Source organism: Virgibacillus halodenitrificans JCM 12304 (genome assembly GCF_001310895.1).
GTDB lineage: Bacteria > Bacillota > Bacilli > Bacillales > Amphibacillaceae > Virgibacillus_Q > Virgibacillus_Q halodenitrificans.
In genome coordinates this window covers 115,343-230,685 of record NZ_BAZS01000002.1, presented here as the reverse complement: position 1 = coordinate 230,685, position 115,343 = coordinate 115,343, and the positions used below count along the sequence as shown (strand labels likewise).

Annotated in this window: 125 protein-coding genes, 6 tRNA genes, 3 pseudogenes, 1 riboswitch and 1 other annotated feature (2 of these 136 running past the window's edge); of the genes and pseudogenes, 29 read left to right on the top strand and 105 right to left on the bottom strand. The window is 35.8% G+C overall.

The genetic code is table 11. The features are described from left to right. The 19 genes from JCM12304_RS02415 to JCM12304_RS02325 form a co-directional block, all read right to left on the bottom strand. Positions 1-485 carry the 5' portion of a polyprenyl synthetase family protein gene (locus JCM12304_RS02415; RefSeq protein WP_019378275.1) on the bottom strand. 400 nt of this gene lie to the left of the window's left edge, so the window shows 485 of its 885 coding nt (coding positions 1-485); it begins with the start codon at positions 483-485; the stop codon falls past the left edge of the window. Then, positions 486-719, bottom strand: a complete 234-nt coding sequence (locus JCM12304_RS02410) for an exodeoxyribonuclease VII small subunit (RefSeq protein ID WP_019378274.1) — start codon at positions 717-719, stop codon at positions 486-488. Next, a complete protein-coding gene (gene xseA, locus JCM12304_RS02405; RefSeq protein WP_019378273.1) occupies positions 703-2,061 on the bottom strand; it encodes an exodeoxyribonuclease VII large subunit in 1,359 nt (452 codons plus the stop codon). Before xseA ends, JCM12304_RS02410 begins: the two co-directional genes overlap by 17 nt. Next, on the bottom strand, positions 2,062-2,913 hold the full coding sequence (gene folD / locus JCM12304_RS02400; RefSeq protein WP_060678428.1) for a bifunctional methylenetetrahydrofolate dehydrogenase/methenyltetrahydrofolate cyclohydrolase FolD: 852 nt from the start codon (positions 2,911-2,913) through the stop codon (positions 2,062-2,064). It abuts the gene before it with no gap. A gap of 3 nt (positions 2,914-2,916) precedes the next feature. Continuing rightward, entirely contained in the window at positions 2,917-3,309 is a 393-nt protein-coding gene (gene nusB / locus JCM12304_RS02395; protein ID WP_060678427.1) for a transcription antitermination factor NusB, read from the bottom strand. Between the two features lie 165 nt (positions 3,310-3,474). Then, a complete protein-coding gene (locus JCM12304_RS02390; RefSeq protein WP_019378270.1) occupies positions 3,475-3,873 on the bottom strand; it encodes an Asp23/Gls24 family envelope stress response protein in 399 nt (132 codons plus the stop codon). Between the two features lie 31 nt (positions 3,874-3,904). Further along, a complete protein-coding gene (gene accC, locus JCM12304_RS02385; RefSeq protein WP_019378269.1) occupies positions 3,905-5,263 on the bottom strand; it encodes an acetyl-CoA carboxylase biotin carboxylase subunit in 1,359 nt (452 codons plus the stop codon). A 13-nt stretch (positions 5,264-5,276) separates the two neighbouring features. Next, a complete protein-coding gene (accB, locus tag JCM12304_RS02380) occupies positions 5,277-5,780 on the bottom strand; it encodes an acetyl-CoA carboxylase biotin carboxyl carrier protein (RefSeq protein ID WP_060678426.1) in 504 nt (167 codons plus the stop codon). A gap of 274 nt (positions 5,781-6,054) precedes the next feature. Then, positions 6,055-6,609, bottom strand: coding sequence for a SpoIIIAH-like family protein (locus JCM12304_RS02375; protein ID WP_019378267.1), 555 nt, complete (start codon positions 6,607-6,609; stop codon positions 6,055-6,057). A 15-nt stretch (positions 6,610-6,624) separates the two neighbouring features. Next, complete coding sequence (gene spoIIIAG, locus JCM12304_RS02370; RefSeq protein ID WP_019378266.1) at positions 6,625-7,251, bottom strand: stage III sporulation protein AG; 627 nt, start codon at positions 7,249-7,251, stop codon at positions 6,625-6,627. Further along, the gene (spoIIIAF, locus tag JCM12304_RS02365; protein WP_019378265.1) at positions 7,248-7,868 is read right to left on the bottom strand and encodes a stage III sporulation protein AF; all 621 of its coding nucleotides are present in this window, start codon (positions 7,866-7,868) and stop codon (positions 7,248-7,250) included. Before spoIIIAF ends, spoIIIAG begins: the two co-directional genes overlap by 4 nt. 10 nt (positions 7,869-7,878) lie before the next feature. Beyond that, positions 7,879-9,066 carry a stage III sporulation protein AE gene (gene spoIIIAE / locus JCM12304_RS02360; RefSeq protein WP_019378264.1) on the bottom strand — a complete coding sequence of 396 codons (1,188 nt, stop codon included), beginning with the start codon at positions 9,064-9,066 and terminating at the stop codon, positions 7,879-7,881. 34 nt (positions 9,067-9,100) lie between these two features. Further along, positions 9,101-9,493, bottom strand: coding sequence for a stage III sporulation protein AD (gene spoIIIAD, locus JCM12304_RS02355; protein WP_019378263.1), 393 nt, complete (start codon positions 9,491-9,493; stop codon positions 9,101-9,103). A 6-nt stretch (positions 9,494-9,499) separates the two neighbouring features. Beyond that, entirely contained in the window at positions 9,500-9,706 is a 207-nt protein-coding gene (gene spoIIIAC / locus JCM12304_RS02350) for a stage III sporulation protein AC (RefSeq protein ID WP_019378262.1), read from the bottom strand. 18 nt (positions 9,707-9,724) lie between these two features. Continuing rightward, positions 9,725-10,213 (bottom strand): stage III sporulation protein SpoIIIAB, encoded by a 489-nt coding sequence (spoIIIAB, locus tag JCM12304_RS02345; RefSeq protein ID WP_233881114.1) that lies wholly within the window; start codon positions 10,211-10,213, stop codon positions 9,725-9,727. After that, a complete protein-coding gene (gene spoIIIAA, locus JCM12304_RS02340) occupies positions 10,182-11,159 on the bottom strand; it encodes a stage III sporulation protein AA (RefSeq protein ID WP_019378260.1) in 978 nt (325 codons plus the stop codon). Before spoIIIAA ends, spoIIIAB begins: the two co-directional genes overlap by 32 nt. Positions 11,160-12,058: 899 nt before the next feature. Continuing rightward, a complete protein-coding gene (gene efp, locus JCM12304_RS02335) occupies positions 12,059-12,616 on the bottom strand; it encodes an elongation factor P (protein WP_019377921.1) in 558 nt (185 codons plus the stop codon). Positions 12,617-12,649: 33 nt separating this feature from the next. Beyond that, positions 12,650-13,711: a M24 family metallopeptidase gene (locus JCM12304_RS02330; protein ID WP_060678425.1), complete on the bottom strand. Its 1,062-nt coding sequence runs from the start codon at positions 13,709-13,711 to the stop codon at positions 12,650-12,652. Between the two features lie 116 nt (positions 13,712-13,827). Beyond that, positions 13,828-14,328 carry a YqhR family membrane protein gene (locus JCM12304_RS02325; RefSeq protein WP_019377923.1) on the bottom strand — a complete coding sequence of 167 codons (501 nt, stop codon included), beginning with the start codon at positions 14,326-14,328 and terminating at the stop codon, positions 13,828-13,830. A 258-nt stretch (positions 14,329-14,586) separates the two neighbouring features. On the opposite strand from JCM12304_RS02325, the gene JCM12304_RS02320 reads away from it, so the two are divergent. Then, positions 14,587-14,961 (top strand): SA1362 family protein, encoded by a 375-nt coding sequence (locus tag JCM12304_RS02320; RefSeq protein WP_060678424.1) that lies wholly within the window; start codon positions 14,587-14,589, stop codon positions 14,959-14,961. A 14-nt stretch (positions 14,962-14,975) separates the two neighbouring features. Here JCM12304_RS02320 and JCM12304_RS02315 read toward each other — a convergent pair whose 3' ends face one another. The 3 genes from JCM12304_RS02315 to JCM12304_RS02305 all read right to left on the bottom strand — a co-directional run bounded on the left by JCM12304_RS02315 (position 14,976) and on the right by JCM12304_RS02305 (position 19,501). After that, positions 14,976-15,878, bottom strand: coding sequence for a patatin-like phospholipase family protein (locus JCM12304_RS02315; RefSeq protein WP_060678423.1), 903 nt, complete (start codon positions 15,876-15,878; stop codon positions 14,976-14,978). Positions 15,879-16,172: 294 nt separating this feature from the next. Further along, complete coding sequence (gene mntR, locus JCM12304_RS02310) at positions 16,173-16,595, bottom strand: transcriptional regulator MntR (protein WP_060678422.1); 423 nt, start codon at positions 16,593-16,595, stop codon at positions 16,173-16,175. A gap of 347 nt (positions 16,596-16,942) precedes the next feature. Next, positions 16,943-19,501 (bottom strand): vitamin B12-dependent ribonucleotide reductase, encoded by a 2,559-nt coding sequence (locus JCM12304_RS02305; RefSeq protein ID WP_060678421.1) that lies wholly within the window; start codon positions 19,499-19,501, stop codon positions 16,943-16,945. A 401-nt stretch (positions 19,502-19,902) separates the two neighbouring features. Here JCM12304_RS02305 and JCM12304_RS02300 point away from each other — a divergent pair, with 401 nt between their 5' ends. Next, entirely contained in the window at positions 19,903-20,277 is a 375-nt protein-coding gene (locus JCM12304_RS02300) for a rhodanese-like domain-containing protein (protein WP_019377928.1), read from the top strand. 52 nt (positions 20,278-20,329) lie between these two features. Here the strand turns inward: JCM12304_RS02300 and gcvPB are convergent, their stop codons facing one another. The 3 genes from gcvPB to gcvT are packed head-to-tail and all read right to left on the bottom strand — an operon-like array spanning position 20,330 to position 24,261. Further along, complete coding sequence (gene gcvPB / locus JCM12304_RS02295) at positions 20,330-21,790, bottom strand: aminomethyl-transferring glycine dehydrogenase subunit GcvPB (protein ID WP_019377929.1); 1,461 nt, start codon at positions 21,788-21,790, stop codon at positions 20,330-20,332. After that, positions 21,783-23,132, bottom strand: a complete 1,350-nt coding sequence (gene gcvPA, locus JCM12304_RS02290) for an aminomethyl-transferring glycine dehydrogenase subunit GcvPA (RefSeq protein ID WP_060678420.1) — start codon at positions 23,130-23,132, stop codon at positions 21,783-21,785. Before gcvPA ends, gcvPB begins: the two co-directional genes overlap by 8 nt. Positions 23,133-23,145: 13 nt before the next feature. Beyond that, positions 23,146-24,261: a glycine cleavage system aminomethyltransferase GcvT gene (gene gcvT / locus JCM12304_RS02285; RefSeq protein ID WP_019377931.1), complete on the bottom strand. Its 1,116-nt coding sequence runs from the start codon at positions 24,259-24,261 to the stop codon at positions 23,146-23,148. Positions 24,262-24,442: 181 nt separating this feature from the next. Further along, a riboswitch (glycine riboswitch) is annotated at positions 24,443-24,551 on the bottom strand. A 138-nt stretch (positions 24,552-24,689) separates the two neighbouring features. Between gcvT and JCM12304_RS02280 the strand changes: the two genes are divergently transcribed. Continuing rightward, on the top strand, positions 24,690-26,357 hold the full coding sequence (locus JCM12304_RS02280) for a DEAD/DEAH box helicase (protein WP_060678419.1): 1,668 nt from the start codon (positions 24,690-24,692) through the stop codon (positions 26,355-26,357). After that, the gene (locus JCM12304_RS02275) at positions 26,344-27,129 is read left to right on the top strand and encodes a YqhG family protein (protein ID WP_060678418.1); all 786 of its coding nucleotides are present in this window, start codon (positions 26,344-26,346) and stop codon (positions 27,127-27,129) included. Before JCM12304_RS02280 ends, JCM12304_RS02275 begins: the two co-directional genes overlap by 14 nt. Positions 27,130-27,153: 24 nt before the next feature. Here the strand turns inward: JCM12304_RS02275 and JCM12304_RS18910 are convergent, their stop codons facing one another. Continuing rightward, the gene (locus tag JCM12304_RS18910; RefSeq protein WP_019377934.1) at positions 27,154-27,327 is read right to left on the bottom strand and encodes a YqzE family protein; all 174 of its coding nucleotides are present in this window, start codon (positions 27,325-27,327) and stop codon (positions 27,154-27,156) included. A 166-nt stretch (positions 27,328-27,493) separates the two neighbouring features. Here JCM12304_RS18910 and comGA point away from each other — a divergent pair, with 166 nt between their 5' ends. The 9 genes from comGA to JCM12304_RS02230 all read left to right on the top strand — a co-directional run bounded on the left by comGA (position 27,494) and on the right by JCM12304_RS02230 (position 32,468). Then, complete coding sequence (comGA, locus tag JCM12304_RS02270; protein ID WP_060678417.1) at positions 27,494-28,516, top strand: competence type IV pilus ATPase ComGA; 1,023 nt, start codon at positions 27,494-27,496, stop codon at positions 28,514-28,516. Beyond that, complete coding sequence (locus tag JCM12304_RS02265; RefSeq protein WP_060678416.1) at positions 28,467-29,525, top strand: type II secretion system F family protein; 1,059 nt, start codon at positions 28,467-28,469, stop codon at positions 29,523-29,525. Before comGA ends, JCM12304_RS02265 begins: the two co-directional genes overlap by 50 nt. An 11-nt stretch (positions 29,526-29,536) precedes the next feature. Beyond that, entirely contained in the window at positions 29,537-29,854 is a 318-nt protein-coding gene (comGC, locus tag JCM12304_RS02260) for a competence type IV pilus major pilin ComGC (RefSeq protein ID WP_019377937.1), read from the top strand. Next, positions 29,844-30,278 (top strand): competence type IV pilus minor pilin ComGD, encoded by a 435-nt coding sequence (gene comGD / locus JCM12304_RS02255; RefSeq protein ID WP_019377938.1) that lies wholly within the window; start codon positions 29,844-29,846, stop codon positions 30,276-30,278. The genes comGC and comGD overlap by 11 nt, the downstream gene beginning before the upstream one ends. After that, a complete protein-coding gene (locus JCM12304_RS02250; protein ID WP_060678415.1) occupies positions 30,265-30,603 on the top strand; it encodes a prepilin-type N-terminal cleavage/methylation domain-containing protein in 339 nt (112 codons plus the stop codon). Before comGD ends, JCM12304_RS02250 begins: the two co-directional genes overlap by 14 nt. Beyond that, positions 30,551-31,003: a competence type IV pilus minor pilin ComGF gene (locus JCM12304_RS02245; protein ID WP_082387956.1), complete on the top strand. Its 453-nt coding sequence runs from the start codon at positions 30,551-30,553 to the stop codon at positions 31,001-31,003. The genes JCM12304_RS02250 and JCM12304_RS02245 overlap by 53 nt, the downstream gene beginning before the upstream one ends. Further along, positions 30,972-31,361, top strand: a complete 390-nt coding sequence (locus JCM12304_RS02240) for a hypothetical protein (protein WP_060678413.1) — start codon at positions 30,972-30,974, stop codon at positions 31,359-31,361. The genes JCM12304_RS02245 and JCM12304_RS02240 overlap by 32 nt, the downstream gene beginning before the upstream one ends. A 92-nt stretch (positions 31,362-31,453) precedes the next feature. Then, positions 31,454-32,143, top strand: a complete 690-nt coding sequence (locus JCM12304_RS02235) for a helix-turn-helix transcriptional regulator (protein ID WP_019377942.1) — start codon at positions 31,454-31,456, stop codon at positions 32,141-32,143. An 82-nt stretch (positions 32,144-32,225) separates the two neighbouring features. Further along, positions 32,226-32,468 (top strand): DUF2626 domain-containing protein, encoded by a 243-nt coding sequence (locus JCM12304_RS02230; RefSeq protein WP_019377943.1) that lies wholly within the window; start codon positions 32,226-32,228, stop codon positions 32,466-32,468. Positions 32,469-32,637: 169 nt separating this feature from the next. Here JCM12304_RS02230 and JCM12304_RS02225 read toward each other — a convergent pair whose 3' ends face one another. Further along, positions 32,638-33,261: an MBL fold metallo-hydrolase gene (locus JCM12304_RS02225; RefSeq protein ID WP_019377944.1), complete on the bottom strand. Its 624-nt coding sequence runs from the start codon at positions 33,259-33,261 to the stop codon at positions 32,638-32,640. A 167-nt stretch (positions 33,262-33,428) separates the two neighbouring features. Between JCM12304_RS02225 and JCM12304_RS18905 the strand changes: the two genes are divergently transcribed. Continuing rightward, complete coding sequence (locus JCM12304_RS18905; protein ID WP_019377945.1) at positions 33,429-33,599, top strand: DUF2759 family protein; 171 nt, start codon at positions 33,429-33,431, stop codon at positions 33,597-33,599. Between the two features lie 136 nt (positions 33,600-33,735). Here JCM12304_RS18905 and JCM12304_RS02220 read toward each other — a convergent pair. The 3 genes and pseudogenes from JCM12304_RS02220 to JCM12304_RS02210 form a co-directional block, all read right to left on the bottom strand. Further along, positions 33,736-34,705 (bottom strand): annotated as a pseudogene (locus tag JCM12304_RS02220) (ROK family glucokinase). Continuing rightward, positions 34,702-34,935, bottom strand: a complete 234-nt coding sequence (locus tag JCM12304_RS02215) for a YqgQ family protein (protein ID WP_337249659.1) — start codon at positions 34,933-34,935, stop codon at positions 34,702-34,704. Before JCM12304_RS02215 ends, JCM12304_RS02220 begins: the two are co-directional and overlap by 4 nt. A gap of 126 nt (positions 34,936-35,061) precedes the next feature. Further along, the gene (locus JCM12304_RS02210) at positions 35,062-36,519 is read right to left on the bottom strand and encodes a spore germination protein (RefSeq protein ID WP_060678412.1); all 1,458 of its coding nucleotides are present in this window, start codon (positions 36,517-36,519) and stop codon (positions 35,062-35,064) included. Positions 36,520-36,651: 132 nt separating this feature from the next. Here JCM12304_RS02210 and JCM12304_RS02205 point away from each other — a divergent pair, with 132 nt between their 5' ends. Further along, positions 36,652-37,509 carry a hypothetical protein gene (locus JCM12304_RS02205; RefSeq protein WP_060678411.1) on the top strand — a complete coding sequence of 286 codons (858 nt, stop codon included), beginning with the start codon at positions 36,652-36,654 and terminating at the stop codon, positions 37,507-37,509. A gap of 95 nt (positions 37,510-37,604) precedes the next feature. On the opposite strand, the gene JCM12304_RS02200 is transcribed toward JCM12304_RS02205, so the two are convergent. The 5 genes from JCM12304_RS02200 to rpmG form a co-directional block, all read right to left on the bottom strand. After that, the gene (locus JCM12304_RS02200; protein WP_060678410.1) at positions 37,605-39,149 is read right to left on the bottom strand and encodes a rhomboid family intramembrane serine protease; all 1,545 of its coding nucleotides are present in this window, start codon (positions 39,147-39,149) and stop codon (positions 37,605-37,607) included. A 106-nt stretch (positions 39,150-39,255) separates the two neighbouring features. Continuing rightward, positions 39,256-39,465, bottom strand: coding sequence for a protein YqgO (yqgO, locus tag JCM12304_RS02195; RefSeq protein WP_256200745.1), 210 nt, complete (start codon positions 39,463-39,465; stop codon positions 39,256-39,258). A 41-nt stretch (positions 39,466-39,506) separates the two neighbouring features. After that, entirely contained in the window at positions 39,507-40,520 is a 1,014-nt protein-coding gene (locus tag JCM12304_RS02190) for a ThiF family adenylyltransferase (RefSeq protein ID WP_060678409.1), read from the bottom strand. A gap of 8 nt (positions 40,521-40,528) precedes the next feature. Next, a complete protein-coding gene (locus tag JCM12304_RS02185) occupies positions 40,529-41,095 on the bottom strand; it encodes a 5-formyltetrahydrofolate cyclo-ligase (RefSeq protein ID WP_060678408.1) in 567 nt (188 codons plus the stop codon). 138 nt (positions 41,096-41,233) lie between these two features. Next, positions 41,234-41,383 (bottom strand): 50S ribosomal protein L33, encoded by a 150-nt coding sequence (gene rpmG / locus JCM12304_RS02180; RefSeq protein WP_019377954.1) that lies wholly within the window; start codon positions 41,381-41,383, stop codon positions 41,234-41,236. 177 nt (positions 41,384-41,560) lie between these two features. Here rpmG and JCM12304_RS02175 point away from each other — a divergent pair, with 177 nt between their 5' ends. Together JCM12304_RS02175 and JCM12304_RS19850 are read left to right on the top strand one after the other, a co-directional pair. Then, positions 41,561-41,788 carry a hypothetical protein gene (locus tag JCM12304_RS02175; RefSeq protein WP_019377955.1) on the top strand — a complete coding sequence of 76 codons (228 nt, stop codon included), beginning with the start codon at positions 41,561-41,563 and terminating at the stop codon, positions 41,786-41,788. A gap of 15 nt (positions 41,789-41,803) precedes the next feature. Beyond that, on the top strand, positions 41,804-42,316 hold the full coding sequence (locus tag JCM12304_RS19850) for an endolytic transglycosylase MltG (protein WP_060678407.1): 513 nt from the start codon (positions 41,804-41,806) through the stop codon (positions 42,314-42,316). A 33-nt stretch (positions 42,317-42,349) separates the two neighbouring features. Here JCM12304_RS19850 and JCM12304_RS02165 read toward each other — a convergent pair whose 3' ends face one another. From JCM12304_RS02165 to JCM12304_RS02115, 11 genes are all read right to left on the bottom strand, one after another. Further along, complete coding sequence (locus tag JCM12304_RS02165) at positions 42,350-44,425, bottom strand: peptidoglycan D,D-transpeptidase FtsI family protein (RefSeq protein ID WP_060678406.1); 2,076 nt, start codon at positions 44,423-44,425, stop codon at positions 42,350-42,352. A gap of 70 nt (positions 44,426-44,495) precedes the next feature. Beyond that, positions 44,496-45,767, bottom strand: coding sequence for an MFS transporter (locus JCM12304_RS02160; protein WP_060678405.1), 1,272 nt, complete (start codon positions 45,765-45,767; stop codon positions 44,496-44,498). 301 nt (positions 45,768-46,068) lie between these two features. Then, a complete protein-coding gene (locus tag JCM12304_RS02155) occupies positions 46,069-46,680 on the bottom strand; it encodes a superoxide dismutase (RefSeq protein WP_040955307.1) in 612 nt (203 codons plus the stop codon). 341 nt (positions 46,681-47,021) lie between these two features. Beyond that, a tRNA-Phe gene (locus JCM12304_RS02150) sits at positions 47,022-47,097 on the bottom strand. Positions 47,098-47,133: 36 nt separating this feature from the next. Further along, positions 47,134-47,226: transfer RNA gene (locus JCM12304_RS02145), tRNA-Ser, on the bottom strand. 9 nt (positions 47,227-47,235) lie between these two features. Continuing rightward, positions 47,236-47,312: transfer RNA gene (locus JCM12304_RS02140), tRNA-Ile, on the bottom strand. A gap of 18 nt (positions 47,313-47,330) precedes the next feature. Then, a tRNA-His gene (locus tag JCM12304_RS02135) sits at positions 47,331-47,403 on the bottom strand. A gap of 14 nt (positions 47,404-47,417) precedes the next feature. Continuing rightward, positions 47,418-47,494: transfer RNA gene (locus JCM12304_RS02130), tRNA-Met, on the bottom strand. Positions 47,495-47,498: 4 nt separating this feature from the next. Beyond that, positions 47,499-47,570: transfer RNA gene (locus JCM12304_RS02125), tRNA-Asn, on the bottom strand. A gap of 472 nt (positions 47,571-48,042) precedes the next feature. Then, the gene (locus JCM12304_RS02120; protein ID WP_019377960.1) at positions 48,043-49,674 is read right to left on the bottom strand and encodes a Na/Pi cotransporter family protein; all 1,632 of its coding nucleotides are present in this window, start codon (positions 49,672-49,674) and stop codon (positions 48,043-48,045) included. Between the two features lie 277 nt (positions 49,675-49,951). Further along, a complete protein-coding gene (locus JCM12304_RS02115; protein ID WP_060678404.1) occupies positions 49,952-50,584 on the bottom strand; it encodes an NfeD family protein in 633 nt (210 codons plus the stop codon). A gap of 37 nt (positions 50,585-50,621) precedes the next feature. On the opposite strand from JCM12304_RS02115, the gene yqfZ reads away from it, so the two are divergent. Then, positions 50,622-50,969: a protein YqfZ gene (yqfZ, locus tag JCM12304_RS02110; protein WP_501981720.1), complete on the top strand. Its 348-nt coding sequence runs from the start codon at positions 50,622-50,624 to the stop codon at positions 50,967-50,969. Positions 50,970-50,994: 25 nt separating this feature from the next. Here yqfZ and JCM12304_RS02105 read toward each other — a convergent pair whose 3' ends face one another. Further along, the gene (locus JCM12304_RS02105) at positions 50,995-51,375 is read right to left on the bottom strand and encodes a hypothetical protein (RefSeq protein ID WP_060678402.1); all 381 of its coding nucleotides are present in this window, start codon (positions 51,373-51,375) and stop codon (positions 50,995-50,997) included. A 169-nt stretch (positions 51,376-51,544) separates the two neighbouring features. Between JCM12304_RS02105 and JCM12304_RS02100 the strand changes: the two genes are divergently transcribed. Next, positions 51,545-51,832, top strand: coding sequence for a DUF2624 domain-containing protein (locus tag JCM12304_RS02100; protein WP_060678401.1), 288 nt, complete (start codon positions 51,545-51,547; stop codon positions 51,830-51,832). Positions 51,833-52,172: 340 nt separating this feature from the next. On the opposite strand, the gene JCM12304_RS02095 is transcribed toward JCM12304_RS02100, so the two are convergent. From JCM12304_RS02095 to gpr, 40 genes and pseudogenes are all read right to left on the bottom strand, one after another. Continuing rightward, entirely contained in the window at positions 52,173-53,066 is an 894-nt protein-coding gene (locus JCM12304_RS02095) for a deoxyribonuclease IV (protein WP_060678400.1), read from the bottom strand. Between the two features lie 26 nt (positions 53,067-53,092). Continuing rightward, the gene (locus JCM12304_RS02090; RefSeq protein WP_060678399.1) at positions 53,093-54,406 is read right to left on the bottom strand and encodes a DEAD/DEAH box helicase; all 1,314 of its coding nucleotides are present in this window, start codon (positions 54,404-54,406) and stop codon (positions 53,093-53,095) included. Positions 54,407-54,450: 44 nt separating this feature from the next. Then, the gene (locus JCM12304_RS02085; RefSeq protein WP_060678398.1) at positions 54,451-55,563 is read right to left on the bottom strand and encodes a Nif3-like dinuclear metal center hexameric protein; all 1,113 of its coding nucleotides are present in this window, start codon (positions 55,561-55,563) and stop codon (positions 54,451-54,453) included. Beyond that, the gene (locus JCM12304_RS02080) at positions 55,547-56,263 is read right to left on the bottom strand and encodes a tRNA (adenine(22)-N(1))-methyltransferase (RefSeq protein WP_060678397.1); all 717 of its coding nucleotides are present in this window, start codon (positions 56,261-56,263) and stop codon (positions 55,547-55,549) included. Before JCM12304_RS02080 ends, JCM12304_RS02085 begins: the two co-directional genes overlap by 17 nt. A gap of 158 nt (positions 56,264-56,421) precedes the next feature. Continuing rightward, positions 56,422-56,796, bottom strand: coding sequence for a cytochrome c550 (gene cccA / locus JCM12304_RS02075; protein ID WP_019377970.1), 375 nt, complete (start codon positions 56,794-56,796; stop codon positions 56,422-56,424). Positions 56,797-56,898: 102 nt separating this feature from the next. Further along, on the bottom strand, positions 56,899-57,450 hold the full coding sequence (locus tag JCM12304_RS19695; protein ID WP_218185766.1) for a hypothetical protein: 552 nt from the start codon (positions 57,448-57,450) through the stop codon (positions 56,899-56,901). Between the two features lie 83 nt (positions 57,451-57,533). Next, positions 57,534-58,655 (bottom strand): RNA polymerase sigma factor RpoD, encoded by a 1,122-nt coding sequence (gene rpoD, locus JCM12304_RS02065; protein WP_019377972.1) that lies wholly within the window; start codon positions 58,653-58,655, stop codon positions 57,534-57,536. A gap of 43 nt (positions 58,656-58,698) precedes the next feature. Further along, positions 58,699-60,513, bottom strand: a complete 1,815-nt coding sequence (gene dnaG / locus JCM12304_RS02060) for a DNA primase (RefSeq protein WP_019377973.1) — start codon at positions 60,511-60,513, stop codon at positions 58,699-58,701. Positions 60,514-61,029: 516 nt separating this feature from the next. After that, complete coding sequence (locus tag JCM12304_RS02055; RefSeq protein WP_060678395.1) at positions 61,030-61,833, bottom strand: pyruvate, water dikinase regulatory protein; 804 nt, start codon at positions 61,831-61,833, stop codon at positions 61,030-61,032. A 33-nt stretch (positions 61,834-61,866) separates the two neighbouring features. Further along, positions 61,867-62,496, bottom strand: coding sequence for a transcriptional regulator CcpN (ccpN, locus tag JCM12304_RS02050; RefSeq protein ID WP_019377975.1), 630 nt, complete (start codon positions 62,494-62,496; stop codon positions 61,867-61,869). A gap of 82 nt (positions 62,497-62,578) precedes the next feature. Beyond that, positions 62,579-64,662: pseudogene (glyS, locus tag JCM12304_RS02045) on the bottom strand (glycine--tRNA ligase subunit beta). After that, entirely contained in the window at positions 64,655-65,545 is an 891-nt protein-coding gene (glyQ, locus tag JCM12304_RS02040; protein ID WP_060678394.1) for a glycine--tRNA ligase subunit alpha, read from the bottom strand. The pseudogene glyS and the gene glyQ overlap by 8 nt, the downstream one beginning before the upstream one ends. A gap of 61 nt (positions 65,546-65,606) precedes the next feature. Further along, positions 65,607-65,776 (bottom strand) — a binding site (T-box leader). 60 nt (positions 65,777-65,836) lie between these two features. Continuing rightward, positions 65,837-66,580, bottom strand: a complete 744-nt coding sequence (gene recO / locus JCM12304_RS02035) for a DNA repair protein RecO (RefSeq protein ID WP_060678393.1) — start codon at positions 66,578-66,580, stop codon at positions 65,837-65,839. A 74-nt stretch (positions 66,581-66,654) separates the two neighbouring features. Then, complete coding sequence (locus tag JCM12304_RS18895; RefSeq protein ID WP_019377979.1) at positions 66,655-66,801, bottom strand: YqzL family protein; 147 nt, start codon at positions 66,799-66,801, stop codon at positions 66,655-66,657. Between the two features lie 95 nt (positions 66,802-66,896). Further along, a complete protein-coding gene (gene era / locus JCM12304_RS02030) occupies positions 66,897-67,799 on the bottom strand; it encodes a GTPase Era (RefSeq protein ID WP_019377980.1) in 903 nt (300 codons plus the stop codon). 901 nt (positions 67,800-68,700) lie between these two features. Next, complete coding sequence (locus JCM12304_RS02025; RefSeq protein WP_202413369.1) at positions 68,701-69,063, bottom strand: diacylglycerol kinase; 363 nt, start codon at positions 69,061-69,063, stop codon at positions 68,701-68,703. Then, a complete protein-coding gene (gene ybeY, locus JCM12304_RS02020) occupies positions 69,053-69,517 on the bottom strand; it encodes an rRNA maturation RNase YbeY (RefSeq protein WP_019377982.1) in 465 nt (154 codons plus the stop codon). The genes JCM12304_RS02025 and ybeY overlap by 11 nt, the downstream gene beginning before the upstream one ends. Next, the gene (locus JCM12304_RS02015; RefSeq protein ID WP_019377983.1) at positions 69,517-71,652 is read right to left on the bottom strand and encodes an HD family phosphohydrolase; all 2,136 of its coding nucleotides are present in this window, start codon (positions 71,650-71,652) and stop codon (positions 69,517-69,519) included. The genes ybeY and JCM12304_RS02015 overlap by 1 nt, the downstream gene beginning before the upstream one ends. Before the next feature lie 67 nt (positions 71,653-71,719). Continuing rightward, a complete protein-coding gene (locus JCM12304_RS02010) occupies positions 71,720-72,679 on the bottom strand; it encodes a PhoH family protein (protein WP_019377984.1) in 960 nt (319 codons plus the stop codon). A gap of 2 nt (positions 72,680-72,681) precedes the next feature. Continuing rightward, positions 72,682-73,914, bottom strand: coding sequence for a sporulation protein YqfD (gene yqfD / locus JCM12304_RS02005; RefSeq protein WP_082387955.1), 1,233 nt, complete (start codon positions 73,912-73,914; stop codon positions 72,682-72,684). A gap of 16 nt (positions 73,915-73,930) precedes the next feature. Continuing rightward, complete coding sequence (yqfC, locus tag JCM12304_RS02000; RefSeq protein WP_040955288.1) at positions 73,931-74,212, bottom strand: sporulation protein YqfC; 282 nt, start codon at positions 74,210-74,212, stop codon at positions 73,931-73,933. Positions 74,213-74,329: 117 nt separating this feature from the next. After that, positions 74,330-74,842: a YqfB family membrane protein gene (locus JCM12304_RS01995; RefSeq protein ID WP_040955287.1), complete on the bottom strand. Its 513-nt coding sequence runs from the start codon at positions 74,840-74,842 to the stop codon at positions 74,330-74,332. A 32-nt stretch (positions 74,843-74,874) separates the two neighbouring features. After that, positions 74,875-75,867: a flotillin-like protein FloA gene (gene floA, locus JCM12304_RS01990; protein WP_019377988.1), complete on the bottom strand. Its 993-nt coding sequence runs from the start codon at positions 75,865-75,867 to the stop codon at positions 74,875-74,877. Between the two features lie 37 nt (positions 75,868-75,904). Further along, a complete protein-coding gene (locus tag JCM12304_RS01985) occupies positions 75,905-77,221 on the bottom strand; it encodes an NfeD family protein (RefSeq protein WP_060678444.1) in 1,317 nt (438 codons plus the stop codon). Between the two features lie 302 nt (positions 77,222-77,523). Next, the gene (locus tag JCM12304_RS01980) at positions 77,524-77,970 is read right to left on the bottom strand and encodes a GatB/YqeY domain-containing protein (RefSeq protein ID WP_040955286.1); all 447 of its coding nucleotides are present in this window, start codon (positions 77,968-77,970) and stop codon (positions 77,524-77,526) included. Between the two features lie 15 nt (positions 77,971-77,985). Further along, positions 77,986-78,162 (bottom strand): 30S ribosomal protein S21, encoded by a 177-nt coding sequence (rpsU, locus tag JCM12304_RS01975; protein WP_019377991.1) that lies wholly within the window; start codon positions 78,160-78,162, stop codon positions 77,986-77,988. A gap of 143 nt (positions 78,163-78,305) precedes the next feature. Then, positions 78,306-78,977, bottom strand: a complete 672-nt coding sequence (gene deoC / locus JCM12304_RS01970; protein ID WP_026041440.1) for a deoxyribose-phosphate aldolase — start codon at positions 78,975-78,977, stop codon at positions 78,306-78,308. 172 nt (positions 78,978-79,149) lie between these two features. Further along, positions 79,150-80,508, bottom strand: a complete 1,359-nt coding sequence (mtaB, locus tag JCM12304_RS01965) for a tRNA (N(6)-L-threonylcarbamoyladenosine(37)-C(2))-methylthiotransferase MtaB (RefSeq protein WP_060678391.1) — start codon at positions 80,506-80,508, stop codon at positions 79,150-79,152. Then, positions 80,505-80,795: an RsmE family RNA methyltransferase gene (locus tag JCM12304_RS20260; RefSeq protein WP_369813128.1), complete on the bottom strand. Its 291-nt coding sequence runs from the start codon at positions 80,793-80,795 to the stop codon at positions 80,505-80,507. The genes mtaB and JCM12304_RS20260 overlap by 4 nt, the downstream gene beginning before the upstream one ends. Positions 80,796-80,809: 14 nt before the next feature. Continuing rightward, a complete protein-coding gene (locus JCM12304_RS20255; RefSeq protein WP_369813126.1) occupies positions 80,810-81,265 on the bottom strand; it encodes an RsmE family RNA methyltransferase in 456 nt (151 codons plus the stop codon). Between the two features lie 27 nt (positions 81,266-81,292). Continuing rightward, the gene (gene prmA / locus JCM12304_RS01955; protein ID WP_019377995.1) at positions 81,293-82,237 is read right to left on the bottom strand and encodes a 50S ribosomal protein L11 methyltransferase; all 945 of its coding nucleotides are present in this window, start codon (positions 82,235-82,237) and stop codon (positions 81,293-81,295) included. Positions 82,238-82,298: 61 nt separating this feature from the next. Continuing rightward, positions 82,299-83,426, bottom strand: a complete 1,128-nt coding sequence (dnaJ, locus tag JCM12304_RS01950) for a molecular chaperone DnaJ (protein ID WP_019377996.1) — start codon at positions 83,424-83,426, stop codon at positions 82,299-82,301. Between the two features lie 161 nt (positions 83,427-83,587). Further along, on the bottom strand, positions 83,588-85,429 hold the full coding sequence (dnaK, locus tag JCM12304_RS01945) for a molecular chaperone DnaK (RefSeq protein ID WP_019377997.1): 1,842 nt from the start codon (positions 85,427-85,429) through the stop codon (positions 83,588-83,590). A 32-nt stretch (positions 85,430-85,461) separates the two neighbouring features. Continuing rightward, positions 85,462-86,022, bottom strand: coding sequence for a nucleotide exchange factor GrpE (gene grpE, locus JCM12304_RS01940; RefSeq protein WP_019377998.1), 561 nt, complete (start codon positions 86,020-86,022; stop codon positions 85,462-85,464). 80 nt (positions 86,023-86,102) lie between these two features. Next, positions 86,103-87,137, bottom strand: coding sequence for a heat-inducible transcriptional repressor HrcA (gene hrcA / locus JCM12304_RS01935; protein WP_060678390.1), 1,035 nt, complete (start codon positions 87,135-87,137; stop codon positions 86,103-86,105). A 119-nt stretch (positions 87,138-87,256) separates the two neighbouring features. Further along, positions 87,257-88,420, bottom strand: coding sequence for a radical SAM family heme chaperone HemW (hemW, locus tag JCM12304_RS01930; RefSeq protein ID WP_060678389.1), 1,164 nt, complete (start codon positions 88,418-88,420; stop codon positions 87,257-87,259). A gap of 92 nt (positions 88,421-88,512) precedes the next feature. Beyond that, positions 88,513-90,321 (bottom strand): translation elongation factor 4, encoded by a 1,809-nt coding sequence (gene lepA, locus JCM12304_RS01925; RefSeq protein WP_019378001.1) that lies wholly within the window; start codon positions 90,319-90,321, stop codon positions 88,513-88,515. A gap of 148 nt (positions 90,322-90,469) precedes the next feature. Continuing rightward, a complete protein-coding gene (locus JCM12304_RS01920; RefSeq protein ID WP_019378002.1) occupies positions 90,470-90,802 on the bottom strand; it encodes a DUF3679 domain-containing protein in 333 nt (110 codons plus the stop codon). A gap of 12 nt (positions 90,803-90,814) precedes the next feature. After that, positions 90,815-91,987 (bottom strand): stage II sporulation protein P, encoded by a 1,173-nt coding sequence (gene spoIIP, locus JCM12304_RS01915; protein WP_019378003.1) that lies wholly within the window; start codon positions 91,985-91,987, stop codon positions 90,815-90,817. Between the two features lie 107 nt (positions 91,988-92,094). Continuing rightward, positions 92,095-93,202 (bottom strand): annotated as a pseudogene (gene gpr, locus JCM12304_RS01910) (GPR endopeptidase). Between the two features lie 217 nt (positions 93,203-93,419). On the opposite strand from gpr, the gene rpsT reads away from it, so the two are divergent. Further along, positions 93,420-93,686: a 30S ribosomal protein S20 gene (gene rpsT / locus JCM12304_RS01905; protein WP_060678388.1), complete on the top strand. Its 267-nt coding sequence runs from the start codon at positions 93,420-93,422 to the stop codon at positions 93,684-93,686. A 44-nt stretch (positions 93,687-93,730) separates the two neighbouring features. Here rpsT and JCM12304_RS19470 read toward each other — a convergent pair whose 3' ends face one another. Beyond that, positions 93,731-94,042 (bottom strand): hypothetical protein, encoded by a 312-nt coding sequence (locus JCM12304_RS19470; RefSeq protein ID WP_060678387.1) that lies wholly within the window; start codon positions 94,040-94,042, stop codon positions 93,731-93,733. 205 nt (positions 94,043-94,247) lie between these two features. Continuing rightward, complete coding sequence (gene holA, locus JCM12304_RS01895) at positions 94,248-95,246, bottom strand: DNA polymerase III subunit delta (protein WP_369813125.1); 999 nt, start codon at positions 95,244-95,246, stop codon at positions 94,248-94,250. Between the two features lie 327 nt (positions 95,247-95,573). Between holA and JCM12304_RS18890 the strand changes: the two genes are divergently transcribed. Next, complete coding sequence (locus JCM12304_RS18890) at positions 95,574-95,708, top strand: YqzM family protein (RefSeq protein WP_019377884.1); 135 nt, start codon at positions 95,574-95,576, stop codon at positions 95,706-95,708. 110 nt (positions 95,709-95,818) lie between these two features. On the opposite strand, the gene JCM12304_RS01890 is transcribed toward JCM12304_RS18890, so the two are convergent. From JCM12304_RS01890 to JCM12304_RS01840, 11 genes are all read right to left on the bottom strand, one after another. Further along, positions 95,819-98,119 carry a DNA internalization-related competence protein ComEC/Rec2 gene (locus tag JCM12304_RS01890; protein ID WP_060678385.1) on the bottom strand — a complete coding sequence of 767 codons (2,301 nt, stop codon included), beginning with the start codon at positions 98,117-98,119 and terminating at the stop codon, positions 95,819-95,821. A 12-nt stretch (positions 98,120-98,131) separates the two neighbouring features. Further along, on the bottom strand, positions 98,132-98,704 hold the full coding sequence (locus tag JCM12304_RS01885) for a ComE operon protein 2 (protein WP_019377882.1): 573 nt from the start codon (positions 98,702-98,704) through the stop codon (positions 98,132-98,134). A 147-nt stretch (positions 98,705-98,851) separates the two neighbouring features. Then, positions 98,852-99,436 carry a ComEA family DNA-binding protein gene (locus JCM12304_RS01880; protein ID WP_033353990.1) on the bottom strand — a complete coding sequence of 195 codons (585 nt, stop codon included), beginning with the start codon at positions 99,434-99,436 and terminating at the stop codon, positions 98,852-98,854. A 179-nt stretch (positions 99,437-99,615) separates the two neighbouring features. Continuing rightward, on the bottom strand, positions 99,616-100,365 hold the full coding sequence (locus JCM12304_RS01875) for a class I SAM-dependent DNA methyltransferase (protein ID WP_060678384.1): 750 nt from the start codon (positions 100,363-100,365) through the stop codon (positions 99,616-99,618). Between the two features lies 1 nt (position 100,366). Then, a complete protein-coding gene (gene rsfS, locus JCM12304_RS01870; RefSeq protein WP_019377879.1) occupies positions 100,367-100,723 on the bottom strand; it encodes a ribosome silencing factor in 357 nt (118 codons plus the stop codon). Continuing rightward, a complete protein-coding gene (gene yqeK / locus JCM12304_RS01865) occupies positions 100,723-101,298 on the bottom strand; it encodes a bis(5'-nucleosyl)-tetraphosphatase (symmetrical) YqeK (protein WP_019377878.1) in 576 nt (191 codons plus the stop codon). Before yqeK ends, rsfS begins: the two co-directional genes overlap by 1 nt. Further along, complete coding sequence (locus tag JCM12304_RS01860) at positions 101,276-101,854, bottom strand: nicotinate-nucleotide adenylyltransferase (RefSeq protein WP_060678383.1); 579 nt, start codon at positions 101,852-101,854, stop codon at positions 101,276-101,278. Before JCM12304_RS01860 ends, yqeK begins: the two co-directional genes overlap by 23 nt. 16 nt (positions 101,855-101,870) lie before the next feature. Further along, complete coding sequence (gene yhbY, locus JCM12304_RS01855; protein WP_060678382.1) at positions 101,871-102,161, bottom strand: ribosome assembly RNA-binding protein YhbY; 291 nt, start codon at positions 102,159-102,161, stop codon at positions 101,871-101,873. A 1-nt stretch (position 102,162) separates the two neighbouring features. Beyond that, complete coding sequence (gene aroE, locus JCM12304_RS01850) at positions 102,163-103,008, bottom strand: shikimate dehydrogenase (protein ID WP_060678381.1); 846 nt, start codon at positions 103,006-103,008, stop codon at positions 102,163-102,165. A 12-nt stretch (positions 103,009-103,020) separates the two neighbouring features. Then, positions 103,021-104,121, bottom strand: coding sequence for a ribosome biogenesis GTPase YqeH (gene yqeH / locus JCM12304_RS01845; RefSeq protein ID WP_019377874.1), 1,101 nt, complete (start codon positions 104,119-104,121; stop codon positions 103,021-103,023). A gap of 2 nt (positions 104,122-104,123) precedes the next feature. Continuing rightward, on the bottom strand, positions 104,124-104,639 hold the full coding sequence (locus JCM12304_RS01840; protein ID WP_019377873.1) for a YqeG family HAD IIIA-type phosphatase: 516 nt from the start codon (positions 104,637-104,639) through the stop codon (positions 104,124-104,126). Positions 104,640-105,013: 374 nt separating this feature from the next. Between JCM12304_RS01840 and JCM12304_RS01835 the strand changes: the two genes are divergently transcribed. The 8 genes from JCM12304_RS01835 to sigK all read left to right on the top strand — a co-directional run bounded on the left by JCM12304_RS01835 (position 105,014) and on the right by sigK (position 112,291). Continuing rightward, on the top strand, positions 105,014-105,160 hold the full coding sequence (locus tag JCM12304_RS01835) for a sporulation histidine kinase inhibitor Sda (RefSeq protein WP_019377872.1): 147 nt from the start codon (positions 105,014-105,016) through the stop codon (positions 105,158-105,160). A gap of 300 nt (positions 105,161-105,460) precedes the next feature. Then, entirely contained in the window at positions 105,461-107,779 is a 2,319-nt protein-coding gene (locus JCM12304_RS01830) for a Na+/H+ antiporter subunit A (RefSeq protein ID WP_060678380.1), read from the top strand. Then, positions 107,779-108,117, top strand: coding sequence for a Na(+)/H(+) antiporter subunit C (locus JCM12304_RS01825; protein ID WP_019377870.1), 339 nt, complete (start codon positions 107,779-107,781; stop codon positions 108,115-108,117). The genes JCM12304_RS01830 and JCM12304_RS01825 overlap by 1 nt, the downstream gene beginning before the upstream one ends. Beyond that, entirely contained in the window at positions 108,110-109,591 is a 1,482-nt protein-coding gene (locus JCM12304_RS01820; protein ID WP_060678379.1) for a Na+/H+ antiporter subunit D, read from the top strand. Before JCM12304_RS01825 ends, JCM12304_RS01820 begins: the two co-directional genes overlap by 8 nt. A 6-nt stretch (positions 109,592-109,597) precedes the next feature. Then, entirely contained in the window at positions 109,598-110,074 is a 477-nt protein-coding gene (locus JCM12304_RS01815; RefSeq protein WP_019377868.1) for a Na+/H+ antiporter subunit E, read from the top strand. Further along, a complete protein-coding gene (locus JCM12304_RS01810) occupies positions 110,071-110,382 on the top strand; it encodes a Na(+)/H(+) antiporter subunit F (protein WP_019377867.1) in 312 nt (103 codons plus the stop codon). The genes JCM12304_RS01815 and JCM12304_RS01810 overlap by 4 nt, the downstream gene beginning before the upstream one ends. Further along, positions 110,363-110,749: a monovalent cation/H(+) antiporter subunit G gene (mnhG, locus tag JCM12304_RS01805; protein WP_019377866.1), complete on the top strand. Its 387-nt coding sequence runs from the start codon at positions 110,363-110,365 to the stop codon at positions 110,747-110,749. Before JCM12304_RS01810 ends, mnhG begins: the two co-directional genes overlap by 20 nt. Positions 110,750-111,583: 834 nt before the next feature. Next, complete coding sequence (gene sigK, locus JCM12304_RS01800) at positions 111,584-112,291, top strand: RNA polymerase sporulation sigma factor SigK (RefSeq protein WP_019377865.1); 708 nt, start codon at positions 111,584-111,586, stop codon at positions 112,289-112,291. A 75-nt stretch (positions 112,292-112,366) separates the two neighbouring features. Here the strand turns inward: sigK and JCM12304_RS01795 are convergent, their stop codons facing one another. The 5 genes from JCM12304_RS01795 to udk all read right to left on the bottom strand — a co-directional run. Further along, on the bottom strand, positions 112,367-112,600 hold the full coding sequence (locus JCM12304_RS01795; protein WP_019377864.1) for a YrhC family protein: 234 nt from the start codon (positions 112,598-112,600) through the stop codon (positions 112,367-112,369). Positions 112,601-112,674: 74 nt separating this feature from the next. Further along, positions 112,675-113,361, bottom strand: a complete 687-nt coding sequence (gene mtnN / locus JCM12304_RS01790) for a 5'-methylthioadenosine/S-adenosylhomocysteine nucleosidase (RefSeq protein WP_060678378.1) — start codon at positions 113,359-113,361, stop codon at positions 112,675-112,677. Positions 113,362-113,385: 24 nt separating this feature from the next. Then, positions 113,386-114,042 carry a YrrS family protein gene (locus tag JCM12304_RS01785; RefSeq protein ID WP_060678377.1) on the bottom strand — a complete coding sequence of 219 codons (657 nt, stop codon included), beginning with the start codon at positions 114,040-114,042 and terminating at the stop codon, positions 113,386-113,388. Positions 114,043-114,175: 133 nt separating this feature from the next. Beyond that, complete coding sequence (gene greA / locus JCM12304_RS01780) at positions 114,176-114,652, bottom strand: transcription elongation factor GreA (protein WP_060678376.1); 477 nt, start codon at positions 114,650-114,652, stop codon at positions 114,176-114,178. Positions 114,653-114,796: 144 nt separating this feature from the next. Beyond that, on the bottom strand, positions 114,797-115,343 hold the 3' portion of the coding sequence (gene udk, locus JCM12304_RS01775) for a uridine kinase (RefSeq protein WP_060678375.1). The gene runs 89 nt beyond the window's last position; only the last 547 of its 636 coding nucleotides appear in the window; its start codon lies beyond the right edge, outside the window; its stop codon occupies positions 114,797-114,799.

The following is a 115,343-nucleotide window of genomic DNA, read 5'->3' as shown; positions in this document are numbered from 1 at the left end:
TCCATATCTAGAATTTGTCCACCAACCATCCCTTTAGGTCCACTAGCGCGAGATAAAGATTTAATTAATTCAACTTTTTCTGCGTCTTGCAGAAGAGGATCATTTGCTATTAATTCAAAACTGTATGTTAGTAATGCATCACCGGCCAGGATGGCAGTCGCCTCACCAAAAACTTTATGATTTGTTAGCTTTCCTCTTCTGTAATCATCATTATCCATAGCAGGGAGATCATCATGGACCAGTGAATAAGTATGAATAAGCTCAAGAGCAATTGCACTGGAAATAGCTTTTTTATTATCTTCTCCATATGCTTCAAACGCTGAAAATAATAATACAGGTCTTAATCGTTTCCCTCCAGCTTTAACTGAATATAGCATTGCTTGCTTTAAGTTATCCGGAATGTCCAATTTCTCCAGACATGATATAAGTCCATCATGAATAAGCTCTTTACTTTCTTCCATATATGAAATCAGATTTCTACTCACCTATTCATCCTCCTGTATTTCAAAAGGCTCAAGGTCACCTTGTTCATTCATGATATTTGTCATCTTTTCTTGAACATTTTTTAATTTATCATTACATAGCTTTGAAAGCTTCATACCCTCTTGATAGTAATCAATTGCTCGTTCGAGAGGGACATCACCTTCCTCTAATTTTCCTACAATTTTTTCTAATTCCTTCATTGCTTCCTCAAAGGATAATTCATTGTTTTCCTCCATTATGCTCCTCCTCTACTTTCTCAACATAACAACTTAACCTTCCATCTGCCATATGCAGAATTATTGATTCTTTTTCTTTCACTTGTTTAGCTGACTTTAATATGTTCCCTCTCTGCGTATAAGGTATTGCAAATCCGCGCTGCATAATAGCAAGAGGGTTCACAAGTGTTAGTTTATCAATTGTGTTCTGTAATTGATTACTACTCTGTTCAATTAACAAATTCATGCAATACTTTTGTCTTTTTGTCAGTTGGTCTAATTCGTTATGAGATTGTTGTATTTGATTTTTAGGATGCTGGGCCAGTAATCGCTTAAAAAGATCTCTATATGCTTTCTCTGTCTCTTTAACATAGTTGCCAGCGCTTTTTTGTAAATTTCCAACACTCTGATCCAGTTCCTGTTCTTTCTGCTTAAGAAGAAGTTGAGGGTAACGAAAAGCATAGGAATCTTTTATCCGTTGAACCTGTCGCTCCTCTTCCATAACTTTCCGTGCCATTTCTTTTTTCACTGATCTTCTTAACGTCTTTATTCTTTCTCTTAATTCAATATGTGAAGGCACAGCCAGTTCGGCTGCACCAGTAGGTGTGGGGGCGCGCATATCAGCAACAAAATCACTTATCGTAAGATCTGTTTCATGTCCTACTGCCGAAATTATAGGGATGCTCGAGCGAAAGATGGCCTCGGCAACTATCTCCTCATTAAAACTCCATAACTCTTCAATAGAGCCACCGCCTCTACCTACAATTAAAACATCAAACATTGCCATTTCATTCGCTTTATCAATTGCTTGCTTGATCGAATTTGTAGCATTTTGACCTTGTACCAAAACGGGAATTACGGTTAGGGAAACAATTGGATATCTTCTTTTTATTGTCGTGATAATATCACGAACAGCTGCACCTGTTGGCGAGGTTATAACTCCAATATGTTTTGGGTGTACAGGAATTTGCTTTTTATATTGCTGGTCAAAATACCCTTTTTTATGTAATTTTTCTTTCAGCTGTTCAAAGGCTAAATATAAAGCACCAATGCCATCTGGTTCCATATTTTGTATATATAACTGATATTGTCCGTATGCTTCAAATATACTTATTTCACCTTTTATCAAAACTTTCATTCCATTTTCAGGCATGAATTTGAGGAAGCGGTTGTTTCCAGCAAACATCACTGCCTGTATACGCGTCTGATCATCTTTAATCGTTAAATACATGTGACCACGACTATGGTGTTTGAAGTTAGAGATTTCGCCTTTTAACCAAACATTTTTTAAATGGGGATCTGTCTCAAGCTTCCTTTTTAAATACTTTGTAAGCGCAGTTACTGTTAAATAATTGTCTTTCAATTATCTTGTCATTCCTTTAGCTGCTTTAATGGTATTTTTCAACAACATGGTAATTGTCATTGGCCCAACTCCACGAGGAACAGGAGTAATATAAGAAGCTATTTCCTTTGCGCTATCAAAGTCAACATCCCCAGTCAAGGAACCGTCTTCAAGTCTATTTACGCCGACATCTATGACTATGGCTCCTTCTTTAAGATGAGTTTGGTTAATTACATTTGGTCTGCCTACAGCAACTATTAGGATATCTGCTTGCTTCGTATAATGTTGAAGATTCTTGGTTTTTGAATGGCAGTAAGTGACCGTCGCATTTTCATTTAATAGTAATTGTCCAACAGGCTTACCTACTATATTACTTCTTCCAATAACTACAGCATGTTTACTTTCTATCTGTAAATTACGGGATTTAAGCATCGTAATTATACCATGTGGGGTACATGGAAGAAAGGTATCATTACCTGTCATCATGTGACCAATATTAATTGGGTGAAATCCATCCACATCTTTCTTTGGAGAAATTGTCTCAATTACCTTCTGTTCATTAATATGGTCAGGTAAGGGCAACTGAACCAAAATCCCGTGAATTGAATTATCATTATTCAACCCATTTAGCAAGTTTAATAATTCTGTCTCTGTAGTTGAAACCGGGAGCTCAATAAGTTCAGATTCGATCCCTGTTTCTGCTGAAGCTTTCTTTTTGCCTTTAACGTATGATTTAGAGGCAGGATCATTTCCTACAAGAACAACTGTCAGCTTTGGATATATTCCTTTTCCATTAAGTTCTTCCACTTCCACCTTCATTTCATCTTTAATTTCTTGCGCCAAGTCTCTCCCATTAATTTCAACAGCAGTCATTATTTACTCCCCTTTGTCAATAATTACTTTTGAAAGTACACCATTTATAAATTTACCTGATTTCTCATCTCCATATTTATTGGCCAGTTCAACTGCTTCATTAATAGATACATTTGTCGGTATGTCATCAAGGTATCGAATCTCATATGAAGCAATACGCAGAATTGTTTTTTCTACTGAAGCTATCCTTTCAAAAGACCACTTTTCAATACGTTCAGTCAACACCCGGTCAATTTTTTGTTTATTTTCTGTTACTCCCTCAACAAGTAAGATTAAGAATGGATCACTTTCCTCTGTTTCAAGGAAATCATTAATTGCTTGACTAGGCTCATTTTTATTAATATCAAGTTGGAACAGAATTTGAAATGCTTTTTCTCTCGCTGTGTGTCTATTCATTTGTATATAGCTCCTTTAACTAATCTCTCCAAATAATAACATGATTAAGAAACCAACGCTAGGACCAACCAACTAAATTAAAAGTGTAATTTTAGAACTTTTTATTCGCATTAATTGTATAAAAAAGCAGACCAAAAGATGTGAAATCATCTTTTGGTCTCTCCCTTAATCCTCTTTCTGTTCATCGCTTTCTTTTGTTTCCATTTGTATACCTACAACATGTACATTAATTTCATCAATTTCCAAAGCAGTCATATTTTTTAGTGTCTGTCTTATATTTGTTTGCAACTTCTGTGCAGTTTGAGGAATAGAAGTGCCATAATTCAGGATAACGAAGAGATCAATTAGCACACCATTTTCAGTAAGTTCAACTTTAACACCCTTACTATGTGCTTTTTTCCCAAAGCGTTCTACAACACCCGTTGCAAAGTTTCCGCGCATCGCATAGAGGCCATCTACTTCTGTAGCAGCTATACCAGCAATAACCTCAATAACTTCAGGCGCAATTTCAACTTGACCTAAATTATTATCACTACTAACGTTTAACAAAGGCTGTTCATCCATATTCTCACTCCTTTATTAATTAAAAGACCAGTCAATCTTTTTTCTCGATGATCGGATTTTCCTCAAGAAAATTCGTATTGAAATCTCCCTTTATAAATACTTCATGATCCATAATCTGCCGATGAAATGGAATTGTTGTATACACTCCTTCTACAACAAACTCATCTAGTGAGCGTTTCATTCTATTTATTGCTTCTTCCCTCGTTTTTCCATATGTAATCAGCTTAGCGATCATGGAATCATAGTAAGGGGGTATTCTATATCCAGGATAAGCCGCAGAATCTACTCTTACCCCTAATCCACCTGGTGGAAGATACATCTCTATTTCGCCTGCAGAAGGCATAAAGTTTTTAAATGGGTTCTCCGCATTTATCCTACATTCCATTGCATACCCTTCAAACTCAATATCCTCTTGTTTAAAGGATAGTTTCTCACCATTAGCAATTAGAATTTGTTCTTTAATAAGGTCCACACCAGTCACAAGTTCTGTTACAGGATGTTCTACTTGGATTCTTGTATTCATTTCCATAAAATAAAAATCGTTACTTTTTCTATCAAATATATATTCAATTGTTCCTGCTCCTACATAATTAACTGCTTTTGCAGCCTTTACAGAAGCTTCACCCATTTTCTCCCTGATCTCAGGGGTAAGAGCAGGTGAAGGAGTTTCTTCTATTAGCTTTTGCAACCTTCTTTGAATAGAGCAATCTCTCTCCCCAAGGTGGACTACATTTCCATGCTCATCTGCAAGAATTTGTATTTCCACATGTCGGAAATCTTCAATAAATTTTTCAATATAAACCCCTGGATTTCCAAAAGCTGTTTCTGCTTCTTTCTGTGTTACTTGGATTCCTTTAATAAGATCTTCTTCTGTTCTGGCGACACGAATACCTTTACCCCCGCCCCCAGCAGTTGCCTTTATAATAACTGGATATCCGATTTTTTCAGCAATTTCAATTGCTTCGTCCGTATTTTCAACAATTCCATCAGAACCAGGTACAATAGGCACATTCGCCTTTTCCATTGTTTCTCTGGCCACGTCTTTAATCCCCATTTGCTGGATAGCTTCTGGAGTGGGGCCAACAAAAGTAATATTACAGGCTTTACAAATTTCCGCGAAATCTGCATTTTCAGCCAAAAACCCATAACCTGGGTGGATGGCATCTACTTCTGTAAGTGTTGCTACACTCATAATATTAGTGAAATTCAGATAGCTGTCCTTACTTAAAGTAGGTCCAATACAATAAGCTTCATCAGCCAATTGCACATGCAATGCCTCTTTATCAGCTTCTGAGTATACTGCTACTGTCGTAATATCCATTTCTTTACAAGCACGAATAATACGCACAGCTATTTCACCTCTGTTAGCAATTAACAGTTTCCTAATCACACGCTACATCCCCTTATTTCTTGTTTACTCTGAATAATGGCTGACCATACTCTACTAACTCGCCATCTTTTACAAGGATTTCAACTATTTCCCCCGAAACTTCTGCTTCTATTTCATTGAATAGCTTCATTGCTTCTACAATACATACAATTGATGAATCTTCTACATTGCTGCCTACAGAAACATAAGGACCGCTTTCAGGAGATGGTGAACTATAGAATGTTCCTACCATAGGAGAGGTTATTTCATAATCAAATGACGGCTTACTCTCTTCTTTTACCGTTTCTTCTTTATGAGACTCTACTGGTTTTTCTTCTTTAATAGTTGGTTCTTCTTTTGTCTGAACAGACGGATTCTCTTCTACTACTTGAACTGGGGTATTTTGTGGTTGAACCGTTGTATTTCCGGCTGACTTTTCCATCGTTATAGTTGTTCCGTTTGACTCATAAGTAAATTGATTAATGGATGATTGATCAATTAGCTTGATAATTTCTCTAATTTCCTGCACTTTCAACATAATGGTAGCACCCTTCCGTTCTTAATTTTAGTATTAGGTCCTAAAAACTCCTAATAATATTTTACGATAAATTGTGGTGTTCATTCAACATTGAGTACTTTCTTGTTTAAAGAACTCTTTAAGAATACGGTTTTATATAGATTATGTAAAACAATTTACTCCTCTATTATAACAATGATGTGTCTTCAATGCGAATAGTTTTGTATGTTAAATGAGGATGCCATGCTTCTAAAATTAAAAACCCGAGTCTGTCCACGGCTCGGGTTTTAGCAATTTATTCACTTGCTTTAGGTTGAAAGTTCACATCTACAGGAACTTCACCAAATTCGTCTCTCACCATTTGCATAATGTTAACTACTTCTGTTGAAGACAGTGTATCAACTTTAACATGTACATGTACTTTGTCATCTTCTGAACGAACTAATACATCCTCATATTTTTCTGAACCTAGAATAGTTTCCTCAAGAATGGACTCCTTTGTAGATACATCCTCGATAACGTCTATATCTCTAAGCGCCTGATCCTTTTCATCTGCAGAAGCAGAACTTGAAGCAACTATATCTTTTAACCTATCCTTTTTCATACTTCTTTCATCTTCCAACTCCATGCGAATAGTTGTGAATAATTCATCTTCACCCATGTTTGAAATACCTTCTACCTCAGCTTCTCCTTCTGTCTCCTGTGAATCTGTAGGTACAGCTTCCTCCTGATCTTGTCCATCATTAATATAGGCTAAATCTTCACTTGCTGGTGACGTCATGTAATAGACGCTCAACACAATCATCAAACTTAACATTGTTAGTAACCAAACTGTTTGCTTTTTTAACATTACTTCATTCCTCCCCTAATTCTTTGGCATTACTGAAACTCTATGTTTTGGAACATCAAGCACACGAGAGATTGATTCAATCATCCATTTTTTCACAGTAGCGTGATCAGCACCCTTGGCTACAACAAAGACTCCTCTGACTTGGGGCTTCTTTGTTTGTATCAACAAAGGCACCTCTCTATCTCCTTGTCTTACCAGCACTGTCTGCACCTCTTCCGTTTGGTCCTCCACTTTTCTTTCTCCGCCATTTTTATCAGATTCATCCGTTGATTGTTGTCCCTTTATTAAGTTTTTTTCATAGACCTTCACCGAAGTTGATTCCAGATTGACCATCACTTCAGCTTCTGATACCCCTGTTATTTTATTAAGCATTGATTCTAAATCTTTTTTATACAGGGATTCCAGTTCATCTATGCTAGTTGTAGTAGGTGCCTCCTGCTGACTTGTTTCCTTTGCTGTCTCCATTTTTTCTATCTCTTGATCATTAATTCCTTCAGAAGGAGACGAAGAGAAAATATTACTGAGAATTAATAAAAACAAACCAGCTATTCCCAATATAATCATATATCCGGTTTTTTTGGATGGTCGTTTACTGCCTTCACTATCTTTTCCTCCGAAAAACCTTTCCAATAGCTGCTTCAAGTGATCCCTCCCTCCTTTATAACCGTTAGGTCCTTATCTCCCATTTCCCAAAGCTCTCTTAAAAAAGACTCTATTTGTTCATTATTCTCGTTTCCTTTGGTTTCCACAGGGTTGTTCATGTCAATTACCACATCATCAACTAAACTCACTGCTCCCTCCCCACCCTTTGATTCTTTTATATATACAATGACTTTTTCCAATCCTTCAAAAGAAACCTCTGATGCTTCCGTGAATTGAAAATCAATATTTTTGATTTCAACCCTGTAATTTTCTAATAGAGGTTTTTCTGCAATTTCTGTTAATTGGACAGCCATTTGTTTTAAAATATATGCATCATGTGTTGTTTGTATTTCACTTTTTTGAAATTCTATTAAATTTGTTATAGATTTATCTTGGTTTCTTTCTAAATTAACTTGATTAATAGAAGTCCTGACAGCTTGTTCAATATCAATTTGAAGAACATAGAAAATAGGCTTTAATAAAATTAATACTAATATGAGCCCGGTAACTAACTTTACATATTTCTTCATCTTAGTTGAAGACACCAATAATTCAATAACGGTTGCCAGCAGAAGGAAAATAATAATCTGAGTGATCCAGTCTATAAGTATACTCATTTTAACCACCTTAACGTAAAAGCAATGTGATGTTGCTAGCTGCAACTAGTAGAACAATGGCTAACAGAAACATAAAAGATACCGCAAGTAAACAGGCTAATATATAGACAATATAATTACTGATTGTGTTGAGACTGGATATAACAGGTCCATCACCTATCGGTTGAAGAATTGCAGCAGCAATTTTATATATTAAAGCAATAGCAAATATCTTTATTGCCGGAAAAAGAGTGATAAACAAGACAATTGCCAAACCAACGATTCCAACTGCATTCTTTAAAAGAAGCGAGGCACTTAGAATAGTATCTGCTGCATCAGTAAATGTTCTACCTACTACCGGGATAAAATTTCCAGTAAGGAACTTCGCTGTTTTCATAGCCACACCGTCCTGTATTGCGCTTGCTGCTCCCTGAACAGATAGCACTCCCAGAAATATAGTAAAAAACACCCCTAGTGTGCCTATACCTACGTTGCGTAATAACTTAGCTAAATGTGTTACTTTGTATCCATCACTTAAACTACTAACTATTAGTAGAAGAGCAGACAAAAAGAGTAAAGGCATAATAAAATGCGATATAAGTAAACCACTTAAATTGATAAGAAAAATGATAATTGGATGAAAGAAAGAAACTGTAAGGAGATTTCCAAAGGTTGCCATCAGTCCCAGCACTAATGGTAATAATGCAATCATAAAACTACTCATTGTATTGATTGCCTCTTTCGCATATGAAAAGGCCAGATAAAAGCTATTCAGTGCAATGAATATAAGTACAATGTAAACAACAAAATAAGCAATCTTACTTACTGCGCTTTTTTCAAAAGCTGTATGCATCGTCTGCAAAATAATTGAGAACAATGTAAGCATTAACAACATACCAAGTAACTTTCCGTTTAAAATAAGTTCATAAAACAGAAATTCCAGAAAGCCAATCACGCTATCTTTTATCGAAAAAGACTCTTGATTTTTTATTAGATCATACACACTTTTCTTCTCAAGTCCTGGTAAATAGCCGTTATATTCATTTACAAGCTCACTCCAGTACTCCTGGACACCTTCAAGAGAAATTTCCTGAAGCATGTCATCCTCTAATTCCTCAGAACTAACAGGTGGACTTGTTGTTGTAGCCGATACTTGTCCTGAAAATATATAAGGCAAGATCAGCAAGGAAACGAATAGAATTTTAGCAGTCCGATTCACACCTATTTCCCCTTTCTTTCAATTCATTGGTTCATTAGGTTGCCGGCAAGAAGCCTAATATTGCCTCGATCACAGCAGTAATAATCGGAACTGCTAATAAAAGAATAAATATTTTTCCTGCCAGTTCAATATATGAAGCAACGGATTGAAGGCCGGCATCTTTAGATATACTTGCGCCTAACTCTGCAATATATGATATTCCAATTATTTTAAGGATTGTTTCCATATACATACCTTTTACGTTTGCTTTTTCGCCAAGTGATTGAAGTAATTGAAAGATGGTTCCAATTTGATGAACAATGGAAATAAAGATGATAATTCCTGTAATAATAATAATAAAAAATGCAAACGAACCATTAATATCTTTTAATGTAATATATAAAATGGTTGCAACGAGTCCAAGTGTAACAATCTGCAAAATGTCCATAACAACCTACCCTTGGAATAAAAACACAGATTTAATTTGTTGAAATAACTCTGAAAGACCATTGATTACAATAACCAGGACAATGATAAACCCCAATAATGTAGCAAATTGTGCAATTTCCTCTTTTCCCATTTGTTTTAATATTGTATGGATTAATGCTACAATGATCCCGATTCCAGCAATTTGGAAGAGAATAGACGCATCTGTAAGCATAGATGGGCTCCTTTCTAATTAGATAAGCAATAATACGATGAACACCCCGCATAAGAATCCAAGGCTTTTCGCCATTTTACTGTATTTAAAATAATTATCTCTTGCCTCTTCCAATTCCCTGTCCAGATGACCAACTGCGAGCTGTATATGTTTTTGTTGTTGGACGAAATCATGTTGACCTAATGTTCTTCCAAATTGTAATAAAATTTCCTTTTCATTTCTCTCTAAAGAAGAGACCTCCATCAGTCTATCTACAGAACTTTTCCATATGACGTATAGGTCTTTATTGTTGTCATTAAGAAAATCATCTAACCCAACAAAAAACGTTCGTGTAGGTTCTGGAACTTGTTTAGATATAACAACAAAAGCGTCTTTTAATGGAGATTGGCTATAAATCATTTCCGCCTCTAGTATTTGTAATGCATTTTTTAATTGACGGATATGACGTGGTCTCTTCTCCAGTCTGCTACTCCATTCAAACCCCATCCAGGTGGTTGTTCCTATCAAAAGAAGTGCTCCAACCCACATCATCCGATAAGCACCTCGTTTCCTTCCATATATTCACCTCATCTTCGTTGTAAATTCTTGCAATATGGCCTGGTTTTCTGTACTTTTCTAGAATGATAATCCGCTGAAATATTTTTTGTTCTATAAGATGACTAAAAGAAGGCCTTCTTTTTATCTCTTCAAGCGATCTACCATGCATCGAACAAATAATAGTTACACCAGCATGAATTGCTTCCATCAAGGCTTCTACATCCTTACTTGTTCCAATTTCATCCACAATCAAAATGTCTGGAGACATAGAACGAATCATCATCATCATCCCCTCAGCCTTAGGACAAGCATCCATCACATCGGTTCTTTTACCTAAATTGTGCTGAGGAATACCTTTGATGGAGGCGGCAATCTCCGAACGCTCATCAATAACACCAACTTTTTTAGCAGGCTTGTCCTTCCAACCGGTAGAGATTAACCGAGTTACATCTCGTATGATTGTTGTTTTCCCTGTTTGAGGTGCGCCTACGATTAACGTATTTACATATTGAGAATCATACAAATATGGTATGATTGGTATTGCTGCTCCAACTTTCGCCTTCGCTATTCGTATATTTAAAAAGGTGATATATTGAATAGATTTTACAGTGCCTCCAAGTGTATTTACTTTGCCCGCTAACCCAATTCGATGACCACCTTCAATCGTTATAAAACCTTCTCTGAGCTCGTCCTCCATACGATATAATGAAAACTGGCTAAGTTGGTTTATAATAGATATAAACTCTTGCTTTGTTGGCCTGGCATTTTCTAACCATTCATTAAGGTCATCCCAAATTAACTCCACAGGTTGATTTAATCGTAACCTTATCTCCTGAAGTTTGCCCCAACGATTCATTATATGCTTACTTAATTTTTGCTGAAGTATGTCCGGAAATATTCTTAATATTTCTTCCATGGCATGTCCCCACTTTTTAGAATTAACTTATTAATAAATGTATGTGTAAGCAAAAAAAATATGCCTTTCTATTGATAATCTAAAAGGAGAAAGTGCAAGGGCTCTTATAGATAGGAATGAAGGGAAGTAGATGAGTTGAGTAAAACGAAGAGTGGCAGGCAATAATATAACCTCACATGCTGAGCTGGGCGTGCCCGTTCATGCATAGAAATATAATAAGGTAATAATTTGTGCAGGTATTGTAATTGTTGAGGCACAAACGTTATCTTACATTGAGCAAAATATGAATTAGTGGATAAAATTATCTAGCGTGAGGCGTTTTAATCAGCAATAAAAGTAAGTAATTCGCAGTAGGAGTAAAATGCGAACTAAAGTATATTTTATTTTAAGGAAGCGGATGGACCCATTGATTTACGCTGCAGGGGGACGCTTTCCACCGGCATGGCTTCAGCCGCTTCCTTCGCTACGCTACGTCCAGGGTCTTTAGCTCATGCTATACCGGTAGGAGTCGCCCCCTTCCGCTCCAATCAATTTGTATCTGCTTTGTACCATAAATAACGGGTTATTATCTAACCACTTTACCAGTGAAGGAAAAACACGAAGACTCCTGTGGGAAAAGCAACAGCTGAAGATCCCGCAGGAAGTGGTTTTCTTCCGAGGAAGCTGAAGCGTTGCCCATGGAAAGCGAAGTGTATTTTCCGAAACGGTCATGTTCAAACAACCAAGTTACGTCGCAGTATATCTTTTTTACGAATCATTGAGTAACGCTATCAATATTAGAATCAAAATTTCATATTTTTTAATGTAAAAAAGCAGCCCTTGTAGGACTGCTTTTTATTGCTTAGATATTTATGAAATTTGTAAACAGGACAAGTTATACCTGTTTTGCTTCCATGAAGTTATGCTCTTGAAACATATTTCCCATCAGTAGTATTGATCTGCAAAACATCACCTTTATTAATGAAAAAAGGGACTTGAACTGTATGACCTGTTTCCAACGTTGCTGGTTTCGTTCCACCACTAGCTGTGTCACCTTTAATGCCGGGCTCAGTCTCCGTAACTTCAAGTTCAACGTTCTTTGGTAAATCAACCCCTAATATTTCACCTTCATACGTTATAATAGATACTTCCATATTTTCTTTCATGAATTTTAGCTCATACTCTATTTGGCTTGAAGTCAGCTCAATTTGTTCATACGTATTTGTGTCCATAAACGCATGAGAATCTCCAGATCCATATAAATACTGCATCTTTTTATTTTCAATATGGGCTTTATTTACCTTTTCTCCTCCACGAAATGTTTTTTCTTGAATGTTTCCATTTCGTAAATTGCGAAGTTTGGAACGAACAAAGGCTGCTCCCTTTCCCGGTTTAACATGCTGAAACTCCATTACCTGCCATATATCATTATCAACCTCAATTGTTAGGCCTGTTTTAAAATCGTTTACTGAAATCATGTTGTAGATCCTCCCTTTACATGTGTATTGTTTCTATAGTTGGATGAGTTCTTTTGGAGCTAAAGTTAAACGCTCATTACCTTCCTCTTTAATCAGAATATCATCTTCTATTCTGCAACCACCAACATTAGGTATGTATATACCCGGCTCCACTGTTACAACCATTCCGGTCTTCAATTTATCGTTTGTTCTATAAGATAGTCCTGGAGCTTCATGTACCTCCATTCCTAGTCCATGACCTGTTGAATGTCCAAAATACGCTCCATACCCTTGTTCTGTAATATAATCCCTTGTTAAAGCATCCGCTTCTTTACCAGTTATACCAGCTTTTATCCCATTTACCCCTCTAAGCTGTGCTTCCAACACTGTATTATATATTTCACGCAATTTATCACTAATTTCCCCAACAGCTAAGGTTCTTGTTATATCTGAACAGTACCCATTATATAACGCTCCATAATCTAACGTAACCAATTCTCCTGACTGGATTACCTTATCTGAAGCGACACCATGGGGAAGTGCGGAACGTAAACCAGATGCTACAATAATATCAAAGCTTGAAGATGTAGCACCTTGTTTTCTCATATAGAACTCTAATTCATTTGATATATCAATTTCTTTTACGCCAGGTTTTATAAAAGCTTGAATATGCTCAAATGCATCATCTGCAATTTTTGCAGCCTGCTTTATAATTTGAACTTCTTCCTCTGTCTTAATCAAGCGCAAATCTTCAACTAAACCACTCATTGGGATCAATTCCACATCAAAGGTACTTTTATACGTCTCAAACTGGCTATAAGTTACATGATCTTTTTCAAAGCCAAGACGCTTTATCCCCATGTTGCTAAGCTGATCTTTTATTTCCAATTCGATTGGTTGCTTATGCTCAATGACATCAAAGCCCTTTGCTTGTTCATTCGCTTGCTCCATATAACGGAAGTCCGTAATGAATTTGGTATCATTTTGACCAACAAGCGCAACCCCAGCTGTACCTGTAAAACCAGTAATATATCTTCTGTTAAAATCGCTTGTTATTAAAATACCATCTAAATTGTTGCCTTCTAAGGCTTTTTTTAAATTCTTTAGTTTATCCATTCTCCCTTTCCTTTCTATAACATTGTTATAAGCACGTTCATCTGCCAAGCGGATGTTTTTAGTTTATCATATTCACGTACTTTTGAATAATCATTACACTACAAGACACGGGAATTTTATCCATTTGCTTCTCTCATTTTAGTATCATAATAATCGTATGATATGGAATAGCCAACAAAAGAACCATAGATGACAAACAAACAAATAGTGGAAACAATAGTATGATTAGTGAGCTGAGATAGCTCAGGAATATTTGGGAAAATAGGTTGAAATAAATAAAAACAAAGTCCCCAAAGTATTATACCAAACAACACCCCAGCCCATAAAGAATATATTTTTCTTAGTAAGCCATAATAACACATTGCAATTAATACAGATAATATACCAAGCAGCAATATTGCAATAATGTTTCCCAGCCACTTTTCCGTCCATTCTTCTGTTACCCACGACCGAAGAACATATGATTTAGGAGACACTTCTGAAAAATTAAAGTAATACATCACCATCCCAAGACTTCCGAATAATAGCCCACCAATAAAGCCTGTTAGAAGTGAACGAGATAATAAAGACATAGGTTCTTCACGTTTGTTTTGTTCCAGCTTTTTTTCTTCCTGCATAAAAAACACCTCCGCGTTTAGTATTGCCAATTTGGTTAAAAAAACGCATAATTTACTTATTCATAAACTGGTTTCGTCTACCTAATTGTAGTAAAATTAATTAAATATCAATGAATAAAATTTACCAATATGGGAAGAATTTTAACTAATAACGAGATATTTTTATATTTTTCGCCTAAAAATAGGGTAGAAAAATCAAAATAGTGGTATACAGTTTATAGGTGCTATTATTACCTTGGAGAGAGGAGGATCAATCTAATGGCTCGTAACAAAATATCTATTATTATGTATTTAATCATTTCATTAGCAGCTGTTGGGTTAGTATCACAAATTTTCACTAATACAAAAAGCTTTTTAACCAATATACTTGTTATGCTTGGTTTCGGTATAGCAATGTTTGCGGTTATCTACTTTATCTTTCTCAAGAAAAAGGCTCCGTCAAACGATATGAAAAAATATAAAAAAGCGGTCAAACAATCAAAAGCTAAATATAAACACAATACACCAGTGAAATCCACTCACACAAAAAAACAAGTACTTAACCCTTCAAAACGTAAACCGAATAAACGTGCTTCTCACTTAAAAGTAATTGATGGGAATAAATCGAAAGAAAAGGACCGGGCATCATTCTAAATGCTCGCTCCTTTTTATTTTGGCCAAAATTTAAGAAACTTTTCTGCATGTTCCCTTCCACTTTGAATTAACCTTTCTTTTGTTTCATTATTAATATGTAAGTTAGTGGCATGTTGGTTCTCAACTGGAATAGTAATAATATTATTTTTTTCTGATTTTGATATATATCTTGTATCATGTGCTTGTTTCATCGTAGAAAAAAGCGCGTAAAACATATCAATTGCATTATTAATAGAAGTAGAGGGGGACTCCCCTAATTGAGGATTTTTTACTTCTTCTAATTTTATCCCTAGTACAGGACGTTGATTTATTTCTCTTTCTTTTTCGAAAATCCATAAAGGAAAATTACTTAACAATCCTCCATCCACAATTACACTTTTTCTGGAAGTCAAGTTTGGTATTTGTTTAGGCATGAAAAAGTATGGAAAACCAGCACTCATCCTAATCGCTTTTGAAACCGGAAAATAATCTGGATTAATATCATAAATTCGCTTTAAATCATCTGGTATAACGACTAACTTACCTAGGGAAATATCACTGACTACAATTTTAAGGGTTTCAAGGTGGAGATCTTTAAACGTATATACATTTTTGTTTGCTAAATGTTCGTACAACCATGCTTCTAATATATCTCCTTTATTTATTCCTAACTTAAAATAAATGTAGAACCATTTGCTTAACGGAAAAATCTTTGTGATTACAGGAGGATCAACAAATTTCGTTAATTCCAAGTTTGAAATAAGTTCGAATATCTCTTTATTCTTATATCCAGCTGCTATAAGCGCTGCAACAATCGCTCCTGCTGAAGTACCTGCACATCTTCTAATTTCCAATCCTTTATTCTCCATACTTTCCAGCACGCCAAGAAATGCATAGGCTTTTATTCCACCACCAGAAAAAACCGCATCAACCTCCAAAATAACACCCCATTTCAAAAATTCTCCGCTATACAGCTATATAGCTTTTTGAAGTTTTTAGAACATTTCCATGCAAGTAGTTCATTTCGAAGGTTATCTCGCTCTGCTGCTGACTTACTAGTTCCTTGTTGCTAATTAAAGTTTCCTGCGTCAGATTTTCTCCCACTATTTCGTAGTTCTATCCTATTTTGAATATACCAGCTCATGATTGTACTCCTTCATTGCAATAGAACCAATATTTTCTTCAAAAAATAAAAAACATACAATGTATTATCATTGTATGTTAATGGCTATTCATTGATTTTCTTCTTTCATGTGATACGCTCGCAAAGCTTCTACTCTAGCTGGGTCTTCTTTAAAATAGTTGACTAAATCTCCAATGCGATCAATGGAATTCCAACTAAGATGATGTTCAATACCCTCTACATCTTCGTAGATATTCTCCTTATCTACTCCAATAATTTCAAGGAAATCTTCTAACAACTCATGACGAAATACCAATCGTTCACCTATTTTTTCTCCTTGAGCCGTAAGAACAAATCCTCTATATTTTTCGTAATTAAGATAATCGTCCTTGTCCAATTTTTGAATCATTTTTGTAACTGAGGAAGGGTGGACTTCAAGTGCTTCTGCCAGTGCAGATACCCTTGCATATCCTTTTGACTTCATTAGGTTATATATTTGTTCAATATAGTCTTCCATACTTGGTGTCGGCATTAGTTTCTCCCCTCATTTCATTAATTATTATTTGGTATCGGATAAAGTTTAAACGTGCATAATTATCATCCATCTAATATGAATGAACGTATAATGAAGCAAAAAAGTTGGCGTGTCTTAAAATAGGTCGTGTGAATTTGGTTAACTTCCTTCACAGTAAAGAAGTGTTACTTATACATCTGTTGTAGTTTGTTCAACAGTACCTATAAGAAATTTTCTCTATGCAATTATAAAGAATCTTTTTTTATCTTGCGCAACTTTGTTTCTATTTTAAAGCATACAGGAACATTTAGTATTAAACAAGGAAAAAGAAAGCAACCTCTCTGGCTACTTTCTTTTTTGATGATTTACAAACCACATTTAAGTTGAGCTCCACAACTTGTGCATGTATTACATCCTCCGATGTCTTCTACACTGCCATTTCGGCAAACTGGACATGTATCCCCTACCTCTGAACCTATTGTTACATTTGTTTTATCAAGTTCTTGAATCGTATCCATTAAAACTACTTTAGGACGTTCTGTTTCTGGGAAGAGCTCTGTTTGTTCACCGAATGTATTCTCTTCTGCTTTAAGTGTTAAGACTTGGGTATCTCGACTGCCATCCACATAGACAGTTCCACCCTTAGCCCCGCCTTTATAAAGTCTGCGATATACATTCTCTACTTGATCAACCGAATAACCTTTCGGTGCGTTTACTGTTTTAGAAATAGAGCTATCAACCCACCGCTGAATAACACATTGTGTATCTGCATGTGCTTCTGGTTTTAGGTCCATTGCAGTAACAAACCAAGCGGGTAGGTTATTTGGATCCTGTTCTGGATGCTCGTCCAAGTATTCTTGTACGATATCCGCCTTTACTTCGATAAATTTACCTAACCTGCCACTGCGGTAATAGGAGAAGGAAAAATACGGTTCAAGACCCGTAGATACACCCACCATTGTTCCCGTACTACCTGTCGGAGCCACTGTTAGTAAATGAGAGTTTCGAATCCCATGCTCCAAAATACCATTTCTAATATCCTCTGGCATTTGTTTCATATAACCTGTATTAATAAATGCTTTGCGTAATTCTTCTGTTTCCTCTCTTGTACTTCCTGTTAAGAAAGGAAAACTTCCCTTTTCTTTTGCCAGTTCGATTGACTCTCTATAAGCAGTAGTGGCAATTATCTCAAAGATCTGATCTACTAATTTATTACCTTCCTCTGAACCATATTCTGTCTCACAATAAATTAATAGATCATGTAACCCCATAACGCCTAAGCCTACACGTCTTTCTCCTAATGCTTGCTTCTTATTTTCCTCCAAAAAATATGGTGTGGCATCTATGACATTATCCTGCATCCTCACACCGGTTCTAACTGTTTGCTTTAATTTTTCAAAATTAACATTCTTTGTTTCTTTATTTGCCATCTGAGCTAAATTTACAGCAGCCAAATTACAAACAGAGTAAGGAGCCAATGGTTGCTCACCGCATGGATTTGTAGCCACAACCTGATCACCATATGCTTTTGCATTTGTCATATCATTTGCATTATCAATAAAGAAAATACCTGGCTCAGCTGAATAGGTTGCACAAATATTAATAAGATTCCATAATTCTGTAGCTTTTATACGACGGTAAACACGAACTCCGTAACCCATTTCTTCCCATTTACGTACATCACCAATTTCATGCCACTTGTTATTATATGCTTCCATTTCTTCATTGGTATAGCTTTCTACATCTGGAAAACGTAAATCATACATAGTATCATTTTCTACTGCTTCCATAAATTCCTTTGTCAAACAGACGGAAATATTAGCACCAGTAAGAAATTCAGCGTTATGGACAGAGTATGTTCCACCTGTTCTTAATTTATCTTCAGCTTCCCTAATAGCAGCTTGGGTGAACCCTCCCAAACCTGGTTGGTTACGATAATTTACAATTCCTTGATACAAATCCATTTCTGTATCTGTTAATGGAGTAAAATTCAGCTTTTCCTTAGCAAGACGCTTGATTTGTTCATCTTCAGTGTTTTCAATTAAATATCGTAAAATTCGTGGGTTTTGCATTTTAGAAATAATAAACTCAATAATATCAGGGTGGGAATCAACAAGCATAATCATTTGCGCTCCACGACGTGAGCCTCCCTGTTCTACTAAATGTGTTAATTTGGCTATATCATCCAACCAGGAAACAGAGCCCGACGATTTCCCATTAACTCCTCGTGCTAATGTATTTCTTGGACGAAGAGTAGAGCCATTCGTTCCTACCCCGCCGCCTCTGCTCATTATCTCCATTACTTGTTTTCTATGGTCGGAGATACCTTCACGAGAATCTTTAATATATGGCATTACATAGCAATTAAAATAAGTTACGTCTGTATTTGCTCCCGCCCCATATAAAACCCTGCCTGCAGGTATAAAATTCATGTCTGTTAATTCTCTATTAAACTGCTGAAACCATTTCTGTTGCTTCTCAGTTGTTTGTTCCACGCTGGAAAGACCTTTAGCATTTCGCTTTGCGATTTGTTCATAAAAAATCTCCAGCGGCTTGTCTATGACATCCAGACTCCGTTTAACAATACCAGACTTAGCTTCCTCCTCATTATCTAAAATAGAAACAAATTCTGCATCTACTTTAATCTCAGCCTCTTTTTCTATCCAATTGACAGATTTCACAAAACCATAACCTCTTGCAGGAAACTTAGGGTCTGCTTTTACTGTCAAAACTACAAAATCCCCAGCTTTTAAGGTTCTCTTTTCTGTATCTTTATATGCATATCTATCAAGCATAACAAGCCTGGAAACCCCTTGATGACTAAGATGCATTTCTTCTGTGATTGGGTGGACTTGCGGAAATAACCGAATGTCCTCATTTAGTTGTTCAACATTTATTCCTGTTTGATCAATAACAGTAGGCATTTAATCGCTCCTTTTACTACTACATTTGACTGTCTTAAGTAATTAATTCGCTAGTAATACATTACCACATTCGGTCTATCATAAACAATATATTGAGGAGAATTCTTTAAAAAATACTATATGTTGGGCTTTTCGATTTTTGTCAAGCAATGAAAAGAGGTGAAATTACTAGCAAATAAAAGCCTAAGTAAGATTTTGATTAAAATCTCCTGCGAAACCAAGAATTTTGTGGTTTGCATTAATAAGTTATGTAGGTTTTTGTCACCAACATAGTATAAGATTTTCTTTGTAAGAAAAGCAACTCTAAAGAAACTTACAAAGATCCTTGGGAAAAGCTTTGAAAAAATATTAGATTAAGCATATAATAGATATGAAATAATTGTAGTGACGGGGGAAGAATGATGGAGTTTTTAATAATAGCGATCGTTGCATTGGCAGCGTTTAGTATTTTTAGGTATTTTCGCCAGCGCACATTTTTAAAGACCTTAACGGAAGATCAGTTTCGTGAAGGATATCGAAAAGCACAGTTAATAGACGTGCGGGAGCCACAGGAATTTGATCGTGGTCATATATTAGGGGCCAGAAATATCCCTGTAACTCAAATGCGGCAACGCCTGATTGAAATCCGTAAAGATAAACCAGTATACTTATACTGTCAAAGTGGATCAAGATCTGCGAGAGCAGCTCAATTACTTAATAAAAAAGGCTATGAGGATATAAACCAGTTAAAAGGCGGCTTTAAAAAATGGACTGGTAAAGTAAAAACTAAGAAATAGAAAAAAGTTCCTAAGTAACTCTTAGGAACTTTTTTTTCTATTTTATTCTCGATTATTTACCATAATAACGCAGTATTGGTTTTCTGGCAGCAGTTGTTTCATCCATTCTTTTGACTATTGTATTGTGCGGGGCTTCTTGAACTAACTCTGGGTTATGTTCAGATTCGTCTGCAATCGAAAGCATTGTATCAATAAACCCATCTAACGTTTCCTTTGACTCTGTTTCTGTTGGCTCAACCATTAAAGCCTCTTCCACATTTAATGGGAAGTAAATAGTTGGTGGGTGATATCCATAGTCCAACAAACGCTTAGCTATATCTAACGTCCGCACCCCTAACTTTTTCTGTTGCTTACCTGACAATACAAACTCATGTTTACAATGTTGTGGATATGGAAGCGTATATCTTTTCTCTAATTTTCTCATCATATAATTTGCATTTAGTACAGCATACTCACTAACCTTTTTCAGTCCTTCAGCACCCATTGTCCGAATATAAGTATACGCCCGGAGGTTAATACCGAAATTACCATAATACGGCTTCACTCTTCCAATGGAATGAGGTCGATCATAATTAAAGATATATTGATCTTCTTTTTTAGTTAAAATCGGTTTAGGTAAATAAGGTTCCAACTCTTTAGAAACCCCAACTGGCCCAGAGCCTGGTCCTCCTCCACCATGTGGTCCGGTAAATGTTTTATGAAGATTTAGATGAACCGCATCAAATCCCATGTCTCCAGGGCGGGTGTAACCCATGATGGCATTCAGATTTGCTCCATCATAATATAATTTACCTCCTGCAGTATGGACGATTTCAGCCATCTCCATAATTTCAGTTTCGAATAACCCTAACGTATTTGGATTAGTCAGCATTAACGCAGCAGTATCCTTACCCACCACTCTTCTTAAATCCTCTAAGTCTACTAAACCTTTTTCATTTGATTTAACTGTTATTGCTTCAAAGCCAGCCACGGTAGCTGATGCTGGATTTGTTCCATGAGCAGAATCCGGGACGATTACCTTGGTACGCTCCATATCTCCATTTGCTTCATGATAAGCACGAATCATCATTAAAGCGGTCCATTCTCCGTGTGCTCCTGCTGCAGGCTGAAGGGATACCTCATGCATTCCTGTTATTTCCTTTAAAGAAGTTTGCAAATCATAGAGCATCTCCATAGCTCCTTGAACACTATTGGCATTTTGATAGGGATGAATATGACTGAAGCCATCAAGTCTTGCTACATCCTCATTAATTTTCGGGTTGTACTTCATCGTACATGAACCTAACGGATAAAATCCTGAATCGACTCCATAATTTCGATTGGAGAGTCCGGTATAATGACGGATAATGTCCAATTCGCTTACCTCTGGCAATTCAGGAGCAGATTTACGAATATAAACTTCTTCCATTTCTTGATCAATGTCGTAATCTGGTACATCTAATTCTGGTAAGCTATAACTTGTTCTTCCTTCTCTGCTTCGTTCAAAAATTAACGGAAAGTCCTGATTAGCCATTTATATCCCCCAATTCTTTTACAAAAGTTTCTATTTCTTCTTTTGTACGAATTTCTGTTACTGCGATTAGCATATGACCTTGTAGTTCTGGATAAGCCTGCTCCAGATCATAACCTCCAATTATCTTCTTCTCCAACAAACCAGTATTTACTTCTGATACTGATTTATCCAGTTTAATGACAATCTCATTAAAATAAGCTCCGTTGTTTACTACGGGAATTTTTGCTTTCTTCAGTAATTCTTTAGCATAACGGGTCTTTTGCATATTCATCACAGCCATTTTCCTTAAACCATGCTTTCCAATTGAACTCATAGCAACAGAGCTCGCTAATGCATTCAAAGCTTGATTGGAGCATATATTAGAAGTGGCTTTATCTCTTCTAATATGTTGCTCCCTTGCTTGCAAGGTTAATACAAATCCACGAACGCCATCTTCATCTACAGTTTGACCAACAAGACGACCCGGAACCTTTCTCATGAGTTTCTCGGTGGTAGCGAAATAACCACAATGTGGTCCACCATATTGTGCTGGAATGCCAAAAACTTGTGTGTCACCTACTACAATATCTGCTCCGAAATCTCCTGGTGGCGTCAAATAACCTAAAGCCAATGGATTGCTGGAAACAATAAACATCGTTTTCTTTTGTGTACTGATTAACTCTTTAACTTTTTCCAAAGGTTCAATTTGACCAAAGAAATTAGGATACTGTAAAACAACACTTGCTATATTTTCATCGAGTTCTTTTTCAAGTTGTGCGAGATCCGTCACTCCATTTTCAAAGTCTATCTCCACAATTTCCAAATTTGGTCCTTTGGCATAGGATTCAATAACAGCCCGTGATTCTGGATGCACTGCTTTAGAAACAAGTATCTTTTTCTTTTTAGTTTGTGCAGCACTCAGGTTAACAGCTTCAGCTAGGGCAGTACCTCCATCATACATAGAGGAGTTCGCCACAGCCATACCAGTAAGTTCTGAAATCATAGTCTGAAATTCAAAGATTGCTTGTAGCTCTCCTTGTGAGATTTCAGGCTGATAAGGAGTATATGCCGTATAGAATTCAGAACGTGAAATGATATGATCCACGACCGATGGAATAAAATGATCATAAACTCCAGCGCCTAAAAAGGAACTATACTCTTTCAAATTGGCATTTCTTCCAGCCATTTTTGAAAGTTCTTTCATTAAATCAGCCTCATTGGCAGGTTTTTTTAGGTTTAACTCTTGCTGCATACGTAATTGACTTGGAATATCTGAGAATAACTCATCTGTAGAACGAATTCCTATTGTATCAAGCATTTCCTGCTTATCAATCTCGGTCATCGGTAAATAACGAAATTCCATTCCGGTTTCCCCCTTATTTCACTCGTTTATAAAATGGAGTTTTAATAATCTTAGCTTTTAATTTTCTCTTTCTAACTTGAACAGTTAATTCTGTACCTTCTTCCGTATAATCTTTTTCAACTAATGCCAAACCTATATTCTTATTTAAAGTTGGTGATTGGGTACCTGAAGTTATAAAACCAATAGACCTGTCCTCAACTAAAACTTCGTAACCATGTCTAGGTATTCCTTTATCAATCATTTCAATCCCTACTAGCTTTCTTTCCGCACCGTTTTGTATTTGATCTTTCAGCACTTCTTTTCCAATGAAGTCAGCCTCTTTATTCGGTTTTATAGCAAAAGTTAACCCGGCTTCCACTGGGGAAATATCTTTAGATAGCTCCTGGCCATACAACGCGAGATTTGCTTCAAAACGCAGTGTGTCTCTTGCACCAAGACCAATTGGCCGCACACCTTCTTTTTCCCCGGCCTGAAGAATCAACTTCCATAGATCCCTGCCATGTTCCTTCTTAATATAAATTTCAAAACCATCTTCTCCTGTATAACCTGTTCGTGACACAAGGGCAGGTGTGGTAATACCATGGAAATACACTTCTTTTTCGAAGCGGAAGAATTTAATCTCTGACAAATCGAAATCCGTAATGGATTGAAGTACTAATTCTGCCTTAGGTCCCTGTAGAGCTAATTGGACGTAAAAAGCAGATGTATTTTCAATGCTTATTTCATCGTCATTGTAGCCATTATTTTTTACCAGCCATTCATAATCTTTTTCAGTATTTGCTGCATTCACTACTAATAAATAATGGGAGTCCTCTATCATATAGATAAGAAAATCATCGACTGTACCGCCATCCTCGTAACACATAAACGTATACTGTGCTTTATTAGGTACAAGTTTAGATACATCATTGGTTACCATTCGCTGTAAAAACTCTAAACTTTTTGGTCCTTTTACTTCAATTTCTCCCATATGAGATACATCAAATAAACCAGCTGTTGTTCTAGTAACCTCGTGTTCTTCTTTTATACTGGAAAACTGTACTGGTAAGTCCCAACCTCCAAAATCAATTGTCTTTGCCCCATGCTTTTCATACTCGGGGAATAAAGGTGTTCGCTTCAAATCACTCATTTCCCACTCTCCCATCTAAATTTTCTGATTCTTTAAATAAAAAAAGAGATCTCACTGATATTCAATGAAATCTCTGTCCTTAAACCAGAAAGTTGCATACCTGTAGCTTTTCTAAGTAAACACTACAAATACTTGCTTCGTGGGTGGCTTCCCGATTACTAGTAAGCGCTCTCCAGAGGTGCGTCCTACAAGAGTCTTTTTGCCTGAGAGATTCACAATTGTTTGCTCCTTCGGCGTTACGGCGGAATTAATTCGCTTTCATTCCCCATAATCTCTCCCCTTGTAATCATTCGCTTTTATGAAATATTGAAAGTTGGTTATACTATGTAACAATATCATGAAAGATCTACTCACTTTTATAAAATCATTATAGCATAGAAGTAACCTTTTGTATTAATAATCTAACTTTTTATAAAGGAAGAATGTAAATGAAATCTATTGAACTTCAGAGGGATACACAATTTATTATGGAGTTACAAAAGAAGCTAAATAATAGTGATTATACTTCCACTTGGGATTTATTTTCACTTACGTACGACGCAGAGTTGACCAGGATGGCACCTGCTTTCACAGGCTTAAGAGCCTTAGATTACCTACCGCAGATCACGTTTATGGAACATCAAATAGAATGTGCAGAGCAGGTTATTGAGGATATGAATGGCCGCGCCATTTTAGCAGATGAAGTTGGTTTAGGTAAGACGATTGAAGCTGGTTTAATCTTGAAGGAATATATGATACGAGGTCTTGTAAAAAAAGCTCTAATTCTTGTGCCTGCCTCTCTAGTTAATCAATGGGAAAGAGAATTGAATGAAAAATTCTATATTCCTGCTATAGCACACCGTAAAAACTATGGTTGGGAACATGGAGAAATCATAATTTCTTCTATTGACACTGCAAAAAGATCCCCACATAGAGAAGAAATCTTGAATATTGACTATGACTTCATTTTGATTGATGAAGCTCACAAGCTTAAAAATCATAAGACTAAAAATTTCTCTTTTGTACGTTCACTTAGAAAAAAGTACTGTCTTTTATTAACAGCAACACCAGTGCAAAATCAACTTATAGAGATTTTTAATTTAGTATCCATTTTAAAGCCTGGACATTTAGGAAATTATGAATCCTTTCTAGAAAGATACGGAAAAGATAGAACAAAGATTAAAGAGGACATTTATCTTAAACAACTAATACAAAAAGTAATGGTCAGAAACACCAGAAAAGAAACATCACTCAATAACACAAAAAGAAATATTGAAACAGTATGGGTACAGTTTAGCGATGAAGAAAGATCTGTATATAAGGAGCTTGAAAACAGTAAATATTCCTTACCTGCATTTTCCAAGATTACCTATTTAAGAGAAATTTGTTCCTCCAGAGAAGCTTGCTTCTTGTCATTAAATAAACTGGAAGAAGAAAACAAAGATTACTCTACTCTAGATCTAAAACACATCATCCAGAAGATCGAACAGCTTCCACACCATACAAAAGCAGTAAAAGTGATTGAACTAATTAAACAAATTGGTGATGAAAAAGTAATTATTTTCACAGAGTATAGAGCAACACAGCTTTATCTTCAGTGGTATTTACAACAATACGGAATTACATCTGTACCTTTCCGAGGCGGATTTAAGAGAGGTAAGAAAGACTGGATGCGTCAATTGTTTCAAAATCATGCCCAAGTTTTAATAGCTACAGAAGCTGGTGGAGAAGGGATTAACCTTCAATTCTGTAATTACATGATCAATTATGATTTACCTTGGAATCCAATGCGGCTTGAACAACGGATCGGGCGCGTTCATCGATATGGACAAACAAAAGACGTGCATATTTATAACCTCGCTATAAAAGGAACCATCGAAGAACATATTATGAAATTACTATACGAAAAAATTAATTTATTTGAACAAGTAATTGGGCAATTGGATGATATTCTTGCCGAATTAGATATTAAAGACATGGGAAAAGAAATACAAACAATATATTCGGAATCAAGAACGGTTGGAGAAGCGAAAATAAAAATAGATAATTTGGCTTCCATAATTCAACAAAATCAGCGGTTAAGTGAAGGCGAGGTAGATCAGTTTGGCAGTTACTGATTTAAATAAATTTCTAGCAACCTTTTTTTCAGCGAAACGTTGTACTATCGTTGAAAATAAGGATGGAGTATTAACTGTCCAATTGACAGAAGAAATGGACAGAGCCTTAATGAATCGGCCCTTTTATTGGCACTATATTAAAAAAATGGGTAACCAAGGAGACCCCATGCAATTAACCCTTGTTACAAATCCTAATAAAAAAGAGGTCAAAGGAGAATGGATTCATTTTGGAAGTCCAAGATTACAACAAATTATGAATTATTTAAACCAAAATGAAAAGTACACTAAGCTTTTTCAATCCATGAACGTGGAAAGCAATACACCTCTTTACCCTTGGTTGATTACCAATATCAAAGTTAGTTATAAAGGAAAACACAAAAAAGATGAATTAATTTCGATCGGGCTTCATTTAGTTAATGGTTCCATGAAAGTAGAAATGATGAAAGAGCTTTCCTCTGTTCCCTTGCAACAGATGATTCCAGATTATTGCTATACCATCTCTCCAATGATTAAGCTGGAGAGCGGGTTTAAAAGAATAGAGCGGGTTATCGATGATTATATTGAAAGACAAACGCATGATTGGGCTGAGGAGTCTATTCATCTTTTAAAGAAGGAAATGACTTTATTACAACACTTTTACAGTAATGACGACGAAGAAAATAGTGAACAACAGATGGAAAAAGAATTGAAGGAAATCAAAAACAGATATAATCCAACTATAACTTATCAAGTCATAAACGGTGGATTGTTTTATTTATCTCCTGCTCTTTAGATAAAAAGGATAGCCTAGTATCGGCTATCCTTTTTTTCTCCACGTACGATATGCAAAAGGCAGTATTCCAAACCATCTGTTGGCAACAATTTTGTTACTCTTTTTCTCATTATGTTTTTTCTTTCTCTCTTCTGGGGGCAAGTCAATATAGGATACAATTTGCTCAGTCATAAATTTCAGATAATCGTTTCCGGACATTGAGTACACACCTCTCTTCTTTGTTCTATTTTTAACAAAACAAGAAAAGTCTATTCTATTTAATAACAAGAACAAATATTTTGTATTAATTTTCTAAAAAAGAAGGAGAAAGGAAGATCGTGTCGAATAAACTATATATTAGTCGTTAAAAGGAGGTGAATAACCTTTGAATGATGCTACAACAATATCTGATAAACTCTTGCTGCATGCCTTTGATGTGGAGGCATCGGATATTCATTTTTCTCCTTTCCCCGATCGCGTTGATATATATTTACGTATCCATGGAAGAAGAATGTTTTACAAATCCATCCTTCCTTCACAATATCAAGTATTAATTACTTTTTATAAATTTACTTCTGGCATGGATATTGGAGAAATCAGAAAGCCTCAAAATGGTACCATAATTTATAAAGTACATCCTCAAGAATATTCTCTACGTTTATCTACACTCCCGGTTAACCAAAGCGAAAGTTTAGCAATTCGTATTCTCCCCCAACAACAAAAGATGACATTAGATCAACTCTTTCTTTTCCCTAACCAACTAACAAAAATTAAAAATTGGATATCAAACCGATCTGGCATCATTCTATTTACTGGTCCGACAGGAAGCGGCAAAACTACGACTTTATATGCCTTATTGGAAACCATTCTGAAAGAAAAATCCTACCAGACCATTACATTAGAAGATCCAATAGAGAAAAATATGGCCGATATTTTACAAGTCCAAGTTAATGAAAAAGCTGGGGTAACGTATCAAACAGGATTAAAAGCAGCACTTCGTCACGATCCTGACATCATTATGGTAGGGGAAATTCGCGATAGTTATACAGCCCGTTTTGCTTTTGATGCTTCGCTTACGGGCCACCTCGTATTGAGTACTCTTCACGCGAAGGATGCACCAGGAACTATACACAGATTATTGGAAATGGGATTAAAGCAAACAGATTTGGAACAATCATTAATAGCGGTAGCAGCATTACAATTAATTCCCATAGATATCGATAATAGAACTATCCGTCGAGCAGCTATTCTCGAACTATTAGAAAAAGAAGCATTGTTTAAAACAATACGCAATATGGATATAGCTGCAAATGATCAGTTTCATACATTTGATTATTTAAGAAAGAAGGCATTTGCTTATGGCTATTTTTCTGAGGAAAATTATCATGTGTTTCAAGAAAAAAGATAAATTAGCACCAGCACTTCAATTGAATTTTATAAGACGTCTTCATCGACTACTACTAAATGGTTACACACTCCTTGATGGATTAAAAATAATCAAATGGGATACACAGCTAAGCACAGCAGCTGATAATATTTCACTTTCTCTCCAAAATGGTTACACGATTGATGAGGCTTTTGAAAAAGCCCATTTTCATCCTATAGTTGTTGATTACATGAGTTTTGTGAAATCGAATGGTGATTTAGAGGGAAGCATTGGAAAGTGTGTTGATATGTTTTCCGATCGGCTTAAGTACACAAGGAAACTCAGTCAAATGATCAGGTATCCACTTATTTTACTTACCATTTTTTCACTTCTGCTTATCTTCATTAAGCAATCTGTTCTTCCATCCTTTATAGATATTTTCCAAACAAGCGAAGAAGCATCTTCCACTGTAGTTATTTCGATGATAACTATTGAAGTGTTTTTTACAATAGCGGTTTTATTACTTATCATCTTAATTATAGTGGTCATCTTTTGGCAATTCACCAGACATAAGTTCTCCATTGAAAACAGAATTGCACTCTATAACAGGCTTCCATTTTACAGAACAATTCTCAAGCTTCAAACTTCATTTCAATTTGCCACACATTTTCAAATCTTATTAAAAGCCGGAATGAATTATAAAGATATTCTTCTACAAATGAAACAACAAAAGAAACAACCGATCATCGCCTACTATTCTGACCTTTTAATTGATGAATTATCAAGAGGGTTTTACATTTCCTCTTTGCTTTCTCAATTTAGCTTTCTTGATAAACAGCTTGTAGCTATTTTTCAAAAAAATAATGACAGCTTGGAACTAGAGAAAGAATTATCTTTATATGCTGAATGGTTATCCGAATCCATTCAAACAAAATTAATGAAATCCATAACGTATTTTCAACCACTATTTTTCATCATTGTGGCTTGCTTTATCATTTTTATCTACATTATTTTAATGTGGCCAATGTTTCAATTAATTACAACAATATAAGGAGGTTAATCATGCTAAAAAATAACAGGGGTTTTACATTGATTGAAATGCTTATCGTCTTAATGATTATATCAGTTTTAATTATACTGATTGTTCCTAACCTAAGCGGAAAGAGTAAACAGGTTCACGATAAAGGATGCGAAGCACTTGTGAATGTAGTACAGGCCCAGGTGGATCTTTATCATTTGGAAGAGGGAAACCTCCCTCCCACACTGGATTCTTTAATTCAAGGAAAGTATATTAAAGCAAGCCAAACAGAGTGCCCGAGTAAAGAAAAGTTAAAGTATGAGGACGGAATCGTCAGTGCTCCTCCGACAAATGGCCAATAAAAATGGCTTTACACTCATTGAAATGCTCCTCGTCCTAAGCATCGTATCAATTCTTTCCCTTCTGTCAGTCACTTGGAGTTTATCTGCCATATCAAAACAAGAAAGAGAACAATTTATAAATACGCTGGAAAACGATACTCTTTATATACAGCAGGTCACATCTATTAAGGGATCAGTGGAACAAAGACCATATATCACATTTAAAGAAGATTTTTATACAATCTATTTTACAAAAAGAAGAAAGCCCATTATAAGAAACTATCCTTCAGGTGTTCGAATCGATACTAGAAAACATCAATATTTAAAATTCGAACAAAACGGAAATATTCACCAACCCAGAAGTATGGATTTATTTATGGGAGATGAAAGATATAAAATAATTTTTCCATTCGGTAAGGGGAGGTTTTATCTTGAAAAAGAATAACGGTTTTACCTTGGTAGAAGTAATTATTTCTGCAAGTATACTAATGACTGTTGTAACTACTATGTTTCCTCTCCTTCATATAATAACTACAGAAAAAATAATATTGAGTGATCGGCGGACCATTGTTGATAGACTCCATGATGAAATGCAACCTTTTTTATTGGTAAGTAAAAAGACTCCGTATGAATCAGTAAAAAATATTAATCAGAAATTGGTCACTTTCACATTTGTACTTGATAGGAATTATATAAAAGGATGTGTTGTATGGGAAAATGCTAAAAAGAAAAAAGAAAGCCATTGCTTGTATGGTGTACCTAAAAGCTGAAAAGGGTTTTACCTTTCTTAACATGTTACTAGCTCTATCCCTTCTATTATTACTATTGCCCTTACCTTTTGAATTAGTAAAAGTCGGTAAATACACTTCCAATGACATGGAACTATCCTTACAGCAATTTACTCATTTTTTAATGGAAGATTCATTAACAGCGGTAGGATATAAAGTAGATCCTACCTCTGTTTCTTTACAATTCTCAGATGGGAAGATTGCTGTTATAAGTCAATATAAGAATCAAATTCGCAGACAAGTTGACGGAGAAGGGCATGAAATTTATTTGAGAGACATAAAAAAAGTACAGTTTTCTCCACTACCTTACGGATATCATGTAAGTGTCACATCTGACAAAGGAGACTCATATGAAAAAACGATTCCTTTCTACAATCACTAATCAAAGAGGTTTTATTCTCCCAGTGGTACTCTTTACGATATCTATATTTTTTATTTTAATTACAGCAACTATAACCAGTTATCAAAATGAGATTCACATGAGTGAAGCGCATCTAGAGAGGATAAAAATGCACACACTCCTGCAAATGAGTTTCCAATTAGTCATGGAAGAATATGATGACCTAAGTGCACTTCCTCACACCTTACACTACTCATTTCTGCAAGGAGAAGTAAACATTACCACAACTTCTATTACAGATGACACGTGGGAAACCCGTTCTAAAGTAACTACAAATAACCATTCAGAACATACTTTTAAACATACTATAAATATTCCTCACTTTTACCCTAAAGACTAAATGTGGACATTTTCTTACAAAAAAGAAGTACTAGCCCGTGCATAGATTATTTTTACTATAATATAAGTAATAACATAATGGGGTGATAGATGATGGAAAATACGTTGAAGATAACAAACGTACTGAGTGACCCAACAAGATATAATATTTATCAATATTTAATAAAAGAACATGAGGAAGTGAATGTAAATGACATTGCTAAAGCTTTCTTTATTCATCCAAATGTTGCAAGACTTCATTTATCTAAACTGGAAGATATCGGGATGGTTGTTTCCTACAATCTAAAATCCGGAAAAGGTGGAAGACCTAGCCGAAGATATCGTTTATCAGATCAGGTAATTGAACTAAACTTCCCTCATCGAGATTATAAATTATTATCCTCTATTGCACTGGAAGCATTTATGGAATTAGGCGAACCAGGTAAAGTGGCGTTATATCAAACTGGAAAAAAGTACGGACAAAAATTAATGGAAAATCAACATAATAACCTACAACCACAATCTATCACCATTGAAAATAAGATGAGGTTATTGGAAGACGCCGGAACATTGTTGGGAATGTATCCTTCTTTTTCTTATAATGAAGAAGAGAATGTAATATCTTTTCATATTAATAACTGCCCATTTAAAGAGATTGCTTCATCCAATCATACAATAATCTGTAACATGCATCAGGCTTTCATAAAAGGGATGCTCGAAGTGTTGTTTGAAAACGTTCAATTACAGGAAGTGAATAATATGTTTGAAGGATGTGAAAACTGTACTTATATAGCGAGAATTTAAATTCATTTATCAGTATCGTTTACAATATGACAAACCTCGTTTATAATATCAATGATAAGGATACATAAAAGGAGGGGAAAACATGGATCGTATGTTTCGTGTGCTTGCCTTTTGGACAGGAATTTTTACAGTAATGTTTTATATTGGCGACATGCAGAAGACAGCAGTATTATTCTTGGTACAGACGGTATTTTTCCTTACAGTTAGTTATTTGAAATTATCTGAACGTATGTATATGTATTTATTCGGAGCTTATTGTACTGTATTCTTTATTGGTTTTACGTGGTATACAGAATTTATACTTGTACCTGGTTTCGGACACTAAGAAAAATGGCGCTGCTTACGTATTCGTTTGCAGGCCATTTTTCTGTTGACATGATAACTGGTTGGGTTTATAGTAAAGTCGTAGCTTAACTTATATCCCTTTAACAACGAAAGAACAGAGCACATCCCCCCAAAAAACCCTTCTATATAAGAAGGGTTTTTTTACTATATTATTCTCGCACAAAAGGATTTTGGTTTTTTTCTTCCCTAATCGTTGTTGTTCCACCATGTCCAGGATATACAAGATATGTATCACTCAACTTATATAATTGGTATCTAATACTACTCTCTAACTGTTTATAATCTCCACCAGGTAAGTCAGTCCTGCCTATCCCCTGTTTAAACAACACATCTCCACTGATGACGAAACCTTCATCTTCAAAAACAAAACTGGTACTGCCTGGCGAGTGACCAGGAGTGTACAGCACATCAAAGTTGAATTCACCAATAGTCATCTTTCCTGGTACAATTCTTTTATCGGGATCTTGGGTGACGATTTTGTCTCCCATAAATAGAGAAGAACCATTTAAACTGGGTTCTGCTAACCAGGAAGATTCTTTCTCATGCAAATATACCTCTATATTGTAATGATTTCTTAAAGTCTCAACACCGCCAATATGATCGAAATGTGCATGAGTCAATAATATGGCTTGAGGAATAATATTCTTGTCTTCTAAATAATGAATGATCTTATCCTCGTCGCCACCAGGATCAAAAATTAACGCGTTTTTATTGTTATGGACGATGTAGCAATTAGTGCCTAATGGGCCTAACGGCATTTTAATGACTTCCACTTTTCCTGCCTCCTCATTTCTTCGTAAAACAAGTTTGGATTTACCTCGACAAAATATTGTTTTTACTATAAAATATATAATATAATTACTTAGATACATAATAATAAAATATAGTTCCATTATCAAACATGAGATAGTAGGAAGCATACAAGGAGGATGAATTAGTAATGCATATTGTATTGGCAATTCTGCTTTTATTAGTTACTTTACTCGCAGTAGTATCTGTTATTCGTCAATTGAAGTATAAGAACCTTTTTGCATTAGGATTCTCTGCAATCACTGCCGTTGCTTTTGGTTTTTTCTCAATTGCAACTTTAATTTCAGAAATCGCTGGATAAGAACATTTCATATAAAAAGCTGCTTCCTCTAATGAAGCAGCTTTTTTATGTGAAATTAATTAATGTCCTTATATGTACCATCCAATTCAGCTTCTACTTTCAAAGTATAAATATCAGTTAAGTATACAGTATTGCTTTAAAACGTGAGATTTTCCTTTTTCTGTTTAACAAGAAAAGCAGCACCAATAATCCCTGCATCATTTCCCAGCTTAGCTGTTTTAATTTCGCAAATATCACTGACTCTTTTTAAGGCATATTTTTCAAATGCCATTTTTATTTCATTGATTAATGTATCCCCGGCTTTAGACACCCCACCCCCGATTAATACTTTTGATGTTTATAATTGTACCTAGATTTGAAATTAACAACCCTAACACGTCTGCAGTATGTCTAACTATTTTAAGAGCAGCTTTATCACCTTCCTCTGCGAAAATAAAGATGTCTTTAGCTGTAACAACACCTGTCTTCATGTAATGCTCTGCCATTCTGGATTGTTTGTCATGAGTAATTACATCCATTGCTTGCCTGACAATACCAGTTGCCGATGCTACAGTTTCCAAGCAACCAACTCTCCCACAATTACATTGGTATCCATTTTTATCAACAGTGATATGGCCAATTTCTCCTGCCATACCATTTTCTCCATTAATTATTTTACCATTGGCAATGATACCACCACCAACTCCGGTTCCAAGTGTTATTGCTAGTAGATTTGTCGCCTGATTGCCGGCACCCTTCCAATTTTCTCCTAACACAGCTATATTCGCATCATTTTCAAGGTAAACAGGAAGTCCAGATAGCTTTGTTAATATTTCTGCTAAACGATAATTCTTCCACCCGATATTTACAGCTTCATGTATGAAACCGGTATCCCCATCAATAAAACCTGGAGCTCCCACGCCTATACCTATTATTGTACGCTTATTTATATGTAAATCCTGCAGTTTTGTTTCAATAGCACTCCAAAGGTCAGAGAGAATAGAGTTTCCCCCGTTTGTCTTAACAGTTGGTATCTCCCATTTGTACCGGATATCACCTTCATTGGTAATAATGCCTATCTTTACAGAAGTTCCCCCTATATCCACACCTAATATATATTTACTCATTTGCTTTCCCCTTCCATTGCTTGTTGATCACGAATAATAGCCATTTCTTTTCTCAATAACAGCTTGGCACTTATGTAGTCCTCCTTCTGAATAAATCCATATTTTTGAAGCTCTTCAATTTCCATTTCCATGAGCTCTAAATCACCTATCTTATTCCCTGTATATATGTATGTTCCAAATTTTTTTAATAACTGACGAATATCGTACATTGATTTCATTTTTATCACCATTTTTATTATAGCAAATTTATTCACCTTCTGCTTCTGAAAAAATAGCTAAGGCATTTTATATTAAAACTTTTGTGAAGACAAATTCTCTATACTTTTATATCCATTAAAAAAGACCCTTCGCCTTTATTAACGGTCCGGGTCTTTAGGATGGAGAAATGTGGGCCTCCTATTTTTCAATGGAATCGGAGAACGAATAAATATATCTCTGAATGCTTTATAAGAAAATGGCAGGAATGGCCAAAAATAAGGGACTTTAAAGGAGTTCATCCTTACTAAATATAGAATCCATAAGCTAACCCCAAGCACATAGCCTGCAACTCCAAAACTCGCTGCCATTAGCAACAAGAAAATACGTACAAGCCTGTTCGCTAAACTCATTTCGTAACTTGGTGTAGCATAGGTGCCAATAGCAGCTACTGCAAGATATAAAACTACCTCGTAGGAAAACCAACCTACTTCAACAGAAACCTGCCCGATCATAATTGCAGCAACCAAGCCTAGAGCGGTTGCTAATGACGAAGGAGTGTGAATTGCAGCCATCCTTAATATATCTATACCTATTTCTGCAATTAAAAATTGAAATAATAAAGGGATTACTCCTGGTTCACTCGGGCCAATAAACTCAAGTGCATCGGGGAGTATTTCCGGATTTTCTGAGAATAAAAAATATAATGGGAGAATAAAAATGGAAGCCATAACGGCAATAAACCGTACTAGCCTTAAATATGCACCAACCAATGGCTTTTGACGGTATTCCTCTGCATGTTGCATATGATGCCAATAAGTTGCCGGAGTGATCATCACACTTGGTGAACCATCAATAATAAGCAGCACATGTCCTTCATATAAGTGGGAAGCGGCCGTATCTGGCCTTTCAGTATAGCGTACAGCCGGATATGGATTCCAATGCCTTCCACTTATAAATTCTTCAACCGTTTTTTCCGCCATTGGAAGACCATCTGTATCAATTGCTTTCAGTACTTTTTTTAAGTCTTCCACTCTTTCTTCCTCTGCAATATCTTCTAAATAACAGACACATACATCTGTTTTTGATCTTCTCCCAATTTGTAAATATTCCATTCGAAGAGAGCGATCTCGTACTCTTCTTCTGGTTAATGCCGTATTAAACACAATGGTTTCGACGTATCCATCTCTTGAACCTCTAACAACCCTCTCTAAGTCTGGCTCTTCTGGAGACCGTGCAGGATATGTTCTGGCATCAATTAAAATAATTTCATCAATTCCCTCTACTACTAATGCCGCGGGTCCAGCCAGGACAAAATCGGTAACTTTGTTTAAATCATCTTCCTTCTCTATTTCAACATAAGGAATGTAAGTTTTCATCAGTCTAGTGAGTGGATCCGGATCCAAATGTTCAGGTTCAAGTTTTGCCAAAAACTTCATAAGTAAATGTAATATATCATCTTTTACGAACCCATCAATAAAAAAGAAGGCCATCTTTCGACTAGCATATTCTAAATCAAGCTGAATAACATCGAAATTTTTATCAACACCAAGCCGCTCACGTAAATAAGAAATATTCTTTTTATAGGAATTAGAAGCTTCTTTTTTCTCTTTAGTCATTTTCTCACCCAGTCGTTGAGTAGTCTTACATTAATTTGCGCAAAGTTCCCGGTGGTTATGCATAAAACAAGCATAAAGTATAGAACAAATTCATAGAATGCAGTAAGACAAGCATATAAAGGAAGCGATAAGATGTTTAAATGGATTATAACTATTACATTTGCTCTACTAATCAGTGTTATAACTATATATTTTATTAATGTACAAACAAAACCTGCCATTACATATTTTCCTGCTAATGAGGAAACTAAATTTACGGAAACAGAAACAAACTTGAAGTTATTTTCAGAAAAAGATAAGGATAAATATGAAATTAGCTGGACTAGTAATTCTAAAAGCGAAAAACCAATGTACCTTAGACAGGATGTGTCAATTTTATTTGAAAATGGCAGATTACGTGGTATGCGCAGTAAATGGGAACAGAACACTGATAAGATTTATATTAATGAAAAGATTACCCAGGAGGATAGTGGATATTTTCAAAGTGTATCCTATCATCATGGGGAAATTCATACAAATAATAACATAACGAGCATTCATAGACTATCTGGTGATAACCTTTATGTAATTGATTCCCCCACTACAGCTATAGATTCATTTAAAAAGCCTGAAAATAGATATGAAGAAGAATGGAAGCATCTACTAGACAGTATAACTAAACAACAGCTCCTCTTTTACTGGCACCAATTACTCAAGCATTTTTCGATTAAAAGCAAAGATTATTTAACTGTACCTTTAACTCAACTATCCAAATATAATGAAGAACCATTACCAAACCTTTCACAAGAGCAAACGGATAAAATAATGGGTCAATTATGGGAAGGACTTTATAAAAATTATGTTATTCCAATTATCAATAGTAACGAAGAAAAGGTACAGAGCTATATACCAATTGTTTTATTCTCCAACCAAGCTGATCATCTAATCGTACTTTTTGAAAGTAACGGCGAGAAAATGAAGCTAATCCAACGTTATAGTCCTATAAAATAAAAGACGCAAGGGAGCATTTTAGTTCTTAGCTGTGTTAACTGATACATTTAGCATTAGAACTAGTTTGGCTTTCCTTGCGCTTAGCATTTCCTGTTTTAATCTACTTTTTCTCCGGTTATTTGCTCATATAAATGAATAAAATCTTCATTTTCCGAGTTAAGCTTATAGGCTGTTCGGATCGCATCTTCCGCCTTTTTCTGTTCACCTGTATTGTAATAAACCAAGGCCAAATTATAGTAAGCTTGCGGAAATTCCGGATTGATTTTAACAGCTTCCTGTAAGTCCTGTTTAGCTTCATTTATTTTCCCAAGCTCAATAAAGGCATATGAACGCTGAAATAATATAGTCGCTTCTAAATCACCTTTTTTGTCTAACGAATCGGTAGCCAACTGGACAACTTCTTTGTATTTTTCTTCTTGCAAGTATTTTTCAATTTGAGTAAGTTGATAACTTTGGCTGTTTTGGTTGTTGGAAAAACCATAATAACCAATTCCAATCAAAGCGAAACCATAAATAAGAATTGCTAGCACTTGTTTTTGAACATCCCTTTTCTTTGGTAAATGAGTAATAGAAGCAGCAATAAAGCCTGCTATTAATCCTCCCAAATGTGCTGCATTGTCAATTTGTGGTACCAAAAAACCAAATAAAATATTTATACCTATCAATATAAGCACGTTTTTCCCCATAGTTTGAAAGAAAATCTTTTTATAATGGAGTCCAAAAAACAGTAAAGCTCCAAACAAACCAAACAATGCACCAGATGCTCCAGCAGAAACATGTTGTGAGAAGGCAAAGCTCGCGATTCCCCCACCAATCCCCGCCAAGAAATAAATTACTATAAACCTCCAGGAACCATACATCCTTTCAACAGCAATTCCTAAATAATATACTGCCAACATGTTCATAAATAAATGCAATAAGCCGATATGTAAAAACATGGAGCTTACTATTCTCCACCATTCTCCTGCCATAATATCAGGATTATATTTAGCACCAAACTCAATTAAGGTCGGAATGGACTGACTACCACCATTGGCTTCCAAAAGGATAAATAGAAATATATTTACTGCCAGCAACAAATATGTCAAAAAAGGTTTACCGAAGGAAAGCACATTATTTTTTTCATCATGCTTTTGGCGCATTTCCTTGTGTAATTCATTTCTGAGGGAAACCGTTCTAGTTTCTCTTTCAGTTTCATCCAATTTTATACTGGGCATCTTCGTGATATCCAGATCATTAAATAACCTAGCCATTTCTTCTTCACTACTTGAATGAGATAAATAGTAAAGATTCATTTTAATTGAATTTTTTTCATTTAGTTTCATTGGCTTCTTAAGGATTTCCCAATCATCTACCGGATCATTCGAATGAACATATACATTGTGTATTTCAATATGCTTTCCCATTAATAATCGCTTCATCGCTTTTACTTTTTGAAAAACCTGTGCTATATCTCTCTTCAAATGATTTTTCCAATCAAATCCTTTATTTATTATCCGAATAACTTTTGAAACTTTATTTTGATACTTCTCTAACCATATTTCTTGCTCATTCTCATTAATATATAATACTTCATACCTTCCATGAAAAACTAAGTGATGGGCAATCTCATAGAGCGTGTGGCTTTCCTCCGAATACATATAAAAATTCCCCCTTACAACATATCATACCAAAACTTAATTTACTTTTCTTTAAAGAACAAAAAAGAAGCTGTTTCAAATCAACTTCTTTTTGTTTCAAATGTATTTAGTTTATTTTTGGTCCAAATAAATTCGGTAAAATTTTTGATCTGATTGCCGGCATATTCATCGACAAGTTTACTGCAATTTTACGCAAAACGCTTATTGCTAAAACTGTATTCAATATCCGATAGCGCCACCTGTAAATAACTGCAACCATTGTGAAGAAAGTAAAAATTAATGCAATCATTCTCATGTCCACACCTTCTTTTCTCATAGTGTTCTTAGTTATGACACAATTTAAAGAAAATATGCATGCTATGAACCAATATAACGATCATATACTGTCCTGGCGTAGACCTGATCCTCAGTCCCCTGAACAAGCACGCGACCATCCGTAAAGATCGTTAAACTAATTTGTTCATCAATTGTTACTTTTAGAAAAAAAGGTGTACGTTTTAAACTTTGGATTCCTGAAAACTTCGATTCTAACTGCTCCAAGCTTACGTGATTCAATAGATGAATCTGTACTGTATTTCTGCCACAAAGGACAATTTCCTCTTCCTTTGCTTTTTTCTGTAATGCTGGATATTGATTTAACTGGCATGTGGGACAATTAAGATCAGGCTTATTCAATTTAATATCATATTGTTGATTAAACCATATGTCTAAGGAGCGAAGTGTATTCCTTAAATACTCTCCCCGGTTAGTTAAATACTTCAATGTTTCTGTCACTTGCAAGGAAGATACCATATCAACCACAGGGGAAATAACACCTACTGTATCACATGTTTGATTTCCATCAGACCCTTCTTTACTTAAACATCGTAAGCACGGGGTCTGTTTTGGCACAAAGAATGCTGTCATTCCTCGTGAGCTTACAACTCCACCATAGGAATAAGGAATATTTTTTTTAAAACAAATATCATTTAACAAATATCGAGTCGCAAAATTGTCTGTACCATCTAAAACCACATCTACGCCTTCCGTTAGCTCATCAATATTGTCACGAGAAGCATTACCGATAATTGCTTCGATTTCTACCATGCTATTTACTCTTTCTAATTTTCGCTTTGCAGCAATTGCTTTTGGGAGGGATTTCTCTGCGTCCTCTTCATCAAACAGAATTTGTCTTTGCAGATTGCTTATCTCCACCACATCACGGTCCACTATCCTGACTTTTCCAACCCCTGCTCGCACCAATTGGTTGCTGATTACCGTTCCTAATGCACCAATCCCTACAATCAAAACAGTACTTTCAGAAAGTCGCTGCTGGCCTGATTTATTTATTTGTTCAAATAAAATTTGTCGTGAATATCTGTTTATATCCATAAAAACCTCTACTTTATTGTATTAATAATATTTTTTTCAGTAATTAAATATTCTACAGGAATATCGTAGGATTCCTTTGGCAATTGACTAACAAGCTGTTCCTCACATAGCAAAGAAACAGTATTGTTCGGATAATCTACAAGAAAGCGATCATAATATCCTCCGCCAAAACCGACTCTAAATCCTTCTCTATCAAAAAGTAAACCCGGTACCATTAATAAATCAATTTGTTCTTTCAATACACTTTCCGTTTTCTCTGGAATCGGTTCTAGTAAGTTATAATAAACAACCTCTAGTTCGTTAAATGAAGTTATTTTATAAAAGTTAAGCAGTTTATCTTGTGGGGAGCACTTCGGCACACATACTTCTTTCCCCTGCGCCCAAGCAATCTCTATTATAGACTTTGTGTCCCATTCAAAACCTTGCGCCATTGTAATACCGATAACTGCTGCATTTTCCCAAAATGTGCTATGTATTAGCTGTTCTGTTAATTCCTCTTCTATTTGCTTTCTTTTTGTTTCAGACTGACTTTTCAACATATTTATTGCATTAACACGTAAATCCTTTTTATTCATACGTTCCACCTCACTCTATATCTAAGTATAACGTATTAACACGAAGTAACAAAGAACAAAAGCGTAAAGGACAATTGAGCTAATCTGCAATGGATAATAAAAATAAAACCCTTATCTATTCCAGATAAGTTTTATGGGTTATTTTGTTTCACGATGTAAAGTGTGTTTTTTAAGACGTGGACAATATTTTTTAAGCTCAATACGTTCAGGATTTGTACGTTTGTTCTTTGTAGTAATATAATTACGATCTCCTGTTTCAGTACAAGCTAATGTAATGTTAACGCGCATAGTTTTCCCTCCAAACTTTTAAGCACTTGCTATTAAACAGCTTTCATTCATTTCAGACTTAATTATAATAGCAGATATTACGAAAACTATCAAGAATGTTGATAGAAAAAAATAAGGTTTCTTCTTTTATTATTCTGTGATATAACTAATAGTGAATAAATAATGGAGGTAATACGAATGCTATATGCAATAATTTCCATCATTGGAATAGGATTAGTACTTTTTGTACTTTCTTTCTTTATGAATGATAAGTTTCAGGAATTAGAAAACCAATTAGAACAATTCTCTATGTCAACCATGCAGGATACATACCAGATGAAAAAGAAAATTAAGATTCTCGAAGAAGAGCTGTTGACTGAAGAAATACATCCTACCAGTCGAGATAAACAGAATAATATTCTTTAACAAAGGAGAAACAAAATGAAACAACCAATAAGAGCATTTGCCATCGGCTTATTAACTTCAGGGGTAATCATGTTAATTGGCTTCTTTTTCTGGGGAACGACTTCCGCCAAGGATGAAATGACTGCTGAAGAAATGATTCCGCTCGTTAAAGAAGAAGGATATCATGTTTTATCTCAAGAAGAATATATTTCTTTATCTGTAGAAAAAGACAAGCAACGAACAGAGAAGAAGGAAGAAAATTCTTCAGAAAAGAAAACGGAAAATAAGAAAGAAGAATCTGTTGATAAAAAACAAACAGATGAAGAAGAAGCTTCAGATAAACCAACAAAGTACAAAATTAACATTAAACCGGGGATGGCTACCTCAGAAATAAGTAATTTACTGGAAGAAAAGAATATTATCAAAGATTCCAGTAAATTTGATAAGTATTTGGAGAAAGAAAATTATAGCGAAAAAGTACAAATAGGTGAGTTTGAAGTATCCAGTGAAATGAGTTTTTATGAGCTTGCCGAAAAGATAGCAAGATAAAAAAAGAAGAACCTAACACAGGTTCTTCTTTTTTTATTCCTTCATTTCTTCTTTATCTCTTTCTTTCTTCAAATCAAAATACGTATCCATAATGCGTTGACCAATGATTTTGCTGAGTGGATGTAAGTCTCGTACCACCCCGGAATTAGGTGCGATCACCGCAAAAGCAACCTCCGGATCATCAAATGGAGCATACCCGATTAATGAATGGTTTTCAGTATCATACTTTACTCCATCTTCATATACTTCATTTTCAGCTGTTCCTGTTTTTCCGGCAGGATTATAATCTTTTCCTTTAAAGTAGCCAGCAGCTGTTCCACCTGTTTCCTGGTACACTCTTCGGAAGCCCTCCTGAACCCGTTCAATATAGGAATCCTTCATTTGGATCCGATTAAGCACTTCTGTTTCTTCACTTCTAACCACGGAGCCCAATTCTCTCTCTGTCTCACTCGGATTACGTACTTCTTTTAGAAAATGTGGGCGCACGCGATAGCCGTCATTTGCAATTGTTGATACATATTGAGCCAATTGCAGTGTTGTAAACGAATCATACTGTCCGATGGCATAATCCATTAGTAAGCCCGGTCCAAATTCATCGCCTTCATAGCCAGTACTTTCATACGGATAGTCTACACCAGTTTTAACTCCTAATCCAAATTGTTGAAAATAATTGCGCATTTGCTGAAATCCTTCTGAATTAAATGCTGCTTTGCTTCCATTAGGAAATGGATAACGATTCTCTCCACCCATCTTTAGGGCGATATAGAACATATAGACGTTGGAAGATCTCTTTAAAGCTTCATAATCATCCACTAAGCCTAATTGACCGTATGAACCTTTTGTTGGCGTGCCCGCAATATCAATCGGACGATCATAGAAACTCTGTCCTGGTGAAATAACTCCTGATTCGTAACCTGCTAACACAGTGGCTCCCTTCACCGTAGAACCAGGTAAATGAGCATCATACAGGGCACGAAACGAATTATTCTCATATTCTTTCTTCTCATCATTGTAGTGTTGACCACTAACTGCTAAAATTTCGCCGGTTTTTGGATTCATTACAACAGCGAGCGCATCATCCATATAACGGTTTGCAGCCCAATGTTTATTTTTAGCTGTCTTTAACTCTTCCCGGACAATTTTGTCGACTTCTTTTTGGAATTCCATATCAACAGTCAGAATTAAATCTTTACCTCGCTCACCTTCAACAACCGTTTCCGAATCAATTACTTGGCCGTTTTTCGTCGTTGTATATTGGATTTGTTCCTTTCTTCCTCTAAGCAGGTCCTCATAGTACTCTTCCAGACCACTTCGTCCTACACGGTCATTTCTGCTATAACCTCTTGTTAAGTAATACTGTTCTTTGTCTGCAGGTATCCCCTGCTCTTGTGAGGTGATCGATCCTAACAAGCTAGAAAAGGTATCCTTATACGGATATTCTCTATTCCAATCCGTTGTAGCATTAACCCCTGGTAATTTGTCCAGATGTTCTGCTACCCTTGCATATTCCTCAGGAGTTACATCTTCATTTTTAATAATCTGTGGTGTTAAAGAATACGCCTTATCAAGTTCTTTTTTTATAGCAATTACTTCAAGCTCCTGCTTGGAAAAGTCACTAATTTCCTCTTTTGTAATTCTGTCCAATATTGTTTTATACTGCTCCGAATTAGACATATCCGCAGCCTCTTCCTCAGAGAGCCTTTTATCTGCTTTTTTCTTATTTAAAAGATACCAATATTCCTTCTTATTTCGCTCGGTAATACTGTCTAAGTAATCTTCTGAGTCCATAGAAATTAATTCTGCCAGCTTTTGAGCAACTTCTAAACGATCTTCGGCCTGTACGCCTTTAGCTGGAGTATAAGTGATTGAATACAACGGCTTATTATCAACAATCACATCGTAATTACTGTCATAAATCTTCCCTCTAGGTACTGGTATTTTAGTTGTGTCCTTAACCGTTCGTTCTATTTCTTTTTGAAACTCTTCCCCATTAAGTATTTGTACAACACCTAACTGTAAAATTAATACAGAGAACAATAGAAAAATCACAAAGAATAAAATATTTATTCGGAAGGGAAGCTGTTCCTTCTTTTTTCTTTTTCTCGCCATTATTTCTCCCCCATATATTTAACATAGCTTTCCACTCATTATAACATCATTTAGCTAATAAAAAATAGCGTTAGCGGTTTTTTTCATCGGTTATTTGTTCTTTAATTAATACCTCTTTTTTTCTTTTGGTACCAAGATAGACATTCCTTGTAAACAGATAAATAAAAATATGACCTGTTCCAAACAAAACCAGCAATATTGGTATTACCTTTTCTGCTGGATATAAAGAAACTGCAATTAAAAAGACTAAAATAGATGCAACTCTGCCAATATTTACAAACAATTCCCGTACGACAATATACTCTACACGGAGGTCTTTTGCCTTCCAGGCCTTTCCAATTACATCATAGGTCATAGAGACATATGGCACATTAATAATAGGATAAGCTATTCCAATGAAGAAAGCGTATATGATTAATTGAAAGTAACTAATATCAAATAAAATAATAAAGATGGAAAAATAAAGTAGTAAACTACCTAGCAAAATTGCTTTTTTTCGCATATGGATTTTAATAAATTTTGTTGCAACAAAATAAAAGATAAATGATAAGCCGGAAAGTACCAAATTGAACATTCCAAGAGAGAATTCACTGCCGGTAATTAAAAACACCCAAATGGTGATTACAAAGGCAAAAATACCTTCTCGTAAGCCTTGAAAAATATGAGCATATAATATCCTTCCCCAGTTTTTATTATGGTGCCTTTCCCTTAAAATACGTTTGAAATGGAAGTTACCTTCTGCCTGTCTTCGATTTAAAAAGAAACTGCAAACTACGGAAAGGATAAATAATGTGAAGGAAATCGAGAAAATAGTTGTATATCCAATATTTGCTTCCATTTTGGCAATAATAATACCCGCAAGTAATGGACCAATCATTCCACCAAATGATTGCAAAACACCTAAGAATCCATTAAAAAAATCTCTTGTCTCCGGTTCCGTTATTTCAAAGGTCAGCACATTAAAGGCTAGCCAATAAAAACCATAACCTATCCCTAATAAGCTTCCTAGCATAAAGTTATACTTAGATGAGGCTTCACCAATTAGTAAGACACATAAAAAGAAAAGAGATAGAAAAGTGACCCCCAACCGTAACACAATTACACGATCCACTTTTTTAGCAATTTTACCAGCAACGATAAATGTAACTGGCTGAAAAAGAAAAATTCCCAAGTTATAGACAGCTATTGTCGTATAATCTCCTGACTGTTTCCATAAATATACATTTACAAATGTATTGGAAAGGAATATACCTAACGAATATAATCCGCCAATCACCAGTAAAAATAATAAATCTCTATTAATATCAATTTTATTATGAATGAATTCAAATCTCTTTCCCATAACCAAACTCCTTTTTGTATCACTCATAGTTTGGGCAAAAGAGATAGAGATATTCAATTTATAAGGAAAAGGGCCAATATAGACACAAACGTTACCTAATACGTTCATAGTTGGAGTAAAATGCGGATCCCCCTAATGGTGACTATCGGTAGCAGAGCATATGTATTCGCCGTATCTATACATGAACTTTATAGGGGGTTGAGTACTATAGATTATTTTTCGAATCCTTATGTAAACATTAAATTTGAACCACAAAATAAAAAGCGCGTGAACGAGTCACGCGCTTTTTAATCATTAAAGCTTATTTAGCTTCGTTGTAGTTCTTTTCTACTTCATCCCAATTAACAACATTCCAGAAAGCTGAAATATAATCAGGACGCTTATTTTGATATTTTAAATAGTAAGCATGCTCCCAAACATCAAGTCCCAAAATTGGTTTCTTTCCTTCCATTAATGGATTATCTTGATTTGGAGTACTCATAATTTCAATTTCTCCGTTATTTACTACCAACCATGCCCAACCTGAGCCAAAACGGCCAGCAGCTGCTGCAGCAAATTCTTCTTGGAATTTTTCAAAGCTGCCATATTTATCATTAATTTTATCTGCAACTTCTCCTGTTGGTTTGCCACCACCATTTGGAGACATTAGCTTCCAGAAGAGACTGTGGTTTGCATGACCGCCGCCATTATTACGAACTGCTGTGCGAATATTCTCAGGCACTGCATCTAAATTGCTGATAAGGTCATTAAGAGATTTGTTTTTAAGATCCTCGTGACCTTCCAAAGCACCATTTAACTTAGTCACATAAGTGTTGTGGTGCTTCGTATGGTGAATATTCATTGTTTCTTTATCAATAGTAGGTTCTAGCGCATCATACGCATATGGTAGTTCTGGTAATTCAAATTTTGCCATGTTTATCGTCCTCCTCTAAAATAATTTCTTATTAAAAGGATTGAAAATTCACCCTTTACATTTTTAGATTATCAGAGGTCCTACCCACTTGCAAATAATATGCATGGATAAATAAGGAACAAAACGCAAGCCATTTCAGCAGAGCGAAAGTAGTCACCACAGCTATACATGAAAGTTGAGTGGATGCTATATATTTTTTTCAAAACAGTTATTAACCGTACTTCTAGATAATTCCAAGGCTATCTATTTTTCCGAATCATTGAATAGTCCTAACTAACAGATTAGAACCTAAATTTCAGTATTTTTGATAACAAAAAAACAAGCAACCGCTTGTTAAAAAATGGTGGCTCGGGACGGAATCGAACCGCCGACACAGGGATTTTCAGTCCCTTGCTCTACCGACTGAGCTACCGAGCCAAATATTATGTTCAACTTTCTTCAAATAAATATGTATGGAGGAGGAAGAGGGATTCGAACCCCCGCGGGCTTTGACACCCCTGTCGGTTTTCAAGACCGATCCCTTCAGCCAGACTTGGGTATTCCTCCGAGTTTTTATGGTGGACCCTGCAGGACTCGAACCTGCGACCGATCGGTTATGAGCCGATAGCTCTAACCAACTGAGCTAAGGGTCCGTGTTTTAAATTTTACGGGGCGACCGGTGGGGATTGAACCCACGAATGCCGGAGCCACAATCCGGTGCGTTAACCACTTCGCCACGACCGCCATGATTATTCTTTTGGTAGCGGCGGAGGGGATCGAACCCCCGACCTCACGGGTATGAACCGTACGCTCTCGCCAGCTGAGCTACACCGCCATTGGTCCACAGGTAGGATTCGAACCTACGACCGATCGGTTAACAGCCGATAGCTCTACCACTGAGCTACTGTGGAATAATAAATATAATATTTCATGTAAGGCTTCTTACAGCATTTTGAATAACAGCAACGAAATATAATTTACCATGTTCGACAAAATATGTCAACAACTTTTTTTTATAAAAGTTAATTTCATTATCAATTATGTAGTACGTGTGTCTTGGAAACAACAATATATACTATAGCATGGACAATTATGAATTTCAATATAAAATTATAAAATTAATAAAATAAATTTTGGATAGCTAATGAGGATATCCATACATTATTTACTATATAAGCTAAATTAGTATACAATAAGCAATTATTTACTTACAAATTTAATGATTAATCTGTTGATAATTTATCAATAAATATATTTTTTCAGCACTTTAAAAGCAGAGGGTTGTCCTCCCTCTGCTTTTAGTTGCTTATCGAAGCAAGGCCACATCAACTTCTGTTAAAGAATACCTGTTTAGCCTTTCTGCTTCAAAATGAATTAGTTTATTTACTCACCTAGAACTTCTTCTGCAATATTTACTGCATGATCGCCAATACGCTCAAGATTACTAATAATGTCAACAAATACAATACCAGCAGATCCTGTGCATTGACCTTCATTCATTCGGATAATATGTTTTTTTCTGTAGTTTCTTTCCATCTTATCGATTTGATCTTCTTTTTGAATTACTGCCAAGGCTGCTTCTCGATCCATCTTATCTAGAGAATCTACTGCTTGCTTAACCGTAGAAATCGTTAAATCAAACATATCGTTAAGATCTTCTTGAGCTTTTTCTGTTAAATTTACTTTATTTGATATTTTATAATCAATTAATTCAATTATATTCTCAAAATGGTCGCCTATTCTTTCAATATCCCGTACAGAGTCCATTAGCGCAGTATGCTTAGCACTCTCAAACTCAGATAGTGAACCTGAAGAAATATCAATTAGATAATCTGTAATTTTTCGATCCAGATTGTTAATCGCGCCTTCTACTTGCATCGCAATTTCTGAATGCTTTTGTTGATGTGTATTCAAATACAAGTTTGTTTCTTCCAAACCTTTAGATGCATATTCACCCATACGAATAACTTCAGCTTTTGCTTGATCTAATGCTAAAGTGGAAGATTGCTGAATAAAGATTGGATTAAGATGCTTTGGTTTAAATTCGACAATAGTATCTTCGCCAGGAATGATTTTAGTTACAATCCATGCCAATGCCCCAATAAAAGGAAATTGAATTATTGTATTGGTAATATTAAAACTTCCGTGAGCGAATGCAATAGTCATTTCAGGGTTTAAGTTAAGCTGGGTTTGCAAATAAATAATAAGCTGGGTAAATAAGCCTAAAAAAACCATGAATATAGTAGCACCAACTAAATTGAAGATAACATGTGTGTATGCTGCTCTTTTTGCAGCAACTGAAGCACCAATCGATGCAATAATTGCAGTGATTGTGGTTCCGAGGTTGTCACCAAATAAGACAGGTAAGGCTGCTTTTAAATCAATTGCTCCTTCAGAAAATAAACCCTGCAATATTCCGATTGTGGCACTGGAACTTTGTACAATAAGTGTGAAAACAGTTCCAATCACTACCCCCAGAATTGGATTTGAGCTCATGTTTACGGTTAATTCATGGAAAGATTCTAAAGAACGAAGCGGAGACATACCACTGCTCATTAGTTCCAAACCAAAAAATAAGGCACCAAAGCCAAAGATTGTTTGTCCAATTGCATTGACTTTTTGATTGCTAAAGAAAAATAGCAAGAAACAGCCTACAGCAATAATAGGTAATGCATATTCTCCAATGTCGATACCAATAATGAATGCTGTAACTGTTGTACCTACGTTTGCTCCCATTATGACGCCAATTGCTTGTCTTAAGGTCATAAATCCAGCATTTACAAGTCCAACAGTTAATACAGTAGTACCTGAACTACTTTGGATAAGAACAGTTACTATAATTCCAGCAAGTACTCCCATAAACGGATTACTTGTAAATTTATCAAGTATATCTCTGAGTCTGTCTCCTGCTGATTTCTGTAAGCCCTCACCCATATACTTGATCCCGAGAAGGAAAATCCCCAGACCACCAATAAATTCAAACAGCAATGCTTGTATATCGATTTCCACGTACATACCTGCCCTTCATTTTACAAATGTAGAATATTGTCGTAATTCCTTATCCATTATTAATTATTTGTTTATAGTTTGTAAAGGCTCTTACCATATATTTAACATAAAATTTACAATCCATTTAAGTATCCCCTATTAGTTACTACCCTATATATTAATTTTCATTCCGGAAAGTTAGTTAGAAAAGAGATAATAATAAGATAATTGAAATGAAAAATACTATACTTTTCCATACGCAAAAAATCCCTGCTCAATATATGAGGCAAGGATTTCTCTTTTACTAATTAGTTACCTTTTCAACAAGTATTTTTGTTCCGTCCACTTGGCTTACAAGAACTTCAGTGTTTTTTGCTATCCATTGACCATTTGAAACTGCACTGTAATCTTTTTTATTTATTCTAATTGTACCAACTGGTCTCATATCATTTAAAGCTATACCTTTCTGTCCGACTAATCCTTCATACGTATTATTCATGGAATTATAACCGGCTTCTTTGGTTAACTGATCTTTTAGTGTAATCTTACTCCACATATCCCTTCGTTTAAATACCTTTAAAAAGAACAAGGAGAGACCTCCACCAATTAAAACACCTAGAACAGCATATAGGCCTGTTGTTAAATCAGGAGCAGCTAAAGCTACAGAAGTAAGCATGCTCCCGACGCCTAAAGTGGCCAATGTGCCATCATTCAAAAGCTTTCCATCTATGATGATAAGTAATAATCCTACAAAGTAGATAATAAGCATAATAAAAAAGGAGCCTGTATCAACATATGTTGCAAAATAGATGGTAATAAAACCAATTCCCAACAAAGCAAAAATTCCTCGCATATTTACAATAACTTCTCCAATTAAAAATAAAGTACCTAAACATGTAATAATAAATCCAATCCATGCTAACTCAAAGATCTCCATGTTATGACCTCCTTTCTTTAAATCATACGTTAATGAAATGAAAATAGTTTCAAAAAAGGAGAATGAACTAAGGACCATGAAGAAACTATTCCTATATCTTATTGTACTACTCTTTATTATGAGTGTGTACAAAGATTTAACTGTTGGCTTAAATCCCATTCAACCTAATAAAGATTCGCTATTGAGTTTTACTGCAGTTCAGATTTTGGTAGACGAAGATGATACTGTATTATCTGTTATCAGAAATATAAATGACGAAAAAAACTCAGCTACAATCAAAGAAAAAATGGCTATAAATGATTTTAAAATACTAAATCCACACGTAAACCCAAGAGAGTTGAAAAAAAATATGTATTACTATTTTCCTCTTTACACACAAAAATAAGGGCTGAATCCCAGCCCTTATTTCTTTATACAAATGGCAAAATAAATAAGGAGATTAAAATAGAAACTGCTCCAGCACCAATGGCAATATTTCCGAGTGTATCCGCATTACGTCCTCTCGAAATAAAACCAAAAATGATACCAGCAGCCCCCAAAATTACTGGCCACATGAAAAATGAAATAACTGATAACACAACTCCTATCCATCCGTACATGGTATTCGTTTCAGTACCTGTATCCTCATTCTGATCAGCGATTGTGTTATAGTCTTCAGCTGTTAATTCTGCAGCAAATTCTTCGTCTCTGGTACTGTCAGGTTGTAAATCTAAGGCATCATTTGTTGCTTGGTCTCCATGTTCTGGTGGTTTTTCTATTTGATTATTTTTATAATCCTGAAATTCATCCATTCCTATAACCTCCTTTTTTTGAGGTGCAACTATAGTTTATGGAAAGAAAAACGAATAATTTGTGTTAGTTTATGGAAATTTCTTAGAAAGACAAGTAAATTTTTAAATTATACTGAATAAGATAAATTAGCACGTGTTAAAACTAATTTACTTAAAGGAGTTATTTTACATGTCCACCTTTATTAAAGGACTCATCAAAAATAAACTTAAACAACTTACTGGAGATGAATTGATTAATTACGGAAAGGAATACGGTTTTGCAATAAATCAAACGGAGGCAAAACAGATTATAAATTATCTTCACAAAAAACCAATTGATCCTTTTACAAGTAATGGAAGAGAAATAATGTTTAGAGATTTAGCAAGGATTACCAATTTGGAAACCGCAAGGAAAGCTCAAAAAGTTTTTTATAAACTAATTAAATCATATGGTGTAGAACATTTATTTAAAGAATAATGACAACAACTGGATACTATGAAGCCAGACCCATGTCGTTATGTTTGTTGATTTCCATCTTAGCGCCCTTATGAGGCTTATGTGAGGCTTCCTCTTTAACAGGATATGAAAAGCCGCGGCTCATGCCACGAAGGAAACATGGGCATTTCAATCAAGGTATTTGCGTGTTTCTCCTCAACTAAGTTGTAACAAAAGAAATCCGAACCAGGATTCAGTAATCGCATGAATCGGTTCGGATTTTAATGTTTAAAAATCTTTTGTCCCAGTAACTTTTTCAAGCAAAGAAAAAGAATACTTAATCGCAACCTTTAATTATGTCAAGGAGCTTGAGAGGTTAATCCTATGCTTGCATAATTATATCTTTTAACTGCGGATTAAATTTTCCGGCTTTAAGCATTTCAATTTCAAACTTATAAGGCGGCTTTTTATTTTTCTTGTCTTCACCAACATAAGGTGTTTCCAGGATTTTTGGTAAATCTTTCAGCTGAGGGTGATGAACAATATAATGTAATGCTTCAAAACCAATATGACCAAAGCCAATATTCTCATGTCTGTCTTTATGAGCTCCCTGAACATTTTTACTATCATTCACATGAATCACTTTTAGTTTGTCTAATCCAATGATGTTATCAAACTCATTTAAAACCCCATCGAAATCTTCCACAATATCATAACCAGCATCATGAATGTGGCATGTATCCATACATACAGACAAATTTCCGTTGTGAGTCACACCATCCATGATTTTTGCGATTTCATCAAAAGTTCTACCTATTTCGGTTCCTTTTCCAGCCATTGTTTCTAAAGCAATTTGTACTTCACTATCTTTTTCAAGTACTTCATTTAACCCTTCGATAATCTTTTTTATTCCCTTATCCGCTCCTTCACCTACATGCGCACCTGGGTGAAGCACAATTTGTCTTGCACCAATTGCTTCGGTTCTTTCAATTTCATTTCTCAAAAATGTTACTCCAAGTTCATAGGTTGCTGGTTTTATTGTATTTCCAATATTTATAATATACGGTGCATGAACGATTATATCTTCTATCCCATTCTCTTCCATATGTTCTCTTCCAGCCGTAATATTTAACTCTTCAATCGGTTTCCTTCTCGTATTTTGAGGAGCTCCTGTATAAATCATAAAGGTGTTAGCACCATAGGAAGTAGCTTCCTCACTTGATCCTAACAACATTTTCTTTCCGCTCATGGATACATGTGACCCAATCTTCACCAAATTTCACACTCTCCTTCACAAGTTCATTACTTTTTGAACTTATTTTTTTTGCTTAATTGCTTTTTTATGGAAGCCTGTTGTTTTTTCATTTTCTTTTTATATCCTGGCTTCACCTTTTTTGCTTTGGTAACACGTTTCCAAGCTTCTTTGTCAATATCGGTTGCTGTAGTTTTGCGAAGTGCACGTTGGTTCCATGGTTTAGCATCCTTCCATTCCCCGTTGCGAACATCAACATATGTGAATTCCAAACCTTTTTGTTCTAATTTAGATATTAATTTAAGATCATTTTCTCTGTATAAACTAATTGCAGTACCTTCCATTCCTGCACGGGCTGTTCTCCCGACCCTATGGATATAGAACTCTTCTTCTTTAGGAATTTGAGCGTTTATGACATGGCTAACTCCCTTAATATCAATACCTCTAGCTGCTAAGTCAGTTGCAACGATATATTGATAACGTAATCCTTGAATTTCCTTTAAGACCCGTTTTCTTTCTCTTGGAGCAAGCCCGCCATGGATTAGCCCAACATCTATTCCCCTATCTTGCAAGGACGCTGCTAACTGATTTGCCAACTCTTTTCCATTAGTAAAGATAATAGCTAAGTATGGCTGGATCGTCTTTGAAATTTCATAAATAATTTCCGCCTCTTCGCGATGCTTCATATCAATTAGTAGATGTTCCATTGTCTCTGGAGAAAAGTGATCCTCCATTTTAATATGGACAGGGTGATCTAAATATTTTTTTAGAAAGTGTTGCAATTTTTGTGGAATAGTTGCAGAAAAAACTAACAATTGTATTTGTTGATCTGCTCGAACCAAAAGCTGATCTACTTCATTGATAAAACCTAAATCCAGCATTAGATCTGCTTCATCAATTACGAAGGATTTAGCAGTATATATAGAAAGAGCATCCTCTTTCACCATATCCAGAATGCGGCCTGGAGTACCCACTACAATGTGCGGGGGTTCTTTTAATTTTTCCATCATTTTCTGTTTATCAGTACCACCTACTAATAATTTTGCATTCCATTGTTGATCTCTGCCTGCATAATGGATAACTTTTTTCACTTCATCAAATAATTGCGTTGCTAATTCACGTGTAGGAGCAGTTATTACAAATTGTACTTCCCGCTTATTTGCATCTATTTTGTTAATTAATGGTAACAAAAATGCATGGGTTTTCCCCGAACCAGTACGCGATTGACCTATCACGCTTTGTCCTTCCAAAATGGGTGGTATTACTTTTTGTTGAATTGGAGTTGGTTCGTGAAAGTTTAATCTTTTAACTATATCATTCATAACTGGGTGAAATGAAAAATCTTGAAAACTAGTCGTTTCCATACGTTTAAAACTCCTTCTTTGTACTGGTTTGCTACCAGAACTCTTTATACAAACTGAAATGGATCCGTATTAACCTCTGAAACCATGACTGAAATGGAAGTATCACGAAGTTGTTGGTCCAAGTATTTTTTTGTAGCCTCTTTCATTATTTTTTCAATGTAATGTCCGGCATCTATTACAGCCAACCCCATTTCCCACGCATCTTGAGCGTTGTGAAAAGTGACATCACCAGTAATATATACATCTGCTGCACGTTGCTTTGCAACTGAAATATAATTTTCTCCACTACCACCTAAAACAGCTACTCTGTTTACAGTTTGGGACAATTCTCCCGTTACTCTCATTACAGGGAGACCGAAAGTGGTTTTTATTTTATCACAGAGATCACTAAGTAAAATTGGGGCAATTTCTCCTACTCTTCCAATTCCTATTGATTTTCCTTCATTGACTAGGGGGATGATATCATAGGCCGGCTCTTCATAGGGATGCGCTTTAAGTAAGCAATTTACAGCTTTGCTCAGTTTTGATTTTTGCACAATTGTTTCCATTTTAACTTCATTTACAAATTCTATTTCATTTTGATTTCCAATATAGGGATTGGACCCCTCTAATGGTTTAAATGTACCTTTACCCTCTGTTTGAAAAGTACAATGGCTGTAATCACCAATATGACCTGCCCCGGCCAAACTGAAAGCATTGTGAACTTCATCTTTATGGCTGAAAGGTACATATGAAATTAACTTAAATAATTCTTCGTTACTTTCTTTTATTAAAACTTCTCGATGCTTGAGTCCAAGTGCATCAGATAACATGTCATTTACGCCGCCCTCAGCTGCATCCAAGTTTGTGTGGGCTGCATAAACAGTTATATTATGCTGCATTAATTTCTTAATCACTCTTCCCTTTGGATCATCGAAATTTAATTGCTTTATTGGTTTAAATAATAGCGGATGATGGGCAATGATTAAATCTACACCTTCAGCGATAGCTTCATCTACAACAGATTCCAGAACATCAAGGGTCACCATAATTTTTTTTACCTTTGCATTAAATGAACCAACCTGTATCCCAACGCGATCCCAATCATATGCAAGGGATTTTGGAGCCCATTCTTCCATCATACGAAAAATATCACTATTATTAAGACTCGTCTTCATTTTGAAGAACCTCCTCCATCCATTGAAGTTCCCTTTCAAATCTATTTAATTTCTCCTTGTCTAAGAGCTTTGCTAATCTCATTTGGTCTATAACTCGTTTAAGCTTCTCATATTCCTCTGCCCATTTAGTATAAAACGCTTTAGTCTTATTTACCAACAATATAGGACCAAATAATAGCTGTTTTTCACTCAATTCTGGATAAACTGCTCCTGAATGTCGATCACCAACTACAATTTCGTATATATGGCCATTTTCTTCAATTATAGTTTCTTCAGATATCATAAAATTATTGTGCACGAACCACTCACGTACATCTCTTGCATCAACATTTGGCTGAGCAATTATTCGGTCTACACTTTCGATTTTATCTTTCCCTTTTTGTAAGATAGAACGAATTAAAGACCCACCCATTCCAGCAATAACAACTTGAGTTACTTCCCCTGCAGTGAGTACCTCTAGTCCATCACCTAAGCGCACATCAATAACTTCTTCTAGTCCATGGCCCCGAACAGTTTGTGTAGCACTTTGAAATGGCCCCTCGTTTATTTCACCTGCAATCGCTTTGGCTTGTTTATCTTCTAGACAAACATAGCAAGGCAAATAAGCATGGTCGGAGCCAATATCTGCGAATTTTGCGCCCTTTGGAAGAAAAGAGGCTGTTTGTTTTAGTCTTTTAGATAATTTAATGTTGTTTGTCATCTATATCTCCACTTTCAATTTCTTAGTAGGTGGTAAGAACTGCTTAAGCGCTTTGCATTTAAGCTAAATAAAACTACTCGCTGTTCATTTTTTATTTTTTAAAAAGAAAAGCTTTCTGTTCAATATGGCAGAAAGCTTCTCTTTTTATAAAATTTAATTTATTTTTTTTCTGCAAGCCAGTCAGCTAGAATTTTTGCTTCATCAGCTGTCGCCATTCCAGCAGGCATAGAACCTCTACCATTTATGATAACATCCTGAATCTCTTCTGCTGAAAGTCTGCTTCCAACTTGAGTCAAGTCGGGGCCTGCACCTCCAGATAAATCCGCACCATGACAGCTAGCGCAGTTACCTTCAAAAATTGCTTGTGGATCATCAGAAGCTCCTTCTTGTGCTTCTTCTGTTTTTTCTCCACCGCCTTCTTCTGCCTTTTGAATATCATCTCTCTGATTCAACCCTACAAATGAAATGACAATTACTGCTAGAATTCCTATTAGTGCAATGATAGCATATGGAACAACCGGGTTTCTTTTCATTATGTTTCCTCCTTATGTATCCCCTTAATCTATTACAATTGAAAAGACTATATATATTCTACTCGAAATTTCACAGAGTTTAAAGTGTTTACCTGTGAAAATTTACAAAACAATTGGTACAGCAATATAAATAATTAAAAATAGTATAGCCAATATACTAATGATTACTATAAAACTTTGATTATGCTTTTTGCCTAGTAAATACCAGCAAGTAAACTGAGTAAATAATATAAAATAAGAAAACCAAACAGATTCAACATATGCTTTGCTCACCGTAATAGACACCAACAGAATGAGTAGCATACTGTTAATCAATCCAATACTAGCAGTTATACCCCCTGAATTTCTAACATATAAATATATCCCACAAGAGTATGAAAGAAAAAGAATTAAAAAACCAAGTTGCAAAAAAAATGGAAATTGCGTAAAATATAATACAAGAAATGAAAACGGTATCAGAAGCACCATTACAATATTTTGGATTAAAAAAAATATTTTTGATTTTTCTTGTACTGGCGGTGACTTTTCCTCTTCTCCTTTTGTGTATAAAGCTAACAAAAAGTCGCAATATACCTCTGGGAGCAAATTGTTTTCTCTCCAGAAGTGAATTTCATTTATAATGGTCGGAATCCGGTCATCCTGCATTGGTTTCACCTCGATGCAGTAAATTTATTACCCGGCTAATAAAACATGCCTAGTCATTGCACACACATAACATGTGCCCAATGACTAACATATCAGTCCAGAAAGTCTTTAAGTCGTTTGCTACGGCTTGGATGTCTCAATTTACGGAGTGCTTTTGCCTCTATCTGCCGAATTCTTTCCCTGGTTACTCCAAACACTTTTCCAACTTCTTCCAGGGTTCTTGTTCTTCCGTCGTCTAATCCAAAGCGTAGTCTAAGCACATTCTCTTCACGATCTGTTAATGTGTCGAGTACATCTTCAAGTTGTTCTTTTAATAGTTCATATGCTGCATGGTCAGATGGGGACACAGCTTCCTGGTCCTCAATAAAATCACCTAGATGAGAATCGTCTTCTTCTCCAATTGGTGTTTCTAAGGATACGGGTTCTTGGGCAATTTTCAATATATCACGAACTTTATCAGGAGAAAGCTCCATTTCCTCACCTATCTCTTCAGGTGTGGGTTCTCTGCCTAAATCCTGAAGAAGCTGTCTTTGTACACGAATTAATTTATTAATTGTTTCCACCATATGAACCGGTATACGAATCGTACGCGCCTGATCTGCAATAGCTCTTGTAATTGCCTGCCGTATCCACCAAGTAGCATACGTACTGAATTTAAACCCTTTGCGATAATCAAATTTTTCTACAGCTTTAATAAGTCCCATGTTACCTTCTTGAATAAGATCAAGGAAAAGCATCCCACGACCAACATATCTTTTTGCAATACTAACTACTAGTCGTAAGTTTGCTTCAGCAAGTCGACGCTTTGCTTCCTCTTCCCCTTTTTCAATTCTAGTTGCCAGGTCAATTTCTTCAGCAGCTGAAAGCAAGTCCACTCGTCCAATTTCTTTTAAATACATCCGGACGGGGTCGTTAATTTTAATTCCTAATGGTACACTCAGATCATTTAGATTGAATTCTTCTTCTTTTGCTATTTGCTGCATATTTGGATCGTCTTCTGATTCACCAATTATCTCAACACCCTGTTCTCCAAGGTAATCATAGAATTCATCCATTTGATCAGATTCAATTACAAAATTGGATAGTCGGTCTGCTATTTCTTCATAAGCCAGAACACCACGCTTCTTACCCATTTCCAATAATTGATCCTTCGCTTGTTCAAGTGTTAATTCTGACTCATTTCCTTTTGATTGGGAAGGCTTATTTTCGGCCATGAGTCCCCCTCCTTCCAAAAACTACATTAAAATTTAAATTCTGCTAGTACGTATTCTTCATTTGTTTTTGCATTTCAATTATTTGACTCAATATCTGAGCAGCCCTGATTGGATCACTCTGTTTTTCTGCAATTATTTGCTGCTCTTTTAATGAAATAATATTAGCTTTGTCTTGAGATTCTGCCCTGATTATTCTAATATAATCATTAATCTCCTGGTCACTAATATCTCGTTGGATATCAGTTATGGCTATTTCACTTACCAACTTCCTTAAATTTGGGTCATCAAGTCGTTCAATAAACAAACTCACATCTGGCAATTGTTCTTCTTCGTAAAAAGCATACAAGAAAGTAACAATTATTTTATGTTCTTCCAAATTAAAGGAAGCGCCGATTTCTTCGCGAACTTTATCCGCAATTGTGCCATCTTGAAGCATATAAGAAATCAACTGTCTTTCAGCATTGTAATAAGCAGGCATTAATTTCTGACGTTTGTATTTAGCTCCATTTGTATTAGTATAGCTTTTCTTGTCTGTGTTATCCTTGAAAGCACCAGAATTCTCCCGCAGTGTATTTATTTCCTGTGCAAGTGTCTCTATGGATAAGTTAAATTCCACACTTAACTCTTTCAAGTAATATTCCCGTTCAATAGAACTCTCAATCAAAGCCAGCTGCTTAAGCACAGCTTCTACATAATCAATACGGTCTCCTTCCAGACTTAGGTTGAAATCCTTTTTTAGATACCGCATCATAAAAGCCATGAATGTGTCACTGCTACGTATCACTTCATTCTCAAATGCCTCTGCGCCATATTCTCTGATAAAATCGTCGGGATCCTTACCGTCCTTAAGTTGAGCTATCTTTACATCTGAGCCCACACTAAGTAATAGATTGGCGGCTTTATATGTTGCTTCCAAACCCGCCTTATCTGCATCATAACAAAGTATAGATGTATCAACATAGCGGTTAATTAACTTAGCTTGATATTCAGTAAGTGCTGTGCCTAATGTGGCTACACTATTTTTTATACCTGCTTGATAAGCTGAGATCACATCCATATATCCTTCAAATATAATTACGCGGCTTTCTTTCCTAATATGTTTTTTAGCTAAATCAAAATTATATAATAGCCTCCCCTTTTGAAAAAGTTCACTTTCGGGGCTATTTAAATATTTTGGTTCTCCACTTCCTAAAGAACGTCCGCCAAAGCCGACTGTCTGACCAAGATGATTCCTTATCGGAAATATAACTCTTCCTCTAAACCTGTCAGTTACACTATTATCATCTTGTAAGGAGACTAAACCTGCTTTCACTAATAATTGCTGATGGAATCCCTTTTTTTTCAGGAATTCCGCAGTGAAATCTTTTATATTTGGAGCAAAACCCAGCTGAAATTCATCAATCGCATGATCACTTACGTTTCTGCTTTGAAAGTAACTATAACCTTCTTTCCCATCTTTTGTATAACGTAATAAATGGTGATAAAGTTTAGTTAACCATTCATAAGCGGATAATATACTTTGATTTTCACTAGATATAGAAGCTGTTTTACCCGAGGTTGCTTCAGGCAAATCCTTGCCTACACGTTTAGCAAGATACTGTAATGCTTCATAAAAAGAATAGTTTTCAAGCTCCATAAGGAATGTCACAACATTCCCGCCTTTTCCACAACCAAAACAATGAAAAATCTGCTTTTCCTGTGTAACTGAAAAAGAAGGCGTGTTTTCACCATGAAAGGGGCAAAGACCAAAATAGTTTCTGCCCTGTTTTTTTAATTGGACATAATCTCCAATTACATCCACAATATCATTGGCATTTCGTATTTCCTCTATCATTTCTTCAGGAATTTGCTTAGCCATTTTACATCACCATACTATAATATTATTCGCTCTTAGAAAGAAAAACCCTTTATTTTCGACAAATTTTTTCACAGTGCCGAAAAAAACTCCTTCTTGTACTTTAAAGTAGAAGGATAGAGGTTTACAGAAAAGCCATCTTCAATCAAAGATTTTGCTTACTACAATTAATTCTAAGCACGTATAATAATTACTCTCTAAAGTTAATTCTACATATTAATCGTAAAATCCTGCTTCTAAATGAATGTTTTATTTTTCAGAATATACGACAAACGCAAAAAGAATAACTACCATTATTTATATATCTTTACACAAAAAAATATTATAATACATAATAAGCAAAATTACCATTAAATCATTCTAGGTTTATATATATTCACTAGAAGTAAAAACATTCTGCGTTGATTAGCAGAATGTTTTTACTTAAGAATTGGAAACAGTTTAAAATTGTCGCTTCCTCCAATAAACATTACTTCGCATATTCATATTTCGCTAAATAAATTGAGAGCTTGTATTTATTTATTTATTTATTAGCTGGAGTACGCTATTCGCTGTTTCTTCCACTGCCTTATTAGATACATCAATAACTTCACAACCAATTTTATCAACAATATTATCGAAGTATTCTAATTCCTGATGAATTCTGTTCATATTTGCATATGTAGCTTGATCTCCAAGCCCTAATGCCTTCAGTCTCTCTTTTCGAATATCATTTAATTTTTCTGCACTGATGCGCAGTCCGATACATTTAGAAGGATCCACTTCAAACAGTTCTTCTGGAGGGTCTACTTCAGGGACTATAGGTACATTAGCAACCTTCAGTCGTTTGTGAGCAAGAAACTGTGACAGAGGTGTTTTAGAAGTCCGGGAAACCCCAATTAATATGATGTCTGCTCTGGCAATTCCTCGAGCATCTCGTCCGTCATCATATTTGACCGCAAATTCAATTGCTTCTACTCGTTTAAAATAGTCCTCATCCAATTTATGAACTAATCCCGCTTCCAATTTAGGTGAGTTTTTAAATACCTTCTCCATCGAAGAAAGCATCGGCCCCATGATGTCAATCGCTTCTAAATTTAATAACTTAGCTTGTTTATTCACATAATTTCTTAACGTAGGGTCTACTAATGTAAAGCCAATCAGACCTTTTTTTTCCTTAGCTAATTGTAGTGCTTCATCGATCGTACCCGTATCTTCTACGTAAGGGATCCGCTGAATTTTATATTCACCGTTATTAAATTGACTTAAACCAGCTTTAATCACCAGCTCCGCTGTCTCCCCTACAGAATCAGACAACACATATACAATTGGTTTAGCTTTCATATGTATACCCCTCTCCTATTGTCATAGCTTTTCCTATACTTTGTCGTCAACAATTAATTCAACAAATGCTTTTGTAATAGTAGTTTTCGTTACTCTGCCTACTACTTCTAAACCGGCTTCTACATCTTTTACAACAGGTAATCCGTCAATTTGTTTATTAATTAGTTTTTTGGCGACATCAAGTAAGAGATCTTCTTTTCTGCAGACAGTTATATTAGGCATTCTAGTCATAATAATATGAACAGGCACAGCATTTAGATCCTGTTGACCTATGCTCGCTCTCAACAAATCTTTTCTGGAGAGTACTCCTGTTAAACAAGAGTCTCCATCAACCACAAATAATGTTCCTACATCTTCCAGAAACATGGTAGAAATAGCATCATAAACCGAAACATTTTCCTTGACCACAATAGGTATATGCTGAAACTGATGCACCTTAAATTTTTTAATTTGCTCTGTAAGTAATTCTGATCCGGTCTTACCTGTAAAAAAGTAACCAACGCGAGGACGTGCCTCTAAAAAGCCCGCCATCGTTAAGATCGCTAAATCTGGTCTTAGCGTCGCTCTGGTTAAATGCAGTCGTTCAGCTATATTTTCACCGGTAATTGGACCGTTTTCTTTAACAATTTCAATAATCTGTTCCTGACGTTTGGAAAGTTCCATCTTTTCACCACCTACCAAAAATATGACATACTACTTGTAATTAGTATATACCATTTAAGATGAAAAGAAAATCTAAGGCTTTTTAAAACTGTTGCTTCCATTCCACTTTTGTTAAATCAGCATACCTATAAATCAACTCAGCAATTTGATTAATTAATGCTAACCGGTTGTTTCGAATTTTAACATCATCATCCATAACCATGTTGTTATCAAAGAAATAGTGGATAGGGTCTGCTAAATTACTTAGTGTAAGTAAAGCTTTTTCTGCATTTCTTCTCTTTTCAAACTCTGTAAACTTTTCATTAACCTCTAAGAAAGCGTGGTACAACTGTTTTTCAGAATCGGTTTGAAATTGTTCTATATTAATTACTGTTTCTTCGGATTTTTTAGCTAGATTTAGTACTCTGACCAATGCTTCTTCCTTGGTTTTAAAGTCTTTTTCATTTCTTTTTGCAGCTAACACTGCTGCCCTATCAATCGTGTAATAGAAAATATTAATACCGTCACTTAACACTGCCTGAACAATATCCTGCTCTATTTCCAGTTCCCTCATTAAGTATGTCGCTCGCATACGGAAAAACTCATCCAAAGTCGTAGATATATCTGGCTTTGCCTCTTGCTCCACCTTAATATCTTTAAATAACTTCTTAGCAATATCCAGTAACTCCTCTACTGCAAGTTCCCATTTATTATGATTCAATATACGTAATACACCTGCTGCCTGTCTTCTTAATCCATACGGGTCTTGTGAACCAGTAGGCACCAACCCAACGGAGATACAACCTACAATAGTGTCTAATTTATCAGCAATACTCACAATAGCGCCACTTACCGTATTAGGCAACTGACCATGTGCCTCCTTAGGTAAATAATGCTCACCTATAGCTTTAGATACTATTTCATCTTCTCCAAAAATGGCAGCATACTTTTCACCAATCACTCCCTGGAGCTCTGTGAATTCATTTACCATATTTGTCATTAAATCAAACTTACATAGTTTAGCTGCTCGTATAGTAGCTCTGGCAGTAGTTGGGTCTAAATTTAATAATTCAACTAGTTCCTTCGTGATATGAACGACCCGCTCTATTTTATCACTGATAGTTCCTAATTTTTCTTGAAAGACTACTCTTTTCAACTTATCCAGATAGAATTCCAGCGTATGCTTCTGATCTTCCTCATAGAAAAATTGCGCATCCGATAATCTTGCCCGCAACACTTTTTCATTACCCCTGACAACCTTATCAAGCGAATGAGTATCCCCATTTCTAACTCCAATAAAATATGGCAGTAACTCACCATTTTGAGATTTAACAGGAAAATACCTCTGATGCTCCTTCATTGAAGAGATAAGTACCTCAGGTGGCAGCTGCAGGTATTCTTTATCGAATGAACCATAAATGCTGTTGGGTATTCGACAAGATTTCGTACCTCTGCTAATAATTCAGGGTCAATTGGTACAGTAATATTATTTTTGTTTTCTATTTCTTTTATTTGATTACATATTAGTTGTTCTCGTTCATTTAAAGAAACAATAACCCGGTTTTCATATAAAAGCTTTTGATAGTCCATTGGTTCTTCCAAATTAATTTTTTCACCTAGAAAACGATGGCCAAAAGTAAATTTGTCTGTCTTGACGTTAGCAATCTCAAAAGGAATTATTTCATTACCATACATTGCTACTAACCAACGAATTGGACGGGCATATCTTATTGTTTCAGTTGCCCAGCGCATGTTTTTTCCAAACTGAATGGATTCAATAATATTTTTAAAGTCTGGCAACAAATCGAAGGTAGACTTCCCTTCAATTTTTTTCTGGACAAATATATAAGTAGTTCCCTTTATTTCTTTTGTATAAATATCTTCCAGAGTTTTGCCCTGGCCTTTTGTAAATCCAATTGCTGCTTTTGTCCAATTACCACTATCATCCTTTGCTATTTTTATCGCAGGACCTTTTGCTTCTTCTTCAACAGTAGCTTGCTTTTCAGCTATGTCCGATATGATGACGGCCAATCTTCTTGGGGTTGAATAAGAGCTAATAGAGTCATAAGAGATTCGCATATCTTGAAGCCAAGCTGCTGTTTTATCTGCTAATTGTTTTTCTGCACTGTCAACAAATCGTGCAGGGAGTTCTTCTAGGCCGATTTCAAACAATACATTTTTACTCATTAACTTTTCCTCCTTCTTTCATCATAGGAAATCCTAGACGTTCTCTTTCAGCAACATAGGCTTTAGCTATATTTCTTGCCAAATTTCTTATTCTGGAAATATATCCAGTTCTTTCGGTGACAGAGATTACTCCTTTAGCATCCAATAAATTAAAGGTGTGAGAACATTTTAAAACATAGTCGTAGGAAGGAAACACAAGACCTTTTTCCATTGTTACCTTCGCTTCTTGCTCATACATGGAAAACAACTGAAATAACATATCTGTATTTGATTCCTCAAATGTGTACGTAGAGTGTTCAACTTCCGGTTGATAAAAAATATCTCTTACAGTTACACCATTGGTCCATTCCAAGTCAAATACATTTTCTTTATCCTGAATATAAGATGCTAAGCGTTCAATACCATATGTTAGTTCAACGGAAACCGGGTTTGCTTCTAACCCGCCAATTTGTTGGAAATAGGTGAATTGAGTAATCTCCATGCCATCTAACCAAACTTCCCATCCAAGACCTGCTGCACCGAGTGTAGGGTTTTCCCAATTATCCTCCACGAATCGTATATCATGTTCCAAAGGGTCAATACCAAGTTTTTTTAATGATTCCAAATACAAATCTTGTATATTTTCTGGCGAAGGCTTCATTATAACCTGGAATTGATGGTGTTGATATAAACGATTTGGGTTATTTCCATATCTTCCATCAGCGGGACGCCTTGACGGTTCTACGTAAGCGACATTCCATGGTTCTGGACCTAAACTTCTTAAAAGAGTCATGGGCGACATTGTACCTGCGCCTTTTTCTACATCATATGCCTGCATGATAATACAATTTTGTTCAGACCAATGCTTTTGTAACGTTAAAATCATTTCCTGTATGTTTAACATTGTTAACCCTCCATTTTTATATAAATCTAAAAACCCGTCCCTATGTCTGTATATATGCAGACATAGGGACGGGTTCTAACCGCGGTTCCACCCTATTTGCTCTTTAATAAAGAGCCACTTTAATATTATTGCTCCAGAGTGCCATTCCTCTTGATCCATTGTTCAGCTCCCACTCTCCTGAACTCGCTTTAAATAGTTGTCAAAAGTACTCTTCTCTATCAATGCAATATATTATGAACATATGTAAAAAACATATTACTCAAAACCCTCTGTTTTGTCAACAAAAGAAGCCTATTTTAAAAGATCTAACTGTCTTAAAAATCTTTTGGATTTCAAAAAATATCCACCGTATTGCTCATAATATGCATCAAGTATCTTTCTGATCAACTGCCTATTTTCTGATTTTACCGAAATAGTCCCAATACGTTTTAACTCAACGGCTGTAAACAGATGGAGTAATTTAGACACTGAATCCGGTAAAGGAATAGCTTTTTCATCCAAATATCGGCACCTTTTACATAAAAGCCCACCTTCAGCTATGGAAAATGCATATGGGAATTCCTTGTTATTACAATTTGCACAACCGTTTACCATTGGTCCAAAGCCACCTTTGGCAAACATCTTTAATTCATACATCATTATTGGTATTTCCACATCTTCATGTTCCTCAATCCATGACATGGTTTGATACAATTCCTCAAACAAAAATGGATCCGGAATCTGAGGATCAACTATTTTATCCGTTAGCTCTGTAATATATGCTGTATAAGCTGTTTTGAATATGTCTTCCCTTATTGCTCTAAAGGAATATTCAATTTCACCTTGCTGAATGGTACTAAGACCTTTGTTTAAATAAACGAAAAAGTTTCCATAAATGAACGGCTGCGTAACTGCAGCCATTCTACTTTTAGTTTTTTTGGCACCGCGAGCAAGAGTGGATATCTTCCCTAATTTCCTACTGTAAATGGTAATGATTTTGTGTGTTTCTCCATAGTCTTGCGTTTTTAGAATAACCCCATCCACTTTTTCAAGCATTCATGCTCACCTTTCTTTACACACAAGAGCTTCTCCGTCCATCCTCTTCCCCAGAGAAGTGAATTATATAATTTCTACAAGTTTAAATTAATCGAAGACATGTCTTCTTGTTGAGTTTTTTTACTTTCAACTGTATTTGGTTCATTTTCTAATTCCTTCATGAGTAAATAGGTTTCAATGTTTCCCGTTTGACTAAAAACTTTCCACGTTAAGTCGATCACAAGAAACCCCACCTTTCTTTATTAATTAAAAAATGTAACTTACTATATAGAATCACCATATAACGGAGAACAATTAGTATAAAAATTTACCAGAATTAATACTCATCACTGCGGAAACCATATTCATTTAATTGACTTTGCTTGTTCCGCCAGTCTTTTTTTACTTTTACCCACAATTCAAGATAAACTTTGGTACCTAGTAATGCTTCAATATCCAAGCGTGCATATTTACCAATACTTTTAAGCATGCTTCCTTGCTTGCCTATTAGGATACCTTTTTGTGTTTTTCTTTCTGTTACAATCGTAGCTTGGATAAAAATTGCATTTGAATCTCTTTTTTCAATATTCTCAATTACCACTGCTATAGAATGCGGGACTTCTTCTCTTGTAAGCTGCAACACTTTCTCTCTTATTAGCTCACTCATAATAAACCTTTCAGGGTGATCCGTAACCTGGTCCTCAGGATAGTACTGAGGTCCTTCAGGAAGATGCTGTTTTAAGATTTCCAGTAAATGATTTACATTGTTTCCCTGTAATGCGGAAATAGGAATAACTTCTTCAAACTCATATTTATCTTTATAAGTTTCGATTAACGGAAAAAGCTCGTCAGGATGAAGTAAGTCTATTTTATTTATTATTAGAAAGACTGGTCGTTTAACTTGTTGTAAGCGATCTAATATATATTGGTCTCCTCTGCCATATCCTTCACTTGCATTAATCATAAATAATACGGCATCAACCTCATTAAGTGTGTTTTCCGCAAGTTTTACCATAAAATCACCCAAGCGGTGTTTAGGCTTGTGAATTCCTGGTGTATCAATAAACACCATTTGAGCATCAGTTTGAGTTAACACTCCTTGGATTTTGTTTCGGGTTGTTTGGGGCTTATCACTCATTATTGCAATTTTTTGCCCAATAACTCTGTTCATAAATGTGGATTTACCTACATTCGGTCTACCAATAATTGCTATAAAACCTGATTTGAAATTTGTGTCCATGTTGTATCCTCCATGACGAATTCTCTCTTATTTGTATGATACTATAAAAAATGCATCTTTTCATATTTTCGACAAAAGCTTTAAAAAAATTATCTGCTTACGTAAATTATTACATATTTTCCTGTTTATCACCAAAATTAAACAAATATAAAAAGGTTCTACTGCAAAAGTTGGAGCACAAACGAATTTTGTTCATTCATATTTGGAGCATAATGCGAACTAGAGAAAACTTTTATAATTAATAAGCCACTGTAGAAAGCGGACAAGCCCATTGATTTCCATTACAGATGGACGCTTTCACACCTCCGGGTACAAGCGCGACATCTGTTCGTAACCTCACAGTGTCTCCTTTGCCGCTCGGCATGGCTTCAGCCGCTTCCTCCGCTACGCTCCGTCCAGGGTCTTCACTTCATGCTATCCGGCTGGAGTCGCCATCTTCCATTCCAATCAATTTGTATGAGTTTTAGTCTGCAGAATACAGCGTAGTGTTACCTAAGAACCAGATAGGCTTAGACTCAACAACTTGTACGCAAAATATAAAAGTGAGTACATTTCAGCTTCTAATAATAACCTAATACTTTTAAAGAAGTACTCTGAGCGGAGGAAAATACGGAGACTTCTGGGGGAGATGAGGCATAGGTGAGACCCCGGAATGCGTAGCATGAGGAGGCTCATCAGCCGCCCCCGAAAAGCGCAGTGTTTTCCGTAGCGGGGTGGAACCAGATTCAATAATTTGCGAGTTTTCCATCAACAAAGTCATTTTTCATACTCTAAACATACACAGTTACGTCGCAGTTTATCTATTTTCCGAATCATTAAATAACCCCAACATATATATTAGAACCTATAAAAAAGCCGAGACATAATGTAAGCACATTTGTCCCAGCCTAAGTACATAAACCTACATAAATAATGTATAAATTTTGGGCAGGAAAATAATTAATCCAATAAGTGCAGCAATAATTGCGGCAATCAATACGGCTCCCGCTGCCATATCTTTAATTATTTTCGCAGATGGATGTATAGCTGGATTCAAGTAGTCTATCATTTTTTCTATAGCACTATTTGTAACCTCTGTAACTAACACGAATCCAATTGCAAAAATTACTATACACCATTCTAACCAATTAAGCTCTACTAAGAAACCTATGGTAAGTACCAGCGCAGTTATAAATAAATGAATACGAAAATTTCTCTCTGTCCTGGTTACCTCCTTGAGCCCATTCCAAGCGAATGTAAAACCAACCGATCTCTTACCTTTCAATTCCAAACTCACCCAATATTGCTTCCTGTTTCTTAAACATCAATTTTTCTTCTTCATGTGACATATGATCGTACCCTAATAAATGTAAAAAACCATGTACCGCCAGAAAACCAAGTTCTCTTTCTAAAGAGTGATCATAATCCGCGGCCTGCTCCTTCGCTTTGTCAATGGAAATTACGATATCCCCAAGGATTAACGGAATGTCCTCTCCAACTATATCTATTTCTCCATCCACCTTCTCTTGCATAGCAAATGAAATAACATCAGTAGGTGTATCCTTTTGGCGATAGTTGCGATTAAGCTCTTGAATCTCTTTATTATTTACAAAGTTTATGGAAACTTCAGCCTCTCTGGAGATCCCCTCCTGTTTTGCTGCGAACTCCACCAATCGTTGTAAAAGATCTATATAATCACTTGGCACAGAATTTGTTTGGTCGTGAAAGTCAATGTGCATTATTTAGCCTCCTTCATGGGATATTGAATTCTTGAATGAAATATACCTTTTAATGTAGTACATATTGTTCGTTGGACTACTTTTAATTCCTTCAGAGTCAATGGACTATCATCCAATTGTCCATCTGTCATACGATCATTAATGATAGAGGTCACAATTTGCTCAATTTTATCTTCTGTTGGTTCTTTCAAGGATCGTACTGCTGCTTCTACAGAGTCACATATAGAAATAATGGCTATTTCTCTTGTCTGTGGTTTTGGACCAGGATAACGAAAATCAGCTTCCTTTGCTTTCTTATTTTTTTCTAACTCCTTATAGAAGAAATATTTAACAAGTGTTTCGCCATGATGTTGCTCAGCAATATCTATAATTTCCTTAGGCAAACGATGCCTTTTTAGCATTGCTGCACCATCATAAGGATGCTTAATAATTATGGCCGCACTCTCTTTCGCTGTTATAAGGTCATGGGGATTACTCATCGCTAATTGATTTTCAATAAAGTAATGTGGTTTTAAGGTTTTACCAAGATCGTGATAATATGCACCTACCCTCGCTAATAACCCATTCGCTCCTATGGCCTCACACGCTGTTTCGCTTAGGTTTGCTACCATTACAGAATGATGATACGTTCCCGGCGCCTCTGTCAGTAATTTTTTCATTAGTGGTTGGTTTGGACTTGCTAATTGCAATAGTTTTATGTCTGTAAGGATGCCGAGACCTGTTTCAAAAAAAGGCAATAATCCGATAGTCAACACTGCTGACAAGAATGCAGAAATAACACCAAACGACGTTTGAATAAATATATCACTAATTGCATATTTTTCAAAAGAAAGAAATAGAAATAGTAATATGGTTATTATATTTATAACTGTAATACCTACCCCTGCTTTTAAAATGGCTAAGCGATCTTTCACATTCATAAGGAAAACAATAGCTGCCAATTGAGAAAAGAAGAAGTAGATTCCTGCCTCAATATTTAAAGAACCAGGGATTTGGTTGTTAAATATGATGCTACCTAGAATAGCAAATAAGCAACTGAAGATAATTGCTGAACGTTCTTGGATCAATTGTTTTATTAATAGAGCGCCTGTTGCAATGGGTACTACATAAAAAAATGAATTGGCTTGTGTAGAATATAAGCTTACCACCTTCATAAAGAGAATAACTAGTACACTTATTAATAGTGTGGCAATAATCTTACTCTTATCAAAATGGGTATGCTTATTGATTCGCTGCAGTTCATATACTATCACAGAACAAATTAAAGTGATGAGTAAACCTAGTCCTATCATTGGGATAATATTTCTCTTACTGTCAAGTAAGCCGGCTAATTCTAATTTTTCATAGATTTCATTAGTAATAACTTGGCCTTCTCTGACTAAAACTTCGCCAGCCCTTATAGTGACAGGGTCCACATTACTAACCGCTTCTTTTCTTGCATTCATCGTTTTTTCTACATCAAAGAAAGAATTCTCCACAACGGCAAACTCTGCCAGTTTGTTAAGAGCTTCCTTTGATTCTGGTGTTAACGATGAATACTTTATCGATTGCTTTATTGTGGAAGTAGCTCCTTGGGTATTTTCCGCTCTTACACCTGCCTCAAAAACTTCTTGTAATGAGTTAATTAATAACTCATTCGCTTTGGATCGTTCTTCTTTTGGAAACTCTACAAGCTCAGCAAAAACCCAATCGTTAATATTTTGGTTTATTTCAGGTGATAGCAGTTGTTTCAACTGTTGCACTTTTTCTTGATTGGTTAGTGGAGGAGCGATATCTTTATTATTGGAATCCTCTTTGACTGATTCCATTTCTAACTTAGATATTGCCTCAAAAATTTCGTTAATATAAGCTATTCGCTCCTCTGTTATCTCAGTGGAAATCTCATAACGATCTTCAACGGCTTGCACAGTCTCTCTTCTTTTTCTGTCTGTTTCTTGTTCGTTTTCAATAGTAATTGGAGAGCGTATTGTCTCTTTTGTGGTTGTAAAACGTTCAATGTTATAAGTTTCAGTATGTACATTATTCAGGGTAATGAAAAAGAAAAATATACCTAGTAAAATAACGGATAGGATTATAAATATCCATTTATTTTTCATATAGTAGAATAACTTTGATTTCTTCTTTTTCTTCTCCATTTAGTCCACCTCATTTTTTTCAGAGACAATATAGAAAGAAGACCCTTTTTGGTCCTGCTCTCTAAAACTAAACATTTTTTTCATATGCATCGATTATACGTTGCACGAGTGGATGCCTAACTACGTCTGATTGCTCCAGATATATAAAAGATATTCCTTTTACCGGTTTAAGCAATTGACTAGCTACCCGCAAGCCAGATTGCACGCCCTTAGGTAAATCAATTTGAGTAATATCACCTGTGATCACCATCTTGGATCCAAAGCCTAAACGGGTTAGAAACATTTTCATCTGTTCAGGTGTAGTATTTTGTGCCTCATCCAGAATTACAAAGGCATCATCTAAAGTTCTTCCACGCATATAAGCAAGTGGTGCTATCTCAATCGTTTCTCTTTCAATCAGCCTAAGTGTATGCTCGTTCCCAAGCACATCGTGTAATGCGTCATATAACGGACGTAGATAAGGGTCTACCTTTTCTTTTAAGTCACCAGGTAAAAAACCCAAACTTTCTCCCGCCTCCACTGCTGGGCGTGTGAGTATAATTCTTTTAACCATACCATTTTTCAACGCATGTACTGCCATCACAACTGCAAGATAAGTTTTTCCTGTTCCAGCTGGTCCAATTCCGAAGACGAGGTCGTTATTTTTAATTGCACTAACATATTTTTTTTGCCCCAGTGTCTTAACTCGTATAGGTTTTCCTTTTACATTTTTAGTGATTTCATCTTCAAATAATGTTTCTAATTGATTTATTTTCCCTTCCTTAGCTAATTCAATTGCATAAACAACATCTCTTTCAGTAATTTGCAGGCCTTTTTGCACAAGAGATAATAAAGTCAAAAGGATATCTTGTACAAGAGAAATATCCTTTTCGGTGCCTGAAACACGCACCTGTTCTCCTCGAGTTACAATGGAAACATTTAATTGTTCTTCCAATTGATGCAGGTATTTATCATTTGTGCCAAATAAAGCCATCGCTTCATTAGGATTTGTGATTTGTAGATTTATTTCAGTAAGGTTTTCGGACATAATCAATCTCCTTGATCCAAAGGTTGTGCTGTCGCAATATCTTCCTCGACATTGAAATATAAGTTTAATTTAACTTTACCATTCTCCTTACTTTCATGCAAAACTTTTTCAGACAATATTTTAGCTTCTGGTCCCAATTTTATCTTTAATTCTTTTTTGGCCTGCATTATTCCTACTTGAACAGCTTCATCCTCTGTTCTTTTGTTTTTATTATGCGTTTTTTCACTTAGTACCATTTCAACTATCTTTACTGGCATTTTCCATTTTAAAAAGTAAAGCGGTGTCTCTTTTCTTTCTCGGTGGACAGACTGATAGTCCGGATCGCTAAATCCCCATATCGGCAACTTAAAATTACCCAATTTTGCATAATATCTTTTTTCCTGTTCACCAGTAAGTGACTCATGACTCGCTGTTAATGGAACATTAACTATCACTTCATACCAAGTGGTTGCAGTGATATCTCCCTCAGCAGCAACATATTTTTTCTTACTTTGTTCCTCTTTATTTTCTTCCTTTTCATCTTGTTCATTTTCATTGATAACACCTGAAACTAAGAGATCCCCAGGTTTCACGTAATCATTCACCTTTACCTTTGGCATACCATTAGAAACATATAATTTCTTAATAATTCCTTTTTTTGAAGCTATCAAATTACGCGGCCCTAAAGGCTCTTCCTCTTTCACAATTGTCTTTTCTACTCCTTCAAGGAAAAAGGTTGTCCCTTTTTGATGTACACCGACCCATAATAATTCAGGAATATCCTCCACAAGTTCACGTTGAATTTTATTTGGTGAATCTAATGTAAAAATCCATGTACCTGAATGGATTCCATAATCATTCAGTTTACGGCTTATTTTTTCTTCAATATCCTTTGGGACTCCTGTAATATTAATTTTCCAAATAATATTTGAAAGAAATACCACTAGCAATAAACTGCAAACTAAGGCAAACATTAGCTCTTTTTTCTTTGTAATCCTTCGCAAAAAAAATGGATAGCCTTTTTTTTCTGTAAATTTAATTTTATAGTTTTTTCTTCTATTTATTTTCCTTAATTGCTGAACATCACTGAGTTTTATTGTTCCTTCACAAATCTTGACTGATTTTTTCTTTACATTCCAAACCATGATTCCTTCATTGGCACATGTCTGGAAAAAACGTTCTGGCAAACTTCCTGTTACTGAAATAGTTACATAACCAGTTAGATGTGATTTATTGTTTATAATCTCTTTCCCCACCTTCCATACATAGCACTTAGTCAGTTACAAATGTAATATCTCTAATTTCACCTTCCAAAAGTATTTCCTCAGGCAACATCATTTTAAGTACAAATGAACTTCCGGTAATTTTCACATAACCCTTATTCATCTTTAACTTTAATTCTGATTCAGAATATGTAGCAAGTCCTTTGTGATTTTCAATGTATACGTGAATTTGTCCAACTACTGTAATTCTTGGGAGTTCCAGCATAATATCAGAAGGAAATGCAAGATATTTAGTTAACCATGGTCGTAAACCTTGTTGTAGCTTTTTCATAAATGCAGCCCCTCTCCATTTATATATTTATGTATCTTGCGGTAATTTAAGAACATATCAAACTAAAAAAGCCTTTAACCAAAAGTACTTTTACTTTGGCTAAAGGCTTTTCTATTATTATTTTCTACGTTGTTGTACTACTGACTTGTAAGGCTTTACTGCTCTTGGGGGGCCAAGGATTTCTGACATAATAATTCCATTTGCCAATCCTTTTTTCTCAAAGTTAGCAGTGACTTGTTTTTTAAACTTTCTTTGTTTATGGGATAGTGCAACTTCCGACGGTTGTTTGGAAGTATTACCCAAAATGGCATCATGCCTATTGATCTCATCCTTTGATCGAGCAGAATATACTTGCTCTCTCTCAGCTAGCTCTTCCATACGTTTTCTCTGTTGCTCTGCCAATGTGTTGCCTATTTCTTCAGCTTGGCTTTGAGTTTCCAGCTGTTCATTTTGAACTGTTGGCTGAGAATAAGGCTGCTTTTGAGGAGAAGTTTCCGGCCTATTAAACGGTTCCTGCTTCTTACCCTTTGAGGTATTATCCTTCATAAAACTAATAATACCTCCAATAATTAAAGCTATAATGAAAAAATTACTGGCAATAGCTTCAAAGAAGTCAGATATTACATCCATAAAATCCCTCCTTATGCTGCAATATCACCTAATTATTGATCATTATCATCATGGTTTTCTTGGGTTAATTTACCAATGGTGTCTCGCATATCTGTATCTGCATCGATATTTTTATAGTTCATATAATCCATCACACCTAAATTTCCAGAACGTAACGCTTCAGCTAACGCCAAAGGTACATCTGCCTCTGCTTCTACTACTTTCGCCCTCATTTCCTGAACACGCGCCACCATTTCTTGCTCTTGTGCAACTGCCATTGCACGGCGTTCTTCTGCTTTGGCCTGTGCGATGTTCTTATCCGCTTCAGCTTGGTCAGTTTGTAGAATCGCACCAATGTTTTTGCCGATGTCCACATCCGCAATATCAATGGAGAGAATTTCAAATGCTGTACCTGCATCCAAACCTCTATTTAAGACATTGTGGGAGATTGAGTCAGGATTTTCCAGAACTTTTGTATGAGCCTCCGAACTACCTATGGTACTTACAACACCTTCCCCAACACGGGCAATTACAGTATCTTCTCCTGCACCACCTACGAGACGGTCAATGTTTGCACGAACAGTTATCCGCGCTTTTGCTTTAACTTCAATTCCATCCATAGCAATACCCGCAATAAATGGTGTTTCAATAACTTTAGGGTTTACACTCATTTGAACTGCTTCCAAAACATCGCGTCCTGCCAAGTCTATTGCTGCTCCTCTTTCGAACGGCAATTCAATATTCGCACGGTGTGCAGCAATTAAGGCGTTTACTACCCTGTCAACATTACCACCAGCTAAATAGTGACTCTCTAATTGGTTCGTTTTAACATCTAGCCCAGCTTTATGAGCCTTAATTAATGGGTTAATTACCCTGTTAGGTACAACGCGTCTTAAACGCATACCTATTAGAGTAAATATCCCGACTTTTACACCTGCAGCCAATGCGCTGATCCAGAGCATTACTGGGATAAAAGTAAATAGAATTGCCAATACAATTAGAATTACCGCAATGATAATCAATGGCATAAGATCATATAATTCCATTCCATCTTCCTCCTGTTACATATTTATTTATTATAAATTAGATTTCTCTAACTACAATACGTACACCTTCTACTTTTATTACCTTAATATTTCTATTTGCATCTATATAACCACCTTCGGAAATAACATCTAGCCGTTCATTATCAAAAACAGCAGTCCCAGAGGGCCGTAAAGGCGTTACAGTTCTTCCCTCTAAGCCAATCAATTCTAGGCGATTTACAGAAGAAACATAGCCTAATTCAGTGGTAGTTTGTTCTTTTAAAATAATATGGCGGAAAACTCCTTTATCCATACCAATTCTTCTAAATAAAATGATGGACACAATAAGAGTTACTAGAAATGCAATGCTTATACTCATAGCCATATGACCCAAATCGTAACCTGACATAAGCAATGAGCCGATAATTGCACCTATCCCTAATAAACCAGCAATACCGCCAGGGAGAAAAAATTCAGCTATGATTAGCGCAATTCCTAAGATAAGTAATATAATTGCCTCCATCCCAGCTAATCCAGCTACAATATGTCCGTAAAAAAACAATACCAATGCTACTAAGCCCATCGTTCCAGGAACTCCAAAACCCGGAGAGTATAATTCCACAATTAAGCCAAGACTTGCCACAGACAATAATATAGGTATCACAACTGGATTTGTAAGAAATCTGGCAACTTCTTCTGAAAATGTAGGTTCTTTTTCAACTACAGCAGCATTCGACAGACCCAATTCATATAATAACTCTACACGATCGTCCACTACTGCTTTAGCATAATTAACTTTCACTGCTTCAGTAGGTCCAAGTGTTAAAAACTTTCCTTTCCCAGCATCATATTCTGGTAAATCGATGCTGCTATCTGCCATAGCCGCTGCATAAATGGGATCTCTTCCCTTTGACTCTGCGGCACTTTTCATCGCCGCTAACCAGGCTGACTGAGCTTTCTTATCGGCAGCAGTACCATCTGAATTAATAACACCACTAGCACCCATTGTCGCTTGTGGCTTCATATATATGTTATCCGTGTTTAGAGCAATATAGGAACCTGCTGACAAAGCTTGATTAACAATAAAAGAAGTTGTCGGTATATCCAGATCCTGAAGGAGCTTTGCGATTTGACCAGCTGAATCAACCCTACCGCCTGGAGTATCAATTTCAAAAACAATATGGTCGGCACCATTTTCTATAGCTTCATCGGTAGTACGAGATAGAAATGCCTCAAGCCCTCTCTCTACTTCCCTTTCAATTGGTATAAAATATACTGATTTTCCACTTCCGTCATCTGCTGCCTTTACAGGAATGCCATTTTCAGTGCAAAAAAGCAACAATACTATAAAAGTAAAAAGTATGTACCTTACCATCTTCTTTAGCGGCAAGTAAAATCACCTCCCTTATTATGTTACTTACGAATATATTATGTAATTGGTTTCAAATACATAAATTATTTTTAAATTAATTTTATTTCAATCGTATCATAAGCAGCGTTTCGAAGATAGTCTCTTCATTCATTTACTTAGAAATGGAACAAAGCACCAAGCACATACAAATTAAAAGCCATGATAAACTCGTGCCAGCCTCGAGTAAAAAAATTCAAGTCAAAATTTTTTCCTTAAATACGAAAAAGATCTTTGCTACTTTGGCAGCAAAGATCTTATCATTAAGCTTAATTTAACTGTTTTTGCACAATTTTGTTGATTTGAGAGCCATCTGCCTTTCCCTTGACTTTAGGCATAACCGCACTCATTACTTTACCCATATCTTTTTTAGATGTTGCATTTACTTCCTGAATCGTTGACTGAACAATGGCCTCCAGCTCTTCAGTTGTAAGCTGTTTTGGCATATATTCTTGTAAAATATTAATTTCTCTTTCAAGCTTTTCAACAAGATCATCGCGTCCAGCTGATTTGAATTCTTGGAGGGAATCTTTTCTTTGTTTGACTTCTCTGGACAAAATGGTTAATTCTTCGTCCTCTGTAAGAGAGTCTTTACCAAGTTTTATTGATTCATTCTGCAATGAAGCCTTCACCATACGTATAACACTTAACGTTTCTTTATCCTTGTTCTTCATTGCCTGCTTCATATCTTGATTCAGCTGTTCAAGTAATGTCATGCTTTTGCACCCTCTTTAGAATTTACGCTTTCTAGCAGCTTCAGATTTCTTTTTACGACGAACACTTGGTTTCTCATAGTGTTCACGCTTACGATATTCTTGCAGTGTACCACTTTTTGATACACTACGCTTGAAGCGACGAAGAGCATCCTCAAGAGACTCGTTTTTACGAACGCGAGTTGTATTTGACATGCTAATTTCCCTCCCTCCGAAGCACAAAACAGGATTGTACCAGCATATGAACTTCTGTCACATGCCTTTTTAAATTATAATATATTCATCCATACAGGTCAACAGATTATTTACATAAAGCTTCATTTTTATACATTTTTATATTAGTAGTCAGAAGTTCCACTACCGCCATGTATAATATCAACACCAGCACTTGCGCCAATTCTCGTGGCACCAGCATCAATCATTGCCTTAGTTGTTTCCAGATCTCTTACTCCACCGGAAGCTTTAACACCCAGGTCACTTCCGACAGTTTTTCTCATTAGTTTTATATCCTCCACAGTAGCTCCTCCTGTAGAAAAGCCAGTAGATGTCTTCACGAAATCAGCCCCAGCTTCTTTGGCTAATTTACAAGCACGAATTTTTTCGTCCTCTGTCAATAAGGATGTTTCAATAATCACTTTTGTTAAAGCTTTATTTTCCGCAGCTTTTACTACTGCAGCGATATCCTGTTTAACCGGATCATCCTCACCCGATTTCAAAAGGCCAATATTTATAACCATATCAACTTCTGTAGCTCCATCTTTTATAGCCTGCTCTGTCTCAAATACTTTTGATTGAGTTGAAGTAGCACCTAAAGGAAAACCGATCACTGTACATACCTTCACATTAGTATCCTTTAACTTTTCATAACAAAACGGCACCCATGATGGGTTCACACATACGGAGGCAAATTCATATTCCTTCGCCTCTGCAACTAGTTTTTCTATACTATCCTTTGTAGTGTCAGGCTTTAATTGGGTGTGATCAATATATTTTGCTAACTCATTATTCATCATTATTACTTCCTCTCCTATGTTGTACGTACCTCTAAATTCATCATAGCATGACAGAATAAAAACAACAAATTTTATTAATTGTTACCGGTATTTTTGAGCAAAAAATCCGAACTACTTCATTACAAAAATGAAGCATTCGGATTATCTTTAAAAAAATTAAGGTCAGATTCTAGTTTATTACAGACTTTGCCATCGAATGTGTAGCATTGTCCATAATTTTAACGAATTTACCTTCATTGATTGGATACCCGGCTTTAGTTAACTTAACTCTAACAATCTTTCCAATCATGTCTGGAGTACCTTCAAATTGGACTTTTAAATAATTATCCGTATAACCAATAAGTAATTCAGGCCGTAGAGGGTCTTCGGAATGTTCTTCTGGAATAACTTCCAAAACTTCATCTTCATAATTAGCAGCATATTGTTTAGCCAATTGATTTGATAACTCAATTAACTGGTGTACACGTTCATTTTTCAGTTCTTCATTCACTTGATTATTCATCCTAGCGGCAGGAGTCCCAGTTCTTCGCGAAAACGGAAAGACATGTAATTCAGAAAAGCCAATATCTTTAATAAAATCGTATGTCTCCATAAACTCTTCGTCTGTTTCACCAGGAAACCCAACAATAACATCTGAGGTTATCGCCAATCCAGGTAATGCTTTTTTTATTTTTTCTACTTTTTCTTTATAGAATTGACTGGAATATTTTCTCCTCATTCTTGCAAGTACACTATCAGAACCAGATTGCAGTGGAATATGAAGGTGACGGACAATTTTTTCCGATTGATCAAATGCCTCAATTACTTCATCCGTTATCTGACTTGCCTCGATGGAAGAGATACGAATTCGCTTTAATCCTTTTACTTTTGTTTCAAGATCATTCAGTAGCATAGCGAAATTATAATCATTCATGTCTTCTCCGTAGCCTGCTGTATGAATTCCTGTCAACACAATTTCCTTGTAACCAGCATCAACTAGCTTTTGGGCTTGGTCTACTACACTTTCTGGATCCCTTGAGCGGAGCAACCCTCTTGACCATGGTATAATACAAAAGGTACAGAAATTGTTGCAGCCTTCCTGTATTTTCAACGAAGCTCTAGTTCTGTCAGTAAATTCAGGGACATCCATCTCTTCGAAAACACGATTTTTCATTATATTTGTTACACCATTGATTGGTTCTCTGGTCTTTTTATGTTCTTCAATATATTGAAGCATATTTTTCCGGTCCTGTGTCCCCACAACAATATCCACTCCAGGGATCTCCATTATTTCACCTGGAGACGTCTGGGCATAACAACCGGTTACACACACAATTCCTTCAGGATTTTTACGTATAGCTCGTCGAATTACCTGTCTGCTTTTTTTATCTCCGGTATTTGTGACGGTACACGTATTAATTACATAAACATCGGCGTCATGATCAAAATCCACTCGCTCATATCCATGTTCCTTAAACATTCGCCAGATGCCTTCCGTTTCATAATGATTCACTTTACAACCCAATGTATGAAATGCCACTGTTGTCATGAATCACACCTCAATTCTTCAAAATGATAGGAAATGCTTGCTAAAGCATATAAAGCTGCAGTTTCAGTTCGCAAAATTCGAGGGCCTAAACGTATAGCCTGAAAGCCATTATCATTTAGTTTTTCAGCTTCTTTTGGAGAAAAACCACCCTCTGGACCAATACAGATAAGTATTTTATCCGTAATTGTAACGTTTTCTAATACTGTACCAAATGACTTATAATCCGACACCTTAGCTTGTTCTTCGTACGCATACAGTTTTACGTCATATTTGGAACTTTCTTCAATTAAACGCTCTACGGTTATGGTGCTATATATTGTTGGGATTTGATTACGATGCTTTGCTCACTTGCCTCTTTGACAATTTTATTAAAACGAATTAACTTTTTTTCTTGCTTTTTTTTATCCCAGTTAACAATAGAGCGTTCTGCTTGAAAAGGAATAAAAGCATATGCGCCTAATTCCGTTCCTTTCTGCAAAATCAACTCTAGTTTATCACCTTTTGGTAAGCCTTGAGCAACAGTTACTTGAATTGGCAACTCCACGTTTTCATTCAACCATTGTTTGATTTCTGCTTGTACACTATCTGCTGTAATAACTAAAAGCTCACAAATAGCTGCTCTGCCATCAGGGTGATTACAGATTATATTGGCACCTTCTTTATAGCGCATTACTCTATTAATATGATGAACATCTTCTCCAAGAATGGTTACCTCATTTGTACCCCACCCTGTTTCAGATACAAAGTAGCGTTGCAATTCAAGCCCTCTCTTCCGTCACAAGAATTATAAAACATTCTTTCGTGCTACAATTGAAATCCATTCTTCCATTTCATTTATCTGAATAATTTCAAAGCCTTTTACTTCTAAATCAGTTTTTACCATTTGCTTCTTATTTTGAATTATTCCTGAAGTTATGAAGTATCCACCTGGTTTTAATCTTTCCCAAGCTTCATCAATAAATTGAACGATAATTTCTGCTAAAATATTAGATACAATAATATCCGCTTCTGTATGCACAGATTCTAACAGGTTTTTTTGTTCTGCTTGAATCTTGTCACTAAGTTTATTTAGTTCTACATTAAATTTCGTACTTGTTACAGCTACATCATCGAGATCATATGCTTGCACACTTTCCGCACCTAGTAAAGCAGCAGCAATACTTAAAACACCAGAACCGGATCCAACATCAATAACAGTATCACCTTTACTTAAGAAATTCTCTAAAGCTTGAATACTTAATACCGTAGTCGGATGGGTTCCTGTACCAAATGCCATACCTGGATCCAGTTCAATGATCACCTCATCAGAGGAAACTGGCTCATAATCTTCCCACGTTGGAGTTATGGTAATCCTCTTAGATATTTTAACAGGTTTATAGTACTTTTTCCATGCTGTAGACCATTCCTCCTCGTCTACTTCATTTAAGGAAATCGTATTCTGCCCCAGTTCTATTCCATAAGTTGATAAATTATTAATTGCTTGTTTTATTTCCTCAATAGTTTCACTTAAAAAACTATTCACTGGCAGATAAGCTTTAATGCGTACTCCCTCTTCCGGGTATTCAGAAGGGTCCAATTCGAATAATTCACCGAAAAAGGCATCTCTTTCCTTAACAAGGTCAAGTGGGTCTTCAATTACCAACCCACTTGCACCTGTTTCATGAAGTATATTAGAGATAGGTTCAATTGCTTCATTTGTTGTATGGATACAGATCTCCGACCAATTCAAAAAAGATCACTCATTTCTAATTTAAAATTATATGTCATGCTATTCCATATAATAAGATTATTTATTCACTTTTAAAAGCTTTTTTGAACCTTTGGAAAAGTGAACTTTCCTGTTCTTCAGTAGCTTCATTTCCACCTATTTCATTAAACTCTCTTAATAGCTCTTTCTGACGGTCAGTAAGATTTGTCGGTGTCATCACCTTCACTTTAATATGCTGATCACCATGACCGTACCCACGAACATTTGGAGAACCTTTCCCTCTCATTCTGAATGTCTTACCTGTCTGAGTACCAGCGGGAACTTTCAACATTACTTTACCATGCACAGTTGGAACTTCCACTTCATCCCCCAAAGCTGCTTGTGCGTAAGTGAGTGGTAGCTCACAGAATATATGGTCTCCTTCTCTTTCAAAGAAGTCATGTGGTTTTACTTGAACAACTACATATAAGTCTCCTGGAGGTCCACCATTGATACCGGCTTCTCCTTTACCTGCCACTCTAATTTGTTGACCTTCATCAATGCCTGCCGGAATACTAATATGAATTGTTTTGTTCTTCTTCACTTTACCGGCGCCACCACATGTACCACATTTCTCAGGAATAATTTTCCCTGTACCATTACAGTAATGACATACTCTTTTATTTACTACTCTACCAAAAGGTGTATTTTGCTCTGTATTTAACTGTCCTGATCCATTACAATGTGAACATGTCTTTGTTTTCGTGCCTGGCTTCGCACCTGACCCATCACATGTTTCACACGTTTCTTCTTTCGGAATAATTATATCCTCTTCTTTTCCAAAAATAGCCTCTTCAAAGTCTAGTACCATTGTATATTGGAGGTCAGCGCCTTGTTGAGGAGCATTCGGATCTCTTCTGCGGCCACCGCCACCAAAGAACATATCGAAAATATCACCAAATCCACCAAAGTCTTGTGCTCCGCCTCCGAAACCTCCGAAGCCTTGACCTTGTGCACCTGCGTGGCCAAATTGATCATATTGCGCACGTTTTTGCTCATCACTTAGTACTTCATAAGCTTCCTTCGCTTCTTTAAACTTATCAGCTGCATCCTCTTCTTTATTTACATCCGGATGATATTTCCGTGCTAATTTTCTATACGCTTTTTTTACTTCATCTTTAGACGCGCCTTTTTCTACACCAAGCACATCATAATAATCACGCTTACTCACTTAAAAATCACTCTCCCGACACAACTTTTGCATAAAATTAATCTTATCATTAATTTACCATGCGTGGCAAATTAGCTCCATTTTCAAAGCAACAAAATCCTGCTCTTAAAAAAAGCCAAAGCCAAGAGAATCCTGACTTTGACTTTTATAATTAAGCTATTTTATTTATTATCTTTCTCGTCTTTTTCCTCATCTACTTCCTGGTAGTCTGCATCTACAACATCATCATCAGAACCTTGGTCTTCTTGACCTTGCTGAGCCTGAGCTTCTTGTTGCATTTGTTCATACATTTTAACAGAAAGTTGCTGGACTTGTTCTTCTAAAGCTTCTTTCTTCTCTTTAATTTGTTCTTGATCATCTGATTCTAAAGCAGATTTAAGTTCTTCTTTTGCCTTCTCCGCTTTTTCTTTTTCTTCATCAGATACTTTTTCCCCAAGATCTTTAATCGTTTTATCTGTAGTGAAGATTAGTTGATCAGCTTCATTACGAAGTTCAATTTCCTCACGGCGTTTTTTATCTTCTTCCGCATTTTCTTCTGCTTCTTTAACCATGCGATCAACTTCTTCATCAGAAAGACCAGAAGATGATTTAATTGTGATTGATTGTTCTTTATTCGTACCCATATCTTTTGCTCTAACATTTACGATTCCGTTTGCATCAATATCGAAAGATACTTCAATTTGTGGCACTCCACGTGGTGCTGGCGGAATATCAGTTAGTTGAAAACGACCTAATGTTTTATTATCTGCTGCCATCTCACGTTCCCCTTGAAGGACATGAATATCTACTGCTGTTTGATTATCTGCAGCGGTAGAGAATACTTGGGAATGGCTTGTAGGGATTGTTGTATTTCGTTCAATTAACTTCGTAAATACAGATCCCATTGTTTCAATACCTAATGATAATGGAGTAACATCAAGTAGTACTACGTCTTTTACGTCTCCTTGCAACACTCCACCTTGGATAGCAGCCCCTAATGCTACTACTTCATCAGGATTTACTCCTTTAGAAGGTTCTTGACCGATTTCACGCTTAATAGCCTCTTGAACTGCAGGGATTCGAGTAGATCCACCTACAAGAATTACTTTATGAATATCATTTGCAGATAGACTAGCATCAGATAGTGCTTTACGTGTTGGCACCATTGTGCGTTCTACTAGGTCAGAAGATAATTCTTCAAACTTAGCACGTGTTAAGTTCATTTCCAAATGCAATGGCCCAGCTTCCCCAGCTGTGATAAATGGTAATGAAATTTGAGTTTGTGATACACCGGAAAGATCTTTTTTTGCTTTTTCTGCTGCATCTTTCAAACGTTGTGTTGCCATTTTATCTTTTGATAAGTCTATACCATTTTCTTTTTTGAATTCTTGAACCATGTGGTTAATAATTACTTCATCAAAATCATCTCCACCCAGACGGTTATCCCCGGCAGTTGAGACTACTTCAAATGTGCCATCACCAATGTCTAAGATGGAAACGTCGAATGTACCGCCACCTAAGTCATAAACAAGAATTGTTTGATCTTGATCATCTTTATCAATACCGTATGCCAAAGCAGCTGCAGTAGGCTCGTTTATAATACGCTCTACTTCAAGTCCAGCTATTTTCCCAGCATCCTTTGTTGCTTGACGTTCAGCATCATTAAAATAAGCTGGTACAGTGATAACTGCCTTTTCTACTGTTTCGCCAATGTAATCTTCAGCGTATGATTTAATGTGCTGAAGGATAATTGCTGATACTTCCTGTGGAGTAAATTCTTTATCTTCAATTTTTACTTTATAGTCGGTACCCATATGTCTCTTAACGGATTGGATTGTATTTGGATTAGTTATTGCCTGACGTTTTGCAACTTCTCCTACCTGTCTTTCGCCATTTTTAAAAGCTACAACAGATGGTGTAGTACGGTTTCCTTCCGGGTTAGGGATAACAACAGCTTCCCCACCTTCCATAACAGATACACATGAATTTGTTGTTCCTAAGTCGATGCCAATAATTTTACTCATCTTCTATTTCCTCCTTAGCTACCATTTCCAGATTATTTATTTACTTTTACCATAGCTGGTCTAATAACACGATCTTTAAGCACATAACCCTTTTGCAGCTCTTCAACAATTATGTTGGGCTCTTTATCTTCCTCTTCCACTTGCATAACAGCGTGGTGAAGATTAGGGTCAAACTCTTTATCAACTGAATCTATTTCTTCTACACCTTGAGATTTTAAAGCTTCTTTAATTTGTCGGTATACCATAGTGATACCTTCTACAAATCCAGCATTATCTTCAGTTGTTTCCACTTGTAATGCTCTTTCAAAATTATCCACGGCAGGTAATAATTCATTTACTAAATCTTGTGACTTATACTTCCTATCAGCTTCTTTTTCCCGCTGAGAACGTTTCTTAAAATTATCAAACTCTGCCTGAACACGAAGCATACGTTGAAAGACTTCATCCTTCTCCTTTTTTAATGCTTCATTTTCTTCTTGTAATTTTAATTGCTCATCTGCAGTATCTTTTCCTTCTTGCTCTGCATCAAGGACTTCAACTTTTCCATCTTCATGATTTTTTTCATTTTCGTTAGTATTTCCCTGTTCTTCCATCCGTGCCACCTCCATTTTAAAATCGCCACGTTACACTATAACATGGACCAATAGAGAAGAAAAACTATCAGCTCTTTACTCTATCCGTTGTTTTTATACCACATATATAATGCCTCAGTCATTTCATTTGATAAGATATTTAACAATGTAATGACCTTACGATACTCCATCCTTGTTGGCCCTAATAATGCGATCGTTCCTAATTGTCCTTCACCCAAATGATAAGAAGCGGTAATTAAACTTAGATCCTTAATGGCGTCTACTTTGTTTTCTTGTCCAATGAATACCTCTATCCCATCATGATTCTGCTTTAATAAATTTGCAATTTCTTCTTCATTTTCCATCATGGAATAGAAAGACCTTATTTTATCTACATCATTGAACTCAGGCTGCATAAGTATGTTTGATTTTCCACCTATATATAACTTCACAGGGTAGTCAGCAAGAAAAGCAGCTTTCAAATAATTGTAGGATGTATCAAAATCCTCAATATACTTCCGCATAATAGAAGCTATTTCCGAATTAAACTTTTCAGGTAACTTTACGATAGGTACTCCATGCAACCGATCATTCATAATGTTAACCATCTTTTCAAATTCAGACGCTTTAATTTTTTTAGGTATTGAAAAAGACCGGTGTTCAACATGACCTGTATTTGTTACTAGAATAGCTACGGCTGTATTCGAGGACAATGTAATTATTTGTACCTGTTTTAATTTAGTTTCATATATCTCCGGCCCCAAAATAATGGAAGTATAATTGGTAAGCTCAGAGAGCATTTCTGCTGACATTTGAACAATCTGTTCAAATTCAAATACCCCATCCTGAAGAACGTGTTTAATTACGTTACCCTTTCTTTGCTGGTTTGAAAAAGGCGATATTAAGTGATCAACATAATATCTGTAGCCTTTTTCGGACGGAATTCGACCAGAAGATGTATGCGTCTTTTCCAAAAAGCCCATTTCTTCCAAATCAGCCATTTCATTGCGTATTGTTGCAGCACTAAATGGAATATTATCCTTCTTAGAAATAGCTCGAGAACCAACTGGATGTGCTGTCTCGATGAAATCATCAATAATGACCTGCAGAATCAACAATTGCCTTTCAGTTAACATGATGATCACCTCTGTTAGCACTCTTGAAGGTCGAGTGCTAATGCTATTATTAAATTATCAAATCATATTTTCTTTGTCAATAAACATGAATTCAAACAAGAAACTTTTAATAAAAATAATCAATTTTTATTCTTTGATGGTTCTTCGTCCAGTAAAAATCTTTCAAATACTTCATTAGCCAGAAGCATTCCTTCTTCCGTTAAATAAAGTTTTCTTTCCGCATTCACCAACCAGTTCTTTTTTGTTAATTCATTAATAGATTGCTCATAGAGTTTTTCTAGATCCATTCCAAACTTCTGCATAAAGGCCACTTTACTAACTCCGCTTGTTTTACGGAGGCCCAAGAATAGTTCTTCTTCAATTTGCTCTTTTAAACCTATCTCATCAACATGTAAAATGGGTTGACCGTTTTGCATTGATTGCTTTATATATTTAGGTAGTGGTCGAATGTTAATTGTTCTTTTTCCTGGAAGATACCCAGAAGCACCTGCGCCAAATCCATAATAGTATTTGTTGTTCCAATATGTTAAGTTGTGTTCACTTTCAAAACCTTCTTTAGCAAAGTTACTGATTTCATATTGTTTCAAGCCATTGGCTTTTGCTATTTGCTTCAACAACTCATACATTTCAACCTCTTCCTCTTGTGCTGGACGGTGCAACTTCCCCTTCTGATGCCGCTGATAAAAAACCGTTTTAGGTTCAATCTGTAAAGCATATGTTGACAAATGGGGCAAATTAAGAGCAACTGCTTCCTCAAGGGTTCTACGAAAATCAGCCACGGCTTGGTTGGGAAGTGCATAGATAAGGTCCACACTTATATTGGTAAAACTATTTCTTTTTAATAAATTTACCGTTCGGTAAACATCTTCCACAGTATGCAATCTCCCGAGTTCTTTCAGTTTTTTATCATCAAAAACCTGTACTCCTAAAGAAATACGATTTACTCCATACATTTTTAGTAAATTTATCTTATCTTCATCGAAATCCCCTGGGTTCGCTTCTATCGTATATTCTTCACAGCTATTGACATCAAATTTAGCATCCACAGCTTGGAGCAAAGTCTCTAGTTGCTCTAAGTTAAGTGCAGTTGGAGTTCCTCCGCCGATAAATATCGTTTTAACTTTATTTTTGTTCCCTTCCACGTACGTGTCCATTTCCTTTTTTAACGCTACAATGTACTCGGTTGCCAGCTTCTCATTGTAGAAAAACTTAGTAAAATCACAGTAGTGGCAGATCTGCTGGCAGAAAGGGATGTGTATATAAACAGATTGGATGAGATTCATAACATTTCTCCTTTGGACAAAATAAAAGAGAAAAACCTTCCAGCATAAAAAACTGTCAGGTTTTTCCTCCCTTCTTTGAGTAAGCTTATTCCTTAATCATCATTCATTTCTAATACAGCCATGAATGCTTCTTGCGGCACTTCTACAGAGCCTACCATCTTCATGCGCTTTTTACCCTCTTTTTGCTTTTCAAGCAATTTACGTTTACGGGAAATATCGCCACCATAACATTTCGCAAGTACATTTTTACGCATTGCCTTGATGGTGCTCCTGGCCACAATTTTGTTACCAATAGCTGCTTGAACAGGAACCTCAAATTGCTGTCTTGGGATAAGCTCTTTTAACTTATCGACAATTTGCTTCCCACGTTCATACGCAAAGTCGCGGTGTACGATGAAGGATAACGCATCAATAGTTTCTCCGTTTAAGAGAATATCCATTTTAACAAGGTTTGAAGCTCGATATCCAATCAATTCATAATCAAAGGAAGCATATCCTTTGGTTTGTGATTTTAATTGATCAAAGAAATCATAAACAATCTCAGATAAAGGGATATGGTAAATTACATTTACCCGAATATCATCCAAATACTCCATATCAATAAATTGCCCACGCTTCTTTTGAGATATTTCCATCACAGCACCAACAAAATCATTCGGAACCATGATAGTTGCCTTTACGAAAGGCTCTCTTATTTCATTAATTTGTTGAGGATCAGGCATTACAGAAGGGTTATCAATTTCAATAAGCTCTTCATTTGTTTGCTCCACCTCATATATTACACTTGGGGCTGTGGTAATTAAATCAATTTTAAATTCCCTCTCTATTCTCTCTTGAATTATTTCCATGTGCAATAATCCTAAGAAACCGCAACGGAATCCGAAACCAAGTGCTTGCGATGTTTCTGGTTCATATTGAAGGGATGAGTCATTAAGCTCCAAACGTTCGAGTGCTTCTCGCAAATCATTATAATCATTAGAGTCAACAGGATATAGACCGCAAAACACCATCGGATTAAGCTTTCTGTAACCTGGTAAAGGAGTGTCTGCCTGTTTCTTCGCGTGTGTTATAGTATCACCAACACGGGAATCGCCAACATTTTTGATGGAGGCAGTTAAATACCCTACATCACCTACAGTCAAACTGTCTTTTTTAATAGGCTTAGGACTGAAGACACCAATTTCGTTCACCTCAAATTCCTTGCCTGTAGCCATCATTCTGATTTTATCGCCTAATTTCAAAGAACCTTCTTTAATACAGATATAGGCTACTACACCACGATAAGGATCATAAAGCGAGTCGAAAATGAGGGCTTTTAGTGGAGCTTCCGGATCTCCAGCCGGGGCAGGCACCGACTCTGTAATTCGTTCTAATATTTCTTCAATCCCGATATTTGACTTTGCTGATGCCAGTAATACTTCATCTCCATCAATTCCAATGACATCCTCTAACTCTTTCTTTACTCTTTCAGGGTCTGCGCTTGGCAGATCAATTTTGTTAATAACAGGAATTATTTCTAAATCATTATCTAGGGCAAGATACACATTGGCCAAAGTCTGAGCTTCAATCCCCTGTGCTGCGTCTACAACAAGGATCGCACCCTCACAAGCAGCAAGACTACGGGAGACTTCATATGTAAAATCAACATGCCCTGGAGTATCAATTAAATGAAAAATAAATTCTTCGCCGCTCTTGCTTGTATATTGAAGTTGAACCGCATTTAATTTTATAGTTATTCCACGTTCTCTCTCAAGGTCCATCGCATCCAATAATTGTTCCTTCATTTCTCGTTGTGTTATTGCTTTTGTATTTTCCAATATCCGATCAGCCAATGTTGATTTACCATGGTCGATATGGGCAATAATCGAGAAGTTACGCACATTTCTTTGTCTTTTTGTCATTAGTGATGTTCACTCCTACATAAGCTTCAACTTTTAGTCGACAATAACTAGCCTTGATTATAGCAATTGAAGCAGTTATATTCAAGAACAAAACAGATGACAAACTAGTAAAAGGGGCTATTTTCATTAACTATTGATACTATTATTGCTAAAAGAATAGCTTTGAAACTTGATACAAAAGTTGAACCAATACTTCATAGAACCCTTTTACTACAGCTTCAAGAAAGGCTGCAGCTTTTTGAACAAAGCTAACTGGTTCCGCTACATCAACTTGCTCTGTACTAACTGCTTTTGGATTCTGGTATATTACTTCCTGTGTATTAGCTTCATGTTCCTTTTTCGTTTTCTTTGTCTCCACTGCATTAGTCTGTATCTCCCTCTCCCCTTCACCTTCCATAGGCTGAGCATGATCCATGCCGTAAAGTGTTCCTGTTAAAAAGAATATGGCAAACAAAAGTAAAACAATAATTGAGCGTACCATTTGTTTTCCCCCTTAAGAGTCAGAGTTTACTTTTTCTGCATCCCAATAAAATTCGCTAAACACCTCTGCAAGCGCATCTGCAGAGCGATATAGCTCTTCTAAATGGTTGTCAACACCGCCCATTTCAAGAACAAGTAAGTTTTCGGATAAATCCTGATTATAAATACCATTTACTCCAGGTCCTTTTTTTGGATAGACACCCCTACTCAAACCAGGATATTTGTCCTCAAGTTTGTAGTGCAATTTTGTAGCCAAAGCTAAATTTTTCTCGTAATCTTTATGCTCAGCTCCGATGACAATCATGATTCTGGCATAATTCTTTCCATCAATCTTTTTCGTAGTAGCTTCTCCTTGAATGGAATCCCTGTGTAAGTCAAACGCAAATTTTATATCTTTGTTCGTAGCAAAAGCTTCTTTGACAACATCCCTAGATGCTTTATACGATTGTCCATAACCCCAACCTTTATCGTTTAATATACTCATAATATCTGTATTATCAACCGTTGCCCCTATTCCTTCCGCTTCAAGTGAAGCTGCAAGACGATCACTTACCTTTGTTATATTTACTTCCTTATGATGTGCTAAATCAGGGTCAGTTACTCCGGGAAGATGGGGTAGAAAGGACTCTCTGTTATGGGAATTATAAATATAAACAACCTCTTTATCTCCAGTGGTTGGTTTGCCATCATTCTTCGTCTTATCATCTTTTTCTTTAGCTTCTTCTGACTCTTCATCCAAAACAGCTTCCCTTTCTTTTAACACTTCTTCTAAGGGGGGTGACGATTCTATTGGAAGGTTTGTATAATTCGTCCCTTCACCCGCGATCAGGACACGGCTGTCAAATAAGGAGAAGCCTGGTAATTCCTTTCCCAGTAAACTACGCGGGTCATCCGGCTTAATATTTGTTGCGATATGAAACAAAGCAGTTGTTGGTTTAGGGATGGTTTTATCCTCAGGGTATGCCTGTTGAAATGCTCTGTTTTCCAATCCTAATAAATAAAGAAATATAGAACTGTCCATATCGCTTGTCCATTCCGTTATCATCTGGGATGAAATTCTGTAAGCAGGCTTCGCAGTTGTTAAGATTCCAATTAAAACAAATAGACTAAGGATGCTAATAATATATATACCACTTCGTTTATAAACCTGATTTATTTGTTTCTTTCCTTTACTATTTGAAATCATGGTTCCACCCTTCCCCGCATCATACTCTATTGATATAATCTATGAGATGAATCAGGCAGATAGAACCAAAATGTTTTCAAGCTAGACTTAGTAGAGTCCTTACCATTTTAACGTGAGTATGATGTAAAATTACTAACATCTATTTTCTCATGCAAAGCAGCATTTACCCCGTTAGCAATTACTTCAGCCATATCAATCATAAATCCATCCACTTCCTTTGGGGTGACCATTAGATTGTGTCCCATTGGAGTGAGTACTTCCGTAATAAGACTTCTCTTTTCTTCATCGGAAAGACCTCCCACCATACCCATTAATGTTCTTCTCTTCTCTTCATCGGGTAAGTCCTCTTCTGTAAACTTTTTTCTTTCACCAAAAGAAAGACTTGCTGGAGCTAAGGATTTCGAGGGGCGATCTTTCTCTTTCCATTCTCTTCCAAAATGTTTTAATAAAAAGTCTATTGTGTCACTCGTAATTGTTACAGCATCCACGACGGTTGGTACACCTATAGCAATAACAGGAATTCCCAAAGTCTCTTTACTAAGTTCCTTTCTTTTATTCCCTACTCCTGAACCCGGATGGATACCGGCATCAGATAATTGAATTGTTTCATTTACTCGTTCAATAGATCTTGAAGCAAGGGCGTCTACTGCAATCACAAAATCAGGTTTGAATTTTTCTACGATACCAAAGATAATGTTACTTGTTTCTATCCCCGTCACACCCATAACTCCCGGTGTGACTGCAGCTACGGATCGATATCCTTCTGAAACCGTCTCATGCTCTAATTCAAATAAATGACTTGTGACAAGAATTTTCTCCATTGTCATAGGTCCAAGGGCATCAGGAGTTACATTCCAATTTCCTAATCCTACAATAAGACCTTTCCCTGTAACGTATATTATTTTTATTAATTAATTCCTCTAACTCTTTTGCAACAACCTTTGCAGCAGCTTCCTGACTAGCTGTATCCTGGCGTTTCACCCCATCAGCATAAATAGTAACGTACGTACCAGGTTTCTTGCCTATCATTTCTGCCCCAGTTTCATCAACCTCTACATAAGAAATATTAATATCCTCTTGTTTTCTTTCTTTAATGGTTACACCTTTAATTTCATTTTGTTTACTATTACTTTGCTTTTTTTCTTTTTCAACATACATATCTCTAGCTTCAACGGCCAAATCCGTTCTAACTTGTGGTATACTTTTATTATCCATAGCAAACTCATCCTTTCCTGCTTCTTTCATTCTTAGGGTCTGCAAAGGTAGTAAAAAAATACAAAAAACATATTACGCATCAAAGCTATTGAAAACATGCCTTTCGTTTGGTAAAATGTCTTTTGTCCACTAACAAAGTGAAATGGGCTAAAAGCCAATACTTAATTGAGGATAATGTCTTACTTTATACGCTTTATGAAATTTAGGAGGTGAAACAATGGCTAATATTAAATCTGCGATTAAACGTGTAGATGTCAACAATAAGAAGCATGCAAATAACCAAGCACAAAAATCTGCAATGCGTTCAGAAATTAAACGTGTGGAAAAATTAGTTGAAGCAAATGATGTGGAAAATGCAAAGTCTGCATTCAGATCTACTGCAAAGCATATTGACAAAGCTGTACAAAAAGGAATTATTCATAAGAACAACGGTGACCGTCAAAAGTCTCGTTTAGCAAAAAAAGTAAACAGCTTAGGTGCATAATTTCCAATAAAAAAACGATCCTCCAGGATCGTTTTTTTTATTTCTTAGGAAATTATAAAATTGTACCAAAATACAGTTTCCCTTGTTCGGAAAATAGATAAACTGCGACGTAACTTGGTTGTTTGTAAATGACCGTTTGGAAAATACACTTCGATGGTAAAGTGGTTAGATAATAACCCGTTATTTATGGTACAAAGCAGATACAAATTGATTGGAGCGGAAGGGGGCAATCTAAGAACGCCACGTCCTGTGGCAACGATTGCATAACCAACGTCCTGTTGGCCCGCGACTCCTACCGGAATAGCATGAGCTGAAGACCCTGGACGTAGCGTAGCGAAGGAAGCGGCTGAAGCCATGCCGGTGGAAAGCGTCCCCCTGCAGCGGAAATCAATGGGTCCATCCGCTTCCTTAAAATAAAATATACTTTAGTTCGCATTTTACTCCAACTATGAATGAACAAAATGCGGTTGTGCTCCAACATTTGTAATAGAACCATAATTTAAAGGAAAAAATTACTGGATTCACCACTTTCAGGTCCAGCGTCTCCGACTTTTGGTTTCATTATTCGTTAATAAGATCATATAATAACAACTGAAACACTAAATCCTTCTCCATTGCCCCCTGTTTCATTGAGGCATCAGCTTGAGCCAACTTATCCATTGCAGCCTCTAATTTTTCTACAGTGAATTTCTTTTCTCTTGCCAGAGCAATTTTTATTACGTACGGATGGACACCAAGTTGCTTCTGCATTTGTGATTGACTGTATCCTTTAAGCTTTAATAATTTGACACGCAAAATGGTACGAAATTGAAAGGCTAGTAAACCAATTAACGCTATTGGTTCCTCTTTCATTTTTTCTAAATCTTTATATATAGCAATTGCTTGTGCTAAGTCTCGATCAATCACAGTATCCACTAACCGTAATGAAGAGCTGCTCGCAGTATGTGAAATTAATTTCTCTGCCACTGCTCTAGTAATAGTTCCTTTTTCTCCAACAAAAAGAGCCATCTTCTTTAATTCATTTTCCATCATATTTAAGTTAGTGGATAGTTCAGCTTCGAATATGTCATAGGCATCTTGATCAATATATACTCTTAACTGTCCAGCCAAATTATCAATCCATTTTCTTACATCATAATCTTTAATTGGGTTACACACTGCAATATCTGCATTCTTTTTAAGTACTTTGGTTAGTTTTTTCCTTTCATCAATTTTCTCATAAGGTGCTATTAGAACAAGTACAGAATAGTCAACTGGCATGGAGAGGTAATTCTCTAATATTTCTACATTATGTTCCACTGCAGTTCTATCTGGTTTGGCCTTCAGAAAAGAAGGCTTAGTTGCAATGACTAACTTTCTCTCCCCAAAAAAAGGGTAGGTTTCCACATCACTAATTACTTCCTGAACCGGCGTTTCTTCTAAATCATAAAATGACAAATTATCCATTTCTTTACCAAGCACTTGTTTTTTTATTTCTTTTTGTAATTTCTGTATAAAGTAATTTTCTGATCCGTATAATAAATAAACTGGTGCAATTTGTTTATTTTTTACTTTCTTCATTATTTCCATATATGACATTTCTTTCACTCCACCATTTATGTATATAGATTATATGGTAAAGTGTGTCCCCTTTAATAGCAAGAGTAAAGTCGAGGAAAGTGTTTGGGCACTTTCCCCGATCATCTATATCAACGTTTAAGAACCAGCTCTAGAAACTGACTCCTAAACGGGATTGGTTCCTATACTTAGGTTATCCCGCAAGCAGAAAAGTATAGTTGTTAGTTCTTTCTATATTTGGAGATGCATATCGTTAGGAATAATTTTTATTCTAAAGTGGATTTTTTCCATAATTTAATTTATACTAATGGTGATATAGGAGGGGTAAATGTGAACGAATTTGAAAAAAATGTACAATCCAAAAATAATGATGTTGTCGATTCCATGAAAGGCTTTGCTTTCTCATTTATTTTCTTTATTTTAATTTTTGCTATCGGTGTAACAGTTAGCGTAATCGGCCAATAATTCGAAAACCATAATAAGGTCAGATGGCTTTAACGATCCATCATAAAGAGACTGATATTTACCAGTCTCTTTTTCATTTTTTATTTATATTTTTTTCTCTTCACCCCATTCTATGGGAATTGCCTATAAAATGTTCCTTCTTTATCTTTTTTAAAACGAAATTGTACAGCTCCATCTTGGTCCGTTCGCAATATGGTAGTATCATACTTCTCAAGCCTGTCGATCACCTCTTGAGTAGGATGACCATACCTATTGTTTTTGCCTGCAGATATAAGAGCGTATTCAGGTTGCAACTTACGAATAAATTCATCATCTGTTGAGGTATTACTACCATGATGAGCTACCTTTAATACATCTACTTCCAACCCCGGGAATTCCTGTAAAATATTTTTTTCTTCTTCTACACCAATATCCCCTGTAAAAAGCCAACCTTTCTCTCCAAGCCTTCCATAAATTACTAATGAGTTTGAATTTGATGAAGCACGATCTTTTTTGGGACCTAATATCGTAAACGACTCTCCACCGATCGTTACCGCCGTATTTTCATTTAATCGTAATAGCTCTACCCCTAATTTGTTCAATGAATCTATTTCCTGTTCCCCCAGTTCGTAAAATTGGCTTACAATTATGGCACCAACTTTAAACTCGTCAATAATAAACGATAAACTCCCATTATGGTCTGTATCTTCGTGGGATAAGAATATTGCATCTATCTTATTTATTCCACGCGACAATAAATATGGCTTAATAACTTGTGTATATACTTTTTCCGTTGGCTCTCCCGAATCGAAGGAAAAACTCGCACCAGCATCAATTAATACGACTCCTTTACGATGTGGTAACTCCACAACAAAGGCATCCCCCTGACCGATATCCAACATGGTTATATATCCAACATTCGATACGTATGGTTTTATTGCTCCACTTACCAAAACAACAACCAGTAAAATGCCATAACCAAATGCTTTAGTTAAATTTTTGTAGTGGAGATTTTTCATCAAAAGAAAAAAGATGACATAATAAATAACCGTAATACTAAGTGGTAAAGGGCCTAAAGATAAGGATGTTGAAAAAGAATTGTCAATATAAGTTATCATTGCAAGCATGTATTCCTGCAAAACATTAATTAATGAGCTTAATATAGCAGCAATTAACTTAAATGGAGACAAAATGAACAGGATGAAAAGTGAAGGAATTAAAAAGAAGGAAAAGTAAGGGACAATAATCATATTCAAAGGAATTGACAATGGTTGAAATGTGGAGAAATAAGTGAAATATAAAGGCAGGATTATAAGTTGTGAAATAAAACTAAGCTTAAGCATTTGAAAAAATGAAAAACCGTCCTGCAGGAGCCACTTTTGTGAAAGTAGTATACCGAAAGTTACGAGGAAAGAAAACTGAAATCCAACTTGATAAATAATATACTTATCAACTAAGACAAGTAGAATAAAAATGAAACTTAATACATCTGAAACACTCCATTTCATATGCAGTTTGTTTATGACGATAAAGACAAATCCCATGGCACTCGCCCGAATAACCGAGGGCTCTCCCCCAGCCAACACCGCATAAATTGGCAAAAACAAAAGGATCGTCCATTGAGCATTTTCTTTCGTTAAGCCAAGTAGTCGAATCAAAATAAAATACAACAAGGCCAATACAAGTCCAACATGTAAACCAGAGATTGCTAATAAATGCGATAGACTCCATCTTCGAAATAACTCAATTGTGTCCTTAGGCAGGAACGAATCATCTCCAAATACAATTGCACTCAACCATGCGGATGTGCTTTCAGAAGTGTTAGTTACAACATAGGTTGTTAACATATCCCGAAGCTTATAAAAACGGTGCATATATCCGGAACCAGAACATTTCAAACCAGAAAGTTGATTAACAACAATTTGATAATGAATTCCTTGACCAAACAAGTATTGTCGGTAATTAAACTGGCCTGGATTAGTCGGTTGGTCTGGTACTTCCATTATGCCTTTGATTTCGCATGTAGCGCCATATTTGAGCGAATGAATACGACCTGATGTGGAAGCTGTATCATGCTTGCCATTAAAATAAACTACTTGTACAGTATTATCATGTGAATTGTCCTTAAGCAAAAATTGAATGCTATGACTTTTTTCATCAATGGGACTAATAATTTTTCCAGTCATTTGATATTCTTTTTTATCAGGAAGATGGGGAGCAGTGTTTTCGAGTTGTGTTGGAGAAGGGATATACCAAGTGAAAAAAAGAGATGCGATTAGGGATATTAGGATAGGAAAAATCCCTAATCGTTGTTTATGGTAAAGATACAATATCCATATTAAAAAAAGTCCTAAAAGCCAGTAGTGCATTAGGTTTTTTGTCAAGAAGCCGAGAGTAACGGAAACAGGAATGAGATACCAGTAACCTTTCAATGATTGTTCTCCCTATTCAGTTGTATACTGAAATAGCTTTTCAGCTTCATTTTTAATTTGTGTTATTTCTTCCTTTTCCAGTGTGGATAATTCAAGCTTTTCAAGTAATCCATCAACAAACATCTGTTTTTCACGATATTGTGTATCGACAGCTAGATAATCAAGCTCTACTTTTACCGTTTTTACACCTGATTCACTAAATAATTGTTCAGCATATGGGTGATTACGATAATCTTCTGCATAATAGACTGTTTTTATTCCTGCCTGGATAAGTTGCTTACAGCACTGCAGACATGGGAAATGTGTTACATATACATCTGCATTTTCTGTTGGCACACCAAATTTGGCACACTGTAAAAGTGCATTAGCTTCAGCATGCACTGTTCTTACACAATGTCCATCAATAACATAACAGCCTTCATCCATGCAGTGCACACTGCCAGTTACACTTCCATTATACCCTCCTGCTATAATTCTTTTATCTCGAACAATGGTGGCCCCTACCATTAATCTTGTACAGGTACTTCTCAATGCCAGTAAATGGCTCTGTGCCATAAAATATTGGTCCCAAGAAATTCTTTCCATACTATTTTCTCTCCCTATAAAATACTATTTTCCTCTAAATTTTGATAATACTAAAACTAATTGAAACCAAAGCATTTTTCGTACTAAATTAATTTTTGCAGGTTTCCATCCAATTTTACCTTTATCGTATTATTTTCGTCAATCTGCTTAAGGTACTTGAATATCATCAATGAAATTATTAAGCGTCTTTTCGCCAATTCCAGGAACCTGAAGAAGATCCTCCGCTGTACTAAAGAATCCATGTTCTTCACGAAATTGAATAATTGCTTGTGCTTTTGCAGGACCTATTCCATTTAAGGTTTCAATTTCTTCCTGTGTGGCATAATTAATGCTCAATTTTTCCGTTTGGATACTACTAACTTCACCTTGTGTAAGGGGCTCTCCTCCTATAACAGGGATATTTATAATCATCTCATCCTGGACTTTCTGCGCTAAATTGACTTGTGACTGATCAGCATCAGCTGTAAACCCACCGGCTAGTTTAATTGCGTCATTTACCCTTGATTCAACAGGCATTTCAAAAACTCCCGGCTTCGCAACAGCCCCTTTGATATCAACCATAATTTTTGTATTTTCTTTGGATGGATTACTTTCCTCTTGTGTTTCCGTTGTAGAAATTTTTAGTGGGGAAATTTCTTGTTGAACTCGTGGCTCTTCTTCGCGGGTAATTATTAAAAAAACAACCACTACCGATGTAATAATAAGAATAAAGCCAGCACTTCTAATTGGCATTTTCAATGAAGGTCACTTCCTTGTGCTATAATAGGGGGATGAAGGCGGATCGAGCATACTTTGAGGTTCATTCAGATTGCGAAGGGTCAAACATAAATTTAAAGCAAGGATGAGTCCTCCCTAATTCATATTCGACAAAATCACTTAAAGTCCTTTAATAAAAAAAGAATAGGATATTTTTATCCTACTCTTTTCTGTGCTACAAAGAACATCCGCTCAGTCTCCTCGGTTATTTCTTTATCTATAGAAAAATCTCCATATATTTTTATATTTTGAAAACCGGCTGCTAACAATAGACGTTCATAAAAAGAAATTGGGTATGTTCGTTGAAAATGTTCTTCATCGAACCGAACGTACTTATTCCCTTCTCTATGAAAAAATGTTAAATCGTGATACATTTCTCCAGGATTTTCTCCTCCCGTACAGAACCAAATATAAGAAGTGTCTTCCGTTACTTCTGCAAATGTATGATCGATAAAATTATTTTCTACCTGTTGCATTGAATGAACATCAAATATAAATACGCCGCCGGGTTTTAATGAGTCTGCGATTCGTTTAACAACATTTTTCAAATCACTTTCGGAAGTAAGATAATTCATAACATCACAGTAGCATACAGCTGCATCCATTTCTTTTAAACCTTCCAGTTCTCTTAAGTCCTGTTGAATCAAATCAATGTTTGTATGCTCTTTCGTCGCCTTTCGTTCTGCATATGCGAGCATATCAGAAGAGTAATCCACACCAGTGACCTCGAAACCTGCTTTAGCAAGACGCACACTGATTTCTCCTGTACCACAGCCAAGATCAATCACCTGTTTAACTGGTTTATCACATTGTTTAAACAATCTTAAACTCATTTCAATCCATTGATCATAAGGTGCAACTGCCATTAACGTATCATAAACATCGGCCATTTTCCCATATGCCATACTATTTTTCCTGCCCAACATGCAATGTAACTTGTGTAGCATCTCCCCATAAGCGCTCTAAATTATAATAGCTTCTTTCTTCTTTATGGAAAATATGACAGACAATGCCGCCTAGATCAACGAGCACCCAACGAGCTTGTTCCATGCCCTCTAAACGTTTTATTGAAATCCCTTCTTCTTCCACTGCATCTTTTATTCCTCTAGCAATAGCCTGAACTTGTCGTTCGTTACTACCATGACAAATTAAAAAATAATCTGCTACCAAGGAAACTTCATTCATATCCAAAGCAATGATATCTTCTGCCCTTTTATCATCACAAGCTGTTGCTACTATCTGTAATAAATCTTTATCTTCCATTAACGATTACCTCCGTTTACATATCTTGTAAGATCATTATATGCATGAAATGTGTCTGGGTAGATGGTTGCTTTCTTTTTCATCAAAAATTCAATTGTGTTTCGAAGCGCCATCCAACAGGCTAAATTAAGGTCAGATAAAACTACTTCTCTGACCTCCTCAACCCCAGGAAAATTTCTTCCTGGCTCTATATAGTCAGCAATAAAAACAACCTTCTCTATATCCTTCATATTTGCTCTTCCAGTAGTATGGTAGCGAATTGCCCCTTTTATATCAGCATCATGAATGTCAAATTCCTTCTCTATTAACAATGCCGCTACAGGGCCATGCCATAATTCATGATGATAAGTCAATAAATTATCAGGCAACTCACTTTTTTTTATATAATCTTCCATTTCTTCAAGTGGGCGGTATTTTGCATAGTCATGAAAGATAGCAGCTAATTCCACTTTTTCCCTGGAAACTCCAAATCTTTCAGCTAAGTCCACCGCCGTTTCAGCTACTCGCAATGTATGTTCAAATCTTGCTTTTGTTAAGTGAGGTTTGACATACTCAACCGCTTGTTCCATTTGCATATAGTCGTTTCTCCTTAATATAATTCATTACGCCTTCAGGGGTGAAATACGAAAATGGCTGATTATTTTTTATTCGATTACGAATAATGGTAGAAGAAATATCAATTTGAGGTACTTCTACCTCTATCACTGGATATGTTGAAATTAAAGAAAAACCCGGCCGCTTCACCCCAACAAATTGCACAAGTTTAATTAGTTGATCAATTCTATTCCATTTAGGTAGATACTCAACCATATCAGCACCTATAATAAAATAAAATGTGCAGCGTGGATATTCTTTATTCAGTTCTTTTATTGTATCAAAGGTATATGATTTCCCGAAACGATCTATCTCAATCGTGTTGACTTTAAAGTAAGCGTTCCCCTGTACAGCCAGCTTCACCATATTTACCCTATCTTCAGCATTGGTTTTTGTCGTATTTTTATGTGGAGGGGTATGGGAAGGAATAAACCATACCTCATCCAAGTTTAATGACAATTGGACTTCCTGAGCAATAATCATATGCCCAAGATGAGGCGGGTCAAACGTTCCCCCTAGTATACCTACGTGTTTCATTAAAACAACACCCTCTTTATGGTAGTTGAATCGTTTTATTTTCTTTAGATTCCTTGTAAAGGATAATATTATTACCAATAACTTGCACAATTTCTGCCTGAGTGCCTTCAGCCAACTCTTCAGCAATTGTATCTTTATCTCCCATACAATTTTGCAAAATACTAATTTTGATTAATTCCCTTTTTTCTAAGGCTTCGTTAATTTGAATAATCATATTTTCATTAACACCTGTTTTTCCAACTTGAAAAATTGGCTTTAGATGGTGAGCTTCTGCCCTCAAAAAACGTTTTTGTTTACCTGTTAACATATTATCTTCCTTCCAAAAGTAATTTAAGTTCTTCCGCCATATTGTTTAAAGAGACCTTTTTATCAGTCCACTTTTCAAATGCATATTGAGCTTGATATAAAAGCATTGTATGTCCAAAATGAATTGGCGCACCGGCAGTCTCTGCCTGTGATAGAAATTCTGTTTTTAACGGCTGATAAATAATATCACTGAATATTCCTTTGTCTTTTACATTTGCCACTTGAATAATTGAATCTTTACTACTTGGTCTCATTCCGACCGAAGTTGTTTGGATTACAATATCATAATCTTTAAGCGCTTTTTCAGCCTCCTGAATAGATAAAACAGTACAATTTCCATGATCAGCCTGAAGCTCCAAAATGTCAGATGCACTTGTTTGTGTGCGATTTGCTATGTCAATTCTTGAGAACCCTCTGTCCCGCAGAGCACAATAGATACCTCTTGCCGCACCACCCGCTCCTATAAGAAGGATTCGACAATCTTGATTTAAGAGCGCCTCAGGATAGGCTGCTTCCAATGAACGTACATAACCAACGCCATCCGTATTGTACCCAACCCATTTACCTTGTTTATTTACAACCGTATTGACAGCACCCATTTTATCAGCAATAGGATCAACCTCATCAAGGTATGGGATAATCTCTTGTTTGTATGGAACGGTCACATTGAATCCATCGTATTTCTTCCTTTTCAATAATTTAATATTCTCTTCAAAAGAACTTGCCTGATCAAATTCATGAAGTTCGTAACTTCCTCTTAAACCTGCTTTATCTAAGAATTTGTTGTGGATCCAAGGTGATAATGAATGCTTAATTGGGTACCCAATCAAAGCTAGATGGTATTCCATATTCTACTCCCCCTAAAGTAGTGATTTCCTTATTGAAACAGCGACCTTTTCCGGACTATGTGCAGTAATTGTTATTTCATTACCTTCCACACTTACCCAACCTAAACCTGGAAAAACAATATCTGTTTTTTCTCCGTTTAGCTTAAAGCTATTTTTTTTAAGTTCTAGCGATTTTTTTACAGGCGTTTCACTTGGAGGAGACAATAGTTCACCAATATGATTGACATAAAGCTCGTCCGCATTTTCCAATTTCGTCCGATGTATCGGCAATTCATTCGAAAAATAGCAAACAAAGGATGTTTTTTCTCCTTTTATAAAATCCAATCTGGCCAGTCCTCCGAAATATAATGTCTGTTCGCTATTTAACTGATAAACTCTGGGCTTTATTTCCTTTTTAGGTGTGATAACCTTCAAATCTTTTTCAGAAATATAATGAGCTATTTGCTGCTTATTAACAATCCCTGGTGTATCAATTAATGAAGATTGCTCATCCAGAGGAATCTCAATAAATCCCAATGTGGTACCCGGGAAATAAGAAGTAGTGATCACATTGGAATAACCTGTAGTTTGCTTAATCAATTTGTTTATAAATGTTGATTTTCCTACGTTTGTAGTTCCTACAATATAAACATCTTTTTTCTTACGATACTTTTCTATTTCAGTAGCCAACTCTTCAAGTCCATACCCCTTCATTGAAGAGATAAGAAAGACATCCTCCACTTTAATCCCCGCTTCTTTAGCAGATGTTCTTAACCATTGAATTAACTTACGCTCATTAGTGGATTTTGGTAATAGATCGATTTTATTACCGACCAGAATAATCGGGTTATTACCAACAATTCGTGGAAGTCCCTGTAATAAACTTCCATTCACATCAAAAATATCAATAATATGCACGACTAGTCCTTCTGCATTCCTTATTGAACTAACCATTCTCAAGAAATCATCATCCGAGACGGATACATCTTGTATTTCATTATAGTGTTTTAAGCGAAAACACCTTTTACATAGAACGTTTTCGTTTTGAAGAGAAGCCTTTGGAGTATAACCTGGCTCCCCTGGGTCTGTTGACTGAATTTCAGCCCCACAACCTTGACAATAAAGTGTTTCCATTCCTATTCCTCCCAAGTAATTTGCCCTTTCTTTCGCATATAATTTAATATGCGTCTTTCTATCCTTCGATTTATCTTCGTTATTTTACCATCCGTCTGGACGATGGGCACGACCAAAATGGTATAAAATCCTGCCGAGTTCCCTCCGAGTACATCTGTTAGAAGTTGATCACCGATCACAGCAATTTCATTCTTTTTTAATCCCATTTGTTTGGCAACCGTTTTAAAAGCACGGCTCAACGGTTTACGAGCACTAAAAACAAAGGGTGTCCCTAAAGGTTCAGAAAAAAGCTCTACTCGTTCCTTTTTATTATTTGAAATAATTGTTACGTTAATTCCATTGTCCTTCATCAATTTAAACCACTGAATAACCTCTGGCGTGGCATCCCTGACATTCCATGCTACGAGAGTATTGTCTAAATCTGTAATAATACCTTTAATCCCTCGTTGCTTTAATTTTTCTGGTTGTATATCAAATATACTTTTCACATGTTCATTTGGTAAGAATCTTTTTAACAACGGTCACACCTCATAATTTCTAATTAGTAACATACTATACTTTATCTTCTTCCGTAAGATAATATTATAACTTAATCCTATAATAACTTACTATTCTTTTGAAGTGAAACCATAATTCTCTTTGAACACTCACTTAAAATTGCTACCAAAATATTCCCAGAATCGTTCGACAAATAACATCAAAATTTGCGTTGTGGATAACTTTATTAACAATTTTCGTATTGAATTAACAGCGTATTATTACCAAACAAGTTGATTTACGCACAAGTTATCTACAGGGTAATGTAGATAACCTGAGTCTTGTTATGGTATGTGGATCGTGGTAAGTTAGTAATAGTTTAAATTTAAGTAAAATTTTTAGGAGGGCTGTATTTATGGAGCAATTATCAGATGAATTATTGCTAGAATCTTACTATACAGCATACGAATTAGATCTAAGCCCTGATTTTCTTTCACTAATTGAAGAAGAAATTCAGAGAAGACATCTTTCTCATAAATTAAAAACAAAAGATTACCGATAAAAATTGCTGGCTATATAAATATGAAGAAACAGAAAACCCCTATTATTTTTACTGAATAATAGGGGTTATTTATTTTTCTTGTTATTATATTGTGTTAAACTATTGTTTGAATAAATTGCTTTAGAATCCATGTTTTAGCCATTCATTCTGTATCAATTACAAAAGCTTCATCACCACCATTCCATGTTTGGATACCCACATATTACAGTTTCCAGTGACTTTGTATAACAGCTGACTATTTAAGCAACATAATGTGCAATAATTAGACAGCCTTATTTTTTTGAAGGAGGATAAATTTTAATGATATTTGCAGTGTTAATACCACTCATTATTGCATGTTTTATTCCGTTATTAAGTAAATTAAAAGAAAAGATACATACTGGCATTTTTGTCTTGTTTGTGCCACTCTCCATATTTCTGTATTTCGTCCAATTTTTAGGGAGAGATTTCAATCCAATTCGACATACATATAATTGGATTCCTTCTTTGGGGATTAACTTTGATTTCTATTTGGATGGTTTAAGTTTACTATTTGCTTTATTAATCAGTGGGATTGGAGCACTTGTTGTTCTTTATTCTATCTTTTACCTTAGTAAACAGGAAAGACTCGGTAGCTTCTATGTCTACTTACTAATGTTTATGACAGCAATGCTTGGCGTAGTGCTATCAGACAATATTTTTGTTTTGTATACATTTTGGGAGTTAACTTCCATTTCTTCATTCCTGCTGATTGGGTACTGGCATTTCAAAGAACGATCAAGGTATGGAGCTCTTAAAAGTATGCTTATCACTATATTTGGTGGTTTAAGTATGTTTGGTGGATTTATATTACTCTGGGTTGTTACTGGAACTACAAGCATCCAAGAGATGATCAACCAAGTAGATGTCATTCTAGACAGTTCCTATTTACCATTAATTTTAGGTTTTATTCTATTAGGTGCATTTACAAAGTCTGCACAATTCCCGTTTCATATATGGCTTCCTGATGCCATGGAGGCACCAACTCCTGTCAGTGCGTATTTGCATTCAGCAACAATGGTAAAAGCCGGATTATTTCTCATTGCACGTTTTTCATCCATTTTTTCCGGGAGTGAGTGGTTCTTTATTGTTGTGAGCCTTGTAGGTATTATTACTCTATGTTGGGGCTCTTATATGGCCGTTAGACAAACAGATCTTAAAGCAATCCTTGCATTTTCCACCATTAGCCAGCTAGGAATGATTATGGCGATGCTTGGCTTTGGAACCACTGCTGCTGTGTTTGCAGCAATATTCCATATTCTGAATCATGCTACCTTCAAAGGGAGCTTATTCATGGTTGCTGGCATTATTGATCATGAAACAGGGACTCGTGATATTAGAAAACTTGGCGGTTTGATTACATTCCTTCCGATAACAGCTACACTTGCGTTATTTGGAACATTCTCTATGGCAGCCGTGCCATTGCCATTTCTAAACGGTTTTTACAGTAAAGAATTGTTTTTCGATGCAACACTTCATTTAGATAGCACAACATTTTTAGCTCAAGCAATCCCTTATTTAGCTGTATTTGGGAGTATCTTCACATTTGTATACTCCATGTACTTCTTCTTTGGTGTTTTCACCGGACCAAAGCAGCTGGATAAATTACCTAAAAAACCACACGAAGCTCCAATTGGAATGTTACTCTCTCCAATTGTACTTGTAGCGGGAGTCATTTTAATCGGGTTATTTCCAAATATAGTAAATGCTCCCTTCCTTTTGCATGCTGCACAGGCAGTTAACCCTGAGGTAGAATTCCATAAAGTAGCTTTTTGGCATGGGTTTAATACACCGCTTAAAATGTCTTTAATAGTTATCGCAATTGGAATTATCCTTTTTGTAACAAGGAAAAAATGGAGCAAGGTATATACTATCTTACCTGGTAAATTAAGTCTAAATAAGGTTTATGATCAGATTGTAGAGAAACTGGATGTTATCTCAGGGGCAATTACTCGCTCTTATATGACTGGGTCTTTAAAAAATTATATGTCAATTATTCTTGCAACAACTTTAATTGTTTCCTTTGTGTTTATGTTTATAACAAATGGGTTTACTTTGGAATATGACTACTTGGCAGATGTAACTATTTTAGAGGTATCTGTAGTTATTATCATGATTATTGCTGCTGTAGCTACTATTTTTACCAACCATAATATAGCTGCAATTCTTGTACTAGGCGTAGTAGGTTATGGTGTAGCAATTTTATTTGTTGTTTACAGAGCTCCTGACATTGCTTTAACTCAGTTTGTAATTGAAACAGTAACAGTAGCTTTATTTTTGTTATGTTTCTATCATTTGCCTAAACTGCGTAAATCTACTGATAGTGCAGGAACGAAGATGACTAACCTATTTATTTCTGTCGGTTTTGGAGCTCTTATGACGATGGTCGCTATTTCGGCTCATAGTAGTAACTGGTTTGAGTCCATCTCTGACTACTTTGTTGAAACGTCTTATAAACTTGGTGGCGGACATAATATTGTTAATGTCATTTTAGTTGATATGCGTGGCCTGGACACACTATTTGAAATAGCCGTTCTGGGAATTGCAGCATTAGCTATCATTGGCCTCATCAAACTAAAAAAAGATAAGGGGGCTCAGTAATGGAGATTATTACGTCCATTTTAGCAGGGATACTTTTTGCCACAGCCATATACAATCTGCTGCAAAAACAGCTTTTACGAATCGTAATTGGGACAGCTTTACTATCTCATGGCGCCCATATCTTTATTTTGACAATGGGGAAACTTAAAACAGGTCAACCACCTATTCTAACGGACGGTGTATCCGACTATACGGATCCCCTCCCCCAAGCATTAATTCTAACCTCCATCGTAATTAGTTTTGGAGTAACGAGTCTATTATTGGTGTTGGCTTACCGAACTACGAAAGAAAATAATACAGATAATATGGAACAATTAAGGGGTAAATCAAATGAGTAATTTAGCAGTTTTACCAATCATCCTTCCATTGGTATCAGCAATTACACTTATATTTTTCAATTCAAAGGTGAATATATCAAGAAAGTTAACCCAGATATTCTCTGTGATAAGTCTTTTGGTTTCTTGCTATATCGTTTGGAAGGTATTTACTGATGGAACAATTATCTTGGAAACAGGGGCATGGGTTGCTCCATATGGGATTATTCTCGTCATGGATTCCCTTGCATCCTTACTTATATTAACCACAAATCTTGTGGCAACCGTTTGTGCTTTTTATGCGCCACATGCGGGACTGGAAAAAAAGGAAAGCTATTATTTCTATCCTTTTTTCTTCTTCTTAATCACAGGCGTATCAGGGGCTTTTATAACCGGAGATTTATTTAACCTATTTGTATTTTTTGAAGTGCTTCTTATGGCTTCCTATGGCTTAATCGTTTTAGGTGGAGGAAAAGTTCAGTTAAGAGAGTCTCTGAAATACTTATTAATAAACCTTTTCTCTTCTATGCTATTTGTTACTGCTATAGCCTTTCTGTACGCTGTGGTTGGTACAGTAAATATGGCTCAAATTGGTGAGCGAGTACAAGAAGTAGAGCAACAAGGGATATTAACCACCATTGGAATATTACTCTTTTTCGTGTTTGCTACGAAAGCAGCTCTATTTCCATTGTATTACTGGCTTCCTAAATCTTATATTGTGCCTAATCCCGTCATATCAGCATTATTTGGTGCATTATTGACAAAGGTTGGAATTTATTCCATTCTTCGTGTGTTTTCCCTGATCTTTGTGTATAAGCTAGAATTAACCCATGAATTATTTATATGGGTTGCAGGATTGTCTATGGTGTTTGGAATTATTGGCGCATTATCTACCAATAACATAAAGTTAATTATTGCATATAACATCATTCCTGCTATTGGATTCATTCTATTGGGAATCGGTACATTCACTATAGATGGTATAAGCGGCTCCATCTATTATTTAATTCATGACATGATAATCAAGTCTGTACTCTTTTTATTAGTGGGGGTAATTGTTTACGTTGCAGGTACATCTGATTTAAGAAAAATGGGTGGTTTAATTCATTATTACCCGGTACTAGGTTGGTTATTATTTATTTCCGCATTTGTTCTGGCAGGCATTCCACCATTCAGCGGTTTTATCGGAAAACTACTATTGCTTAAAGGAGCATTTGCAAGTGGCCATATTGCCATAGTAATTATTGGTTTGCTTACCAGCCTATTGATCCTTTATTCCATTATGAAGATCTTCATTTATGGCTTCTGGGGCGATAAGCAAATGCTAGGAAACTTAGAAAAAAAATCAACAAAAGGGCTAATTGCTCCTGTTGCCTTTCTATTAACCTTTTCAGTCCTATTGGGTGTAGGTGCTGAATTTGTTTATCCACATATAGATTCGATTGCGGCCTATATATTAGACCCGCAAATATATATCGATTCTGTTTTAAAGGAGTAATGCGAAATGACATTTCAGATAGTTATTAATCTAATTATTGCTTTTATGTGGATGTTTCTAAGTGAAGCCTATTCTGTCACTAATTTCTTCGCAGGATACTTATTAGGTGTTTTACTCTTGTTGCTATTAAATAGGTTTGTGCCCGATACCTTTTATCTGCGACGATTTATAAAGATTATCAGTTTAATCTTCTTATTTATTAAGGAACTGATTTCATCAAATATTGATATTGTTAAAGTTGTCTATACCCCAAAGCCGAACGTTGAACCAGGTATTTTCGCATTACCAATAGATTTAAAGAGTAACTGGGAAATCACTTTACTTGCTAATTTAATTACACTAACACCAGGTACTCTTTCAGTTGCTATTTCCAATGATAATACTCAGTTATTTATACATGCAATGGATATAGATGATACGGAAGAGTCTATAAACTCAATTAAAGACACATTCGAGAAGGCAATTATGGAGGTGACAAGATGAATGATTTATTAGCATTAACAGAGCAAATACTTCAAGTCTCTTTGGTTATTTGCTTTATAGGAATAGCTGCATCACTTATCTTATTGCTTTATCAGGTAATGATAGGTCCCACTCAGCCCGATCGAGCAGTAGCATTAGATACAATGGGTATTAATATAATGGCTTTAGCAGGACTATTATCCATCTCTATCGTTACCTCCAAATTAAATGATGTGGTTCTATTGATTGGGATCCTATCTTTTTTGGGAACTTTAGCTATCGCCAAATATCTGGAAAAGGGTGTTATCATTGATAGAAATTTGGAGTAATATAATTATCAATATACTTGTTATCCTGTTTATCCTTGTGGGAACTTTCTTCATTTTGTCAGCTTCTATAGGGATAGTAAGATTTCCAGATGTATATACAAGGCTACATGCTGCTACAAAAGCATCAACATTAGGGATTGCATGTATTCTGATCGGAGCTTTTTTATTTTTATACGGGTCGCATGGAATTGTGAGCGGTAAATTATTATTGGCGGTTGTGTTTATTTTATTAACTGCCCCGGTATCCGCGCATATGATCGCACGTGCTGCTCACCAAAAAGGAATAAAACCTTACCTAAAAAGCCGTACAGATGCATATGAAGACGCAATACAAAATTATAATAAGAAAAAGCAACCCTCAAAGTGACTGTGAAAACAGTCACTTTTTTTGTCTGGAAAAATCTAAAATTTGGGTTCTAATATATTTAGAGGTTAGCGATTGATTCGTAATATAGATAAACTGCAAACTAATTTGGCAGGGCTGCAAACTCTCCTTTTTTAAAAAACAATATAGCTAATCCCTAAATATCTAAGACATATCTCTTTGCTCTCCAGTCGATAATTCTATCTCCGGAAGTTTATCTCGTTCTGCTGCTGATTAATTCAGTCTCCGGCGGATTAGGTCGCTCTGCTGCTGATTAATTCTTTCTCCAGCGGATTGCTTCTCTCTGCTGCTGATAGTCCCCGCTCTAGTTCGCAGTTTCCTCCTACACTGAATTAAAATTCAATATTTGCAGTTTTTCTAGATTAGCCACTTTCAAATTCCAGCACGTATTTATGGCTTTTTATATTTATATCCCAATTATAATATTACCGCAATGACATATAGAAAACCCGGTTAAATACCACCTACTCCTTAAATTAGAACTACTGTTACATTTCCAATGTTTAAAACTTTATTTTTATTGGACAGACACAAACCTTTCACAGTTCACATAGGAATGTTATATAGCAAAAGCCCACCTATTACTTTGTAATCATTAAAGACCGGCAAGTAACACGTTTCATTATTGTAAAAACTTAAAAGGGTTTTGCTCGTTTACGAGTATGTAAATAATTAAAGAAAACCGTTCCAGACGTAGAAAAAACAACATTCTATTAAACTAAGCAGACTTTGAACTTTTCTGAGTGGTGTGTTGATCTTTCAGTTGGAGGTGAGCTAAACGTTGTAGTTTCGTTACTTTAAGGAGGTGATTATAGTTTGTCCGGAATTCTGACTGTTCTCGGGCTTTTAATTAAAGAAGCTTTATTCTTTGTTTCATACGTAAAAAATCACGCTTTTCCGCAACCCTTGTCCAAAGAAGAAGAAGCGAAGTACATTAAGTTAATGGAGGAAGGAAACGAAGAAGCCAGAAATAAGCTTATTGAACATAATTTGCGTTTAGTTGCACACATTGTTAAAAAGTTTGAAAATACAGGAGAAGATGTTGAAGATCTAATTTCGATTGGTACTATTGGTCTTATTAAAGGTGTAGAGAGCTTTTCTACTGGTAAAGGAACAAAACTTGCAACTTATGCAGCAAGATGCATAGAAAACGAAATTTTAATGCATTTGCGTGCATTGAAAAAGGTTAAAAAAGATGTTTCTCTCCAAGATCCAATCGGCCAGGATAAGGAAGGTAATGAAATTAGTCTTATTGATATTTTAGAAGCAGAAAACGAAAATATTTTAGAATATATACAATTAAACATGGAAATTGAAAGAATGCAAGATTACTTCAGCATACTGGATAAACGTGAACGCGAAGTAATTGTATACCGATACGGATTGAACGATTATGAAGAAATGACACAACGTGAAATTGCCAAGAAGCTAAATATTTCTAGAAGTTATGTTTCACGTATTGAGAAAAGAGCTTTAATGAAAGTCTTTCACGAATATTATCGTAGAGAGAGAAAACACAAATAATGTAAGCCCTCTATCTTCCACCATTAAATACTCGTCAAATATCAAAACAAAAAAGAGCGCTATCTATAAAAAAGATTAGCGCTCTTGACTAATTTTATCTTGAATTCCTTTACCTTTTCCAATAAACCATATTCCAGCTGATACTGAAATCAAGGAAAGCAAAAATAATATTCCACCATGAGAGGTTGGTTGCAAATATGTTTTTATAATGCCACCCATATAAAGATAACTACTTAAGATTAACAATGCAGAAACAAAACGTTTATAATCAATTAATTGATTCTCTAAATCTCTCATCTTTTCTTCCATTTTAGCTCCCCCTTCCTTCCATAGAAATAGTAACATAATTTCAGTTGGAGTGAAGGAGGTAATTTATGGTGCTATTATAGAGATTTTAACATTGACAAAATTAAATTGGCTGCATTTTCTGCTGCCTTCTGTAAAAAAGCATCAAATGTAATAGATGATTCCTTACCTGCGATATCTGATAAAGCCCTTATAATAACAAAGGGTGTGTTATATTGGTGGCATACTTGAGCTATCGCAGCAGCTTCCATTTCAGCAGCAATCATGCTTGGGAATTTTTCTTTCACCCAAGCTACTCGTTCAGCATCATCCATGAACGAATCACCTGTAGCAATAATACCTTGCTCATATGAAATAGGTAAGGTTTGTACAGCAGCAATAGCTTTGGCCGCCAACTCCGTATCTACCGGGAACATCGCTGGCATACCGGGTACTTGCCCGTAGGCGTAATTAAATGCTGTTACATCTACATCATGATGAACTACTTCCGTAGAGATCACAATATCCCCTACTTCCAATCTATTGGAAAAGCCACCAGCAGATCCTGTATTAATGACGTGAGACGGATTAAATTTTTCATGTAGTATAGTTGTTGCCATTGCAGCATTTACTTTTCCGATACCGGATTTTAAAATAACTACTTCTTTTTCCTCTATTTTCCCTTTGATAAATACACAATTAGCAATCAATATTTCTTCCTTTTCCTTCGTCTTACTGACTAGCAAAGCTACTTCTTCGTCCATTGCTCCTATAATGCCTATCATCACATTTCCTCCATTTGAACAGGTTTAATATTTAACTGTTTTTAACTCTTCTAGTTTGGTTGGCTGCCAACCTTCACCTTCAACCCAAGATAAGTAAACACGATATATTTCACTGTTATCTTCGTTCGAGACAGTGGCTTCTACTTTTTGGTCTCCTCCGTTGCCTACCCAGTGCATAACCAAATTTTGTTCCGGAATATCCGTTACCATTAATACAGCCTCTTTAATTTCAATTCGGTCTTGAGAACCATCACTATAGTTGGTTGTATGAGGTTCCTCCTGTTCTGTACCTATTGGTTTCCAGTCCGCAGTATATGCTTTTAATACATTTTCATCTGAAGAATCAACTTCTTGCTTTTCTATCTCTTCCTGTTCCTCGTCTTCTTTATCAATATTTCCATCATTCTCTGAAGAGCTATTTTCCTCTTGGTCTGTTTCCGTATCTTCCTTAGATTCCTTTTCATAAAAACTTTCATTTTCTTCATCAGTTGAATTTTGCTCTTCCTGGGAAGATGGCTGTGTCTGATCTGCAGTATTTTCTTTATCTCCACCACCAAATATCCAAATACCAATTAGAAGGATAAGCAATACAGCACCTAAAATAAGTAATATGGATATCGACTTCGTGTTTTTACGGCGCTTCTCAAATTTATCTACTCTTGAGTCATTATTATTAGCCATTTACTCTTCCCCCTTTAATTATCATTGTAATCGTATCTAATTTAGAATAACAAGCTTTATGTACTTACTAAAAAGCAAAAAAGCGAGTTATCCCCGCTTTTTTGCTTTCCGTTATACTATTCAAGCGGGACTACTATTCAACGTTCACAATTTTAACTTGAATTTCTCCACCTGGCGTAACCACCGCTACTTCAGTTCCGACTTCTTGTCCTAATAAGCTTTTCGCCATCGGAGAATCGTTTGAAATCTTTCCCTCGAAAGGATCAGCTTCTGCACTTCCCACGATCATATATGTTTCTTCATCACCGTCAGGCAGCTCCTGAAAAGTTACAGATTTCCCCAAAGAAACTACATTCGGATTGTCATTATCATTTTCTATTATAACAGCATTACGAATCATCTTCTCTACTTGGGCAATACGTGATTCCACGAACGCTTGCTCATCTTTTGCTGCATCATATTCGGAGTTCTCAGAAAGATCACCAAAATCACGTGCAACTTTAATTCTTTCTACTACCTCTTGTCTTCTATCTGTCTTTAAGTAATGTAATTCTTCTTCTAATTTCTCTTTACCTTCCTGTGTCATATAAAAACTTTTTTCAATTGCCATCTAATACACTCCCTTTTCTATCTTCCCTAACATGTAAATAATATACTATATGAGCCATGTAAGCATTTTAGCCCAATTAATAAAAAGATGCTAAAACTTACTATGGCAGACTTTATTTAATTTTTCAATAGTTTGCCTCTGAAATTATTTTTCCTTATTTTTCGACAAAATGTTCTCTATTTTAGTCGCCATAATATCAATAGCTACTAAATTCTGTCCTCCTTCAGGGATAATTATATCTGCATAACGCTTTGTTGGTTCAATAAATTGTAAATGAGAAGGCCGAACATTATTAATATATTGGTCAATAACCGAATCTAAAGTTCTGCCTCTTTCTTTTATATCTCGCAGTAACCTTCTGATTATTCGTAAATCAGCGTCTGTATCAACAAATACTTTAATATCCATTAAGTCAACAAGCCGCGGATCTTCTAAAATCAATATACCTTCTAAAATAATAACTTCCTTTGGCTCTACTTTTATTGTTTTGTCTGAGCGAGTGTGAATTTTATAATCATATACTGGTTTATCAATTGCATTTTGATTCATTAATTCATGTAAATGCTCAATTAATAAATCATTATCAAAAGCCAAGGGATGATCATAATTGGTGTTCAGTCTTTCTTCAAAAGGAAGATGACTTTGATCTTTATAATAATAATCTTGTTCAATAACAAGAATTGTTTTGTCT

Excerpts from the sequence above, each read along its gene's own strand:
- JCM12304_RS02240 (WP_060678413.1), top strand. The coding sequence starts at position 30,972 with ATGAAAAAACGATTCCTTTCTACAATCACTAATCAAAGAGGTTTTATT.
- JCM12304_RS02280 (WP_060678419.1), top strand. The coding sequence starts at position 24,690 with ATGAAATCTATTGAACTTCAGAGGGATACACAATTTATTATGGAGTTA.
- JCM12304_RS01995 (WP_040955287.1), bottom strand. The coding sequence starts at position 74,842 with ATGGATGTAATATCTGACTTCTTTGAAGCTATTGCCAGTAATTTTTTC.
- rpsU (WP_019377991.1), bottom strand. The coding sequence starts at position 78,162 with ATGTCAAATACAACTCGCGTTCGTAAAAACGAGTCTCTTGAGGATGCT.
- JCM12304_RS01880 (WP_033353990.1), bottom strand. The coding sequence starts at position 99,436 with ATGCCAATTAGAAGTGCTGGCTTTATTCTTATTATTACATCGGTAGTG.
- JCM12304_RS02210 (WP_060678412.1), bottom strand. The coding sequence starts at position 36,519 with ATGACTAAAGAGAAAAAAGAAGCTTCTAATTCCTATAAAAAGAATATT.
- spoIIIAF (WP_019378265.1), bottom strand. The coding sequence starts at position 7,868 with ATGAGTATACTTATAGACTGGATCACTCAGATTATTATTTTCCTTCTG.
- spoIIIAD (WP_019378263.1), bottom strand. The coding sequence starts at position 9,493 with ATGGACATTTTGCAGATTGTTACACTTGGACTCGTTGCAACCATTTTA.
- recO (WP_060678393.1), bottom strand. The coding sequence starts at position 66,580 with ATGCTTGAAAAAGTGGATGGGGTTATTCTAAAAACGCAAGACTATGGA.
- lepA (WP_019378001.1), bottom strand. The coding sequence starts at position 90,321 with ATGACAAAAAGACAAAGAAATGTGCGTAACTTCTCGATTATTGCCCAT.
- gcvPA (WP_060678420.1), bottom strand. The coding sequence starts at position 23,132 with ATGGAATTTCGTTATTTACCGATGACCGAGATTGATAAGCAGGAAATG.
- gcvT (WP_019377931.1), bottom strand. The coding sequence starts at position 24,261 with ATGAGTGATTTGAAGCGAACACCTTTATTCCCCGAGTATGAAAAGCAT.
- JCM12304_RS01980 (WP_040955286.1), bottom strand. The coding sequence starts at position 77,970 with ATGACATTACTTGAACAGCTGAATCAAGATATGAAGCAGGCAATGAAG.
- JCM12304_RS02010 (WP_019377984.1), bottom strand. The coding sequence starts at position 72,679 with ATGTCCGAAAACCTTACTGAAATAAATCTACAAATCACAAATCCTAAT.
- JCM12304_RS18905 (WP_019377945.1), top strand. The coding sequence starts at position 33,429 with ATGCATATTGTATTGGCAATTCTGCTTTTATTAGTTACTTTACTCGCA.
- greA (WP_060678376.1), bottom strand. The coding sequence starts at position 114,652 with ATGGCAATTGAAAAAAGTTTTTATATGACACAGGAAGGTAAAGAGAAA.
- JCM12304_RS02165 (WP_060678406.1), bottom strand. The coding sequence starts at position 44,425 with ATGGCGAGAAAAAGAAAAAAGAAGGAACAGCTTCCCTTCCGAATAAAT.
- deoC (WP_026041440.1), bottom strand. The coding sequence starts at position 78,977 with ATGAATAATGAGTTAGCAAAATATATTGATCACACCCAATTAAAGCCT.
- mtnN (WP_060678378.1), bottom strand. The coding sequence starts at position 113,361 with ATGATAGGCATTATAGGAGCAATGGACGAAGAAGTAGCTTTGCTAGTC.
- gcvPB (WP_019377929.1), bottom strand. The coding sequence starts at position 21,790 with ATGGCTAATCAGGACTTTCCGTTAATTTTTGAACGAAGCAGAGAAGGA.
- yqeK (WP_019377878.1), bottom strand. The coding sequence starts at position 101,298 with ATGCAAATGGAACAAGCGGTTGAGTATGTCAAACCTCACTTAACAAAA.
- JCM12304_RS01830 (WP_060678380.1), top strand. The coding sequence starts at position 105,461 with ATGATATTTGCAGTGTTAATACCACTCATTATTGCATGTTTTATTCCG.
- efp (WP_019377921.1), bottom strand. The coding sequence starts at position 12,616 with ATGATTTCAGTAAACGATTTTAAAACAGGCCTAACAATTGAGGTTGAT.
- ccpN (WP_019377975.1), bottom strand. The coding sequence starts at position 62,496 with ATGGAACTTTCCAAACGTCAGGAACAGATTATTGAAATTGTTAAAGAA.
- JCM12304_RS02300 (WP_019377928.1), top strand. The coding sequence starts at position 19,903 with ATGGAGTTTTTAATAATAGCGATCGTTGCATTGGCAGCGTTTAGTATT.
- folD (WP_060678428.1), bottom strand. The coding sequence starts at position 2,913 with ATGACTGCTGTTGAAATTAATGGGAGAGACTTGGCGCAAGAAATTAAA.
- JCM12304_RS02330 (WP_060678425.1), bottom strand. The coding sequence starts at position 13,711 with ATGGATAAACTAAAGAATTTAAAAAAAGCCTTAGAAGGCAACAATTTA.
- accB (WP_060678426.1), bottom strand. The coding sequence starts at position 5,780 with ATGTTGAAAGTGCAGGAAATTAGAGAAATTATCAAGCTAATTGATCAA.
- rpoD (WP_019377972.1), bottom strand. The coding sequence starts at position 58,655 with ATGGCCGAAAATAAGCCTTCCCAATCAAAAGGAAATGAGTCAGAATTA.
- ybeY (WP_019377982.1), bottom strand. The coding sequence starts at position 69,517 with ATGCACATTGACTTTCACGACCAAACAAATTCTGTGCCAAGTGATTAT.
- JCM12304_RS02320 (WP_060678424.1), top strand. The coding sequence starts at position 14,587 with ATGGCTCGTAACAAAATATCTATTATTATGTATTTAATCATTTCATTA.
- hrcA (WP_060678390.1), bottom strand. The coding sequence starts at position 87,137 with ATGTTAACTGAAAGGCAATTGTTGATTCTGCAGGTCATTATTGATGAT.
- dnaG (WP_019377973.1), bottom strand. The coding sequence starts at position 60,513 with ATGGCTAAGCAAATTCCTGAAGAAATGATAGAGGAAATACGAAATGCC.
- mntR (WP_060678422.1), bottom strand. The coding sequence starts at position 16,595 with ATGCCGACACCAAGTATGGAAGACTATATTGAACAAATATATAACCTA.
- dnaK (WP_019377997.1), bottom strand. The coding sequence starts at position 85,429 with ATGAGTAAAATTATTGGCATCGACTTAGGAACAACAAATTCATGTGTA.
- hemW (WP_060678389.1), bottom strand. The coding sequence starts at position 88,420 with ATGAATCTCATCCAATCTGTTTATATACACATCCCTTTCTGCCAGCAG.
- rpmG (WP_019377954.1), bottom strand. The coding sequence starts at position 41,383 with ATGCGCGTTAACATTACATTAGCTTGTACTGAAACAGGAGATCGTAAT.
- JCM12304_RS02390 (WP_019378270.1), bottom strand. The coding sequence starts at position 3,873 with ATGGATGAACAGCCTTTGTTAAACGTTAGTAGTGATAATAATTTAGGT.
- JCM12304_RS02200 (WP_060678410.1), bottom strand. The coding sequence starts at position 39,149 with ATGTATTCGGAGGAAAGCCACACGCTCTATGAGATTGCCCATCACTTA.
- yhbY (WP_060678382.1), bottom strand. The coding sequence starts at position 102,161 with ATGTTAACAGGTAAACAAAAACGTTTTTTGAGGGCAGAAGCTCACCAT.
- holA (WP_369813125.1), bottom strand. The coding sequence starts at position 95,246 with ATGAAGAAAGTAAAAAATAAACAAATTGCACCAGTTTATTTATTATAC.
- JCM12304_RS02160 (WP_060678405.1), bottom strand. The coding sequence starts at position 45,767 with ATGGGAAAGAGATTTGAATTCATTCATAATAAAATTGATATTAATAGA.
- era (WP_019377980.1), bottom strand. The coding sequence starts at position 67,799 with ATGGACACAAATTTCAAATCAGGTTTTATAGCAATTATTGGTAGACCG.
- JCM12304_RS01795 (WP_019377864.1), bottom strand. The coding sequence starts at position 112,600 with ATGGAAGAAAAGATGAGAGATTTAGAGAATCAATTAATTGATTATAAA.
- JCM12304_RS02215 (WP_337249659.1), bottom strand. The coding sequence starts at position 34,935 with ATGGTGATAAAAATGAAATCAATGTACGATATTCGTCAGTTATTAAAA.
- spoIIIAC (WP_019378262.1), bottom strand. The coding sequence starts at position 9,706 with ATGCTTACAGATGCGTCTATTCTCTTCCAAATTGCTGGAATCGGGATC.
- comGD (WP_019377938.1), top strand. The coding sequence starts at position 29,844 with ATGGCCAATAAAAATGGCTTTACACTCATTGAAATGCTCCTCGTCCTA.
- yqeH (WP_019377874.1), bottom strand. The coding sequence starts at position 104,121 with ATGGAAACACTTTATTGTCAAGGTTGTGGGGCTGAAATTCAGTCAACA.
- JCM12304_RS02205 (WP_060678411.1), top strand. The coding sequence starts at position 36,652 with ATGTTTAAATGGATTATAACTATTACATTTGCTCTACTAATCAGTGTT.
- rsfS (WP_019377879.1), bottom strand. The coding sequence starts at position 100,723 with ATGGAAGATAAAGATTTATTACAGATAGTAGCAACAGCTTGTGATGAT.
- rpsT (WP_060678388.1), top strand. The coding sequence starts at position 93,420 with ATGGCTAATATTAAATCTGCGATTAAACGTGTAGATGTCAACAATAAG.
- mtaB (WP_060678391.1), bottom strand. The coding sequence starts at position 80,508 with ATGACAACAGTGGCATTTCATACATTGGGTTGTAAAGTGAATCATTAT.
- JCM12304_RS01985 (WP_060678444.1), bottom strand. The coding sequence starts at position 77,221 with ATGGTAAGGTACATACTTTTTACTTTTATAGTATTGTTGCTTTTTTGC.
- JCM12304_RS02090 (WP_060678399.1), bottom strand. The coding sequence starts at position 54,406 with ATGGAAACGACTAGTTTTCAAGATTTTTCATTTCACCCAGTTATGAAT.
- yqgO (WP_256200745.1), bottom strand. The coding sequence starts at position 39,465 with ATGAGAAAAGAAGGTGTGGACATGAGAATGATTGCATTAATTTTTACT.
- aroE (WP_060678381.1), bottom strand. The coding sequence starts at position 103,008 with ATGGAATACCATCTAGCTTTGATTGGGTACCCAATTAAGCATTCATTA.
- floA (WP_019377988.1), bottom strand. The coding sequence starts at position 75,867 with ATGGAATTATATGATCTTATGCCATTGATTATCATTGCGGTAATTCTA.
- cccA (WP_019377970.1), bottom strand. The coding sequence starts at position 56,796 with ATGAAAAGAAACCCGGTTGTTCCATATGCTATCATTGCACTAATAGGA.
- yqfZ (WP_501981720.1), top strand. The coding sequence starts at position 50,622 with ATGAAAATAGTTTCAAAAAAGGAGAATGAACTAAGGACCATGAAGAAA.
- JCM12304_RS19470 (WP_060678387.1), bottom strand. The coding sequence starts at position 94,042 with ATGGCTTCAGCCGCTTCCTTCGCTACGCTACGTCCAGGGTCTTCAGCT.
- nusB (WP_060678427.1), bottom strand. The coding sequence starts at position 3,309 with ATGAATAGACACACAGCGAGAGAAAAAGCATTTCAAATTCTGTTCCAA.
- JCM12304_RS02055 (WP_060678395.1), bottom strand. The coding sequence starts at position 61,833 with ATGAAAGCTAAACCAATTGTATATGTGTTGTCTGATTCTGTAGGGGAG.
- JCM12304_RS02235 (WP_019377942.1), top strand. The coding sequence starts at position 31,454 with ATGGAAAATACGTTGAAGATAACAAACGTACTGAGTGACCCAACAAGA.
- JCM12304_RS01825 (WP_019377870.1), top strand. The coding sequence starts at position 107,779 with ATGGAGATTATTACGTCCATTTTAGCAGGGATACTTTTTGCCACAGCC.
- spoIIP (WP_019378003.1), bottom strand. The coding sequence starts at position 91,987 with ATGATTTCAAATAGTAAAGGAAAGAAACAAATAAATCAGGTTTATAAA.
- JCM12304_RS01835 (WP_019377872.1), top strand. The coding sequence starts at position 105,014 with ATGGAGCAATTATCAGATGAATTATTGCTAGAATCTTACTATACAGCA.
- spoIIIAA (WP_019378260.1), bottom strand. The coding sequence starts at position 11,159 with ATGGAAGAAATATTAAGAATATTTCCGGACATACTTCAGCAAAAATTA.
- JCM12304_RS02375 (WP_019378267.1), bottom strand. The coding sequence starts at position 6,609 with ATGTTAAAAAAGCAAACAGTTTGGTTACTAACAATGTTAAGTTTGATG.
- JCM12304_RS02305 (WP_060678421.1), bottom strand. The coding sequence starts at position 19,501 with ATGCCTACTGTTATTGATCAAACAGGAATAAATGTTGAACAACTAAAT.
- JCM12304_RS02410 (WP_019378274.1), bottom strand. The coding sequence starts at position 719 with ATGGAGGAAAACAATGAATTATCCTTTGAGGAAGCAATGAAGGAATTA.
- grpE (WP_019377998.1), bottom strand. The coding sequence starts at position 86,022 with ATGGAAGAACAGGGAAATACTAACGAAAATGAAAAAAATCATGAAGAT.
- JCM12304_RS02190 (WP_060678409.1), bottom strand. The coding sequence starts at position 40,520 with ATGGATATAAACAGATATTCACGACAAATTTTATTTGAACAAATAAAT.
- JCM12304_RS01815 (WP_019377868.1), top strand. The coding sequence starts at position 109,598 with ATGACATTTCAGATAGTTATTAATCTAATTATTGCTTTTATGTGGATG.
- JCM12304_RS01785 (WP_060678377.1), bottom strand. The coding sequence starts at position 114,042 with ATGGCTAATAATAATGACTCAAGAGTAGATAAATTTGAGAAGCGCCGT.
- comGC (WP_019377937.1), top strand. The coding sequence starts at position 29,537 with ATGCTAAAAAATAACAGGGGTTTTACATTGATTGAAATGCTTATCGTC.
- JCM12304_RS19850 (WP_060678407.1), top strand. The coding sequence starts at position 41,804 with ATGAAACAACCAATAAGAGCATTTGCCATCGGCTTATTAACTTCAGGG.
- JCM12304_RS01875 (WP_060678384.1), bottom strand. The coding sequence starts at position 100,365 with ATGGCATATGGGAAAATGGCCGATGTTTATGATACGTTAATGGCAGTT.
- JCM12304_RS01920 (WP_019378002.1), bottom strand. The coding sequence starts at position 90,802 with ATGGTACGCTCAATTATTGTTTTACTTTTGTTTGCCATATTCTTTTTA.
- JCM12304_RS01820 (WP_060678379.1), top strand. The coding sequence starts at position 108,110 with ATGAGTAATTTAGCAGTTTTACCAATCATCCTTCCATTGGTATCAGCA.
- JCM12304_RS02105 (WP_060678402.1), bottom strand. The coding sequence starts at position 51,375 with ATGGATGAATTTCAGGATTATAAAAATAATCAAATAGAAAAACCACCA.
- JCM12304_RS02100 (WP_060678401.1), top strand. The coding sequence starts at position 51,545 with ATGTCCACCTTTATTAAAGGACTCATCAAAAATAAACTTAAACAACTT.
- JCM12304_RS02230 (WP_019377943.1), top strand. The coding sequence starts at position 32,226 with ATGGATCGTATGTTTCGTGTGCTTGCCTTTTGGACAGGAATTTTTACA.
- JCM12304_RS01885 (WP_019377882.1), bottom strand. The coding sequence starts at position 98,704 with ATGGAAAGAATTTCTTGGGACCAATATTTTATGGCACAGAGCCATTTA.
- JCM12304_RS02265 (WP_060678416.1), top strand. The coding sequence starts at position 28,467 with ATGGCTATTTTTCTGAGGAAAATTATCATGTGTTTCAAGAAAAAAGAT.
- glyQ (WP_060678394.1), bottom strand. The coding sequence starts at position 65,545 with ATGTTAAACATACAGGAAATGATTTTAACGTTACAAAAGCATTGGTCT.
- JCM12304_RS02080 (WP_060678397.1), bottom strand. The coding sequence starts at position 56,263 with ATGACAAACAACATTAAATTATCTAAAAGACTAAAACAAACAGCCTCT.
- JCM12304_RS01810 (WP_019377867.1), top strand. The coding sequence starts at position 110,071 with ATGAATGATTTATTAGCATTAACAGAGCAAATACTTCAAGTCTCTTTG.
- JCM12304_RS02325 (WP_019377923.1), bottom strand. The coding sequence starts at position 14,328 with ATGCAGGAAGAAAAAAAGCTGGAACAAAACAAACGTGAAGAACCTATG.
- JCM12304_RS02085 (WP_060678398.1), bottom strand. The coding sequence starts at position 55,563 with ATGAAGACGAGTCTTAATAATAGTGATATTTTTCGTATGATGGAAGAA.
- JCM12304_RS02015 (WP_019377983.1), bottom strand. The coding sequence starts at position 71,652 with ATGGAGAAGAAAAAGAAGAAATCAAAGTTATTCTACTATATGAAAAAT.
- JCM12304_RS02115 (WP_060678404.1), bottom strand. The coding sequence starts at position 50,584 with ATGGAGATCTTTGAGTTAGCATGGATTGGATTTATTATTACATGTTTA.
- JCM12304_RS02120 (WP_019377960.1), bottom strand. The coding sequence starts at position 49,674 with ATGTACGTGGAAATCGATATACAAGCATTGCTGTTTGAATTTATTGGT.
- yqfC (WP_040955288.1), bottom strand. The coding sequence starts at position 74,212 with ATGAAAAAGCTACAACAAGGTTTACGACCATGGTTAACTAAATATCTT.
- JCM12304_RS02245 (WP_082387956.1), top strand. The coding sequence starts at position 30,551 with ATGCTAAAAAGAAAAAAGAAAGCCATTGCTTGTATGGTGTACCTAAAA.
- JCM12304_RS02185 (WP_060678408.1), bottom strand. The coding sequence starts at position 41,095 with ATGAATAAAAAGGATTTACGTGTTAATGCAATAAATATGTTGAAAAGT.
- JCM12304_RS18910 (WP_019377934.1), bottom strand. The coding sequence starts at position 27,327 with ATGTCCGGAAACGATTATCTGAAATTTATGACTGAGCAAATTGTATCC.
- JCM12304_RS02155 (WP_040955307.1), bottom strand. The coding sequence starts at position 46,680 with ATGGCAAAATTTGAATTACCAGAACTACCATATGCGTATGATGCGCTA.
- JCM12304_RS02175 (WP_019377955.1), top strand. The coding sequence starts at position 41,561 with ATGCTATATGCAATAATTTCCATCATTGGAATAGGATTAGTACTTTTT.
- JCM12304_RS01860 (WP_060678383.1), bottom strand. The coding sequence starts at position 101,854 with ATGAAACACGTAGGTATACTAGGGGGAACGTTTGACCCGCCTCATCTT.